Origin of the sequence: Microbacterium sp. MAH-37, from assembly GCF_009758255.1 — a bacterium.
Taxonomy (GTDB): domain Bacteria; phylum Actinomycetota; class Actinomycetes; order Actinomycetales; family Microbacteriaceae; genus Microbacterium.
The window spans coordinates 226,382-341,231 of record NZ_WSEN01000009.1 but is presented as its reverse complement, the minus strand read 5'-3'; the positions used below and the strand labels follow the sequence as shown (position 1 = coordinate 341,231).

Genomic DNA, 114,850 nt, shown 5'->3' with positions numbered 1-114,850 from the left:
GGGATCGCCCTGTGGGGCGACGTCGAGCTCGCCTGGCGGGTGCGCGACAAGGTCGTGCGTCCGGACGGCACGCCTGCTGACTGGGTGCTCATCACCGGTACGAACGGCAAGACCACCACGACGCAGCTGACCGCATCGCTGCTCGCCGAGGGCGGGCTGCGCGCGGCGCCGTGCGGCAACATCGGCGTGCCCGTGCTCGACGCGGTGCGCGACCCGGGCGGGTTCGACGTGCTCGTGGTCGAGCTGTCCAGCCACCAGCTCTGGTATCTGGGCCTCGCCGCGCCGGAGGCGGAGCTGTACCCGCACGCCGCCGTCTGCCTGAACCTCGCCGACGACCACCTCGTCTGGCACGGCAGTGCACAGGCCTACCGCGATGCGAAGGCACTGGTGTACCGCAACACCCGTGTCGCCTGCGTCTACAACAAGGCGGATGAGGCGACCAGGCTCATGGTCGAGGAGGCGGACGTCGTCGAGGGCGCTCGAGCGATCGGGTTCGACCTCGGCACGCCAGGACCCAGCGACCTGGGGGTCGTGGACGGCATCGTCGTCGACCGGGCCTTCCTCGACGACCGCCGCAACAGCGCCCTCGAGCTGACCACGCTCGACGATCTGCGCCGCGTCGGGCTGTCCGCGCCGCACATCGTGCAGAACGTCCTCGCCGCCTCCGCGCTGGCGCGCTCCCTGGGCATCGAGCCAGAGACCGTCCACCGCGCCCTGCAGGCGTTCCGCCTCGACGCGCACCGTATCCAGGTGATCGCCGAGCATGGCGGCATCACCTGGGTCGACGATTCCAAGGCCACGAACCCGCATGCCGCGGCCTCCTCGTTGCGGGCCTATCCCGGCGCCGTCTGGGTCGTCGGCGGCGACCTCAAAGGCGTCGACATCTCCGAACTGGTCGCCGAGGTCGGCGGCACCGCCGGCGCGGCGATCGTGATCGGCGTCGACCGGGATCCGGTGCTGGCGGCATTCCGGCGACACGCGCCGAGTGTGCCGCTCTACGAGGTGATCCCCGCAGACACTGGAGATGTCATGACCCGCGTCGTCCAACTGGCGACGGGGATCGCAGTCGACGGGGGCACAGTTCTGCTGGCTCCTGCGGCGGCATCCTTCGACCAGTTCACGAGCTACGCGGATCGCGGCCACCGCTTCGCCGAGGCGGTGCGGGACTGGATCGACCGGGGGAGCGCTGATGACGCAGACGGCTCACCCGAAGCGCGCTGACACCGCCGCATCCGCATCTCCTCGCGGCGGCCTCGCCGCCCGCGTCTCGCTCGGCCGGCTGTTCCAGCCGATGCCGATGGAGTTCCTGCTCATCTCGTTCTCCGCGCTGCTGCTGACGGTGTTCGGACTGGTCATGGTCCTGTCCGCGACCAGCGCGACCACCACGAAGGGGCCGCTCGACGAGGTCCTGAAGCAGGGCGTGTTCGCCGTGATCGGCATCCCGCTGATGTTCCTCGTGAGCCGTCTGCCGGTGAGCCTGATCAAGAGGCTCGCGTGGGTGGGACTCGTGCTCGGGCTCTGCCTCCAGCTGCTCGTGTTCACGCCGCTCGGCATCGAGGACATGGGAAACCGCAACTGGATCAAGATCGCGGGTTACACGATGCAGCCCTCGGAGTTCCTCAAGCTCGCCCTCGCGATCTGGGTCGCCTTCGTGCTGCTGCGCAAGCAGACTCGCCTGAACACCTGGCACCAGGTGTTCATCCCCGTCGTCCCCGTCTCCGCCCTGGCCATCGGCACCGTCGTCGCGGGCAACGACCTCGGCACGGCCATGGTCATGGTGCTGATCGTGCTCGGGTGCCTGTTCTTCTCGGGCGTCCGGCTGAGGCTGTTCATCCTGCCGCTGCTGCTCGGCGCCGTCGCGGTCTTCGGCTACGCGTTCACCAGCGACAACCGCATGAAGCGGATCCTCGCCGCGTTCAACCCCGAGGACTGCGACATCGCCAACGAGTGCTACCAGGCCACCCACGGCATGTGGGGCATGGCCTCTGGCGGCGTCTTCGGCGTGGGGTTGGGCAACTCGCAGGAGAAGTACGGCTGGCTGCCCGCGGCGGCAAACGACTACATCTTCGCGATCGTCGGCGAGGAGCTCGGTCTGATCGGCTGCGTGCTCGTGCTCGGCCTCTTCACCGCCTTCGCGGTCGGGGCGTTCCACATCATCCGCAAGACGGACGACCCGTTCATCCGCGTCGCCGCAGGCGGCATCACCCTGTGGATCGTCGGACAGGCACTGTTCAACATCGGCGTCGTCATCCGCATCTTCCCGGTGATGGGCGTTCCGCTGCCGTTCATGTCCCAGGGCGGCACGGCGCTGCTGTCGGTGCTGCTCGCGTGCGGGGTGCTGCTGGCGTTCGCGCGCACGATCCCGGCATCCGGGGCAGCGGCTGAAGCGGGTGCGAAGCGCGCACAGCGTACTCCGCGGCGCGCGCCAGCGCGCACAGGTAGCATCACGGGGTGACCACGTACCTTCTCGCCGGCGGGGGCACCGCCGGCCATGTCAATCCGCTGCTCGCCGTCGCCGACCTGCTCCGCGAGCGCGACGGCGCGACGGTCCTGGTGCTGGGCACCAGGGAGGGCCTCGAGTCCCGTCTGGTCCCCGAGCGGGGCTACGAACTGCTGATCGTCGACAAGGTGCCGTTCCCCCGACGCCCGAACAGGCAGGCAGCCGCCTTCCCCGGACGTTTCCGCAAGGCGATCGCGCAGGTTCGTTCTCACATCCGCGAGCACGACGTGGACGTGGTCGTCGGCTTCGGCGGGTACGCGTCAGCCCCCGCCTACGTCGCCGCACGCCGTGAGGGCGTGCCGTTCGTCGTGCACGAGGCGAACGCCAAGCCCGGCCTCGCCAACGTGCTCGGCGCCCGCCGGGCAGCCGGCGTCGGTGTGGTCTTCGACGGCACGCCGCTCAAGCGCGGTGAGGTCGTCGGGATGCCGCTGCGCCGCGAGGTCGTCGAACTCGACCGCGCCGCGGCCCGGGACGAGGCCGCAGACCTGTTCGGGCTGGACCCTGCGAAGCCGGTGCTGCTGGTGTTCGGCGGATCGCTCGGCGCGCAGCGGCTGAACGAGGCGCTCGCTGGCTCCTGGGCGGACGTGCTCGCTGCGGACTGGCAGGTTCTGCACGCGACGGGGGAGCGCGGCGAATGGGTCGACCCCGAGGTGCCCGGCTACGCCATGCGTCGCTACCTCGATCGGATGGATCTCGCCTTCGCCCTCGCCGACGTGATCGTATCGCGTGCGGGCTCTGCGACTGTGAGCGAGGTCTCCGCCCTCGGCATCCCCGCCGTCTACGTGCCTTACGCGGTGGGCAACGGCGAGCAGCGGCTCAACGCGGCGTCCGCCGTGGAGGCCGGGGCTGCGCTGCTGCTGGACGACGCGACGTTCAGCGCCGACACGGTGCGCGACCGGGTGATCCCGCTGCTGCGCGACCCGGAGCGCATCGCGGCGATGACCGCGGCGGCGGAGAAGGTCGGCACGCGCACCGGCACCGAGAACGTCGTGGCGATGATCGATCGCGCGCTCGGCGACGACCGTGCGGGGCGCTGACTGCCAAGCGGGTCGCTGAGCCCGCCGAAGCGCCCGCAAAAGTAGACTGAGCAGGACATGATCAGACCCGACCTCTCCCTCCCGATTCCCGAGACCATCGAATCGGCGCACTTCATCGGCATCGGCGGCTCCGGCATGAGCGGGCTGGCCCGCATGTTCCTCGACGCGGGCATCCGCGTCTCCGGCTCGGACCGCGCAGACAGCGCCAACCTCCGAGCACTCGCGGCCGCCGGCGCGACCGTGCACGTCGGCCACGACGCCGCCCACCTCGGCGATGCCGACACCGTGGTGCACACCGGCGCCATCTGGCCGGAGAATCCGGAGTTCGTGCTGGCGAAGGAGCGAGGACTGCACGTCATCCACCGTTCGCAGGCGCTGCACTGGCTGATCGGCTCGCGCCGCCTGGTGTCGGTGGCGGGCGCGCACGGCAAGACCAGCTCGACCGGCATGATCGTCACCGCACTTCAGGCACTGGGCGCCGACCCGAACTTCGTCAACGGCGGCGTGATCGAGCAGCTCGGCCTCTCCAGCTCGTCCGGGGCCGACGACCTGTTCGTGATCGAGGCGGACGAGTCCGACGGCACGTTCCTGCTCTACGACACCGCGATCGCGCTGATCACGAACGTCGACCCCGACCACCTGGACTTCTTCGGCGATGAGGACGCGTTCTACGACGCCTTCGTGCGCTTCGGCAACGAGGCGTCCGAGGCGGTCGTCATCTCCAGCGATGATGCCGGCGCACTCCGCGTGCACGCCGGTCTCACCCATCCGAACGTGATCACCTTCGGCGAGGCCGAGGACGCTGACGTGCGCGTGACGGTCATCGCCACGGACGGTCCCGTCGCTGCCACGATCGTGCGCGGTGCGGACAGCGCGCGGATGCAGCTGGCCGTGCCCGGTGCGCACAACGCGATCAACGCCGCAGGCGCCGTCGCGGTGCTGCTGACGCTCGGGTACGCACTCGCTGACGCGGTGCGGGCCGTCGAGGGCTTCGCCGGCACCGTACGTCGTCTCGAGCTGCACGGCGCCGAGCGGGGCGTGCGCGTCTACGACGACTACTCGCACCACCCGACCGAGGTGCGCGCCGCCCTGCAGGCGATGCGCACGCTCACCGGGGGTGGCCGGCTGATCGCGATCCAGCAGCCGCACACCTACTCGCGAACGCAGCACATGTACCGCGAGTTCGCCGAGGTGCTCGAGCAGTTCGCGGACCACACGGTCATGCTCGACGTCTACGGCGCCCGTGAGGATCCGGTGCCAGGGGTGACCGGTGAACTGGTCTCCGGCGCGTTCGCCGACCCAGCCCATGTGCACTACGTCGCCGACTGGCAGGATGCCGCGGACTACACCGCCGGGTTCGCCCGCGACGGCGATGTCGTGGTGACGCTCGGCTGCGGCAACGTCTACCAGATCATCCCGCAGGTGCTCGACTCCCTCCGGCGGACTCCGGAGGCCTGACATGCGACGCCCGGCACCGATCCCGGCTTCGGAGGAACAGGCGCGTCAGTCGGTTCGCACCGAGTCCATCCGGGAGCCGGTGCCGCTGCGCGGCGACGCATCCGCGGCCGCAGACGACGTGACGGCGCCGATCGATCCGATCCATCCGGACGTCGAGGGCGATCAGGCACCGGCCGCGGAGGTCAGCGGAGCGGATGTCTGGCGCGCGGCGCGGGCCCGCCGCAAGGCGCTGCGCGCGGAGATCCGGCGGTTCACCTCGCGCTCCCGCCGGCGGCGGATGGTCTGGCTCACCTCGATCGGCGCGGTGCTGCTGGTCGTGCTCGGCACCGCGGCCGCGGCGTACAGCCCGCTCTTCGCCGTCGAGGACATCTCCGTGGTCGGCGCGAAGTCGTTGGACGCGCAGCAGGTCGAGCAGGCGCTGTCCGGGCAGATCGGCACGCCGCTCGCCCTCGTCGACGACAGCGCGGTGAAGTCCGCGCTGATGGCGTTCCCGCTGATCGAGACCTACGCGCTCGAGGTGCGCCCGCCGCACGAACTGACCGTGCGGATCGTCGAGCGCACGCCGATCGGCGTGCTGCGCTCGGATGCCGGCTACACGCTCGTCGACGCGGCGGGGGTCGCCCTCTCGACGACGGACGCCCGACCGGAGGGTCAGCCCCTGCTGACGATCACCGGAGGCGCGGGCACCGCGGCATTCGAGAGTGCCGGACTGGTGGTGCGCTCGCTCCCCCCTGAGGTGCGCACGGCGCTCACCGAGGTGCGCGCGTCCACTCCGGACAGCGTGACGCTCATCCTCGGCGACGGCAGGACGGTGCTGTGGGGGAGCGCAGAGGAGTCGTCCGCGAAGTCGGTGATCCTGTCGAAGCTGATGGCGAACAATCCGAAGTCGACGACCTTCGACGTCTCGTCGCCGACGGTCCCGGTGGTCGGCTGAGCGCTGCGGACCCGGCAGCGCGCGTTCTGCAGCGTCGATAGCGGCGAAACGCCGTGTCGCTTGGGGGCGCAGCGGCTGTCGCCGCTTACGTTCAGTCGTGAGAACGCAATACCGGGAAATACTTTACACCTCTAGTTGAGGTTTAAGGTTCACCTTCTTCAGGCTCGACATAACGGAGGCCGGCCATGAGCCAGAACCAGAACTACCTCGCCGTGATCAAGGTCGTCGGCGTCGGCGGTGGCGGTGTCAACGCCGTCAACCGCATGATCGAACTCGGCCTGCGCGGTGTCGAGTTCATCGCCGTGAACACCGATGCGCAGGCGCTGCTGATGAGTGACGCCGACGTCAAGCTCGACGTCGGCCGCGAGCTCACCCGCGGTCTCGGCGCCGGCGCCGACCCCGAGGTGGGTCGTCGTGCCGCCGAGGACCACGCGGAGGAGATCGAGCAGGCGCTGACCGGTGCCGACATGGTCTTCGTCACCGCGGGCGAGGGCGGCGGAACCGGAACCGGCGGCGCGCCCGTCGTCGCACGGATCGCCAAGTCGATCGGCGCGCTGACCATCGGTGTCGTGACCAAGCCGTTCTCGTTCGAGGGTCGCCGCCGTCAGAGCCAGGCCGAGGCGGGCGTCGCGAAGCTGAAGGAAGAGGTCGACACGCTCATCGTGGTGCCGAACGACCGCCTCCTCGAGATCAGCGATCGCGGCATCTCGATGATCGAGGCCTTCGCCACCGCCGACCAGGTGCTCCTCGCGGGTGTTCAGGGCATCACCGACCTCATCACCACGCCCGGTCTCATCAACCTCGACTTCGCCGACGTCAAGTCGGTGATGCAGGGTGCGGGGTCGGCGCTGATGGGCATCGGTTCGGCGCGTGGCGCCGACCGGGCCATCAAGGCCGCCGAGCTCGCGGTCGAGTCCCCGCTGCTGGAGGCGTCCATCGAGGGCGCGCACGGTGTGCTGCTCTCGATCCAGGGTGGATCGAACCTCGGCATCTTCGAGATCCACGACGCCGCCGACCTCGTCAAGGAGGCCGCGCACCCCGAGGCGAACATCATCTTCGGTACGGTCATCGACGACACCCTCGGCGACGAGGTGCGCGTCACGGTGATCGCGGCGGGCTTCGACGGCGGCGAGCCGACCCAGCGCCTCGAGCCGATGGTGGTCGAGCGCCCCGCGGCGCCCCTGCCCGAGGTGCGCGTGGAGAACACCGAGGTCGTCGCCCCGGCGGAGGAGAAGAAGGTCGTCGTCCCGGCGATGAGCTTCGAGCCCGCCGTCGACGACGACAGCGACCTCGACATCCCCGAGTTCCTGAAGTGACTACGCGTCGCGCGGCCGTCGCCGCTCCGGCGGAACGGCCGCGCGACACACCCGGAGGATCGGCGGGTGAATCACCGATCCGCACCCCGACCGGGGTTAACCTCGAACCAGGCCCAGACGACCAACCGGAGGACACGATGGGAAACCCGCTGAAGAAGACCATGGTGTATCTCGGCCTCGCCGATGAGGAAGAGGTCTACGAGGACGAGGCGCCGCAGCAGTCGGCTCCCGCGTCGCGCCCGCAGCGCGAGCGCGAGCGCGAGGAGCAGGCGCCCGCCCCGGTCACCCCTCTGCGTCGGCCCACGGCCGTCCGTCAGCCGGCGGGAGGCGCCGTGAACGAGATCCTGACCGTGCACCCGAAGCAGTACCGCGACGCCCAGCTGATCGCGGAGAACTTCCGTGACGGCATCCCGGTGATCATCAACCTCTCGCAGATGAGCGACGCCGACGCGCGCCGCCTGATCGACTTCGCGAGCGGCCTGTCGCTCGGTCTGTACGGGCGCATCGAACGGGTCACCAGCAAGGTGTTCCTGCTGTCGCCGGAGAACATCGCCGTCTCCGGGCACGGCGGCATCGCCCAGGCGGACTCCGCCGGCTTCGATCAGTCCTGACCGCGCGCGGCCTTGAACATCTTGGGCCTCATCGGCAGCATCCTCAACCTTCTTCTGCTGCTGTACCTGCTGGTGCTGTTCGTCCGGCTGATCCTGGACTACATCCCGCTGTTCAACCGTGAATGGCGCCCCAAGGGCGCCGGTCTCGTGATGGCGGAACTGGTCTACACCGTCACCGATCCGCCGATCCGCATGTTCCGCAAGTGGATCCCTCCGCTGCGCATCGGCACGCTCTCGCTCGACTTCGGATTCGCCCTCACCATGCTGTGCGTGCTCATCCTCATGTCGATCGTGCGCGCCATCTTCGGCTGAGAGCCTGCCGTCACAGGTCACAGGCGGGGGGACTATGCTGGCACCCAGGCGCGCCTCCCGGGTAAGCGCCACCGATATTCATCGCCAGTGCTCGACATCTGGCGCATCGTACTCATCGAAAGAGGAGCCACCCATGGCACTGTCCCCGGATGACGTCGTCCACAAGGAGTTCCAGCACGTTCGGTTCAAGGACGGATTCGACCCGGACGAGGTCGATGACTTCCTGGACGAGATCGTCATCGAGTGGCGCAAGGCCCTCGAGGAGAACGCCGAGCTGAAGGCCAAGCTGGCGGCTTACGAATCCGGTGAACGCGCTGCCGCCCCGGTGGCATCGGCTCCCGCCACCGCGGCCCCGATCTCGCACGAGGTCACCGGCTCCGCGACCGCGACCGCCGGCATCATCGAGCTGGCTCAGCGTCTGCACGACGAGCACGTCGCCGAGGGCGAGGCCAAGCGCCAGCAGCTCATCGCCGATGCTCAGACCGAGGTGGAGCGCATCCGCCGCGACGCCGAGGCGAAGCAGCGTGAGCAGTCCGCTCGTCTCGAGCGCGAGCGCAACACGCTCGAGGGTCGCATCACCGAGCTCCGCGAGTTCGAGCGCGACTACCGCTCCAAGCTGCGCAACCTGATCGAGGGCCAGCTCCGCGACCTCGACCAGCGTGCGGCCTCGACGGACTCGACTCCGGTCTCGGCCATCGGACTGTAAGTCGTTGACCCGTCGCCCTCTTCGTCGGTCGGCGGCCGGTGCGATCGTCGCGGTTCTCGCGGCGGTGGTGCTGGCCGCCGATCAGTTTGTGAAGTACCTCACCATCACGTACCTGCCGTACGGTGAGCCGGTGCCCGTCCTGGGCGAGTTCCTGCAGCTGATCTACGTGCGCAACCCCGGGGCCGCGTTCTCGATCGGCAAGGGCGCCACATGGATCTTCACGATCGCGCTGGCGATCGTCGCCGTGGTGATCATCTGGAAGGCATTCGGCCTGCACTCCCGGCTCTGGGCGGTCGTGCTCGGCTGCCTGCTGGGCGGCGTGCTCGGCAATCTGACCGATCGCCTGTTCCGTGATCCCGGGTTCCCGGTCGGCGAGGTCGTCGACATGATCTCGATGCCGTGGATGATGCCCGCGATCTTCAACGTGGCCGACATATTCATCGTCACAGGCATGATCTCGGTCGCACTGCTGGTGCTGTTCGGGATGCGGTTCGACGGCACGCGCGAGCGGGACCACGAGGCCGCTGAGAAGGCCGCCGCTGAGAAGGCCGCCGCTGAGAAGGCCGCGGCCGAGGACGCTGCGCCCGAGGCATCCGCCTCGTCGGAGAGCTGAGCGTGGAGTCGCGCACCCTGCCTGTCCCGGACGGGCTGGACGGCGCCCGCGTCGACGCGGCGCTGGCGAAGATGCTGGGCTTCTCGCGCACGTTCGCGGCGGAGGTCGCCGAGGCCGGCGGCGTGACCCAGGACGGCGTGATGCTCGGCAAGTCCGACCGCCTGCGCGGCGGCGGCTGGCTCGAGGTCAACTGGCAGCCCAAGGAGGAGCCGCGCATCGTGCCGATCGCCGTTCCCGAGCTGGGCATCGTGTACGACGACGACGACATCGTGGTGGTCGACAAGCCCACCGGCGTCGCCGCGCACCCGTCACTCGGCTGGGAGGGGCCGACCGTGGTCGGTGCTCTCGCCGCAGCCGGATTCAGGGTCGCCACGAGCGGCGCACCCGAGCGTCAGGGGGTCGTGCACCGTCTCGACGTGGGCACCAGCGGCCTGATGGTGGTCGCGAAGACCGAAGCCGCGTACACCGCTCTCAAGCGCGCCTTCAAGGAGCGCACGGTCGAGAAGATCTACCACGCCGTCGTGCAGGGGCACCCCGACCCGCTCGTCGGCACGATCGACGCCCCGATCGGGCGGCATCCGCACCACCAGTGGAAGTTCGCAGTCGTGCCCGACGGCAAGCCCTCGGTGACGCACTACGAGACGCTCGAGGCGTTCCCCGGCGCCTCGCTGCTGGAGATCCACCTCGAGACCGGCCGCACGCACCAGATCCGCGTGCACATGGCCGCGCACCGCCATCCGTGCGTCGGCGACCCGCTCTACGGCGCCGACCCGAAGATGGCCGAGCGCCTCGGCCTGACCCGGCAGTGGCTGCACGCGCACCAGCTGGCGTTCACGCACCCGGCGACGGGGGAGTGGGTCGAGTTCGAGTCGCCGTATCCCACCGACTTCCAGCACGCCCTGGATGTCCTCCGCTCATCCGGATACTGAACGCCCCTTCGTCTCGTCGCCGCGCTCCTCGCTCAGGACCTGCGGTGCAGGACTCCTGATGTCGGATGCCGCTGGCAGACTGTCGGCATGGAGATCGAGGTTCGCCCCGCCACCGAGTTCGATGACGTCGCCGCGGTCATCGGACCGCAGAAGCCGACATCGAACGTCTGCTTCTGCTTGAACTACCGTCTGGGAAGCACGGAGGCGCGAAAGCTGCGTGAACCTGACCGCTCCGCGAAGGTCCGCGAACTGTGCCACCAGGATCCGCCGCCCGGGGTCATCGCCTACGGCGACGGAGAGCCGGTGGGCTGGGCGGCGCTGCATCCCCGGCGCGACACGAGTTTCGCGCGCAACCGCCTCATCCCGCATGTCGACGACCTCGACGTGTGGTCGCTGTGGTGCTTCCGGGTGCGTCCCGGATATCGCAAGCAGGGCGTCATGCACGCGCTGATCGACGGTGCCGTCGCCTATGCGCGGGAACGCGGTGCGCCGGCGATCGAGGGGTACCCGGTCGACAACGCCGGTGAGAAGGTGAATCTCACCATGGCCTACGTCGGCACGCGGTCGCTGTTCGAGGGCGCGGGCTTCACCAAGGCGGCCGAAACCGGGTCGGTCCTCGACGGTTTCCCCCGCGTGCTGATGCGTCTCGAACTGAGCTGAGCCTCAGAGCTCCGTGCCACGCGCCGCGACGACGGCCGCTTCGAGCGAGCGCTCCAGGAAGGCGACCACGGCGTCGCGGTCGGCATCGTCGTCGACGGCGAGGGTGACGAAGATCTCCTCGGCGAAGGACACCCAGGCGCGCAGGGTGATCCGCAGTGCGCGCGAATCCGGTTCGCCGACTTCGAGGAGCGCCTCCAGCAGGTGCGCGGCGTTCTTCTCGCGGGACTCGTCGACGACCGCGCGCACGGCGGGGTCGCCACTGGCGACGCCTCGCACCAGTGAGAAGAAGGTGCCGCGGTGCTCGCGCACGAACATCGCGATGCGCTCCAGCGTGTCATGCACGCGCGCGCGGGCCGGCAGTTCGGGCCGGGGAGCGGTGGCGGTGAGCAGTGCGTCACGCGCCGTCGTGACGACGGCGCGGTGCATGCCCTGACGGGTGTCGAAGTAGTGGAAGATCAGCGCGCGGGAGACGCCGGCGCGTTCGGCGAGCTCGTCGATCGTCAGTTCGTCCAGCGGATGGTCGCTGAGGAAGTTCACGCCAGCGGCGACGAGCTGAGCACGGCGCTCATCCGGGGTGAGACGGACGCGACGCTCGACGGGCATGCCGAAATCCTATCGGCGGACGTTATTGACTATGAGTCAATGGGGGTTATGCTCGTAGTCGCGTCAACGAGGATGCTCACCCCAGGAGGATCGATGAAGAAGCCCACCATGAAGTTCTCGAAGCTGACCACCACGCACGGCGGGCGCATCGCGCTGGCCGCCGTCCCCGTCGGGATCGCCGCCGCGGTCCTCATGGGAGGAGTGGCTCAGGGACAGGTGCCGGTCTCGTTCGCCGTGTCCGGCAGCCAGTTCCAGATCAGCGCGAGCCAGCTGGAGGGCACCGGCTTCTCGCAGTACGCGGGCGTCGCGACCGATTCCGAGGGCGGAAAGCACACCGTCGCGATCGCGAACATCAAGAGCGCGACCCTGGCGGACCTCTGCCAGTCGGTCGTCACAGAGACCCCGCTCGGCAAGGTCGGCGTGCTGATCAAGGCCGGCGGCGGCGACGCCCCGGCATCCGCCTCCGACCTTCAGATCGGCATGACCGGTCTGAAGGGCGATGCGTCGTTCGGGCACATCCGGATCGGCGTGGACGCGTCGACCGTGGGCACGGACGCGAAGGGCACCGCCGGCGACTTCGCCCAGGACGCCGACACCGTCTCGATCAAGGGACTGCAGCAGACCGCGTGGAGCACGCAGGCCTCGGTGTTCACGCTCACCGGCATGAGCCTGGAGCTGACGGACGGATCAAAGGGATGCTTCTGAGCGGAGCTCATCCGATGGCTGACAGCGAGGATCTGGACGGGACGATGTCGTCACGCCGCGAGCGACGCGCGTCGGCGCGCGCCGACGCGGATGCTGCGGAACTCGAGTCCCTGCTCGCAGACGGCGAGGCGTCCGCTGACGAGACGGTGCCGCTGGGCGGCTGGCGGCGGTTCCGGGGCTGGGCGAAGCGTCGTCCGTTCATCGGCGGGCTGCTGATCGCCGTGGCCGGTGTGGAGATGTTCTTCTCCGGCCAGCTCGACATCGGCCATCTGCACGTGCAGCTCGGGATCGAGGGGCTTCAGGCCACGATCATCCCGGTCGCCCTGCTGCTGCTCGGAGCCCTGGCGATCACGATGCCCGTGCACCACGTGTTCTACGGCGTCCTCGCGCTCGCGGTCGCCTTGTACTCGCTGATCGGCGTGAACCTTGGCGGGTTCCTGATCGGCATGATCATGGCGTCGGTAGGCGGCGTGCTGGTGGTGGCCTGGATGCCGCGCAAGGCGGCCGCGGTCGGTGACACCTCGCCCGACGGAGGGGTCGCCTCGTGACGGCGCGCCGCGTGAGGCTCGCGGCGGCCGCTCTGGCGGTCTGCGCACTGGTGATGCCGCTGACGGTCGGCGCCGCGGCGGCGCCGACGAATGCGCGGCACGCCGGATTCTGCGACGTGCTCCCGTGGCTCTGCCCGAAACCGGCCGAGCCCGATCCGACCACGAGTCCATCGCCCTCACCGAGTGATCCGGCGGCCGGGACCCCCGCTCCGGAACAGCCGGCGGCTCCCGGCACGGAGGGCGCGGAGGGCGCGGTCCCCACGCCCACACCGACACCGGTCGTCGCAGAGCCCGATCCCGGCGCGCCGGTGTTCACCGACGTCCCGGCTCAGATGGGATCGCAGGGGCTGTCGTTCAGCGGTCTGAAGTCCATCGGGATCGTGACCGTGCCCACGGCGAGCGGCAAGGACGTGCGCGTGCTGAAGATCAGCGCGGACGCCATCACCATCACCGGCTTCTCGCTGACGGTGCGTCCGCCGGACGGCCCAGGTCTGGTCACCAAGGCCGACAAGATGGCGCTGCGAGGGAACGTGACCGTGTACATCGGCTCGATCACTGCAGAGGGGGGGAACGGCGAGACGCTGACTCTCGGACTCGACACGCCGCCTGCGCTGGACGACATCAGGCCCGGACTGCTCCGCGTGACGATGGGCTTGGTCGGCACACTCGCCGACTCGATCTCCTACACGAACACGGATCAGTACATCGTGGAGTGAGCAGCTCGCCCGTGGCATCCGTCTTCGAGGTCGGATGCCACGGGTAGGCTCGAATCCATGGCATCCGACTCCTTCGTGCACCTCCATGTCCACAGCGAGTACTCGATGCTGGACGGTGCGGCGAAGATCGGCGCGATGACCCAGGCGGCGGCCGAGTACGGCATGCCGGCCATCGCCGTGACCGACCACGGGAACACCTTCGCGGCGTTCGAGTTCTACAACGCGGCCAACGCCGCAGGGGTCAAGCCCATCATCGGCCTCGAGGCGTACGTCACCCCCGGCACGCACCGCAGCGACAAGACGCGAGTGGCATGGGGCTCGGCCGATCAGAAGAGCGACGACGTCTCCGGTGCCGGTGCATACACCCACATGACCATGTGGAGTCAGAACACGCAGGGCATGCACAACCTGTTCCGGCTCAGCTCCCTCTCCAGCATCGAGGGCTACTACTTCAAGCCCCGTATGGACCGCGAACTGCTGCAGACCTACGGCAAGGGTCTGATCGCCACCACCGGGTGCCCCTCCGGCGAGGTGCAGACCCGCCTGCGCCTGGGGCAGTACGACGCGGCTCGCGCGGCGGCGGCGGAGTTCCAGGACATCTTCGGCAAGGAGAACTACTTCGCCGAGATCATGGATCACGGCCTGTCCATCGAGCGGCGGGTCATGACCGACCTGCTGCGCCTGGCCAAGGACCTGAGCATCCCGCTGGTGGCCACGAACGACTCGCACTACACGCACCAGCACGAGGCGGATGCGCACGAGGCGCTGCTGTGCGTGCAGTCGGGGTCGACCATGGACGACCCGAACCGGTTCAAGTTCGACGGTGACGGCTACTACATCAAGACCGCGGCCGAGATGCGGCAGCTGTTCCGCGACCACCCCGAGGCGTGCGACAACACGCTGCTGATCGCCGAACGCTGCCAGGTCGAGTTCGACACCTCGGCGAACTACATGCCGAAGTTCCCGGTGCCCGACGGCGAGACCGAGGACAGCTGGCTGGTCAAGGAGGTCGAGGCCGGCCTGCACTACCGCTACCCCGGCGGCATCCCCGACAAGGTGCGCAAGCAGGCGGAGTACGAGCTCGGCGTCATCCTGCAGATGGGCTTCCCCGGTTACTTCCTCGTGGTCGCCGACTTCATCAACTGGGCGAAGAACAACGGCATCCGCGTCGGACCGGGCCGCGGTTCCGGCGCGGGTTCGATGGTCGCCTACGCCATGAAGATCACCGACCTCGATCCGCTCGAGCACGGCCTGATCTTCGAGCGCTTCCTCAACCCGGACCGCGTCTCGATGCCCGACTTCGACGTCGACTTCGATGACCGCCGTCGTGGCGAGGTGATCGACTACGTCACCGAGAAGTACGGCTCCGAGCGTGTCGCGCAGATCGTCACCTACGGCACGATCAAGTCCAAGCAGGCACTGAAAGACGCGGGGCGCGTGCTGGGCTTCCCCTTCAGCATGGGCGACCGGCTCACCAAGGCGATGCCACCCGCTGTGATGGGCAAGGACATGCCGCTCAGCGGCATGTTCGACAGCGGGCACCCCCGCTACAAGGAGGCCAGCGAGTTCCGTGCCCTGATCGACACGGACCCCGAGGCCAAGACGGTGTTCGAGCGCGCCCTCGGCCTGGAGGGGCTGAAGCGCCAGTGGGGCGTGCACGCCGCGGGCGTGATCATGTCGTCGCACCCGCTGCTCGACATCATCCCCATCATGAAGCGCGAGCAGGACGGTCAGATCGTCACGCAGTTCGACTACCCGTCGTGCGAGTCTCTCGGCCTCATCAAGATGGACTTCCTGGGGCTGCGCAACCTCACGATCATCTCGGACGCCCTCGACAACATCCGCCTGAACCGGGGGGAGGAGCTCGACCTCGAGCACCTCCAGCTCGACGACCGCGCGGTGTACGACCTCCTGGCCCGCGGCGACACGCTGGGTGTGTTCCAGCTCGACAGCCCGCCGCTGCGTTCGCTCATGCGCCTGATGAAGCCCGACAACTTCGGTGACATCTCCGCACTCATCGCGCTGTACCGGCCGGGCCCCATGGGCGCGAACTCGCACACGAACTACGCGCTTCGAAAGAATGGGCAGCAGGAGATCACACCGATCCATCCCGAGCTCGCCGAGCCTCTCGCCGACATCCTCGAAGAGTCCTACGGTCTGATCATCTATCAGGAACAGGTCATGGCGATCGCTCAGAAGGTGGCGGGCTTCAGCCTCGGACAGGCAGACATCCTGCGGCGCGCGATGGGCAAGAAGAAGAAGTCCGAGCTGGACAAGCAGTACGAGGGCTTCTCGGGCGGTATGAAGGAGCGCGGTTACGGCGAGGGCGCCGTCCAGGCCCTGTGGGACATCCTGCTGCCCTTCTCGGACTACGCGTTCAACAAAGCCCACTCGGCGGCGTACGGACTGGTCTCGTACTGGACCGCCTTCCTGAAGGCGCACTATCCGGCCGAGTACATGGCGGCGCTGCTGACCAGCGTCGGCGACTCGAAGGACAAGATGGCGCTGTACCTCAACGAGTGCCGCCGCATGGGCATCAAGGTGCTCCCGCCAGACGTCTCGGAGTCGATCAACTTCTTCGCGGCCGTCGGGGAGGACATCAGATTCGGCCTCGGCGCAGTCCGCAACGTCGGCAGCAACGTCGTCGACGGCATCATCGAAGCGCGCAAGGAGGAGAAGTTCACCTCGTTCCACGACTTCCTGAACAAGGTGCCGCTGCACGTGGCGAACAAGCGCACGGTCGAGTCCCTGATCAAGGCCGGCGCGTTCGACACGATGGGCAACACCCGCCGGGCGCTGCTGGAGATCCATGAGGACTCCGTCGAAGCTGCCGTGAGCACGAAGCGCAGAGAGGTGAACGGCGAGGTCGGATTCGACTTCGACAGCCTCTGGGAGGCCGATGAGGTCCCGCCCGTCCAGGTGCCGGAGAAGCCCGAGTGGACGAAGAAGGACAAGCTCGCTTTCGAGCGGGAGATGCTCGGTCTCTACGTCTCCGATCATCCGCTCGCGGGACTCGAGGTGCCGCTGGCGAAGCACGCCTCGATCTCGATCCACGACCTGCTCGCCTCCGAGGACCTGCAGGACGGCGACCAGGTCACCGTCGCCGGGCTCGTCACCAGCGTGCAGCACCGCGTGGCGAAGGCCAGCGGAAATCCCTACGGCATGATCACCGTCGAGGACTTCAACGGCGAGGTGACCGTCATGTTCATGGGCAAGACGTACACCGAGTTCCAGCACGTGCTGCAGCAGGATGCGATCCTCGCCGTGCGCGGACGGGTCTCCCGCCGAGACGACGGACTCAACCTGCATGCGCAGTCGGCGTTCGCGCCCGACGTCGGCTCCTTCGACGCCGCCGGCCCTCTCTCGCTGGTTGTGGCCGAGCAGCGTGCGACCGAGCGCGTGATGATCGAGCTGGCGGAGGTTCTCCGACGGCACTCCGGGGAGACCGAGGTCGTGCTGAAGGTGCATCGGGGCGGCTCCGCGAAGGTGTTCGAGGTGCCGATGCCGGTCTCCGTCTCCGCCGACCTGTTCGGTGACCTGAAGTCCCTTCTGGGCCCGTCCTGCCTGGGCTGAGCACCGTCGTCCGCCGTCATCGGCGGCGGACGGACGGTCTCCGCCGGTAGGATCGGGTCGCGTACCCGGCGCTGCGAACTCCCCAGACGCGCGCTGCGACGAAAGGAAACATCGATGAGCACCGCGGCCCCTGACGATGGCGTGCTGTACGAAGAGCAGGTCGAACCCCAGCCCGGCATCCTCGGGATGACGTTGCGCGAGCTTCTGATCGTGGCCTGCTGGGTCATCGGATTCGTCGTCTCGTTCTTCCCGGTCGGCGGCCATGGCGCCGGCTCGCTGTGGCAGAGCGGGCTGCACTGGATCCTGCCGATCGCGGTGCCGACGGTCGCGGTGTTCCTCATCGTGCTGCGTCGGTTCTCGCCGGAGGGCATCCGGCGGATCGGCTCCCTGGGCGTGGATCAGTTCGCGTCCGTCGCGTTCTCGGTCTCCGCCCTGCTCTGGGTGCAGCTGCTCTGGGACCTCGGCTCCGCGTCGGCCTCTGCAGGTGCCTTCCTGATCGGCTGGTCTCCGATCGTCGAGACGATCATGGCTCTCGCGCTCGTCGTGCTCACCGTGCTCGCGCCGCTCGTCCCCGGACTCCGCGAGGACTTCCAGGGACGGCTCGAGACCCTGGCGCACCGCAATGCGAACCCGGTCCGTCCGGTGATCGCACCCGCGCGCGCCGACCGCGAGCTGCTCGCGATCGAGGCCCCCGTCCACGAGACACAGGTCGACGAGGCGGACGCGGAGGCGGCCGAAGTCGCCGAGCAGGAGGAGGACTTCCTGTTCGCCACCGGCCCCGATGCCGTGACGGAACTGCTCACCCCTGACGAGGACGACCAAGATCTCGCCGAGACACCGGATGAGGAGACGCATCCTGCGGACGATTCCACCCCGGCCGATGCGACACAGCCGTTCTGGATCCTCACCCCGGATGCGCGCGAGGTGCTCGACGAGCACGGCCGGGAGCTCTTCACGATCGGACCGCACGCTTGGGCGCTCGTGATCGACGATCGCGGCGGCGCCTACGTCATCCGTCATGACGACGGCCGAATCGGCTATCTGCACGACATCACCAACATCACGAAGGGCTGACCCGGGTGCGCACCATCGATCTCCGCGGACAGGAACTCTCCGCCGCGGCAATGCTCGCCGCCGTCCCGCGCGCCGTGCAGGCCCGCGCGGAGGCACTCGACACGGCCGCACGCATCGTCGACGATGTGCACCGTCGTGGCGAGGAGTCGCTGCGTGAGCAGGCCGAGCGCTTCGACGGCGTGTCCGGTCACGCGATCCGCGTTCCCGCCGAGCACATCACCGAGGCGCTCGCGTCGGTCGATCCACGCGTCCGCGCGGCGCTCGAGGCTGCGATCGACAGGGTGCGCCGCGGATCCGCGGCGCAGGTGCCGGACTCGTGCACCACCGAGATCGGCCCTGGCGCGCGCATCGTGCAGCGCTGGCAGCCGGTCGACCGCGTAGGGGTGTACATCCCCGGGGGCAAGGCGGCACTGGCATCCAGCGTCGTGATGAACGTCGTCCCGGCCCAGGTCGCAGGCGTCAGGAGCATCGCGCTCGCATCGCCTGCGCAGAGCGCCCACGCCGGGCGGATCGATCCGACCATCCTCGCAGCCGCGGCCCTGCTGGGCATCGACGAGGTCTACGCGATGGGTGGGGCTGGAGCGATCGGCGCCCTCGCCTGGGGCGTCGAGAGCCTCGGCCTCGACCCGGTCGACGTGGTCGCCGGGCCCGGGAACAACTACGTCGCCTCGGCCAAGCGCGCCGTGGCGGGCATCGTGGGCACCGACTCCGAGGCCGGCGCCACCGAGATCCTGATCGTGGCGGATGCTGCCGCCGACCCGCTGCTCGTCGCGGCGGATCTCATCAGCCAGGCCGAGCACGACGAGCAGGCCTCCGCTGTGCTCGTGACCGACTCGCCCGAGCTCGCCGAGCGCGTGGCGGAGCAGGTCAGCACCCTGACCGCACGCACGAGGCACAGTGCGCGCGTCCAGGTCTCGCTGAGCGGCCCGCAGTCCGCGATCGTGCTCGTGGACGACCGGGACATGGCCGTCGCCTTCAGCAACGCCTACGCGCCCGAGCACCTCGAACTGCACCTCGCCGATGCCGAGAACGCCGCGGACGCGTTCACGAGCGCGGGCGCCGTGTTCCTCGGCGATCAGACCCCGGTGAGCCTGGGGGACTACATGGCGGGCAGCAACCACGTGCTGCCCACCGGCGGCCAGGCCCGCTACGCGCCAGGACTCGGCGCGTACACCTTCCTCCGCCCGCAGCAGGTGATCTCCTATGATCGCGAGGCGCTCGCGCTGGTGCGCGAGGGGGTCGTCGCACTCGCCGAGGTGGAGGGGCTTCCGGCCCACGGCGAGGCCGTCGAGGCGCGCTTCGCCGATCGGGGCTGATCCGCGAGTACGCTGGATCATCATGCACTGCCCCTTCTGCCGGCACCCGGACTCCCGCGTGATCGATTCGCGCACCAGTGACGACGGACTGTCGATCCGCCGCAGACGCCAGTGCCCGGAGTGCGGCGGACGCTTCACGACGACGGAGACGGCGAGCCTCGCGGTGATCAAGCGGTCCGGCGTCGTCGAGCCGTTCAGCCGTGACAAGGTCATCTCCGGCGTGCGCAAGGCGTGCCAGGGGCGTCCGGTGACGGAGGCGGATCTCGCGGTCCTCGCCCAGCGCGTGGAGGAGGCGGTCCGGCAGACGGGCGTCTCGCAGCTGGACACCAACGAGATCGGCCTGGCCATCCTCGGACCGCTCCGCGAGCTCGACGAAGTGGCGTTCCTGCGCTTCGCCAGCGTGTACCAGGCGTTCGACTCACTCGAGGACTTCGAGACCGCCATCGGCGAGTTGCGTGCCGACCGTGAGAAAGCCGGTGCCGGCGACCGGTAATCTGGCAGGGATGTATCCGCTGCTCTTCCGCCTCGTCCTCTCGCGCTTCGATCCGGAGTTCGCGCACCACGCCGGCATGGCCGTCATCCGCGTGGCCGGCACGCCTCCGTTCTCGTGGGTCGCCCGCGGGCTGACCAGGCCGCACCCCGAGCAGCGTGTGCAGGCGCTCGGGCTGTCGTTCCCGTCGCCGTTCGGCGTGGCCGCCGGATTCGACAAGAACGCCGTCGGCGTGCGCGGGCTCGCCGCGCTCGGGTTCGGTCATGTCGAGGTCGGCACCGTCACCGCCATCCCGCAGGACGGCAACCCGAAGCCCCGGCTGTTCCGGCTCGTCGCCGATCGCGCCGTGATCAACCGGATGGGCTTCAACAACGAAGGAGCGGATGCTGCGGCGAAGCGGCTCCGGAAGCTGCGCCGCCGCGCGCCGCAGACCATGATCGGCGTGAACATCGGCAAGAGCCGCGTCGTCGATGTCGAGAACGCGACCGCCGACTACGTGGCGTCCGCCACCCGGCTGGCGCCGCTGGCCGACTACCTGGCCGTGAACGTCTCGTCGCCGAACACCCCGGGCCTGCGCGGACTGCAGGCCGTCGAGACACTCGCTCCGCTGCTGCGCGCGGTGAAGGAAGCCGCGGGGGAGACCCCGCTGCTGGTGAAGATCGCGCCCGACCTGCCGGACGAGGAGATCTCGGCGATCGCCGCCATGGCGGTGTCCGAGGGGCTCGCCGGCATCATCGCGCACAACACCACCATCGGCCGTGAGGGCCTGGTCACCGATCCTGCGGTCGTCGAGGCGGCCGGTGCGGGCGGACTGTCCGGAGCGCCGCTGAAGCAGCGCTCGCTGGACGTGCTCGCCGTGGTGCGCGCGGCCGTCCCCGCCGACTTCTGCGTGATCGCGGTCGGCGGCGTTGAGAGCGCGGAGGACGTGCAGAAGCGGCTGGATGCCGGCGCCACGCTGGTGCAGGGCTACACGGCCTTCCTGTACCGCGGTCCGTTCTGGGCGCGCCAGATCAACCGCGGACTGCGCAGCGCCGCTCGCTGATCAGCAGAATCCTGGGTCCCTGAGCCTGTCGAAGGGTCAGTCGGGGTACTGCCCGCGCTTGACCTGGGCCTTGGGCAGCCGCATGAACCGCATCTGCAGGGAGCGCATCGCGGCGTACCAGCCCAGGCCGCGCTCGAGGCGCTCCTTGCCGAACTTCGCTGCGGCCTTCCGCTTCACCCGCCATGCCAGCAGCACCATGTCGAGCACGGCGAGCAGCATGAAGATCCAGAGCGCGACCATCGCGCCGTAGGCGATCGTCGTGATCGGCATCAGCGCGGCGATTATGACGACGACCATCATCGCCATCACCCACTCGCTGAGGTGCCAGCCGGCGTCGACGTAGTCGCGCACCCAGCGGCGCTGCGGGCCCTTGTCGCGCGGCGGGAGGTATTTGTCCTCACCGCGTTCCATTCCGAGGCGCGCACGGTCGCGCCGCGCCTGGAGGTCGGCCTTCGCCGCGGCTCGGGCCTCCTTGGTGTCCGCGACGAGGGGGCGACGGCGCGCGGCCTCCTGCTCTGCGCGCGTCGGCGTGGCGCGGCCCTTGCCGACGGCGGGCGTCTCGGGTGCGTCGTCGTTGGCGGGGGGAGTGGAAGCGGGCACAGCAGTCCTCATGTCGTGGAACGGGATTTTCCTTAAGATTACTCGCATGACCACCATCTCCTCCCCGTCGTCCGCCGAGCAGGACGCATCCGTCCTCGAGGCGGTCGCCACCGGCATCCCCGCAGCCCTCTCCGACCTCGGTTCGCTCGTGCGCATCCCCGGCATCGCCTGGCCCGCGTTCGATCAGACCCAGCTGGAGCGCAGCGCCGACGCCGTCGCCGACCTGGCCCGTGGAACAGGCGTCTTCGACGAGGTGCGGGTGCTGCGCGCGGCGATCCCCGGGACCGACGAGATGGGGCAGCCTGCCGTGCTGGCGACCAGAAAGGCCCGCAACGGCCGCCCGACGATCCTGCTCTACGCGCACCATGACGTGCAGCCGCACGGCGACGAGGCTCTCTGGGAGACGCCGCCGTTCGAGCCGACTGTCCGTGACGGGCGCCTCTACGGGCGCGGCGCCGCAGACGACAAGGCGGGCATCATGTCGCACATCGCCTCGCTGCGCGCGGTGTCCGAGGTGCTCGGCGACGACTTCGACCTCGGCGTCTCGATGTTCATCGAGGGGGAGGAGGAGTACGGCTCCCGGTCGTTCGCCCAGTTCCTCTCCGACAACGCCGACGCGCTGCGCGCCGACGCGATCGTCGTCGCCGATTCCGGCAACTGGGACCAGAGCACGCCGGGGCTGACCGTCTCGCTGCGCGGCAACGCGCGGTTCACGCTGAAGATCCGCACGCTCGAGCACGCCTCGCACTCGGGGATGTTCGGCGGAGCGGTGCCCGACGCGATGATGGCGGCTGTCACGCTGCTCGCCACGCTGTGGGATGCCGACGGCGCGGTGGCGGTCGAAGGGCTGCGGGCCAGGGATGCGGCGACGCCGGCCTACGGCGAGGAGACGCTGCGCGAGGAGACCGGGCTGCTCCCCGGGGTGTCGCCGATCGGACGGGACGAGATCCTGAGCCGCATCTGGAACAGGCCCTCCGTGACCGTCATCGGCATCGACGCGACCAGCGTCGAAGCGGCATCCAACACGCTGCTGCCGGAGGTGAGCGTCGTGATCAGCTCGCGCGTCGCGCCGGGGCAGAGCGCAGCGGACGCCTACGCGGCGCTCGAGGCGCACCTGCGGGCGCATGCGCCCTTCGGTGCGGAGCTGACGTTCAGCGACGTGGATCTCGGAGACGGATTCCTCGTCGACACCACGGGATGGGCGGTCGAGCTGACCCGCGGTGCGATGGCGGACGGGTACGGCGTGGCACCGATCGACCTCGGCGTCGGCGGGTCCATCCCGTTCATCGCGGATCTCGTGCGGGAGTTCCCGGGAGCGCAGATCCTCGTCACCGGTGTCGAGGACCCGCACTCGCGCGCGCACAGCCCGAACGAGTCGCTGCACCTGGACACCTTCCGCAACGCGGTGCGGGCCGAGGCGCTGCTGCTCGCGCGGATGAACGGCGCGGCACAGGGCTGAGGGGACCGGCCGCCGCGGGTCCTGCGGCGGTAGACTTCGAACAGGGCGGCGCCCGCGCCGCACGAGTACTCAAGGAGTGACATGAGCGACACCACGCTGACCGAGACGAGCACCCGCGCGCACGGCGTCGGCCTGACCGAAGCCGCCGCGCTGAAGGTGAAGAGCCTGCTCGAGCAGGAGGGCCGCGACGACCTGCGTCTGCGTGTCGCCGTCCAGCCCGGAGGATGCTCCGGCCTGATCTACCAGCTCTACTTCGACGAGCGGTTCCTGGACGGCGACGAGACGGTCGACTTCGACGGCGTCGAGGTCATCGTCGACAACATGAGCGTCCCGTACCTGGACGGCGCCTCCATCGACTTCAAGGACACCATCTCGGAGCAGGGGTTCACGATCGACAACCCGAACGCCCAGGGGTCCTGCGCCTGCGGCGACAGCTTCCACTGACCCGCCGCCAACCTGCGTGGTTGGCATGAATCAGGTGTGAGGTTGCCCTAGACTTGGGTTGCCCCTGTCCGTGATCTGAAAGGTGCACCGTGCCTTCGAAACGCCGCCTTCGTTGGGTCGCGATCCCACTGGGAATCGTGACAGCCATTGTCTTGGCGGGATGCTCCGTCTCCGAGCGCAATGGCTTCCTTCCGGGCTTCGTAGAGGGCGGCACCGCCGCCACGAACCAGACCGAGCGGGTCTCCTCGCTGTGGGTCAACTCCTGGATCGTGCTGCTTGCCGTCGGTGTCATCACCTGGGGCCTGATGGGCTGGGCGCTGGCGGTCTACCGCCGCCGCAAGGGCCAGACCGGCCTCCCCGTGCAGCTCCGCTACAACATGCCGATCGAGATCCTCTACACGGTGATCCCGCTCATCTTCATCATGGGCATGTTCTTCTTCACCGCCCGTGATCAGACCGAGATCGAGACCCAGTGGACCGATCCCGACGTCGAGGTCACCGCCATCGCCAAGCAGTGGGCATGGGACTTCCAGTACGACGGTGAGGAGAAGGACAACTCCGACGCCGTGTGGACGATGGGCGTGCAGGCGCAGCCCGACGAAGCGGGCGACATCGACCGCGACAAGCTGCCCACGCTGGTGCTGCCGGTCGACCAGAAGGTCAAGATCGACCTTCAGTCGCGCGACGTCATCCACTCCTTCTGGATCATCGACTTCCTCTACAAGAAGGACATGTACATCGGGAAGGACAACTCCTGGTCCTTCATCCCGACCCGCATCGGCGAGTACGACGGAAAGTGCGCCGAGCTGTGCGGCGAGTACCACTCGATGATGCTTTTCAACGTCAAGGTCGTGTCCCAGGCGGACTACGAGGAGTACCTCGACAGGCTGCGTGAAAAGGGCAACACCGGTGACATCACCGACGCCTACGATCGTCTGTCCAACCTTCCGGGTACCGGATCGAACTCGGGCGCGAAGGAAGAGGAGTAAGCCATGACGACGACTGCAGAACCACAGACCGAGACTCCGAGGGCCCGGCCCACGACGATCCCGGCACGTCAGGCCGCGCTGCTGTCCTCCACCCGCGTGGAGCAGAAGGGCAACATCGTCGTCAAGTGGCTGACCTCCACCGATCACAAGACGATCGGGTACATGTACCTGATCGCCTCGGTGCTGTTCTTCCTGCTCGGCGGCGTCATGGCGCTCGTCATCCGCGCAGAGCTGTTCGCCCCGGGCATGCAGATCGTGCCGACCAAGGAGCAGTACAACCAGCTGTTCACGATGCACGGCACGATCATGCTGCTGATGTTCGCGACACCGCTGTTCGCCGGTTTCGCCAACGCGATCCTGCCGCTGCAGATCGGTGCTCCCGACGTCGCCTTCCCGCGTCTGAACGCCTTCGCCTTCTGGCTGTTCCTGTTCGGCTCGATCATCGCGGTCGCCGGCTTCGTCACCCCGCAGGGTGCCGCCTCCTTCGGATGGTTCGCCTACCAGCCGCTGGCCAGCACGTCGTTCTCACCGGGTGCCGGAGGAAACCTCTGGATGGTCGGCCTCGGCATGTCCGGTTTCGGCACCATCCTCGGTGCGGTGAACTTCATCACCACGGTCATCACGATGCGCGCCCCGGGCATGACCATGTGGCGCATGCCGATCTTCTCGTGGAACACGCTCATCACCAGCCTGCTGATCCTGATGGCGTTCCCGGTTCTCGCCGCAGCGATGTTCGCCGCAGCTGCAGACCGCATCCTCGGCGCGCACATCTACGACCCGGCCAACGGCGGCGTCCTGCTCTGGCAGCACCTGTTCTGGTTCTTCGGTCACCCTGAGGTGTACATCATCGCGCTGCCGTTCTTCGGCATCGTCTCGGAGATCTTCCCGGTGTTCAGCCGCAAGCCGATCTTCGGCTACAAGACCCTGGTGTACGCGACCATCTCGATCGCCGCGCTGTCGGTCGCGGTGTGGGCGCACCACATGTACGTCACCGGTGGGGTCCTGCTGCCGTTCTTCGCGCTGATGACCATGCTCATCGCCGTGCCGACGGGTGTGAAGATCTTCAACTGGATCGGCACGATGTGGCGTGGGTCGATCACGTTCGAGACGCCCATGGTGTTCTCGCTCGGCTTCCTCGTGTCGTTCGTCTTCGGTGGTCTGACCGGTGTGATCCTCGCGGCGCCGCCGCTCGACTTCCACCTCAGCGACTCGTACTTCGTCGTCGCGCACTTCCACTACGTCGTCTTCGGCACCGTGGTGTTCGCGATGTTCGCCGGCTTCTACTTCTGGTGGCCGAAGTGGACCGGCCGCATGCTGAACGAGCGTCTCGGCTACATCCACTTCTGGATGCTGTTCATCGGCTTCCACATGACGTTCCTCGTGCAGCACTGGCTGGGCGTCGACGGCATGCCTCGTCGTTACGCCGACTACTCGGCCTACGACAACTGGACGTGGGAGAACCAGGTCTCGACCATCGGTGCGATCATCCTCGGTGCCTCGATGCTGCCGTTCTTCCTGAACGTGTGGATCACGGCCCGCAAGGCGCCCAAGGTCACCGTCAACGACCCCTGGGGCTACGGCGCGTCGCTCGAATGGGCGACCAGCTGCCCGCCGCCCCGTCACAACTTCACGTCGATCCCGCGCATCCGCAGCGAGCGTCCTGCGTTCGACCTGAACCACCCCGAGGCTGCGGAGCACCCGGTTGCCGCCGCGGCAGGAGAGGCGAAGTAACCCATGCGCTCCAATGTCGTCCTCTGGTGGGTCCTCACCGTCTTCTTCCTGATCACCGCCGGTGTGTATGTGACCTGGAACCTCCTCGCCGAGAACCACGTCGAGTGGGTCGGGGCTGTGGCGCTGCTCTTCGTCGCCTTCATGGGCGCGATGATCGCGCTGTACCTGCACCGCACCTACAAGGCGCAGGGCGGCGAGCTGCCTGAAGACATCCTCACGGCGGACATCGATGACGGTGACCCCGAGCTCGGTGAGTTCAGCCCGTGGTCCTGGTGGCCGCTGGTCCTCGCGGGTTCCGCAGCGATCTTCCTGATCGGCATGGCTGTCGGACAGTTCCTGCTCCCGATCGGCGTCGCCATCTTCGCCGTCGCGATCGTCGGCTGGGTCTACGAGTACTACCGCGGTCACTTCGCCCGCTGAGAACTCCATGACGAAAGCCCCCGGCTCCGGCCGGGGGCTTTCGTCATGTGCGGGGCGCTGGGCCTGTCACGCGTTGGTGCGGATGCGGGGGACGCCGACGTTCGGATCGATGGGACGGCGGTGCACGCCGTCGGCGTTCTCGACCGGATAGCCCTCGCGCACCCAGTACTCGAATCCGCCGATCATCTCGCGCACGTCGTAGCCGAGTTTCGCGAACTCGAGGGCGCCCTTGGCACCGGCGTTGCATCCGGGACTCCAGCAGTAGACGACCACGGCGCTTCCGGCGGGGATCTCCTGCGGTGCGCGCTCCGCGATCTCGCCGTAGTGCATGTGCACAGCACCGGCGACGCGTCCCTGCGCCCACGCCTCATCGGATCGCACATCGACGATCACTGCGGATTCTCCGGCCTTCTGCGCGGCGTAGACGTCGCTGGCATCGGTTTCGAAGGTGAGCTTGGCGGTGAAGTAGTCAGTGCGGTCCATGTGCCCAGGCTACGCCGTGCGCCTCCCGCCGAGAGCGATGTTGCAGGGACAGGTCTTCACGGGCGTGCGGAGCGGCTGTCGACCTCCGCGCGGAGCTTCGAGAGGAGATCCACGACCTCCATGTCGCGGCCATTCACAGTCACTGACCCTGCGGCTGCTTCGCGATCGCCGACCACGCCGACATACGGCGCCGGAAGGGCGTGTGCGCGAGCGATCCGGGCGCTGAGGGTGCCTCTGTCGAGGAGCCGCACCCGGAACCCGGCCGCAGCAAGACGCGCACGCAACAGCTCCGCGGCATCCGCATGTCGGCGCGGATCCACGGGCAGCACGGCGACCTGCACGGGGGAGAGCCAGGTCGGGAAACGCCCCTGATACCGCTCGATCAGCAGCGCGACGAGGCGCTCCATCGAGCTGAGCAGCCCGCGATGGATCATCACGGGCCGGTGCTTCGCAGCGTCCGCTCCGACGTACGACAGCCCGAAGCGCTGGGGAAGCACACGGTCGACCTGCACGGTCGACAGGGTCTCCTCGCGCCCCGCGGAGTCGAGCACCTGGATGTCGATCTTGGGGCCGTAGAACGCCCCCTCGCCCGGCACGTGCACATAGCGGATGCCGCGGCGGCTGAGCGCATCGCGGAGATCCGCCTCCGAGGCATCCCAGTCGCGGTCGGAACCGGCACTGTCCGCGCCCCGGCCCGAGAGGCGGTAGTGATCGACCTTCACGCCCAGCACCTCGTAGGCGTCGATGATCGCGTCGAGCGCCTGCACCACCTCGTCGACCACCTGAGCCTCGGTGCAGAACACATGAGCGTCGTCCAGGCTGATCTGGCGCACGCGGCTGAGTCCGCCGAGCACACCGGAGAGCTCGCTGCGGAACATGGAAGCGGACTCGACCAGGCGCACGGGCAGGTCTCGCCAGCTGCGCGCCTCGGCGGCGTAGACCTGCACATGACTCGGGCAGTTCGCGGGGCGGAGCACCAGCTCGTCGTCGCCGACCCTCATCACCGGGAACATGTCCGCGGTGAACTTGTCCCAGTGTCCGCTCTGCTCGAAGAGCGCCCGCTTCGCGAGCACCGGAGTGTTGATGCGCATGCAGCCGGTGCGCTCCGCGATCTCGGCTGCCATCCGCTCGAGTTCGCTGCGGATGACGGCACCGTCGGGCAGCCAGATCGGCAGGCCGGCGCCGATCACCGGCACGGTGTCGAACAGGCGCAGTCGACGACCCAGCACGCGGTGGTCTTCGTTCTCCATGGGGTCCTCCTTCGTGGGGAGCCGAGGAGACACCGGAAGACGACGAGAGCCCGGGGCGTTCCCCGAGCTCTGTTGTGTGCGTGATCCGCTACAGGCAGCGCCGGAGAGAGTCCGGCGTCGTGGTGACCTGAAGCATGCGCATGGGAAGAAGATAGCACGTGCCCACGCGAGGGAGGTCAGAGCGATGCGGTCATCTGGACGCGCGCGCCGTACCGCATCAGCCCGAGCGACTCCTCGACGCTGATCAGGCCGCGGTGGAAGTCCGTCGCCGGTACGGAGACCTGGAAGCCGCAGGAGGCGTAGAACGGCGCGTTCCAGGGCACGTTCGCGTAGGTGCGCAGCGTGATCTCCTCGTACCCTCGGTCTGCTGCGACGCGGAGCGCCTCCTCGACGAGTCTCCGCCCGATGCCTCGGCGGCCGTAGCGGGGGAGGACGGCCACCTGCTCGAGGTGCACCACCCGATGCACCTCCAGCACGTGCGCGAAGCCGACGACCTTTCCGTCCAGCTCGCCGACGAGCAGGAACCCCGGCTGCGAGGCGCGCTCGGCCGCGGGATCCGGGGGCGGCCAGTCGACAGCCCCGAAGGTCTCGATCAGGAGCAGGTCGGCTTCCGCCTCGACGGCCTCGATCTCGGCGAGGTCCGCGGAGTGCGCGTCACGGATGGTCAGGGGCATCGCACCAGCCTACTGAGCCGCGCGGACGACGAAGGAGGGCCCCGTCCGAAGACGGGGCCCTCCTGGTGCTGCAGGGGAGGGGCGGTGTTACTCGCCGTCCTCCGCCTTCTTGCGGGACTTCTTCACCGGGTCGGTCGCGATGACCGAGCTCGGCGTGTTCGGGGTCTCACCGATCGGAGCATCCGTGGCAGGAGCGATGGTGGACTCGTCGGTGACGCCGGCACGTTCGTGCGCTCCGGCGATCTCGGCGGCCTCGGTGGCGTCCATGTCAGCCAGCGCGTGGTGCTGGTGGGCGTCCGCGGCATCGATCTCGGCCTGGGTGAGGGGCTGCAGGCGGTCCTCGAAGAACCAGCGCGACATCGCCGAACGCAGGTTCTGCGTCCAGGGGATGCGGCCCTTGGCGTTCGGACGGACCACCAGCGGCTCGTAGGTCTCGTAGTCGATGAGCTTCCAGCGGTCGTACACGTCGACCGGCTCGTGCACCTCGATGAACTCGCCACCGGGGAGGCGGACGATACGACCCGACTCGTAGCCGTGCAGCACGATCTCGCGGTCCTTCTTCTGGAGCGCGATGCAGATGCGCTTCGTGACGAAGTATCCGATGATCGGCCCGAGGAAGAGCAGAGCCTGCAGAGTGTGGATGACACCCTCCATGGTGAGCATGAAGTGCGTCGCGATGAGGTCGGACGAGGCGGCAGCCCAGAGCACGGCGTAGAAGATCACGCCGGCGACGCCGATGGCGGTGCGGGTGGCCGAGTTGCGCGGGCGCTCTGCGATGTGGTGCTCGCGCTTGTCGCCGGTGATCCACGCCTCGATGAAGGGGTAGATCGCGACGAGCACGATGAACAGACCGAGCACGGCGACCGGGATCAGGATGCCGAACGACCAGGTGTGGTTCAGGAAGACCACGTCGAGGTTGGACGGTGCCAGACGCAGCGCACCGTCGGCGAAGCCGATGTACCAGTCCGGCTGCGTACCTGCGGACACGGGCGACGGGTCGTACGGACCGTAGTTCCAGATCGGGTTGATCTGGAAGAGCGACGCGATCAGCACGATCGTGCCGAAGACGATGAACAGGAAGCCACCCATCTTCGACATGTAGACCGGCATCATCGGGTAACCCACGACGTTGTCGTTCGTGCGGGCGGGGCCGGCGAACTGCGTGTGCTTGTTGATCACCATCAGCATCAGGTGCACGACGATCAGGCCGATCACCAGCAGCGGCAGCAGCAGGATGTGCAGCGTGTACAGGCGTCCGACGATCTGATCGCCCGGGAACTCGCCGCCGAACAGCAGGAACGAGGTCCAGGTTCCGATCAGCGGGAGGCCCTTGACCATGCCGTCGATGATGCGGAGGCCGTTGCCCGAGAGCAGGTCGTCGGGGAGCGAGTAACCGGTGAAGCCCTCTGCCATGGCCAGGATGAACAGCACGAAGCCGATCACCCAGTTCAGCTCGCGGGGCTTGCGGAACGCACCCGTGAAGAACACGCGGAGCATGTGCACGCCGATGCCGGCCACGAAGACCAGCGCGGCCCAGTGGTGGATCTGACGGACCAGGAGGCCACCGCGCAGGTCGAAGGAGATGCGCAGAGTCGACTCGAGTGCCGCAGACATCTCGATGCCGCGCATCGGGGCGTAGGCGCCCGTGTAGTGCGTGGGAACCATCGAGGCCTGGAAGAAGAACGTCAGGAACGTGCCCGAGAGGAACACGACGACGAAGCTCCAGAGCGCGATCTCGCCCAGCATGAACGACCAGTGGTCGGGGAAGATCTTGCGACCGAGCTCCTTGACGAAGCCCGAGAGGCTGGTGCGCTCATCGATGTAGTTCGCGGTGGCGTTGAGGAAGCGGCCGCCGAGGGGCTTCTCAGCCTGCTCCGTCGAGGGCTTTTCGGTGACGGTTGAGGTGCTCAATGACGCTCCCAGAAGCTCGGACCGACGGGTTCGTGGAAATCGCTCTGCGCGACGAGGTAGCCCTCGTCGTCGACCATGATCGGCAGCTGGGGCAGCGGCCGGGCAGCGGGTCCGAAGATGACCTTGGCGTGCTCGGTCACATCGAACTGCGACTGGTGGCAGGGGCAGAGCAGGTGGTGGGTCTGCTGCTCGTACAGCGCCACGGGGCAGCCGACGTGCGTGCACACCTTGGAGTAGGCGACGATGCCGTCGTACGACCAGTCCTTGCGGTCGTCGGCCTCGATGAGCTGCTCGGGACGCAGGCGCATCAGCAGCACGATCGCCTTGGCCTTCTGCTCGAGCATCCCGCCTTCGTGGCCGAGGTCGGTGAGACCCTCGGGGATGACGTGCACGGCGGAGCCGAGCGTGACATCCGCTGCGCGGATCGGGGTGCCGTCGGGGTCGCGGACGAGCTTGACGCCCTTCTTCCACATCGTCTGCTCGAGCAGCGCGACGGGGTCACCGGCCTCGGGGTCATCCGGGGTGTTGAACGGTGCGAGACCGCGGAACAGCGTGACACCGGGGATGATGGACGCCACGACGGCGGCGATCATCGAATTGCGGATCATCACGCGGCGACCGAAGCCGGACTCCTCGTTGGCGTCGGCGAAGGCCTTGAGCGAGGCCGCGCGCGTCGAATCGCGGCCGCGGGTGGGGTGACGGTACTCGATGAACTCCTTGTCGCTCATCAGCGCCTTGGACCAGTGGATGGCTCCGAGACCGATGGCGAGCAGGGCCAGCGCGATGCCGAGACCGATGAACAGGTTATTGTACCTGATGTCGATCAGCGCGCCGCTCTCGATCGGGAACAGCATGTAGGCGGCGACCGCCCAGATGCTGCCCGCGAGCGAGAGGTAGAAGAGGGTGTAGACCGTGCGGACCGCGGCCTTCTCGGCCTTGGGGTCCTTGTCCGTCATCCGGTGGCGATGCTCCGGAAGCCCCGGGTTCTGCGCGGGATCGCTGACTGCGACGCCCAGCCCCGGCGAGGGCTGGTAGGCCCTGTCGAGAGCCTGCGTGTCGTCGTCGTGTGCCATGGTGCTCCTCGTACGTTCCTCTTCAGAAGAAATGCGTCAGTTGGACTTCGCCGTGATCCACACGGTCAGCGCGACGAGGGCGCCGATCCCGAAGATCCAGATGAACAGGCCCTCGGACACGGGGCCGAGCGATCCGAGCGTGAAGCCGCCGATCTGCACGGCGTCCTGCTGGAACAGCAGAGCCGAGATGATGTCGCGCTTGTCCTCGTCCGAGAGGTTCATGTCGCCGAAGACCGGCATGTTCTGCGGGCCCGTGACCATGGCCGCGTACATGTGCAGTGCGCTGGTGGAGGTCAGTGCGGGGGCGTACTTGCCCTCGGTGAGCGCGCCACCGGCCGCCGCGACGTTGTGGCACATCGCGCAGTTGATACGGAACAGCTCGGCGCCGTGCGCGACGTCGCCCTTGCCATCCAGGATCTCGTCCTTCGGGAAGGTCGGTCCGGGGGCGACGGACTGCACGTAGGCGGCCACCGCGCGGATCTGCTCCTCAGTGAACTGCGGGTGCTTCTGCGGCGCCTGCGGTCCCTGCATCTGCAGCGGCATGCGACCGGTCGACATCTGGAACTCGACGGCCAGCTCGCCCACGCCGATCAGCGTCGGACCGTCGCCGGTGCCCTCGAGGTTCATGCCGTGGCAGGTGGCGCAGTTGGCCTGGAACAGCTTCTGACCGTCGTCGACCGTGAGCTCAGCGGAGGCCTGGGTCTTGGTGTCGGTCGCCGCCATGGCCGCCGTTGCGCCGGCGTACACGCCACCGGTGATCAGGAGGCCTGCGCCGATCAGTGCGATCGCTGCGAACGGGCTGCGACGGCCGCGTGAGCGGCGCTTCTTCTCTCGTACCATGTCGGGGATTCGCTCCGCTCTCACTTCAGGAAGTAGATGACGATGAACAGCACGATCCAGACGACGTCGACGAAGTGCCAGTAGTACGACACGACGATCGAGGAGGTCGCCTCCTTGTGCCCGAAGTTCTTGACCGCGTACGCACGTCCGATGACGAGCAGGAACGCGATGAGACCGCCGGTGACGTGCAGGGCGTGGAAACCGGTGGTGAGGTAGAAGGCCGAGGCGTAGGAGTCGGCCGAGATCGGCATGCCCTCCATGGTCAGCTGCGCGTACTCCCAGACCTGACCCGAGACGAAGATCGCGCCCAGGATGAAGGTGACCCAGAACCACTCGACCATGCCCCAGCCGAACAGGCGACGACGGCCGGCCGCGTTGAGCTGACCCTTCGGGAGCTTGTACGGCTGCAGGTCCTCGGCCGCGAACACGCCCATCTGGCAGGTGAACGAGGAGAACACCAGGATCAGCGTGTTGACGAACGCGTAGGGCACGTTCAGCATCTCGGTGCGCTCACCCCACAGTTCGGGGGATGTGCTGCGGAGCGTGAAGTAGATCGCGAAGAGTCCCGCGAAGAACATGACTTCACTGCCGAGCCACACGATGGTGCCGACAGCGACCGGGTTTGGCCGCTTGATGGTTCTTGCCGCCGGGGCATACGTCGCTGAGGTGGTCACGGTTCCATTATGGCCGATTCGCGCCGCCGATTCTTGCACCATGGTCGCCCGTTTCGCCGGATCCGGACTTAGGGGAACCTAAGAACCACCTGCGAATCCGCCCGGAATCCGCGCAATCGTGCGGTGGGCGCTGCGGTTGCATCGATCGGGCATCATCCGTCATCTCGTCTGCCGTGCGGCATACCGCTCTATAAGATCCTTGCTATGGCTGACTCCCTCACCTGGTCCGACCTGCTCACGATGCTTCTGGAACGACGCGACCTCAGCGTCTGGGAGTCCACGTGGGCGATGCGCCAGGTCATGCAGGGCAAGGTGTCCGAGGCGCAGCTCGCAGGCTTCCTGATCGCGCTGCGCGCGAAGGGCGAGACCATCGACGAGGTGGTCGGGTTCCGTGACGCGATCCTCGAGGCCGCGGTGCCGCTGCCGGTGTCCTCCGACGTGCTCGACATCGTCGGCACCGGCGGCGACAGGATCGGCACCGTGAACGTCTCCACGACGGCGGCCATCATCATCGGCGCGCTCGGTGTTCCGGTCGTCAAGCACGGCAACAAGGCCGCGAGCTCGGCATCCGGCTCCTCCGACGTGCTGGCCTCGCTCGGTCTCGATCTGACGCTGTCGCCCGAGCACGTCGCGGCTGTCCTGGATCGCACCGGGATCACCTTCGCGTGGGCCGGCGCCTTCCACCCCGGATTCAAGAACGCCGGTCCGACGCGCGCCCAGCTCGGCGTCCCCACCGTCTTCAACATGCTCGGCCCGCTCTGCAACCCCGCTCGCGCGGAGGCGAACGCCGTCGGAGTCGCGCAGCTCGACCGGGTCCCGCTGATCACCGGAGTGTTCCGCACCCGCGGCGCCACCGCGCTCGTGTTCCGCGGCGACGACGGACTGGACGAACTCACCACGACCGGCCACAGCCGCATCTGGGAGGTCGCCCGAGGCGACATCCACGAGCACGACCTCGACCCGCGTGATCTCGGGATCCCCCTCGCCGACCTGTCCGACCTGATCGGAGGCTCGCCGGAGCACAACGCCGGCGTGCTGCGCCGCACCCTGGACGGCGAGAAGGGTGCGGTGCGCGACATCGTGCTGCTGAACGCCGCCGCGGGCGTCGTCGCGTTCGAGCTGTCGCGCGACGCGAGTCTCACCCAGGTGCCGATCCTGGAGCGACTGCGCGCCGCATACGCCCGAGCGGAGGCCGCGATCGACGACGGCAGGGCCTCCGCCAAGCTCGACGAATGGGTGCGGGCGACCCGCGAGCTCGCCGCCTCCTGATCGGATCGCGCCGTGGACGCCATCGCCGCTCTGCTCGAGATCGCCGCTCTGCTGGAGCGGGAGCGTGCGTCGCGGTATCGCGCGAAGGCCTTCCGGCAGGCGGCGGCGACGCTGCAGGAGCTTCCTGATGATGTGCGCAGCGACCCGTCCCGCCTGCGGGCGGTGAAAGGCATCGGCGAGTCGACGTTCGCCGTCATCCGGCAGGCGGATGCCGGGCAGGTGCCGGACTACCTCGTCGAGCTGCGCGGCGTGGTCGAGCCCGAGCGTCGTTCCGAGCTGCGCGCGCTGCTGCGCGGCGACCTGCATTCGCACACCGACTGGTCCGACGGCACCACGCCGATCGAGTCGATGGTCGAGGCGGCCAGGGCGCTGGGACATGAGTACTACGCGATCACCGATCATTCGCCGCGGCTGCGCGTGGCACGCGGGCTGTCCGCCGAGCGGCTCCGAGAGCAGATCCCGCTCGTGCGGGCGCAGACCGGCGGCGGTCTCACGCTCCTCGCAGGGATCGAGGTGGACATCCTCGATGACGGCGCGCTCGACCAGGAGCCCGCGCTGCTCGAGGAGCTGGACATCGTGGTCGCATCTGTGCATTCCGGTCTGCGCATGGACGCGGCGCCGATGACCAGGCGGATGATCGCCGCAGTCTCGAACCCGCACGTGAACGTGCTGGGGCACTGCACCGGGAGGCTGGTGCAGGGGGAGCGCGGCACGCGCCCGCCGTCGGAGTTCGATGCGCGCGCAGTGTTCGCGGCCTGCGCCGAGCACGGCGTGGCCGTCGAGATCAACTCCCGTCCGGAGCGCCAGGACCCGCCCGACGAGCTGATCGCGATCGCTCTCGAGGAGGGATGTCTGTTCTCGATCGATTCCGACGCGCACGCGCCAGGGCAGCTGTCGCTGCTCGATCACGGTGCCGAGCGCGCAGAGCGCGCCGGCGTGCCGGCATCCCGCATCGTCACGACGTGGGGCCTGGACAGGCTGCGCGCCTGGGCGTCCTGAGTCAGGCCGTGCCGGCCAGTGCCGCCAGGGCGCGGGTCATCGACGAGCCGAGATTCCAGCGCTCGGCGAGGTCGTTCGCGGTGTCCTGCTCGGCGGGGTCGAGCGGACGCAGCCGGGCGACGGGCACCTCGAGATCGAGCGACTTCGCGACCTCGACCACCGTCGGTGCCACGTCGAGGTAGTCCGCGGCGTCCCGCACCTTCGCGGCGACCGAGGCGCTCATGCCCTGGCCGGCATCCGCCGCTGCTCGGATGCCCGCGAGATCGCCGTGGTTCTGCAGCAGCGTGGCGGCGGTCTTCTCGCCGACGCCCTTCACACCGGGCAGGCCGTCCGAGGCGTCCCCGCGCATCGTCGCGAAGTCGGCGTACTGCGAGGGGAGCACGCCGTACTTCGCGACCACGGACTCGGCGGTGAGGATCTCGAGGTTGCTCATGCCCCTGGCCGTGTAGATGATGCGCACTCCGGAGGCATCGTCGATGAGCTGGAACAGATCGCGGTCGCCGGTGACGATGTCGACCGGCACCTCTGCGCGCGTGGCGAGCGTGCCGATCACGTCGTCCGCCTCATGCTCTGCCGCGCCGACGATCGGGATGCCGAGCGCGGCGAGCGTCTCGCGGATGACGGGGATCTGCTGCTCGAGCGGATCAGGGACCTCTTCGACGTCGGGACCGCCGGCGACGACCTCGACCACGCGGTGCGTCTTGTAGCTCGGGATCAGATCGACGCGCCACTGCGGGCGCCAGTCGTCGTCCCAGCAGGCGACGAGCTGCGTCGGACGGTATGTGGAGACCAGCTTGGCGATCATGTCGAGCAGTCCGCGTGCGGCGTTGACGGACCGGCCGTCGGGGGCCTTGGCGGTGTCGGGTACGCCGTAGAACGCCCGGAAGTACAGCGAAGCGGTGTCGAGCAGCATGAGGCGGTCGGTCATCGGATCAGCATCCCATAAGAGGGGAGCGGAATCCGGATGGAGACCGCCCGGCAGATCTGGTAGCCTGAAGCGTCACTCGTGGCACGCGTTCGTGTGCCTGCGTGGCAGAAATCCACTTCCATTCGCCTCGCAGCGACACCAGGCCGTGCACGGCCGTGCTGCAGGCCCGATCATCCATCAACAAGGACAACCCACTACATGACTAGCGCAACGACCGCCCCGGCCACCAAGCAGGTCGCGATCAACGACATCGGATCTGCCGAGGACTTCCTGGCCGCGGTCGAGAAGACTCTGAAGTTCTTCAACGACGGCGACATCATCGAGGGCACGATCGTCAAGATCGACCGCGATGAGGTTCTGCTCGACGTCGGCTACAAGACCGAGGGCGTCATCCCCTCCCGCGAGCTCTCCATCAAGCACGACGTCGACCCCAACGAGGTCGTCTCCGTCGGCGACAAGGTCGAGGCCCTCGTTCTCCAGAAGGAGGACAAGGAAGGCCGTCTGATCCTCTCCAAGAAGCGTGCGCAGTACGAGCGCGCCTGGGGCGACGTCGAGAAGATCAAGGAGAACGACGGCGTCGTCACCGGCACCGTCATCGAGGTCGTCAAGGGCGGCCTCATCGTCGACATCGGCCTGCGTGGCTTCCTCCCGGCGTCGCTCATCGAGCTGCGTCGCGTCCGCGACCTGACCCCGTACCTGGGCCAGGAGCTCGAGGCCAAGATCCTCGAGCTGGACAAGAACCGCAACAACGTCGTGCTCTCGCGCCGCGCCCTGCTCGAGCAGACGCAGTCCGAGTCGCGCACCACGTTCCTCAACAACCTGCACAAGGGTCAGGTCCGCAAGGGCGTCGTGTCCTCGATCGTCAACTTCGGTGCGTTCGTCGACCTCGGCGGTGTGGACGGCCTCGTGCACGTCTCCGAGCTGTCGTGGAAGCACATCGAGCACGCCTCCGAGGTCGTCGAGGTCGGCCAGGAGGTCACCGTCGAGATCCTCGAGGTCGACCTGGACCGCGAGCGCGTCTCGCTGTCGCTGAAGGCGACCCAGGAGGACCCGTGGCAGGTCTTCGCCCGTACCCACGCCATCGGCCAGGTCACCCCGGGCAAGGTCACCAAGCTCGTTCCGTTCGGTGCGTTCGTCCGCGTCGCTGACGGCATCGAGGGCCTCGTGCACATCTCGGAGCTGTCCAGCAAGCACGTCGAGCTGGCCGAGCAGGTCGTCTCGGTGGGCGAAGAGGTCTTCGTCAAGGTCATCGACATCGACCTCGAGCGTCGCCGCATCTCGCTGTCGCTGAAGCAGGCCAACGAGTCGGTCGACCCCTACGGCACCGAGTTCGACCCGGCTCTGTACGGCATGCTCGCCGAGTACGACGAGAACGGCGAGTACAAGTACCCCGAGGGCTTCGACGCCGAGACCGGTGCGTGGAAGGAAGGCTTCGACGCCCAGCGCGAGGCATGGGAGCAGGAGTACGCCGCTGCCCAGGCTCGCTGGGAGGCGCACAAGGCCCAGGTCCTCAAGGCCGCAGAGGCCGAGGCCGCAGCCGGCGACGACTTCGGTGGTTCGACCTTCTCGAGCGAGTCGGCCGGCGCCGGCACGCTCGCCGACGACGAGGCTCTCGCGGCTCTGCGCGAGAAGCTCTCCGGCGGCAACAGCTGATCACTGATCACAGCAACGGAACGGGTCGTCACTTTCAAGTGGCGGCCCGTTCCGTTTTTCTATCCCTCCAGACGTCGTCGAGCGAGCGAAGTTCTCCCCTCCGGCCGTTGAGCGAGCGAAGCGAGACGAAACGTCTGGGGATGCCAGGATGGTTCCATGCCGCTCATCGCCCTCACAGGAGGCATCGCCTCTGGAAAGTCGACCATCGCGACCCGCCTCGCCGAGCACGGCGCCGTCATCGTCGACGCCGATCAGATCGTGCGCGATGTCCAGACCGCGGGTTCGCCGGTGCTGGAGGCCATCGCGGCGGAGTTCGGCGCGGGGATGCTGCTGGCGGACGGCTCACTCGACCGCGTCGCACTCGGCGCCCGCGTCTTCGGCGACGAGGCCGCGCTTGCCCGGCTGAACGGCATCGTGCATCCTGCGGTGAGGCAGGAATCGGCGCGCCGCTTCGCGGCGGCGTTCGCGGCGGATCCCGACGCGGTGGTCGTCTACGACGTGCCGCTTCTGGTGGAGGCGCGCGTGGACGATCCGTGGGATCTCATCATCGTCGCGGATGCCCCGGCTGAGCTGCGCGTGCGCAGGCTGGTCGAGCTGCGTGGCCTGACCGAGGACGCCGCGCAGGCGCGCATCGCGTCGCAGGTCTCGGATGCTGCGCGCCGGGCGATCGCGGACATCGTGATAGACACCTCCGGCACGCTGGAGCAGACGAAGCAGCAGGTCGATCTGGCGTGGGAGCGGGTCGTGGGCTCCCGCTGAGTGCGGAGAGCGCCCCTGGTAATCTGGGACGTCTGCACATCGACCCGAGAAGCAGACCCGCCTGATCGCCGAGGGGAACGACCGAATGACTGAGCCCAGGAAAGGCCTGTCCCGCCGAACCGTCTTGAAGAGTGCCGCGTGGTCGGTGCCCGTCGTGGCCGTGGCGGCTGCTGTGCCGGCTCGCGCGGCCAGCGGTGACGTGAACGTCGGGAACTTCAACGAATCGTCCGCCAACATCACCAACCAGACCGTCAGCATGTCGGGGATGTATGTCGATTGCGCAGACGGGCAGTCAGGGGCCATGAAGCAGCCGTATACCGCGACCGTCACAATCACCTACACGGGATCGAATCCAGACTTCACCTTCGTACCGACGGTGAATCAGAGTCCCGGGTGGGACATGACCGTCAGCGACGATCAGATCATTCTCACCGCGACGCAGACGCCGAACGGCTGCGGGGAAGGATCTGCACAGTTTCCTCCGATCGCTCTCTCGTTCAACCAGAATCAGGCCGACCCGGGAGCGGGTTCCATCTCGGTCCAAGGCGTAGCGGTCAGCGAAGACGGGCAGTACGTGGTCTCTCCGCTGGTGGACCAGACTCCGTGCTCTCCGACTCTTGGACAGTCGCCCATCGTCGGGCCTCGCGAGATTCCGAACTGCTGAAACGTCCAGAGCGGGCCGTCACCCTCGGGTGGCGGCCCGCTCTCTGCATCCGGCTACCGACCGAATTAGTTCAGCCGTTTTGCATAATTGGTCCCTCCTTGCTAGCGTCGAAGGAGGGGAGACGTGCACGCTCTGGGGAGCAGCGCGTCTTGGGAACCTTGGGGAAATGATTCTGGGGATCTTCGCGATCGGCAACCGCCGGTCGCTATTCGGCGTGCCCTGCGCCAGCTGCGCGGGCCCGACCGGGCTCCGCGTCTCAACTGACACGCAGGAGACACAATGCCGGAGCAGAAGTCTGCCCTTTCGCGCCGTACCGTCCTGAAGGGGGCGGCATGGTCGTTGCCCGTGATCGCCGTCGCCACGGCGGTTCCCGCCCATGCGGCCAGCGGCGAACCCACGACCACCCCCGTCAGTGTCGGGCACCTGGTCGAGTCGTCCGATTCGGTGCACGACACCAACACCAGGCTCTCAGGAGCCCGCGTCGAAGAGTGCTTCCCGGACAACCCCTTCTCCAAGATGTTCAACCTGACGGCGACCCTGACATACGCCGGCGACGATGACGCCTTCACTCTCGAGCACACGACGGTCACCTCCGGGGCGACCCCTGGGTGGACGCTGGTGCAGGCCACGCGACGCACCGTGACGGCGACCGCGACGATGACGGTCTCCTGCTACGCGGGCATCTCGGGAATCACCTTCGAGTACAACCTGCCGCTCGGCGTGGTGCCGGAGCTCGAGAGCCTCACCGCGAACATCTCGGGCGTGAGCATCGATGGCGAGATGAAGATCGACGGCCTGGTCGCGGCCATCCGCGACCTGATCCCCGTCACGGGGCCGAAGGTCCCGAATGCTCCCGACGCCGGCCGGCGCTGATCCGCAGCATCCGCGCGAGGGGCCGCCGACGCCAACGTCGGCGGCCCCTCGTAGTCTTGAACCATGCAACCCACACGATCGGTCCGCCCGTTCGAGGTCATCAGCGAGTACGCGCCCGCCGGCGATCAGCCGCAGGCGATCGCAGAGCTCGCCGCACGCATCAACGCCGGTGAGACCGACGTCGTGCTGCTCGGCGCGACCGGCACCGGCAAGTCGGCGACGACGGCCTGGCTCATCGAGCAGGTGCAGCGCCCGACCCTGGTGATGGCGCACAACAAGACGCTCGCCGCACAGCTGGCCAACGAGTTCCGCGAGCTCATGCCGAACAACGCGATCGAGTACTTCGTCAGCTACTACGACTACTACCAGCCCGAGGCGTACGTCCCTCAGACGGACACCTTCATCGAGAAGGACTCGTCGATCAACGCCGAGGTCGAGCGGCTCCGCCATTCCACGACCAACTCGCTGCTGAGCCGGCGTGACGTGGTCGTCGTCTCCACGGTCTCCTGCATCTACGGTCTGGGCGCGCCGGAGGAGTACCTGCGCGCGATGGTGGCGCTGCAGGTGGGGGAGCGGTACGACCGCGACGCGCTCATCCGGCAGTTCATCTCCATGCAGTACAACCGCAACGACGTCGACTTCTCCCGCGGCAACTTCCGTGTGCGCGGAGACACGATCGAGATCATCCCGGTCTACGAGGAGCACGCGATCCGCATCGAGTTGTTCGGCGACGAGATCGAGGCCCTCTACTCCCTGCACCCGCTCACCGGCGAGGTCGTCGCCAAGCTCGACGCCGTGCCGATCTTCCCCGCCTCGCACTACGTCGCCGGAACCGACGTCGTGCAGCGTGCGATCGGCACCATCGAGGCCGAGCTCGCCGAGCGCCTCGCCGAGCTGGAGCGCCAGGGCAAGCTGCTCGAGGCGCAGCGTCTGCGCATGCGCACCACCTTCGACCTCGAGATGCTGCAGCAGCTCGGCTTCTGCAGTGGCATCGAGAACTACTCGCGTCACCTCGACGGCCGTGAGGCCGGCGAACCGCCGCACACGTTGCTCGACTTCTTCCCCGACGACTTCCTGCTCGTCATCGACGAGTCGCACGTCACCGTTCCGCAGATCGGCGCCATGTACGAGGGAGACGCCTCGCGCAAGCGCACCCTCGTCGAGCACGGCTTCCGGCTGCCGAGCGCAATGGACAACAGGCCGCTGCGCTTCGACGAGTTCAAGAACCGCATCGGCCAGACCGTCTACCTCTCGGCTACGCCCGGCAAGTATGAGATGGGCATCGCCGACGGCGTGGTCGAGCAGATCATCCGTCCGACCGGGCTCGTCGACCCCGAGATCGTCGTCAAGCCGTCCAAGGGCCAGATCGACGACCTGCTCGAAGAGATCCGCATCCGGGTCGAGCGCGACGAGCGCGTGCTCGTGACGACTCTGACCAAGAAGATGGCGGAGGAGCTCACGGACTTCCTCGGCGAGCACGGCGTCAAGGTCCGTTACCTGCACTCCGACGTCGACACGCTGCGCCGCGTCGAACTGCTCACCGAGCTGCGCGCCGGCGTGTACGACGTGCTGGTCGGCATCAACCTGCTGCGCGAGGGCCTCGACCTCCCAGAGGTGTCGCTCGTCGCCATCCTGGACGCCGACAAGGAGGGCTTCCTGCGCTCGGGCACCTCGCTCATCCAGACGATCGGTCGTGCAGCACGAAACGTGTCCGGCGAAGTGCACATGTACGCCGACAACATGACCGACTCGATGCGCAACGCCATCGAGGAGACCGAACGACGTCGCGAGAAGCAGGTCGCCTACAACAAGGCCAACGGCATCGACCCGCAGCCGTTGCGCAAGCGCATCGCGGACATCACGGAGGTCCTCGCCCGTGAAGCGGCCGACACCGCGAGCATGAAGGCCGGCCGCGGCAAGAGCACCAAGAGCGGCAAGGGGAAGTCGCCGACGCCGAACTTGCGCCGCGAGGGTATCGCCGCAGAAGGCGCCGAGCAGCTCGAAGCCACGATCGAGGACCTCTCCGGGCAGATGCTCGCCGCCGCCGAAGAGCTCAAGTTCGAGCTCGCTGCCCGGCTGCGCGACGAGGTGCAGGACCTCAAGAAGGAACTGCGCGCCATGGAACGGGCCGGACACGCCTGATGGACGCCGCGGGCGGTGAGCTCGCCGATCGGATCCGCGCGCTGCTCACCGCCGACGGCATAGAGGAGCGCCGGATGTTCGGCAGCAGAGCGTTCCTGCAGGACGGGAAGATCCTCGTCGGAGCCCGCAAGGGCGGCATCCTGCTGCTGCGCGTGCACAGCGAGCACAGCGCCGAACTGCTGCTGCGCCCCGGCGTCTCCCGCGCGCGGATGGGCGGACGCAGCATGAGCGCGAACTGGCTCGACGTGTCGCCGGAAGCTCTCGCGGACGACGCCGACCTGGTGGCCTGGCTCGACATCGCGCGCGAGGAGCTGCCCTCGGACTGATCGACGTGCCGCTCAGGGACAGTGCATGAGGGGCTTCGGCCCGCTGCGATCGATCACGTGCTGATTCATCGGAGCGCCGCAGAGCGGGCATCCGCGCTCGGCGCGCTGAGCGTCGCTGGGCGGCGGAGTCGCCTCGTAGGGGCCGACGGATGCGGGTCCTGCGAGGCGGATCAGCCTGCTGTTGAACCACGCATAGAAACCGCCGGCCTCACGGATCCGTGTGCGGAGCGGGACGTGATCTGGATGCTTCGGCATGTTGCTTAGTGTACTAACTATTAGCGTGATGTATAGAATCGATCGCATGACCGAGTCCGACGATCTGCTGCGCCTCGAGAACCAGCTGTGCTTCGCCCTCGTCACCGCAGCGCGCAACGTGGTCGCCGTGTACCGCCCGATCCTGGAACCCCTCGGTCTCACGCATCCTCAGTACCTGGCCATGCTCGCTCTCTGGGAGCGATCGCCGCGTCCGCTGCATGATCTGGCCGCCGATCTCGCACTCGATCCCGCTACCGCGTCGCCGCTGGTGAAGCGGCTCGAGAAAGACGGACTGGTGCGTCGCGAGCGCAGCGCGGAGGACGAGCGCAGGCTCGACATCGTGCTCACCGAGGCGGGGGCGGATCTCCGGAACCGAGCACTCGATGTGCCCCGACAGGTGATGGCCCGCGTCGGCATGGACGTCGGACAGGTCGCTGCACTGCGCGACGGACTCGCTCCCTTCGCAGGTCGTCGCCCGGAAGAGATCTGATTCTCCACAGCGGTCGGAGGCGCGTGCGCCGCACCCCTAGGGTGGAGTCATGCGACGTGGCTCCCGTTCCCCCGAAGGGCGGACCGGGGCATCCCGAGCGCTCGTCGCGGGGATCGCTGTCGCCGTGACCTTCGTCGTGGTCATGCTGGTCGCTTCACTGCAGGGGCTTCCGACATTCCGCGCGATCGATCTGGGCGACTCGCGTCCGCTTCCCGAGGTCACCGAGCCGATGCCCAGCGGCACGCCGCTGCCGCTGCCGGAGCCGAAGCGCGACGACCTCCTCGCGACGATCATCGCTGTGGTCATGGCCGTGATCGTGTGCCTCGTCGTCCTGGCCGTGATCGTCCTGCTCATCATCGTGGTGGTGCGCAGGCTCAAGGAGATGTGGCGTGCGCGCCCGCTCCGTGACCGTGCGGGCACGGACCTCGACGAGCAGGTCGCCGGTTCCGCCGAGCCGGCGGTCGCGGACGCCCGGGCCATCCGCCGCGGCATCGCGGAGGCGATCCGTGTCATGGGGGAGTCACGTGAACCGGGCGATGCGATCATCGCGGCCTGGGTCGGGTTGGAGCAGACCGCGGCGGACTCGGGTGTCGCCCGCGGCGCGAGCGAGACTCCGCGTGAGTTCACGCTGAGGATCATCGCCAGGCGCGCCGCCACCGAGCGGGACGTCGTCGCGCTGGTCGATCTCTACGAGCGGGTGCGATTCGGCGGCCTTGTCGCCGACGACGGCGATCGGCGCACCGCTCGCACGCTGCTCGAGCGACTCGAGGAGGAGTGGCGATGAAGGGGCGGATCGTCCTCGGCGTGATCGGCGTGCTGGTCGCCGGTGCCCTCGTGCTGGCCATGACCGTGCTCGGCGTCCCGGTGGAGTTCGCGATCTCCTGGCTGCTCATCCTCACCGGCGTCGTGCTGGCGACCCGCCACTCGTTCATCGACGAGGGCAGTGTCTGGCCGCCGGAACCGCCGACCGCCCTGCTACCGGGATCCGACGTGTCGCGGCTGGCCTGGTCGCTCAATCCCCGCACCGGCGTTGCAGGGCACGTCATCGTCGGGCGCGTCGAGCGGATGCTGCGCCGCCGCCTCGCGCACCACGGCCTGGAGCTCGACGATCCGGCGCAGGCGGCGCAGATCGATGCACTGATCGGCCCCGGCATCCGCGACGTCTTCAGCCGTCGCGAGGTGAGACGGCGCGACCTTGAACAAGTCCTCGATGCGATCGAGCGCATCCCGCAGGACGACACCGGCACAGCAAGGCAGGAGAGATAGATGGACACCGACGAGATCACCCAGATCGAGGGCATCGGCCGCCGGGTGCTGGACAGCGTCCGCGGAGCGGTGGTGGGCATGGACGGCCCGCTGACGGTCGCTCTCGCCGCGATCCTGGCCGGCGGACACGTCTTGTTCGAGGATGTCCCCGGTCTGGGCAAGACGCTCGCGGCACGCAGCATCGCCTCGGCGCTCGGGCTCGACTTCCGTCGACTGCAGTGCACGCCCGACATGCTCCCAGGTGACGTCACCGGGTCCTACGTCTACGCGCCGGCGACCGGCGGCTTCCAGTTCCGCCCCGGTCCGATCTTCACGGGGCTGCTGCTCGCCGACGAGATCAACCGCACCACCCCGAAGACCCAGTCGGCGATGCTCGAGGCCATGGCCGAGCGCCAGGTCACGGTCGAGGGGAACAGATTCCCGTTGCCCGCCCCATTCCACGTGATCGCCACGTCGAACCCGATCGAGTACGAGGGCACCTACGCGCTGCCCGAGGCACAGCTGGATCGCTTCATGGTGCGGCTGTCGGTCGGCTACCCGAGCGCCGAGGGCGAGGCGCAGATCATCCTGGATCGCGTGCGGCGGCAGACGCCGGACGCCCCGGTCGACACGGTCATCGACGCCGAGGGCCTGCTCCGGCTGCAGGCGGCCGTGGAGCGCATCCACGTCGATCCCGACGTCGCACGGTACTGCGTGGATCTCGTGCGGGCGACGCGCGCAGCGACCAACGTCGCGGTCGGGGCATCGCCCCGCGGTTCGCAGGCTCTGGTGCTGGTCGCCCGCGCCCTCGCCGCCCTCGACGGACGCGGCTACGTGCGACCCGACGACATCAAACGCATCGCCGAGCCTGTCCTCGCGCACCGATTGACCCTCACGCCGCAGGCGTGGGCGCAGGGGATCGATCCCGCGTCTATCGTGGCGGCTGTGGTGGCGCAGACGCCGGTGCCACCGACCATCGCCGGTGCGCCGAGCGCTGCCGGCACCCGTTGACGAGGGCGCTGTGAGCCGCTTCCGGGCCGACGCGCCGTCCTCGCCGGCATCCGGCGCTGATGTCGCCGCCACCCTGGTGTGGCGCCGCACCCCCGTCGTCGCCGTCGCCCTCGCCGGCGCTGTCGTGCTCGCCGCGATCGGACTCGCACTGTCCCGCCCCGACCTCGTGGCCGTCGGCATCCCGCTCGCGCTGTGCTTCGTCTGGGCGCTGCTGCGCCGCCCGGCTGGAGGCGCCCTCGAGGTCGAGCTGAGCGCCGAGGCGGGGGACGGCGAGGGGGTCGTCGTGGGGCGTGTTGACATCGATGCGGACGCCGAATGGGTGCAGCTCGCGGTCGATCAGGCTGGACGCCGCACCGGCATGGCCGACGTGGCGCCGGACGAGGAGGCTCTGCGCTCACGCAGCAGACTGCGCCACTCCGGTCCGATCGAACTGCTCGCGGTCACGGCGAGGGCGGTTGCACTGGACGGCGCGTGGACATCCGCCGTCACGCCGACGGCACGTCTGCGCTGGAACGCCGCGCCCGTCCTGCGCCGGCTTCAGGAGCTCCCCGTCGCCCCGCGGCTGACCGGGCTGCACGGCAGCCACGAGGGTGCCAGGCCAGGACAGGGCGGCGACTTCAGGGACATCCACCCGTTCGCCCCCGGCGACGAGCTGCGCCGCGTGGACTGGCGGGCGACGGCGCGTCTGTCCCGGGCCCCGGGCGAACTGTACGTGCGCCGGGTGAACACGCTCAGCGACAGTTCGGTGGTGATCGCCGTCGACACGGCCGACGACCTCGGCGAGGTCGTCGCGACATGGGGAACGGGTGATCTCGAGCACAGCGGCACCACCTCGCTCGACCTCGCCCGCGAGGCGGCGCTGTCGCTCGCGACCGCGGCGATCGAGACCGGAGACCGGGTGGCCTTCCATGAGCTCGCACCGGGCGGCCGCACCCTGCGCAGCGGGGCGGGCGCACGGTATCTGGCTCGGCTGCGCGACGTGATCGCCGCCACCGGCGTGAGCGGCGACGGCTCCCGGTTCCGCCGCACGCCGCCGGTTCCGCAGGGCTCGATCGTCTTCGTGCTCTCCACCTTCTTCGACGGCGCGGCCGCCGAGCTCGCGACCCGCTGGCGAGCATCCGGGCATGCCGTCGTCGCCGTCGACGTCCTGCCGGAGCCGGACGACACACGGCTGAGCGCCGAGCAGCGGCTCGCGACCAGGACCCTCCTGGCCGAGCGCAGCGACATCCTCGTAGAACTGCGCAGGACCGGCGTCGAGGTGCTCACCTGGCGGAGCGGCGACGCGGACGCCGTGCTGCGGATGCTGATCCGCGGGCGGCACGCCCGCCAGGCGGCGGTGCGGCGATGAGCGGCATCCTGCGCAGGGCGCACAGCTTCCGGGTGCGCGCCGCCGTCCCCGGCGCCGTCGTGCGCGTCGTCCTCGTGGCGATCGTGACGGCGGGCGCCTTCATGCTGATCCCGGTGCCGATGTGGCGCTGGATCGCGATCGTGGCGGCGGTGGCGAGCGTGTTCGTTCCTCGTACGATGGTCGCCTGGGTGGCCGCCGGGTGCCTGCCGGTGGGGATGCTGCTGACCGAGTCCTCGCCGACCCGGACGGCGCTCGCGGTGCTGCTGGTGCACGCGATCCACGTGCTGGCCGGGATCGGGCTCACTGTGCCGCTGCGATCGCAGCTCGCGCTGCGCGCCCTGCTGCCGAGTGCGCGCAGGTTCATCGTGATCGAGTTGATCGCCCAGCCGCTCGCGCTCGGGGGAGCGCGTCTGGTCGCCGGCTCGACCGGCGTCGCGATCGCCTGGCTCGCGCCGCTGGGCGCCGTACTGCTGCTGGCGGGCATCGTGTTCGCCCTGCGTGGGCTGCGTACGGCGGATGCCGCTCCTGGGACCCGGCGCGGGAACCGACCCGGTGATACGGCCTAGCCGACGCGCGCGCCGCCGGCGAGCGAGACGTCACGCGCGATGAGCTCGGCGATCCTTCCGCGGCATCCGCCGCAGCCGGTGCCCGCCCTGGTCGTCGAGCCGACGCACTCCACCGTGTCGGCGCCATCGGCGAGGGCATCGCTGATGCGCTGCACCGTTACGCCGTTGCACCAGCACACCGTCGCATCCGGCGCGAACGGATCGGTGCCGAGCGCCTCGCCGGAGTCGACGCCGTCCAGACGCAGCAGCGCGCCGCGATCGGCGGGCAGTTCTCCGCCCCGCTCGAAGAGCAGGGCGAGTTCCGCGCCCGCTCTGGGCATGCCGACCGCCACGAACCCCTCCAGCACCCCGGCGCGGGTGACCATCTTGATGTAGCACCCTCGGGCCGGATCCAGCCACTGACTCACCTGCCGCCGGTGCGCGCAGGCATCCGTATGCGGGTCCTCGTCCCAGGGATCGGCGTCCACGGCACCGCCGGAGATGACGTCCACGTCCTCGGCTTTGAGCGAGACGACCGCGGGACGATCAGCAAGCGGATGCATCTCGTCGCCCGCGCCGGAGAGCCACGCCGAGAGAGCGTCCGCCTGGCGCCATCCGGGGCCGATGAGCCCCGATGGCGCTCCCGCGACGTGGCCGTCGGCCCTGGCCGAGTCGCGCGCTGCCACCTGCGCGCAGTCACCGATCGCGAAGATCGAGGGATCCGTCCATGAGGCGAGCTGCTCGTCGACGAGGATGCCGGTGGCCACGGCGAGGTCGGCCGCGGCGGCCAGCTCCACGCGTGCGGATGCGCCGACGGAGAGCAGCAGAAGATCGCCGCGCACGAGCGTGCCGTCTGCGCAGAGCAGGGCGTCGAAGCGGACGCCGCCGCTGCGGTCCGTGCGGGTGACGATGCTCTCGGCGACGGCATGCGCCAGCATCTGCACGCCCGCGCCCCGTGCCGCGCGCGCGAGCATGCGGCCGCCGTCGTCGTCGAGGTTGCGACTCATCGGAACGCCGCCGGTGTGCACGACGACGACCTCTGCGCCCTGTTCCCTGGCGGCGAGCGCGACCTCCAGTCCGAGGACGCCTGCGCCCAGCACGACGATCCGCAGTCCGGCGCGGACAGCAGCGGCGACCTGCTCCGCATCCGCGAGGTCGCGCAGTGCGGTGACCCCGCGGGGGAGGTCGTGCTCGCCGCGATCGAGCAGCTTCGGATGCAGCGCTCTGGACAGACGGTGACGGCGCGCCTTCTCCATGCCGAACAGCGTGGGCACGTTGGCGCGTGCGCCGGTGGCGAGCACGAGCCGGTCGTAGGCGACGCGATCGCCTCCGCTGGTGCGCACGAGGCGCCGGCTTCTGTCGATCGAGACGGCCGCCTCGCCGAGACGGACGGATGCCCCGGCCGCGGCCGCCGCCGCGGCCCCCGGCAGGTCGAGCCGCTCGCGGGTCGCCCTGCCGACGGCGAGTTCCGCGATCAGGACGCGGTTGTACGCGTCGTCCTGCTCTGCGCCGAGGACGGTCAGCGTGACGGCACCCGCGCGCACCGCGGGAAGCATCCCCTCGACGAAGCGTGCGCCGACAGGCCCGAAGCCGATCACGACGATCCTCATGAGATGTCCCCCTCCGCCCGTGCCAGGGTGACCGGGGTCCTCTTGAACTCGGGCATCGCCGAGACCGGGTCGACGACCGGTCTGGTGAGCAGATTCGCGCGGTCCTCGCCGGGGAAGTGGAACGGGAGGAAGACCGTGTCGTGCCGGATGCCCGAGGTGATCTCCGCTCGCACGCGGACGGTCCCGCCGTCGCGGGAGATCTCGACCATGTCGTCGGCGGCGATCCCGAGATCGGCTGCGGTCGCCGGGTGCAGCTGGACCGTCGCCCGCGGACGTGCCTGGACCAGCTCGGCGACCCGGCGTGTCTGCGCCCCGGACTGGTAGTGCTCGAGCAGGCGCCCGGTGATGAGCGTCATACCGGGGTTCGGGATCGCGACGCCGGGGGAGACCGGCACGATGCGCGCCCGACCGTCGGGGTGGGCGAACGCCTCTGCGAAGAGGCGCGCCGTGCCAGCGGTGCCGGCGGGATACGGCCAGTACGCCGCCTCGCCGCTGTCCAGGAGCGCATGGCTGAGGCCGGAGTAGTCAGCGGGACCTCCCGCAGAGGCCCTGGCGAGCTCGTCGAAGACCTCCGCCGCGTCCGTCGGCCAGCTGCCCGGAGCCCGCAGACGACGGGCCAGCTGCTGGAGGATCCACAGCTCGCTCCGCGTCTCGCCCGGCGCATCGATCGACTTCCGCCGCCGGATCACGCGGCCCTCGAGCGAGGTCATCGTGCCCTCCTCCTCGGCCCACTGCGTCACCGGCAGCACGTAGTGCGCCAACTTCGCGGTCTCGGAGAGGAAGAAGTCGCACACCACCAGCAGGTCGAGTCTCGCCAGATCCCGGGTGACGGTCGCCGCGTCCGGGGCTGAGACCACGACGTTCGAGCCGTGCACCAGGAGGGCGGCTACCTCGTCGCCGAGCATCCCGAGCAGTTCCATCGCCGGGACGCCGGGGCCGGGAAGCGTCGCCTCTTCGACGCCCCACACCGCCGCGACGTGCCGCCGCGCAGCGGGATCCGAGATCCGGCGGTACCCGGGGAGCTGGTCGCACTTCTGCCCGTGCTCCCGACCGCCCTGGCCGTTGCCCTGGCCGGTCAGCGTGCCGTACCCCGCACCGGCCCGTCCCGGCAGACCGAGTACGAGGGCGAGGTTGATCGCGGCGGTCGCGGTGTCGGTGCCGTCGGCGTGCTGCTCGACGCCGCGCCCGGTGATGATGAAGGTGCGCCGGTGCACGGCGAGACGACGGGCGATCGTGCGCAGCTGCGCCGCCGGCACACCCGTCAGCGACTGCACCCGCTCCGGCCACCATGCGGCGACGCTGCGCCGCAGTTCCTCGAGGCCGGTGGTGCGTGTTCGCAGGTAGGGGAGATCCGCGAGGCCCTCGGCGAGCACGATGTGGGTCAGGCCGAGCAGCACCAGTAGGTCGGTGCCCGGCGCCGGCTGCACGTGGATCCCGCCGCCGTCCTCGAGCAGCCTGGCGGTCTCGGAGCGCCGCGGGTCGACGACGATCAGGCCGCCGGCCGCGCGCGCACCGGTGAGGTGGCCGAGCAGAGGCGGCATCGTCGCTGCGACGTTGGACCCGAGGAGCAGGATCGTCTCTGCGCCGTCGAGATCGGTCACCGGGAACGGCAGCCCGCGGTCGATGCCGAAGGCGCGGTTGCCCGCCGCCGCGGCGCTGGACATGCAGAACCGGCCGTTGTAGTCGATCCGGCTCGTGCCCAGCGCGATCCGGGCGAACTTGCCGAGCTGATACGCCTTCTCGTTCGTCAGGCCGCCGCCGCCGAACACGCCGATGCAGTCGGCGCCGCGCTCCGCGCGCAGCGCGGCGAGTCGCGCTGCGATGTCGTCGAGTGCGTCATCCCAGGAGACCTCCTCGAAACCGGCATCCGTCCGCCGCAGGGGCGTGGTGACCCGGTCCGGATGCCGGAGCAGTTCGGCCGAGGTCCAGCCCTTCTTGCACAGTCCGCCGCGATTGGTCGGGAAGTCGCGGGGCGCGACCGAGGCACCGGCCTCCTGCGGCGTCAGTGTCATCGCGCACTGCAGAGCGCAGTACGGGCAGTGCGTCGAGGTGACCGACGCGGACGTCACAGCCGCGTCCCCGCGCGACGGCCGGCCCGCACGTAGACCACGGCCGTCACGGTGATCATGATCAGGTAGGCGCCGACGAACCAGCTCAGTCCCGCCGAGTAGCCGCCCGTGCTGGCCTTCGACCAGCCGAGCGCCTGCGGAATGACGAATCCGCCGTAGGCGCCGATCGCCGAGATGATGCCGAGCGCGGCGGCCGCCTTGCGCTGAGAGCCGACGTCGCCCGCGGTACGGTGGGCGTCCTCCGCTCCCGCACGCCAGGCGAACACCGTCGGGATCATCCGGTAGGTCGCCCCGTTGCCGATTCCGCTCGCGGTGAAGAGCAGCAGGAACAGCCCCAGGAATCCCCAGAACCCGATCGTCGGCAGCGTGAGGATGACGACGGTGGTGAGCGCGGCCATGGCGCCGAACGCGACCAGGGTGATCGATGAGCCGCCGAAGCGGTCGGCGAGCCTGCCGCCGTAGGGCCGTGCGAGAGAGCCGCACAGCGCGCCGAGGAACGCGAGCGACAGTGAGGCGGTGCCCACGTGCAGCTGGGAGTACTCCGGGAACTGGTCGGCGAGGAGCTTCGGGAACACGCCCGCGAACCCGATGAAGGAGCCGAAGGTGCCGAGATAGAGGAAGGCGAGGACCCAGAGATGCGGCTCTCTGAACGCGGCGAGGGAGGCGGCGAAGTCGGCGCGGGCGCTGGACAGGTTGTCCATGCGCAGCGCGGCGCCCACGACGGCGACGATGATGAGCGGCACCCAGATCCAGCCGGCGGCGGAGAGGTTCAGGGTCGTCGCCGCTCCCACCGTGATGACGATCGGCACGACGAACTGCGCGACGGCGGCGCCCAGGTTGCCGCCGGCCGCGTTCACTCCCAGCGCCCAGCCCTTCTCGCGCTGCGGATAGAACGAGGTGATGTTCGACATCGAGGAGGCGAAGTTGCCGCCGCCGAGTCCGGCGAGGGCGGCGACGCCGAGCATCACCGGGAACGGCGTGTCCGGGTTGCCGACGCACAGTGCCAGGCCCGTCACGGGGAGCAGCAGCAGTGCGGCCGAGATGATCGTCCAGTTCCGCCCGCCGAATCGGGGGACCATGAACGTGTAGGGGAAGCGCAGGGTGGCGCCGACGAGACTCGGCATCGAGATCAACCAGAACGTCTGCGTCACATCGAAGGTGAACCCCGCCGCCGGCAGCGAGATCACGACGATCGACCAGAGCTGCCACACCACGAACCCGAGGAACTCGGCGAAGATCGACCAGCGCAGGTTGCGCGCCGCGATACGTCGTCCCTCGTGCTCCCACTGATCACGATCCTCGGCATCCCAGCCGTCGATCCAGCGGCCCGCTCTGACGGTGAGGGCGCCGGGGGCGAGGACGGGGCCCGTGCGCGGGGCTGGTGCGGAGTCGATCGCGGTCATGGTGTCTCCGATGCTCGGATGCCGGCCTGATGACCAGGAGGCTACGGGGGCGCTGTTTCGGTGCCATCGCCGTTCGGTGTCGGCGGTGTAACGCCGGACTCACACGAGTCGCATCCGGTTGTGAGGACGCACGGATGCCGCGCCTGAGTGCTCTCCGAGCCCGATGTCGGTGGGCACTCCTAGACTTGTCCGGTGCCCATTGTTCCCGTCGCCAGCTCAGGAAAACTCAGTGTCCGCGGTGCCCGCGTGCACAATCTCAAGAACGTAGACATCGAGATCCCCCGCGATTCGCTGGTGGTCTTCACCGGACTGTCCGGCTCCGGCAAGTCCAGCCTCGCGTTCGACACGATCTTCGCGGAGGGACAGCGTCGCTATGTCGAGTCGTTGAGTGCCTATGCGCGGCAGTTCCTCGGCCAGGTCGACCGGCCGGACGTCGACTTCATCGAGGGGCTCAGCCCTGCGGTGTCGATCGACCAGAAGTCGACCAACCGCAACCCTCGGTCGACGGTCGGCACGATCACCGAGATCTACGACTACATGCGCCTGCTCTGGGCGCGCATCGGCGTGCCGCACTGCCCCGAGTGCGGTGAGCGCATCCAGCGGCAGACCGTGCAGCAGATCGCCGATCAGCTCATGGAGCTGCCGGAGCGCACCCGCTATCAGATCGTCGCGCCCGTCGTCTCGCAGAAGAAGGGCGAGTTCGTCGACCTGTTCCGCGAACTGGGCGCGAAGGGCTACTCGCGCGCGATCGTCGACGGCGACCTCATCCAGCTGGCAGAGCCGCCGACGCTGAAGAAGAGCTACAAGCACGACATCGCCGTGGTCGTCGACCGCCTCGTGGCATCCGACGACATCCTCGGCCGCGTGACCGACTCGGTCGAGACGGCGCTCGGCCTCGCCGGCGGCGTCATGCAGGTCAACTTCGTCGACGAGGAGGGGGACGCGGCCTGGCAGTCGTTCTCCGAGAAGCTGGCGTGCCCCAACGGGCATCCGATCACCCTCACCGAGATCGAGCCCCGCACCTTCTCGTTCAACGCGCCGTTCGGTGCGTGCCCGGCGTGCTCGGGCCTCGGCACCCGGATGTCTGTCGACGTCGACCTCATGCTCGGCGACGAGGAGCTGTCGATCCGCGAAGGCGTCATCATCCCGTGGACGACGCAGGGCAAGGGGCTCTTCCAGTACTACGAGCGTCTGCTCGAGGGCCTGTCGAACGACCTGGACTTCTCGCTGGACACGCCCTGGCGCAAGCTGCACTCCGATGTGCGCGAGGCCGTGCTGCGGGGTGACAACTACAAGGTCACCGTCAAGTGGAAGAACCGCTACGGGCGCGAGATGCGCTACACGTCGGGCTTCGAGGGCGTCGTGCCGTACATCGAGCGGCAGTACATGCAGGCCGAGTCCGACACGCAGCGCCAGCGCTGGGCCGAATACCTGCGTGAGGTCCCCTGTCCGGTCTGCAAGGGCGACCGGCTTCGCCCCGAGGTGCTGTCGGTGCTGGTGCACGGGCATTCCATCTCAGAGGTCTCGCACCTCAGCCTGGCCGACGCCCGCGAGTTCATGGAGCACCTGGTGCTGTCCGACCGCGAGGCGAAGATCGCCGCGCAGGTGCTGCGCGAGATCCGGCTGCGACTCGACTTCCTGCTGCAGGTCGGCCTGGCCTACCTCAACCTCAGCCGCTCTGCGGGATCGCTCTCCGGTGGCGAGGCGCAGCGCATCCGGCTGGCCACGCAGATCGGCTCCGGCCTGACCGGCGTGCTGTACGTGCTCGACGAGCCGTCCATCGGTCTGCACCAGCGCGACAACCGCCGCCTGATCGAGACGCTCGAGACGCTGCGCGATCTTGGCAACACGCTGATCGTGGTCGAGCACGACGAGGAGACCATCCAGGCCGCCGACTGGGTCGTCGACATCGGCCCCGGCGCCGGCGTCGGCGGGGGAGAGGTCGTGCACTCCGGCCCCTATTCGTCGCTCTTGGCGGATACCGGGTCCATCACCGGCGACTACCTCGCCGGCCGCCGCGAGATCACGACGCCGGCCAAGCGCCGTCGCATCGATCGCAAGCGGATGCTGGGTGTCGTGGGCGCCCGCGAGAACAACCTGAAGAACGTCTCCGCGGACTTCCCGCTGGGTGTGCTCACCGCGGTCACCGGCGTCAGCGGATCCGGCAAGTCCTCGCTGGTCAACGACATCCTGTACCAGGTGCTCGCCTCGAAGCTGAACGGCGCCAGGACCGTGCCTGGCAAGCACACCAGGGTCACCGGACTCGACAACCTCGACAAGGTCGTGCACGTCGATCAGGCGCCGATCGGCCGCACCCCGCGGTCGAACCCGGCGACCTACACCGGCGTCTTCGACCGCATCCGCACGCTGTTCAGCGAGACACCAGAGGCGAAGGTGCGCGGGTACCTTCCCGGCCGGTTCAGCTTCAACGTCAAGGGCGGCCGCTGCGACGCGTGCTCCGGAGACGGCACGATCAAGATCGAGATGAACTTCCTGCCCGATGTGTACGTGGACTGCGAGGTGTGCCACGGCAAGCGGTACAACCGCGACACGCTCTCCGTGCACTACAAGGGCAAGAACATCGCCGAGGTGCTCGAGATGCCGATCGAGGAGGCCGCGGTCTTCTTCGAGGCGATCCCCGCGATCCACCGGTACATGAAGACGCTCGTCGACGTGGGACTCGGCTACGTGCGGCTCGGACAGTCGGCGACGACGCTCTCCGGCGGCGAGGCGCAGCGCGTCAAGCTCGCGACGGAGTTGCAGCGCCGCTCGAACGGACGCAGCATCTACGTGCTCGACGAGCCGACCACGGGTCTGCACTTCGAAGACGTGCGCAAGCTGCTCGAGGTGCTGAACGGCCTGGTCGACAAGGGCAACACCGTGATCGTGATCGAGCACAACCTCGACGTGATCAAGTCCGCCGACTGGGTGATCGACCTCGGACCGGAGGGCGGCGCCGGTGGCGGCGAGATCATCGCGACCGGCACGCCGGAGCAGATCGCGCGCGTCGAGGGCAGCCACACCGGGCAGTTCCTCGCCGAGGTCCTCGGTCTCGGGAGCGGCGCGGCGCGCAAGGCCGGCTGATGGCGGACGTCCTCCCGTACAAGCCGCGCACAGGGGAGATTCCGACCGATCCCGGGGTGTACCGGTTCCGCGACTCCGACGGCCGGGTGCTCTACGTCGGCAAGGCGAAGAACCTGCGTCAGCGGCTGTCGAACTACTTCGCGCCACTGCGCACGCTGCACGAGCGCACCCGGCGGATGGTCACGACCGCGGCATCCGTGGAGTGGACCGTCGTCGCGACGGACGTCGATTCGCTCCAGCTGGAGTACATGTGGATCAAGGAGTTCGATCCGCCGTTCAACGTGCGCTACAAGGACGACAAGTCCTACCCGTTCATGGCGATCACGCTCGCCGACGAGGCGCCGCGCGTCATCGTCACCCGCAACCGGCGGATCCCCGGGGCGAAGTACTTCGGGCCGTATCCGAAGGTGTGGGCGGTGCACGACACGATCGAGCTGATGATCAGGGCATTCCCGATCCGCACCTGCAGCGACTCCAGTTACCGCAAGGCGATGCAGACAGGTCGGCCGTGCTTCCCCGGCCAGATCGGCCGGTGCGGCGGTCCGTGCTCGATGACCTGCACCATCGAGGAGCATCGCGCGATGGTCGACGACTTCATCGCGTTCATGGAAGGGGGCGACGAGCGCTTCACGCGCGAGCTCACCAAGCGGATGCGGGAGGCGTCCGCCGCCATGGACTACGAGGCGGCGGCGAAGTACCGCGACAAGCTCGCCTCGATCGACGCCGTGCTCGGCAAGAGCGCGCTGGTGCTCGCCGCCGACGAGGACGCTGACCTGTTCGGAATCGCCGAGGACGAGCTCTCGGCGGCGGTGCAGCACTTCGTGATCCGCGGCGGCCGCGTGCGAGGCGTGCGCGCCACAGCCATCGACAAGGAGATCGACATCTCCGGACCCGAGCTGGTCGACCAGGTGCTGCAGCGCGCCTACGGCGAATCCGGCGACATCCCGCGGCGCATCCTGGTGCCTTCCCTTCCTGACGACGCCGCCGAGCTCGAGCAGTGGCTTCGCGAGAAGCGCGGCAGGAAGGTCGAGATCGCCGTCGCGCAGCGCGGGCAGAGGGCCGAGCTGATGCGCACCGCGACGCTGAACGCGACGCAGGCGCTCATCCGGCACAAGACCAAGCGCACCAGCGACTACGTCGCGCGCACGCAGGCGCTGACCGACCTGCAGGACGCGCTCGGCATGGACGAGGCGCCGCTGCGCATCGAGTGCTACGACATCTCGCACCTCAGCGGCACGAACGTGGTCGCCTCGATGGTGGTCTTCGAGGACGGTCTCCCTCGCAAGGACCAGTACCGATCGTTCAACATCACCGAGACGACGGACGACACGGACTCGATGTACCAGGTGCTGATGCGCCGGCTCGCGCACGTCGACAGCGCCCCAGAACCGCTTCCGGATCCGACGATCGAGGCGGTTGCAGGGGAGAAGCCCCGCCCCCGCTTCGCCTATCGCCCGCAGTTGCTCATCGTGGACGGCGGTCAGCCGCAGGTCGCCGCGGCGGCACGGGCGCTGCGCGACAGCGGTGCGACGGGCATCGCGCTGTGCGGCATCGCCAAGCGCCTCGAGGAGATCTGGCTGCCCGGCGACGACTTCCCGGTCATCCTGCCCCGCACCAGCGAGGCGTTGTACCTCGTGCAGCGGCTGCGCGACGAGGCGCACCGGTTCGCGATCACGCATCAGCGCCGCAGGCGCCGGCGCGACATCAGCACGGTGCTGTCCGAGGTGCCAGGACTCGGCGACGCCAGGATCAAGGCGCTGCTGAAGCACTTCGGGTCCGTGGCCAAGCTGCGTGCCGCGGACGCGGAGCAGATCCAGGAGGTCCCCGGCATCGGTCCGGCTCTCGCGCAGACCATCCAGGCGAGGCTCTCGAAGGGCGCCGTGGAAAAGCCCTAAGCTGGTTGCGAGGGGAAGGTGCCACATGACTGCGGCGGAGACGGCGGACGAAGAGACCACTGTCGAGGAGCAGGGCGAGTTCCTCATCGTCACCGGCATGTCGGGCGCCGGCCGCACAACGGCGGCGAACGCGCTGGAGGACCTCGGCTGGTACGTGGTCGACAACCTTCCGCCGCAGATCCTTCGCCCGCTGCTCGACCTCACCGGCATGGGTGGCGCGAACCTGCCCAAGGTCGCCGCCGTCGTCGACGTCCGCGGTCGCAGCCTCTTCGACGACTTCCCCGGGGTCGCGCGTGCACTGCGCTCCCGCGGCTCCGGCGTGAAGGTGCTGTTCCTGGATGCCTCGGACGATGTGCTCGTGCGCCGCTTCGAGTCCGTGCGCCGACCGCATCCGCTGCAGGGCGACGGCACGCTGCTGGACGGCATCCGCACCGAACGGTCCCGGCTGGCGATGGTCCGCGAAGCCGCGGACCTGGTGATCGACACCTCGAGCCTCAACATCCACCAGCTGGCCACGCAGGTGACCGAGATCTTCTCCGAGGAGGGCGCAGCGCGCCATCGGCTGACGCTGCTGAGCTTCGGGTTCAAGTACGGCCTTCCCACCGACGTGGACCTTGTGGCCGACATGCGCTTCCTGCCCAACCCGTTCTGGAACGACGAGCTGCGCGGCCTCACCGGCCAGGACGAGCAGGTGCGAGACTACGTGCTCTCGCGCGACGGCGCCCAGGAGTTCCTGGACGCCTATGCCACCGCTCTCGTGCCGGTGCTCGAGGGGTATCAGCGCGAGAACAAGAGCCACTCCACTGTCGCGATCGGATGCACCGGGGGCAAGCACCGCTCGGTGGCGATGGCCGAGGAACTGGGCCGTCGGCTCGGCCAGATCCCGGGGGTGGCGGTTAACATCCGCCACCGCGACCTCGGTCGGGAGTAGGCTCTCTGAATCGTCGGGCAAGGGGCCTTCCTTGTAAGCTGGTTCCTTGCGCCGCGATCCGGCGCGCGGAGCAAGAGGAGTCCCGTGGCACTAACCACCGACGTCAAGGCGGAACTGGTCAGCATCCGGAACGCACCCCCTTCGGTGCGCGTCGCGGAGGTGACCACCATTCTCCGGTTCGCCGGCGGACTGCACTCCATCGCGGGGCGCGTCGCCGTCGAGGCCGAGGTGGATGCCGAGACGCTGGCGCGTCGAGTCGCCCGTGATCTCGCCGAGATCTACGGTGTGCGCCCGGAGATCGCGCAGGTGAAGTCCAGCACCGCGCAGACCGGCGGCGCGGCGGAGAGCCCCCGCTGGGCGGTGCGCGTGATCGCCGCGGGCGAGACCCTCGCCCGCCAGACCGGTCTTCTCGACCCCCGTCGCCGTCCGGTCCGCGGTCTGCCGAACCGCCTGACCACCGGCTCCCGCGAGGAGCTCGCCGGCATCTGGCGCGGCGCCTTCCTGGCCGCCGGCTCGCTCAGCGAGCCCGGTCGCTCGGCCGTGCTCGAGGTCGCCTGCCCGTCGTCCGAGGCCGCGATGGCCCTCGTCGGCGCCGCACACCGTCTGGGTATCGCATCCAAGGCCCGTGAGGTGCGTGGCATGCCGCGCGTCGTCGTCCGCGAGGGCGAGGCGATCCGGGGCATCCTCGCGGTGATGGGCGCGCAGCGCACCGCCGCCGCATGGGAGGAGATGCGCCAGCGTCGCGAGGTGCGCGCCGGTGTGAACCGACTGGTGAACTTCGACGACGCGAACCTGCGCCGTTCGGCGCAGGCCGCCGTCGCCGCCTGCGCCCGGGTCGAGCGCGCCCTCGAGATCCTCGGCGACGAGGTTCCCGATCACCTGCGTCTCGCCGGACGACTGCGTCTGGAGCACCGTGAGGCCAGCCTGGACGAGCTCGGCCACCACGCCGAGCCGCCGCTGACCAAGGACGCCGTCGCCGGCCGCATCCGCCGTCTGCTGGCGATGGCCGACAAGCGCGCGCAGCAGGAAGGCATCCCTGGTACCGAGGCAGCGGTGCCGGCCGGACTCGACGGCTGACGCCGCTGCTTTTCCGCATCGTGGGCGCTTCCGCACAGGAGGCGCCCACGTCTGCGTTTCCGGCGGTCATCTGCGGAAGCATCCCGTCCGCGGGCGCGTTGTCGTCAGTAGGATGAGACTCGTCCGCTCTGCCCCGCACACGGCGGCGCAGGGGAACGACAAGCGCCGCGGCGCGGCGCGGATTGGATGAAATCGACATGGCGACTTACACGCTCCCCGACCTTCCGTACGACTACGCGGCACTCGAACCGCACATCAGCGCCAAGATCATGGAGCTGCACCACGACAAGCACCACGCGGCGTACGTCGCGGGCGCGAACGCTGCGCTGGAGCAGCTGGCCGAGGCACGGGAGACCGGCAACTTCGCGAACGTCAACCGTCTCGAGAAGGACCTCGCCTTCCACCTCGGCGGCCACGTCAACCACTCGATCTTCTGGACCAACCTGTCGCCGAACGGCGGCGGCCAGCCCGAGGGCGAGCTGAAGGCGGCCATCGAGGAGTTCTTCGGCTCCTTCGAGAAGTTCCAGGCGCACTTCACCGCTGCGGCCATGGGTATCCAGGGGTCGGGCTGGGCCGTGCTGAGCTGGGACCCGATCGGCGCCCGCCTGATCATCCAGCAGCTGTTCGACCAGCAGGGCAACACCGCCCAGGGCACCATTCCGCTGTTCCAGCTGGACATGTGGGAGCACGCCTTCTACCTGGACTACCTCAACGTGAAGGCCGACTACGTCAAGGCTGCCTGGAACATCGCGAACTGGGAGAACGTGTCCCAGCGCTTCGTAACGGCGCGCGAGAACACCGCAGGTCTCCTGGTACTGTCGTAAAAGATGGGCGTCCTGATGGGCGCTAAAGCCCATCAGGACGCCGTTGTCCGTGCAATCCGCAAGAATCACGCAATTCCTCGAGTAAGAACCAGGAGACTTTCGTGTCTGTCAAGATCGGTATCAACGGCTTCGGTCGTATCGGGCGTAATTTCCTCCGCGCGGCCCTCGCGCAGAACGCTGACCTGGAGATCGTCGCTGTCAACGACCTCACTGACAACAAGGCGCTCGCGCACCTGCTGAAGTACGACTCGGTCGGCGGACGCCTCGGTGTGGACGTCTCCTACGAGGGTGACGTGATCACCGTCGGCGGCAAGGACATCAAGGTCTTCGAGGAGCGCGACCCCGCGAACCTGCCCTGGGGTGAGCTCGGCGTCGACATCGTCATCGAGTCGACCGGCCGCTTCACCAAGGCCGAGGATGCAGCCAAGCACATCGCCGGCGGCGCCAAGAAGGTCATCATCTCCGCTCCCGCCACCGGCGCGGACGGCACGTTCGTCATCGGCGTGAACGAGGAGACCTACGACCCGGCGAACCACAACATCATCTCCAACGCGTCCTGCACCACCAACTGCCTCGCGCCGCTGGCCAAGGTGTTCAACGACACGTTCGGCATCGAGCGCGGCTTCATGATGACCGCGCACGCCTACACCGCCGACCAGAACCTGCAGGACGGCCCGCACGGCGACCTGCACCGCGCACGCGCCGCAGCGATCAACATCGTCCCGGCGTCGACCGGTGCTGCCAAGGCCATCGGCCTGGTCCTGCCCGAGCTGAACGGCAAGCTCAGCGGCTCGTCGTACCGCGTTCCGGTGCCCACCGGCTCGATCGTCGACCTCACGCTGGTGACCACCCGCGACGACCTGACCGTCGAAGAGATCAACGCCGCCTACCGTGCGGCCGCCGCCGACGGACGCCTGCAGGGCATCCTGAAGTACAACGAGGACCCGATCGTGTCGAGCGACATCCAGCTCGACCCGCACTCCTCGGTCTTCGACGCCGGCCTGACCAACGTCGACGGCAACCTCGTCAAGGTCTCGAGCTGGTACGACAACGAGTGGGGCTACTCCAACCGTCTCGTCGACCTGACCGAGTACGTGGCCGAGCGTCTCTAAACTCTCTTCCATGACACTGCGCACCCTCGAATCCCTCCGGGAGACAGTCGGTTCGCTGGAAGGCAAGCGCGTCATCGTCCGTTGTGACCTCAACGTCCCCCTGCGGGACGGGGTCATCACGGACGATGGCCGTGTTCGGGCCTCCCTGCCGACCCTCAACGCCCTCATCAACGCCGGCGCCCGCGTCGTCGTCTGCTCGCACCTGGGCCGCCCCGACGGGGCGCCCGACCCGCAGTACAGCCTCGCCCCGGTGGCGCAGCGTCTGTCCGAGCTGCTCGGCAAGCCGGTCGCGTTCGCACGCGACACGGTGGACGAGTCGGCCCAGCAGGCCGTCGCGTCGCTCGAGGACGGCGGTGTCGTCGTGCTGGAGAACCTGCGGTTCAATCCGGGCGAGACCTCGAAGGACGACGCTGAGCGCTCCGCCTTCGCCGCCCGTCTCGCCGCGCTCGGCGATGCCATGGTGTCCGACGGCTTCGGCGTCGTGCACCGCAAACAGGCCAGCGTCTACGAGCTCGCCCAGCAGCTGCCGTCCGCGGCCGGTCTGCTGATCGCGACCGAGCTGGACGTGCTGGACCGCCTCACCGAGAACCCCGAGCGTCCGTACACGGTGGTCCTGGGCGGATCGAAGGTGAGCGACAAGCTGGGCGTCATCTCGCACCTGCTGCCGCGCGTCGACCGTCTGCTCGTGGGCGGCGGCATGCTGTTCACCTTCCTCGCGGCCGAGGGCCACGCCGTGGCATCCAGTCTGCTCGAGAAGGACCAGCTCGACACCGTCCGCGGCTACATCGCCGAGGCGAAGGATCGCGGCGTGGAGCTCGTGCTGCCGACCGACGTCGTCGTGGCATCCGGCTTCGCGGCCGATGCGGCGCACGAGGTGGTCGCGGCCGACGCGATCGAGCAGAGCTCGTTCGGTGCATCCGGCATCGGCCTCGACATCGGACCGGATACCGCTGCAGCCTTCGCCGCGGCGATCCGCGACTCGAAGACGGTGTTCTGGAACGGCCCGATGGGCGTGTTCGAGTTCCCCGCGTTCGCGGCGGGCACCAAGGCCGTGGCGCAGGCCCTCACCGAGATCGACGGTCTCGGCGTGGTCGGCGGTGGTGACTCGGCCGCGGCGGTGCGCCAGCTCGGGTTCGCGGACGACCAGTTCGGACACATCTCGACGGGCGGGGGCGCAAGCCTCGAGTTCCTCGAGGGCAAGAAGCTCCCCGGCTTGGAGGTACTCGGATGGGCGTGAACAAGAGGACCCCGCTGATCGCGGGCAACTGGAAGATGAATCTCGACCACTTGCAGGCGGTCGCGACGGTGCAGAAGCTGCACTGGACGCTGAAGGATGCCGGGCACGAGAACGGCTCGGTCGAGGTGGCGGTGTTCCCGCCGTTCACCGACATCCGCAGCGTGCAGACGCTGATCGACGCCGACAAGATCCCGTTCGGGCTCGGTGCGCAGGACGTCTCGGCGCACGACTCCGGCGCGTACACCGGCGAGGTGTCTGGTGCGTTCCTGTCGAAGCTCGGCGTCGGCTACGTCATCATCGGTCACTCCGAGCGCCGCGAGTACCACGCGGAGTCGGACGAAGTCGTGAACGCCAAGGTGCGCGCGGCGCTGAAGCACGGTCTCGTGCCGGTGATCTGCGTCGGCGAGACCGCCGATGACCTGGAGACGCACGGCGCGAGCGCCGTGCCCGCCGGGCAGCTCGAGGCGGCGCTGGCCGGCGTTCCGGCATCCGCCGACATCGTCGTGGCCTATGAGCCGGTCTGGGCGATCGGGTCGGGCCAGGCGGCCACGCCGGCGCAGGCGCAGGAGGTCTGCCAGGCGCTGCGCCAGGTGATCGCCCGTGTCCTCGACGAGGATGCAGCGGCGCGCACGCGCGTGCTCTACGGAGGCAGCGTGAAGTCCGGCAACATCGCCAGCTTCATGCGCGAGCCCGACGTCGACGGCGCCCTGGTGGGCGGCGCGAGCCTCGTCGTGGACGAGTTCGCGGCGATCATCCGCTTCGAGAAGCACGTCGGCGTCTGAGCGTCGGGGGCGGCCGGAAATCGGCGACCCCGTATAATCGACAGTCATGCGGGCCGTTCGGCCCCGGTGAAAGGCTTCTACCCGTGCAGGTTCTCGAGTTCGTGCTGCAAGTGCTGCTGGGCATCAGCAGCGTTCTGCTGACTCTTCTCATCCTTCTCCACAAGGGCCGCGGTGGCGGCCTCTCCGACATGTTCGGAGGCGGCATGACCGCCGCCGTCGGCTCGTCGGGGCTCGCGGAGCGCAACCTCAACCGCTTCACGATCGTGCTCGCCCTGGTGTGGTTCATCTCGATCGTGGCGCTGGGTCTGATCACGAAGGTCGGGGTGGTCTGATGGCCACCGGCGGCAACGCGATCCGCGGCACGCGGGTCGGCTCCGGCCCGATGGGGGAGCAGGACCACGGCTATCACGCCGACCGCATCGCGGTCTCGTACTGGGACGGCCTCGGCAACGAGACCGTGCGGTACTTCGCGGCGGGTCTGCCCGAGGAGGAGATCCCGGACATCATCGATCACCCCCACACCGGGCTTCCGGCCGGGCGTGACAGGCAGAACCCGCCGGAGCTCGCCAAGGCGGAGCCGTACAAGACGCACCTCGCCTACGTGAAGGAGCGTCGTACCGACGAAGAGGCTGAGCAGCTTCTCGACGACGCGCTCACGCAGCTGCGCGAGCGCCGCGGGCAGTGAGCCTGACGCACTGACACGAAACGATCCCCGGGACCTCGAGTCCCGGGGATCGTTTCGTGTCAGGTGCAGGTGCTGCCCAGCCCCAGCGCGACGACATTGAGAGTGAAGTTCCTCGGCGCGGCATACCACGAACTGCCGGGGTAGCCGGTCTGGATGCGGATCGCATAGCTGCCCCCGAGGAGCGTGCCCAGGTTCACCAGGCCGAGCAGCTTGTCCGAGGTGTAGTGGGCGGAGTAGCTGTACACCCCTCCGCTCTGCCCGGTGAGCAGGATCTGTCCGGTGTCACTGCCCGTCGTGCCCTGGAAAGTGACGTCGACGCGCTGATGGGTCAGGGGCAGCGGCGACGACCAGGCCAGGTCGAAGTACTGAAGACCGACGACCAGCGCGCTGCGCGGCACACACGTCGCCGCCGACGGCGTCGTCGGCGCTGGCACCGCCGTGATCGTCGCTCCGGTCGCCTCAGCCTGCGTCCACGCGGCATCCGTCGGCACGGCCACCGGCAGCGCACCGAGCAGGCAGAGCGCACCCAACGCGGCGAGTCGACCGCGACGCCTCATGGGGCATCCCTCCTGCGGCGGGCGGCCAGGGCGATGCCGAGTCCGATGAGGACCGCCGCTGGAGCGGCGAGGAACGCGAACGAGGACCCGCCTGTCGTCGCGAGGCTCGCCGCACCGCCAAGAGTCTGCTCCGTGGTGCTCTGCGCCGCAGTCGCCCGGAGCGTCAGCGTGGCGGTGCCGGAGGCTTCACCTTGGACGCTGGCCGTGAGCGCCACACGCAGATGCACCGTGTCGGGCGTCTGAGTGTGCAGCAGTCGCTGCACCGCACCGGCCAGCGCCGGGTCCGCGCTCCGCGCGAGCACCTTCGAGCTGCCGGAGCATCCCGCGGCCGACCACGGAGCGTCGCAGCTGCGCACGACAGCGTCCACCCGCATGTGCGGGTCGCCTCGGCCCGTCAGTTCGACGGTCAGGCTGCCGTCGTCCGGTGCGGCGTCCGCATCGACGTCCACGTCCCAGAACAGCGGTTCGGTGTCATCGAGCAGGTAGGTTCCACTGGGACTCAGACTCGATCTGATGCTGACGATCCCCGAGGCGGATGCCGGAGGCGCCGGCGCGAGCATCGTCCCCGCCGCCGAGAGGACTGCGACCGCGGAGAGCAGGCCGGCAGCACGGTGTACCCGCGGTGCGGCCGACTCATCGGCGCCGGGCGGTCCCGCGGCCGGGACGGCGCTTCGGTGCTGGCGCGGCCAGAACGCCCAGGTCACCAGTGCAGCGGCGACCAGGGTGATCGTGCCGAGCACCCACGGACTGCCGAACCAGACGATCACGGTGGCGAGCTGCGGCACCGATCCGCGCACGATCCGGGCATCCGTGATCGTGTACGGCGCGGGGTCTTCGGTCTCGTTCGCGTCGCCGCGCAGGGTGACGATGCGCTGGGTGAGCGACGGGCCGGGGGAGATGCTGGTGATGCGGTGGGTGACTGGCAGAGCACCGGCGCGGTCGACGGTGACGACGTCGCCGACATCGAGATCCGAGGCCGGTACCTTCTGCACCAGCGCGACGGACCCTGCCGGGATCGTCGGCGACATCGAGCCGGTCTTGAACATGATGAGCGAGTACCCGCCGGTGAACGCGAGGATGGTCAGCACGATGCAGGCGACGCCGCCGATTGCGGCGAGGGTCAGCAGGATCTCGCGGAGCCAGCGGCCCGCGCGGGCGAATCCTCGTGCTGCGCCGCCCATCGATCAGCCCGTGGTTCCGGTGAACGTCCACACGGGGGATACCGTGCCGCCCTGTGCGGTCGTGGGCGCCGTCGACGGCAGCGACAGGATCACGCAGTAGGTCGCCGTGTTCCCGCCGTTGCCGGTCAGGGCGATCGGCGGCAACTGCGCTGCAGTCGGAACCGTCAGCAAGGACTGCGCCGTCCCTCCGCTCGTCGCCGGTGTGCAGTCCGTCGTCTGCGCCACGGGGACCACGCGCACGGTCAGCGCGTCGCGCAGCGCCTGATCCGCGGCGGTCGTCGCCGGGGTGCTGAGGGCGATGCCGGTGAGCGTCACGGTTCCGCCGAGCGTGCCCGACGTCTTGATCTGCATCCAGCCGGCCTTGCTGACGCCCGGATACAGTCCGGTCGCGTCCAGCCCCAGACGCGCGGCATTGCCGCTGCCGTGCGAGGCGAAGGCGTCGTCCCTGGTCTGCGAGACGAGGGAGAACGTTCCCGCCTGCACCGTGGACCCCGCGTTCTCCTCGTCGGTCCACGCGGCGAGCGTGCCGGCCGCGCCGATGCCGAGCACGAGCCCGCCGGCGAGGAGCGCACGGATCCGCGCCAAGAGGATCCTCGATCTGTCGTGCGCCCCGCGTGGCGGCCGTGCTCGTGTTACTGCGACACGGCGTTCCATTGCCACACGACGGTGCCCGTCGCGCCCTGCGTCAGCGCTCCGGCCGTGACCTGCAGGCAGAGGTTGACGGTGTCACCGGGCTGTATGGTCGTCGGGACGGCGGTGCCGGCGGCGAACGCCGCGGCATCGCATCCGAAGGTCGTCGTCGCGACGGACGCGAAGGTGAGCCCGCCGTCCAGAGCTGCGGGGACCACCGGCGCCGTCGCCGTGATGTCCGCGGCCGATGTGCTGCCACTCGTCAACTGGAGCGCGAACGGCGCGTACACCACATCGTCTGGGCTGAGGTTGTCGAAGCCGGACGAGAAGGTCAGCGCAGCCGCCCCGTCTTCCGACGGATGATCGTCGAACGCTGTTCCGTCCGTTGAGCCCTGGAACACGAACGTGCCCGCGCTGAACGTCGACTTCGCGAACTCGGAGTCGTTCCACGCGGCGAGCGTGACGGCCGCGCCGACGCCCAGCACGAGCCCTCCGGCGAGCACCGCTGTGACCTTCCTGCGCCGGTCCGTCGACAACGGACCGGATGTCGGATTCTGCATCGTCCACCCCTCTCGATGATCCGCGACCTCCCTCGCGGGTCCGCACGACGTCGTCCGGACAGCTGCATCCTAATGGGATACCAAACGAAAACCAATGGTCTGGTATCCCATCCGGAGACGGGATCGCAGGGGCGTTCAGCGGCAGGTTTTCGCGGTGTCCTGCAGCGCCTTCGACGGGGTGCCGTAGATGTTCGCACCGGAGTCGTAGGCGGAGAACCCCCAGCTCATCGCCCAGGCCGTCGCCCACTGCTCGTTCGCATCCTGGTCCTCCCAGTCGAACTTCTCGTAGCACTTGGCTGAGATCGAGTGCCCGACCTCGTGCGTGACGAGCGCCTTGGTCCACTCGGCCGGCCAGTATCTCGCGATGGAGTTCGTGAGCGTGATGTGCGAGCTGCCGCCGTCGTTGCCGTCCCAGGTCGCCGTGCCCGCGCCGGATTCGCCGGCGCCCTGGCCGAGCAGCCTGTCGGTCCAGACGAACTCGAGGAGCACGCCGCCCGAGATCGACCGCGCGTACGCCTCGGCGCTGCGCCGCGCCTCGAAGAGCGGGCCGGCCTTCGCCGCCAGTTCGGACTGGGCGGATGCCCGCACTGCGGCGACGGCCTTGTCGAGCCTGAGCAGGCTGGCGGAGGTGCCCGAGTCCATGTCCGCAGGGGCGCTGCCCACATCGTCGGCGGCCTTGCGCAGCTCGATGATCGGTGCGAATCGGGCGTCGACGGACGCCTTCTCGATCGCCGGCACGGCGGCGTGCGCAGTCTCGAGGATGCGGCCGCCCAATTCGTCGACGCCACGGATGGTTGCGCTCAGCGAGCGAGCAGTCGCGTCTTGCGTGTCCGTGCGGTCGTCGAGGGTCGAGGTCTGCTCGCGCAGGTCGGATGCCTCCAGGAACAGCTCCCAGGGCATCGTCGGCTTCTGGGACGGTGCCGGCGGCAGGTCGAGTCCGATTCTCTCGGCGTCGGCGCGCTGCTTCGCGATCTCCGAGGCTCCTGCGGCGAGGGCCGCACGGTCGTCTGCGGTGAGCAGCTCGGGAGCGGCGACTCCGTCCACGGCCTGCGCTGCCGTGGTGGCCCTGTCGGCATGCTCCATGGTGGCCACGAGCGTGGCCGTCGCCGGCTGGGCGACGGTGCGCGAGTGCAGGAACGCCTCCTCGGCGTCGTCGTAGGACAGGTTCGCCCACAGCTGCACGCCGGTGACGATGAGGCCGGCGAGCACGATCGCCGCGGAGATCCACAGCCACGTGTGCCGGCGCGCGGGTGCGGTGTCCCCGGCGGTCGGCGGTTCGGCGGCATCCGGTGCCGAAGATGCCGGTGCCGTGGATTCCGGCGCGAACTCGTCCATGGCGAGATCATCCCACGCACATACGAGAAAGGCCCCCACGTGACGTGGGGGCCTTTCTCGTTCTGGAGGGGATGACGGGAATCGAACCCGCGTAATCAGTTTGGAAGACTGAGGCTCTACCATTGAGCTACATCCCCGGAGCCGGTTCACCGGGCCTCACAAGCATAGCGGACGGATCGAGTGCTCCTGTCCGTTAGACTCGTGGAGGCCGTTCCCGCGTGTGCGGGTGTTACCGGGGCGTAGCTCAGCTTGGTAGAGCGCCCGCTTTGGGAGCGGGAGGTCGCAGGTTCAAATCCTGTCGCCCCGACCACGGCCCCCGATACCTCACGGCCGCGCCCTGGCGCGGAAATCACAAGGAGAACGAACCAGCATGGCCAACAGCACCGTCGAGAAGCTGTCCCCGACCCGGGTCAAGCTCACGATCACGGTCACCCCCGAGGACCTCAAGCCCAGCATCGAGCACGCCTACGAGCACATCGCTCAGGACGTGCAGATCCCCGGCTTCCGCAAGGGCAAGGTCCCCGCGCCGATCATCGACCAGCGCATCGGCCGCGGCGCGGTCATCGAGCACGCCGTCAACGAGGCGCTCGACCGTTTCTTCCGCGAGGCCGCTGCCGAGCACGAGGTCCGCGTCGTGGGTCGCCCTTCGGCTGACATCACTCAGTGGCCGAACGAGAAGGACTTCTCCGGCGACCTGCTCGTCGACGTCGAGGTCGACGTGCGCCCCGAGATCGAGCTGCCCGACCTGTCCGGCATCACCGTCACCGTCGACGCCGTCGAGACCGATGACGCCGCCGTCGACGCCGAGCTCGACCGCCTGCGCAGCCGCTTCGGCACCCTGATCCCCGTCGACCGCCCGGCCACGAACGGCGACTTCGTCGACCTCGACCTGGTCGCGACGATCGACGGCACCGAGATCGACCGCGCCGACGGCGTCTCCTACGAGATCGGCTCCGGCGAGCTGCTCGAGGGCATCGACGAGGCGATCGACTCGCTCACCGCCGGCGAGGACACCACGTTCCGCTCGAAGCTGGTCGGCGGCGACCGCGCCGGCGAGGAGGCCGAGGTCTCCGTGAGCGTCAAGGCCGTCAAGGAGCGCGAGCTGCCCGAGGCCGACGACGACTTCGCGCAGATGGCCAGCGAGTTCGACACCATCGCCGAGCTGCGCGCCAGCCTCGTCGAGCGCGTGTCCGAGCAGGGCCTGTTCACGCAGGGCTCCGCTGCCCGCGACCAGCTCATCGAGACGCTGCTCGAGCAGATCGAGATCCCCGTCCCCGCTCAGCTCATCGAGGACGAGGTGCACAATCACCTCGAGTCCGAGGGTCGCCTCGAGGACGACGAGCACCGCGCAGAGGTCGCCGAGGCCAGCGAGAAGCAGTTCCGCACGCAGGTCCTGCTCGACACCATCGCCGAGGGCTCGGACGTGCAGGTGTCGCAGGAGGAGCTCAGCCAGTACCTCATCCAGTCCGCCGCGCAGTACGGCATGGCTCCGCAGGAGTTCGTCGAGGCGCTGCAGGCCGGCAACCAGCTGCCCGCCCTGGTCGGCGAGGTCGCCCGCAACAAGGCTCTGGCGATCGCGCTGGGCAAGGTCTCGGTCGTGGACAGCAACGGCAAGGCCGTGGACCTGACCCCGGTCATCGGCGACGACTCGGACGAGGAGGCCGCTGAGGAGGCCCCCGCGGAGGAGAAGCCGGCCAAGAAGGCGCCCGCCAAGAAGCCTGCTGCGAAGAAGGCCGCCGAGAAGTCGGACGACGCCGAGGCTCCCGCCAAGAAGGCTCCGGCGAAGAAGGCCGCCGCGAAGAAGGCGGACGACGCCGAGGCCGACGAGAAGCCCGCTCCGAAGACCCGCGCCGCCAAGAAGGCCGCGGAGAAGAAGGACGAGGCCGAGAAGGCCGAGTGATCTCACACAGATCGTGACGAGAGGCGGATGCTGCGGCATCCGCCTCTCGCGTATCCGGAGGACGACATGGACGAGCGGGACGACTGGCAGGAGCGCGTGGACGCGGTCTGGGAGGACGACGCACTGACCGACCGCGAGCGGATCCGCCGGATCGACGCTCTCGCCATGGAACGCGGGATGCACGATCCGGTGGCGCAGTTCGAACGTGCGGGGGTGCGGGACTCCGCCGGGCTCGAGGGCGAGGCCGAGGTGCTGTACCGGCTGGCACTGAGCGGCGGCCTGGACGAGTCGCGCCGCGCGCAGGCGACGATCCAGCTGGCCAGCACGCTGCGCAACCTCGGCAAGGTCGACGAGGCCGTGCGGATGCTGCGGGAGGAGCGTGAGCGAGGGGGAGAGCTCGCGGACGCGGCATCCGCCTTCTACGCCCTCGCCCTGGCCTCGGCGGGCGACGCCGAGGGTGCGGCATCGGTCGCGCTGGAGACGCTGGCGCCGCACCTGCCGCAGTACCGGCGCTCGGTGGCGGCCTATGCGCAGGAGCTGCGCGCGGCGCGCTGATATGCCGACGGCGAACAGCGCCTTCGCGCGACGTTGTCGCCGGTAGATTCGAATCACCGAAACACGGAAACAGGAGCTGAAATGGCTGAACCCCTGGTCGCGACGAGTGTCTTCGACAGGCTGCTGAAGGACCGCATCATCTGGCTGGGCTCGGAGGTGCGCGACGAGAACGCGAACGAGATCTGCGCGAAGATCCTCCTTCTCGCCGCTGAGGACCCCGAGAAGGACATCTACCTCTACATCAACTCGCCCGGTGGCTCGATCACCGCGGGCATGGCGATCTACGACACCATGCAGTTCGTGCCGAACGACATCGTCACCGTCGGCATCGGCATGGCCGCGTCGATGGGCCAGCTGCTGCTCACCAGCGGCACCAAGGGCAAGCGCTACATCACCCCGAACGCCCGCGTGCTGCTGCACCAGCCGCACGGCGGCTTCGGCGGAACGGCCAGCGACATCCAGACGCAGGCGCAGCTCATCCTGTCGATGAAGCAGCGTCTCGCCGAGATCACCGCCGGCCAGACCGGCAAGTCCGTCGAGCAGATCAACGAGGACGGTGACCGCGACCGCTGGTTCACCGCCGACGAGGCGCTCGAGTACGGCTTCGTCGACCACATCCGCGAGCACGCCAGTGACGTGCACGGCGGTGGCGGCACCGGCGCAGACGGCTCGGACAAGTAAGGGACACGACACATGTACACACCCACGTTCCGCGCTGCCGGCAACCTTCCCTCCAGCCGCTACGTGCTCCCGCAGTTCGAGGAGCGCACCGCCTACGGCTTCAAGCGCCAGGACCCGTACAACAAGCTGTTCGAGGACCGCGTGATCTTCCTCGGCGTGCAGGTCGACGACGCCTCGGCCGACGACGTCATGGCGCAGCTGCTCGTCCTGGAGAGCCAGGACTCCGAGCGCGACATCACCATGTACATCAACTCGCCCGGCGGCTCCTTCACCGCGATGACGGCGATCTACGACACCATGCAGTACGTGGCGCCGCAGATCCAGACCGTCGTCCTGGGCCAGGCGGCATCCGCGGCATCCGTGCTGCTCGCCGCCGGCGCCCCCGGCAAGCGCCTCGCGCTGCCCAACGCCCGCGTGCTCATGCACCAGCCGGCGATGGGCGAGGCCGGCCAGGGTCAGGCGTCCGACATCGAGATCCAGGCCGCCGAGATCCTGCGCATGCGCACGTGGCTCGAGGAGACCATGGCCCGCCACACCGGCCAGGAGGTCTCGAAGGTCAACCGTGACATCGACCGCGACAACATCCTCTCGGCCGAGCAGGCCAGGGAGTATGGCATCGTCGACCAGGTGCTCACCAGCCGCAAGCGCGCCTGAGGCATCCGTTCGTGAAGGGCGGTCCGGCATTCGCCGGGCCGCCCTTCGTCGTGCCGGCGCGGTTGCGCAGGCGTGGAGCGGATGCTGCTCATCTGAGCATCTTGGCGCGCGCGGCGAGCATCCTCAGTACCCTGGAATGCAGGAAGGGAGGATGCCGTGGACGACGAGCTGCTGATGGTGCGTGTCGCTGAACTCACCTACGACGAGAGCAAGACGCAGGACGAAGTCGGCGCTCTGCTCGGCATCTCCCGCTGGAAAGCCGGTCGTCTGCTCGTGCAGGCCCGCGAGCGCGGCATCGTGCGCATCGAGATCGTGCACCCGCGTGCCCGCCGCCTCGGACTGGAGCGCGCACTCTGCGAGCGGTTCGGACTGGCCGACGCGATCGTCGCCCCGGCATCCGACGGTCAGGAGCTCGAGCGGGTGGCGCAGGCCGCAGCCGACTACCTCACCGCCCTGCGCCCCGTCCCTCGTACGCTCGCGGTGAGCTGGGGGCGCACCCTGACCGCGGTCGCCGACGCACTGCCCGAGGGGTGGACCCGCGGTGTGACCGTCGTGCAGACCAACGGGGGAGTGACGGTGAATCGCCGCTCCGGCAATGCCGCATCGCTGGCATCCACGATCGCGCAGCGCGGAGGCGGCCAGGCCGTGCTGCTCCCGAGCCCCGCCATCCTGGAGCGCATCGAGACCAAGCAGGCCATCGAGGCCGACCGCACCGTCGGCGGCATCCTCGATCAGGCCGCGCACGCGCAGACCTACCTCTTCACCGCCGGCGCCTGCGACCCGGCATCCGCCCACGTCGAGAACGGGTACCTGTCCGAGGACGACATCGCCGAGCTCTCTCGGCGCGGTGCCGTCGGCGACGTGCTCGGCCGGTACGTCGATGCCGACGGCAACATCGTCGACCCGCAGCTCGACGAGCGGACCGTCGGCATCGGCCTGGACCGGCTGCGCGCAGCCGACCGGGCGATCTTCGTCTCGGCGGGAGAGACGAAGCACGACATCGCGCGTACAGTCGTCAGCACCGGGCTGTGCACCGTGCTGGTGACCGATGAGACCACTGCCCGAGCCCTCTTGGAGGAGAAGTGACGACTACTGAAATCAGCCGCCGCACGGCTGTCGACGTGCTGGGCGCCGAGCCCGACGACGCGACCCTGCGGCGCTTCCTGCACGGCCTGCCAGGCGTCGACGCCGTCGGGCTCGAGCAGCGTGCCGCGGGCCTCGCGACCCGCTCGATCAAGACGACGTCGAAGGCGTGGGCGCTCGACAGGATCATCTCGCTGATCGACCTGACCACCCTCGAGGGCGCCGACACCGCAGGCAAGGTGCGCTCACTGGTCGCCAAGGCCAAGACGCCGGATGCCGCAGACCCGAGCACCCCGCGCGTGGCGGCGGTGTGCGTGTACGGCGACATGGTGCCGCATGCGATCGAGGCCCTCGGCGCTGCGCACGGCGACCCCGACGACGGGCTGATCTCGGTCGCCGCCGTGGCGACGGCCTTCCCCTCCGGTCGTGCATCGATGGACGTGAAGCTCGCCGACACCGCCGACGCGGTCGCGAACGGTGCCGACGAGATCGACATGGTGATCGACCGCGGCGCGTTCCTCTCCGGGCACTACGGGCTGGTGTTCGACCAGATCGCCCGGGTGAAGGAGGCCTGCCGCCGCCCCGACGGCAGCTACGCCTCGCTCAAGGTCATCATGGAGACCGGTGAGCTGAACACCTACGACAACATCAAGCGCGCGTCGTGGCTGTCGATCCTCGCGGGCGGTGACTTCATCAAGACCTCGACCGGGAAGGTGCAGCCGGCTGCCACGCTGCCGACGACGCTGCTGATGCTCGAGACAGTGCGCGACTGGCACCGTGCGACCGGCGAGAAGATCGGCGTGAAGCCGGCCGGCGGCATCCGCTCGTCGAAGGACGCCGTGCGCTACCTCGTCACCGTCGCCGAGACGGCCGGGGAGGAGTGGCTGCAGCCGCACCTGTTCCGCTTCGGCGCCTCCAGCCTGCTCAACGACGTGCTGCTGCAGCGTCAGAAGCTCTCCACCGGCCACTACTCCGGCCCCGACTACGTCACCATCGACTGATACTTTGTCGAGCTCAGCAACCGAGGATTTAATATGTCATTCCTGGAATACGCTCCGGCGCCCGAGTCGAAGGCGATCCTGAATCTGCGCGACAGCTACGGGCTGTTCATCGACGGCGAGTTCACCGACGGTGGAGGCAAGAGCTTCACAACGATCTCGCCGGCCGATGAGAGCCGTATCGCCGAGATCGCCGCGGCGGACGAGCACGACATCGACCGAGCCGTCACCGCCGCGCGCCGCGCCTACGAGAAGACCTGGTCGAAGATGAGCGGACGCGACAGGGGCAAGTACCTGTTCCGCATCGCCCGTCTCGTGCAGGAGCGCGCGCGCGAGCTGGCCGTGGCCGAGAGCCTCGACAACGGCAAGCCGATCAAGGAGAGCCGCGACGTCGACGTGCCGCTGGTCGCCTCCTGGTTCTTCTACTACGCAGGCTGGGCCGACAAGCTCGACTACGCGGGCCTGGGTGCGAACCCGAAGGCGCTCGGCGTGGCCGGGCAGATCATCCCGTGGAACTTCCCGCTGCTCATGCTGGCGTGGAAGCTCGCACCGGCTCTGGCGGCCGGCAACACCGTGGTGCTGAAGCCCGCCGAGACCACGCCGCTCACGGCGCTGATCTTCGCCGAGATCCTGCAGCAGGCCGACCTGCCTGCCGGTGTGGTGAACATCGTGACCGGCGCCGGTGCCACCGGAGCGTCGCTGGTGCGGCATCCGGATGTCGACAAGGTGGCGTTCACCGGGTCGACCGGCGTCGGCCGCGACATCGCCAAGGCGGTCGCCGGCACGCACAAGAAGGTGACGCTCGAGCTCGGCGGCAAGGCTGCGAACATCGTGTTCGACGACGCGCCGATCGATCAGGCCGTCGAGGGCATCGTCAACGGCATCTTCTTCAACCAGGGGCACGTCTGCTGCGCCGGCAGCCGACTGCTGGTGCAGGAGTCGATCCACGACGAGGTCATCGACCGGCTCAAGCACCGGCTGTCCACGCTGCGCCTGGGCGATCCGCTCGACAAGAACACCGACATCGGCGCGATCAACTCCGCCGCCCAGCTGGCCCGCATCCGCGAGCTGAGCGACATCGGCGAGGCCGAGGGCGCGGAGCGCTGGACCGCGGACTGCGCCATCCCCGAGAAGGGCTTCTGGTTCGCACCGACGATCTTCACCGGCGTCGAGGCCTCGCACCGCATCGCGCGGGATGAGGTGTTCGGCCCCGTGCTCTCGGTGCTGACCTTCCGCACGCCGGCCGAGGCTGTCGCCAAGGCCAACAACACGCCGTACGGACTGTCCGCCGGCATCTGGAGCGACAAGGGATCCCGAATCCTCGCCGTGGCCGACCGGCTGCGTGCGGGCGTGGTGTGGGCGAACACCTTCAACCGCTTCGACCCGTCGAGCCCGTTCGGCGGCTACAAGGAGTCCGGATACGGCCGCGAGGGCGGGCGGCACGGACTGACCGCTTACTTGAAGGGAGCAGCGGCATGAGCAAGCGGCTGACGATTCCGAAGACCTACAAGCTGGCCATCGGCGGCGCGTTCCCGCGCAGCGAGTCCGGCCGGACCTACGAGGTGCTCTCGAAGAAGGGGGACTTCCTCGCGAACGCGGCCAAGGCGTCGCGCAAGGACGCCAGGGACGCCGTCGTCGCCGCCCGCGCGGTGGTGAAGGGCTGGTCGGGCGCCACCGCGTACAACCGCGGACAGGTGCTCTACCGGGTGGCGGAGATCCTCGAGGGCCGCCGTGCCCAGTTCGTGGACGAGATCTCCGCTCAGGAGGGCGTCTCCGCGGCAGCCGCCGGCGCTCAGGTCGATGCCGCCATCGATCTCTGGGTCTGGTACGCGGGCTGGTGCGACAAGTACGCGCAGGTCGCCGGCAACGCCAACCCCGTCGCGGGCCCCTACTTCAACATCTCGGTACCGGAGCCGACCGGCGTCGTGGCGGTCGTCGCGCCGCAGGACACCGCGCTGCTCGGCCTGGTGTCGGTGATCGCGCCGGCACTGGTCACCGGCAACAGCGTCGTCGTGATCGCGAGCGAGCGGCATCCGCTCTCGGCGGTCAGCCTCGCGGAGGTGCTCGCGACGAGCGATGTCCCCGGGGGTGTCGTGAACGTGCTGACCGGTTCGCCGGCCGAGATCGCCCCGTGGCTGGCCTCGCATGCCGACGTCAACGCCCTCGACCTGGCGGGCGCCGGTGAGCTGAACTGGATCGACCTCGAGATCGACGCGGCCGAGACGCTGAAGCGGGTGCTCTCGCCGGTTCCCGGCACGGATGCGGTGGGCGCGTCGCTCGAGCGGATAACGGCGTTCGTCGAGACGAAGACGGTCTGGCACACCAAGTCGATGGTGTGATCCGCGTACCGGGTGCGCTGATGAAGGGTGGGGTGGCCGACGGCCGCCCCGCCCTTGTCCGGGGTGACAGAGCGGTGGGGGACGTCTGACGCGTCGGGACGCCATGACTCGCACCCGTAGCATCTCTCGGCGACACCGTGTCGTTCCAATACGGCCCGGTGTCCCCGACGGCGGTTAGGCTCGGTCTGTGGCTTTCGGGAGCCCCCGGACTGAAATGCCTCGAGGAGGAAGCGCATGGCACGAATCGGTGAGAGCGCCGACCTGTTCAAATGCTCGTTCTGCGGAAAGAGTCAGAAGCAGGTCCAGCAGCTGATCGCCGGCCCCGGCGTGTACATCTGCGATGAGTGCGTCGAGCTGTGCAACGAGATCATCGAGGAGCGGATGGCGGAATCCGCCGGGGGAGCGGTCGCCGAGTTCGACCTGCCCAAGCCGCGCGAGATCTTCTCCTTCCTCGAGGAGTACGTCGTGGGGCAGGATGCCGCGAAGCGATCGCTCGCGGTCGCGGTGTACAACCACTACAAGCGCGTCCGCGCTCGCAGCACGCTGCAGCCCGCAGAGCAGAAGGCCGAAGAGGTCGAGGTCGCCAAGAGCAACATCCTCATGCTCGGCCCGACGGGATGCGGCAAGACGTACCTCGCGCAGACGCTGGCCAAGCGGCTGAACGTGCCGTTCGCCGTCGCGGATGCCACGGCGCTGACCGAGGCCGGCTACGTCGGTGAAGATGTCGAGAACATCCTGCTGAAGCTGCTGCAGGCTGCCGACTACGACACCAAGCGCGCCGAGACGGGCATCATCTACATCGACGAGATCGACAAGATCGCCCGCAAGGCCGAGAACCCGTCGATCACGCGCGACGTCTCTGGCGAGGGCGTGCAGCAGGCGCTGCTGAAGATCCTCGAGGGAACGGTCGCGTCGGTTCCGCCGCAGGGCGGCCGCAAGCATCCGCACCAGGAGTTCCTGCAGATCGACACGACGAACGTGCTGTTCATCGTGGCCGGCGCCTTCGCGGGGCTGGAGGACATCATCTCGGCGCGTGTGGGCAAGCACGGTGTCGGCTTCGGCGCACCGCTGCACGACAAGGGCAAGGACCTCGACCTGTTCAGCGAGGTGCTGCCCGAGGACCTGCACAAGTTCGGCCTGATCCCCGAGTTCATCGGCCGACTGCCGGTCGTCACCTCGGTGTCGCCGCTCGACCAGGAAGCGCTGATCGATATCCTCACCGGGCCGCGCAACGCGCTGGTGAAGCAGTACCAGCGCATGTTCGAGCTCGACGGCGTGCAGCTCGAGTTCGACGATGACGCGCTGGCGTCGATCGCCGACCTCGCGGTGCTCCGCAAGACCGGAGCGCGCGGCCTGCGGGCGATCCTCGAGGACGTGCTCGGCCCGATCATGTTCGAGATCCCCTCGGCTCAGGACGTGACCAAGGTCGTCGTGACCAAGGCAGCCGTCGAAGAGGGCGCAGCGCCCACCGTCGTCCTCTCGCGCAAGCGCAAGAGCGCCTGATGGTGCGCGTGCTCAGCTGACCGGCAGGATCAGGTCGGTGCGGAGATCCTCCGGAGCGGCTGTCGGGTCGGACACGTAGACCTCGATCGAGATGCCCCGCGGCTGCAGGCCCTCGGCCAGGCTGCGCTCCACGAGGCCCATCCAGCCGGCGCCGAGGCCGTCGTACGGTCCGAAGACGGTTGTCGCCGTAGCCGGGCCGGCAGGCAGTGCCGACGCCGTGATCGCCGGGCCCTCGCCGGCCGGGATCGGCTGCACCGGCGCGCTCATGACAGGGAACCCCAGCTCGAGGTCGAAGACCTCCATCGGGTTGCCGTAGTAGATCGCGAGGGCCGGACCGGCCGGAGTGAGCGTGCCATCGGCGAAGTGCGCGGCGATCGCCCCGTACCCGCTGTCGAACGCGTCGCGCAGATCCGCGATGCGCAGGCCCTCGTGACGGATCACCGCGAGCGGGACGGGCTCCAGCTCCAACCTGTCGGTCGCACCGAACGGCGTCTCAGGGAAAGCAGTCATGGCGGGGCTCCTTCGCCGGCCGGAGTGGTCGGAGCCAGCATAGGACCAGCTTCGGCGCCCATGCCAGCCTTGGCAGGCGGGATGTCGGTGCCTGCGCGTAGCGTCGGCACATGTCCAGTCCCCGGCCCTTCTCGATCGCCGTCACCGAGCATGAGCTCACAGATCTGCGCCAGCGTCTGGAGCGGTTCCGCCCGCTGCCCGATTCACCGCGTCGCCCTCCGGCGGGCATGTCCGCGGAGTATCTCGACGAACTCGTCGCGACCTGGCGCGGGTGGAACTGGCGTGGCCGGGAGGCCTGGCTGAACGGGCATTCGCAGTTCCTCGTCGACATCGACGACACGACGCTGCACTACGTGCATCTCACGTCCGAGCGACCCGATGCACCGGCGCTGCTGGTGATGCACGGCTGGCCGCACACGTTCGCACTGCAGCTCGACTTCGCCGACCTGCTTCCGGACTTCGACGTCGTGGTGCCCAGCCTGCCGGGCTTCGGCTTCTCCAGCGCGTACGCAGACGGCCCGATCACCGAACCCCGGCTCGCGGCGACGATGCACGCCCTCATGACCGATGTTCTCGGCTACCGCCGGTACCTCACCTACGGTGAGGACGTGACCGCGAACGTCAACGATCTCATCGCGGCGACCTATCCCGAGTCGGTCGCCGGGGTCCTCGTCACCCACGCGCACTTCCCGACGCCCGACGAGCGACGCACGCTGACCGCGCCCGAGGAGACCGCGTTCTTCCACCGCCTCGACGCGTGGGGCGGGCCGAACGGCGCGTACGGACATGTGCAGGGCACGCGCCCCGACACTCTGGCCGCCGGCCTGAATGACTCGCCCGCCGGACTTCTGGCATGGCTCACGGAGAAGCTCGTCGAGTGGAGCGACACCCCCGGGGGAAACCCTCGTGCGCTGGAGCGGCGCATCTCCCGGGACCGCATTCTCACGGAGGCGATGGTCTACTGGACGACCCAGAGCATCGGCACCTCGTTCCGCAGCTACTACGAGGATGAGAACGGAGGCGAGGGCATCCCTCCCGTGGAGGTGCCGGCATCCGTGCACATCCAGCGGCACGAGTGGGACTACCCGGAGTCGCTGGCACGCCGGTTCTACCGCGACCTGCACACCTTCGAGCGGCTCGAGGAAGGCGGCCACTTCGCCGCGGCCGAGGTGCCGGACGACATGGCCAGACGCGTCCGGGCATTCGCGCGGGACATCGGCGTGCTGTGACAGCCCGGTCCGATAGGTGCAGAGATCACTTCCCGCGCGCCGCGAATACCGCCCAGACAGCCGCGAGTGCGGCAAGGCTGACGACCATCGTCACGACACCGCCCCAACCGAAGGCGATCCACGCGAATCCGCCGAAATACCCGAACACGCTCGAGCCGACGTAGTACCAGAGGTTGTAGAGCGAGGTGGACTGCGACCGTCCGTGCACGGCACGCACTCCCGACCAGCCGGAGGCGATCGCGTGCGCGCCGAAGAAGCCCGCCGTCATCACCACGAGACCGACCATGATGATGGGGAGTGACTCGGGGAGCGTGAGCAGGACGCCGGCAATCATGATCACAATGGATGCCAGCAGCAGTGGTCCGCGTCCGAAACGGCCGACCAGACCGCCGACGATGCGCGACGACGCGGTCCCTGCAAGGTAGGCGAGGAACAACAGGCTCGCGAGGCCGACCGGCAGCAGGAACGGCGGCGCCTCCAGGCGGAAGGTCAGGTAGTTGTAGGCGGCGACGAATGCGCCCATGAGCAGGAAGCCCTGCCCGTAGAGCACGAGCAGGCGCGGATCGCGCATGTGTCGCCTGGCCGACCGCAGCACCGACGACACGGACGCCGGATGCGGCCGGAAGCCCCGCGGCGGGGGAGCGATCACGAAGAAGGCCGTTGTCGCCACGGCCGCGAGCACGGCGACGACGAACGCGCCCCATCGCCAGTCGGTGAGATCGGCGACGGGTGCGGCGATGAGGCGCCCGGCGAGTCCGCCGATCGTGGTGCCGGAGACATAGGTGCCGGCGGCGATCGCCGTGTGGCGTCGGTCGACCTCCTCGCTCAGATACACGACGGCGATGCCAGGGATGCCGCCGAGCGCGACGCCCTCCAGCACGCGGATCGCGAGCAGCGCCTCGAACCAGGGACACCACGGCATCACCAGACCGAGCACTGTCGCCGTGACCAGCGAGATCCGCATGGCCCGGACGCGTCCGATCCGGTCGGCGACCAGCGACCAGGGCAGCACCGACAGCGCCAGCCCCGTCGTGGCCGCCGAGATCGCGAGGCTGGCCTGCGAGGCATCCACGCGCAGGTCCGTTGCGAGCAGCGGCAGGATGCCCTGCGGCGAGTACAGCTGCGCGAACGTCGCGATGCCGGCGCCGAGCAGCGCGACGGCGATGCGGCGATACGGCACGGTGCCGCGCGGATGCCCGGCCCACGAGCGAATCTCAGACGTGGCGTCTCACCTCGCCGGCGCCAGCTCGGCGATCAGTACGGTTTCATCGCCGTCGGACCACACGGTGTGCCTCCGCGGCGAGAAGCCGAGCTCCGCGAAGGTCGCGGCGAGAGCCTCCCGCGACTGGAACGGCGAATGATCGACGGGGTAGGGATTGACCCGACCGGCGGGACGAGCGCGACCGGGGTGCGCGAAGGTGGCGGTGATCAGCCGTCCGCGGCTGCTCAGAATCCGTCGCCACTCCTGTACGGCGCCCGGCACATCGGGGATCACATGAAGCGCCGTCACGCAGGTGATCAGGTCGGCCGAGGCATCGGGCAGCGGCAGCGCTACGGCATCCGCCTCGATCCACTCCGCTTCGGGCAGCGCCCCGCGGGCCACGGCGAGCATGCCGGGCGAGATGTCAGCGCCGATCAGTCGCGCGCCGGGCAGCTGCGCGCGCAGAGCACGCAGCACCAGTCCCGTGCCCGTGGCGACATCGATCACCGTCGTGGCTCCGGTGGACGCGGCGAAGGTTGCCACGGCATCCGCGAGCTCGCGGTGCATCCTGCTCTCGTCGTACACCGGCGCGCGCGCATCGAACGCATCGCGGATCGCCGCCAGTGCGTCGGAGATCTGCGAGATCTCGGAAGAATCCGCGGCATCCCTCCGAGATCCGGCAGATCTCCGGAGGGATGCCGCGCCGGACGCCGCTCCGGGTGACAAGGCCTCAGCCATCGAGGCCGCGGCGCTTCAGCAGCGGCGCGATCTCGGCGTCGCGGCCGCGGAAGTCGCGGTAGGCCTCGAGCGGATCCTTCGAGCCGCCGACGCCGAGCAGCCGGCTGCGGAACCGGTCGCCGTTGTCCCTGGTCAGTCCGCCGTTCGCGCGGAACCACTCGACGGTGTCGGCATCGAGCACCTCGCTCCAGATGTACGAGTAGTAACCGGCGCTGTAGCCGCCCGAGAACACGTGCGCGAAGTACGTCGACGAGTACCGGGTGGGCACAGCGGGGTCGTTCAGGCCGATGTCGGCGAGCGCTGCGGCCTCGAACGCGGCGACATCGTCGACCGTCGTGCCGACGGGCAGCAGATGCCACGCCTGGTCGAGCCACGCCGCGGCGAGGTATTCGCTGGTCGCGAAGCCCTGGTTGAAGGTCTCGGATGCCTGCAGTCGCTCGACGATCGCCGGATCCAGCGGCTCCCCGGTCACGTGATGCCGTGCGTAGGAGTCCAGCACCTCGGGCCACAGGATCCACATCTCGTTCACCTGGCTGGGGAACTCGACGAAGTCGCGGAACACGTTGGTGCCCGAGAAGTGCGGGTACGTGACGGTGGCGAACAGACCGTGCAGCGCGTGCCCGAACTCGTGGAACAGCGTTGTGACCTCGTCGAGCGTGAGGAGGGTCGGCTGCCCTTCGCCGGGCTTGGCGACGTTGAGGTTGTTGACGACCACCGGGGCGGTGCCGCGCAGCCGGGACTGGTCGACGATCGAGTTCATCCAGGCGCCGCCGCGCTTGGAGTCGCGGGTGTACAGGTCGAGGATGTAGAGACCCTGCGCGGAGCCGTCCTCGTTGAACACCTCGAACGTCCGGGCATCCGGGTGGTAGGAGGTCAGGTCCGTGCGCTCGGTGAAGGTCACGCCGTAGAGCTTCGTCGCGGCGGCGAAGACGCCGTCCTGCAGCACGCGCTCGGCCTCGAACCAGGGCCGTAGCGCGGCCGAGTCGATGTCGTACTCGGCCTGCCGCACCCTCTCGGTGTAGTACGCCCAGTCGTGGGCCTCGACGGGGAACGGAGCATCCTCGGTCGCGTCCACGATCGCCTGCAGCCTGGCGTGCTCGGCGGCCGCGTTGCGCGCGGCGGGGGCGGCCAGCTGGCGCAGCATCCGCTCCACGGCCTCCGGGTCGCGGGCCGTCTCGTCTGCCGTGATGGCGGCGGCGTGCGTCGGATAGCCGAGCAGCTCCGCGCGCTCAGCGCGCAGAGTGACGATGTCGGTCAGCACGGCGCCGTTGTCGTTCGCGTTCCCGCGGGACGCACGCGAGCGCGAGGCCTCCATGATCCGGCGGCGGCTCTCGCGCACGCGCAGCGACGCGAGGTACGGGTGCCCGGTGAACAGCGGGAGAGTGACGAGGTAGCCCTCGAGGCCTCGGTCGGCGGCCGCGCGCTGCGCTGCGGAGAGCTCGCCCTCGCTGAGACCGTCGAGCTCAGCGGCATCCGTGAAGTGCACGGCCAGGTCGTTCGTGTCGGTGAGCAGGTTCTTCTCGAACGTGGTGCTCAGCGTGGACAGGCGCTGGTTCAGGTCGGTCAGTCGACCCTTGGCCTCGTCGTCGAGCCCTGCGCCGGCGAGCGTCATCTCGCGGTGGCGGCGCTCGACGAGGTATCTCTGCTCGGCGTCGAGGTCCAGCTCGTCCAGGTGCTCGTGCAGCTGCGAGATGCGCCAGTACAGCGCGGCGTCGAGGGTGATCGCATCCTCGTGCGCGGCCATCAGCGGTGCGAGCTGCTCTTCGATCTCCTGGATCGCGTCCGTCGCATCCGCCGAGCTGACGGTGTAGAAGGCGTGCGCGACGCGCTGCAGGCTATCGCCGCTGCGCTCCAGCGCCTCGATCGTGTTCTCGAACGTCGGCATCGAGCGCACCATCGTGATGCGCTGCACCTCGGCGAGATGCTCGCGGAACGCCGCATCGAACGCGGGCAGGTAGTGCTCCGGCCGGATGGCGCCGTAGTCGGGCAGGCCATAGGGCAGAGCGGACGGAACGAGAAGCGGGTTGGCGTCGTCGGTCATCCTCCGAGCCTAGGGCCTGCCGTCATCCGGTTTGACAGCGACGCATGTGGCATTCACAATGATGAAAACACTTTCGAAATGGTTATGAAAGCTGATTAGAAAGTGTCTTTCGAAGAAGAAGGGGTCGACGATGTCCGCGATCGACGTGAAGCTCATCGCACAGTGCCTTGCCAGCCTGCGCGACTTGGAACGCGCCACCATCTCCGACCTCGCCGAGAGCACCGGTCTCTCGCGTCCGACCGTCACCGCCGCGCTCACCGCCATGACCGAGTCCGGACTCGCGATCGAGCATGAGGCGCGGGCCGCCGCAGGTCGCCCCGCCCGAACCTTCTCGCCTGTCGCCGGATCACCCGTCATCGTCGGGATCGACCTGACTCGCAGCACGGTGCGCCTGATCGTCGCGGACCGCACCGGCCGCGTGCTGGGGCGCCAGGAGTCCGAAGTCCCCCCGCCCACCACCGATCAGCCCTCGCTCGCCCCGGTGCGTACCCTCCTGCAGCAGACGCTGGAACGGATCGGCCGCAGGCAGTCCGATGTCGCGGCTATCGGCATCGCCGCGGCCGGACTCATCGACGAGAACGGCATCCTGATCTCGGCGCCGCAGGTGACCGGGTGGAACGGTCGTGACCTGGCGGCGATGTTCACCGATCACTTCGGAGCACCGGTCGTCGTCGACAACGACCTCTCTCTGGCCGCCGAGGCCGAATCCCGCGGCGGCGCGCTCACCGACGCCGAGACAGGCGTGTACGCACTGACCTGGCACCATGTCTCCGCCCGTGTCACCGCCTCAGGGCACGTGCTCCGCGGACGCCGCGGCCGCGCGGGCGAGGTCGGCCTGCTCCGTGCCTTCAGCGACGTCGCGGTGCCCGACGGCCCGCTCCTCGACGCGGTCCCGCGCGTCGCCGCCGAATTGCGCCTGCTGCGCGACGATCCGGCCGACACGCGCGGTCTCGCCGCGCTCGAGTCCCTCAGCGCTGCGATGACCCCCGCGATGGCGGCACTGCTGCTGACAGCCGATCCAGACGTGATCGTGCTCGGCGGCGAACTCGGCGAGTTCGCCGACCTCATCGCAGGTCCGCTCGCCGAGGGCATCCGGACTGCGGTGACCGGTATCGACACCGGCACGCGTCTCATCCGTGGCGGCGAGCTCGGCGCGGATGCCGCGGCGCTCGGCGCCCTCGGACTCGCCTTCGAGAAGCACTCCTCCCGCATCTACGGGGTTCCGGATGTTCCGGCGCCCGTCATCACCATCGACCCGGAGAACGAACAGATGACCACCGACACCGCCTCTGAGCAGGCTCCCTTCCGTGCCGCGGCGATCGGAGTCGGCGCACGCGTCGGCCTCGCGCTGCACGTGAAGGAGGTGGGCGGCAGCGTCGTCGCGGCGGTGGACCCCGATCCGCGCACGCATGAGCGTGCGGCACGTCTGTTCGGGGACATCCCCGTGTTCGCCTCCGTCGCCGAACTGCTCGCCTCCGGCATCGAGGTCGACGGAGCCTTCATCACCACCCCGGACTTCACGCACGCCGAGGTGGCGATCGAGCTGCTCGAGGCGGGCATCCCGTCGTACATCGAGAAGCCCCTCGCGATCTCGATCGAGGATGCCGACCGCATCCTCGAGACCGCATATCGCACCGGTACGAAGGTGTACGTCGGTCACAACATGCGCCACATGCAGGTCGTGCGCATGATGAAGGACATCGTCGATCGCGGCGAGATCGGCGAGGTCAAGGCGATCTGGTGCCGGCACTTCGTCGGTCACGGCGGCGACTACTACTTCAAGGACTGGCACGCCGAGCGCGACAAGGCCATGAGCCTGCTGCTGCAGAAGGGCGCGCACGACATCGACGTGATGCACTGGATCGCCGGCACTTCCACGCGCTCCGTGGTCGGCATGGGCGACCTGGCGATCTACGGCGACGTCGAGTCCCGCCGCGACAACTCCGATCGCCGGATGGGCGACTGGTTCTCGATGTCGAACTGGCCGCCGGCCGCGCAGCAGGACCTCAACCCCGTCATCGACGTCGAGGACATCTCGATGATCATGATGCGCACCGACTCGGGCGTGCTGATGAGCTACCAGCAGTGCCACTTCACGCCGGACTACTGGCGCAACTACACCGTGATCGGCACCGAGGGGCGCATCGAGAACTTCGACGATGACGCCGGCGGCGAGATCCGGCTCTGGAACGCCCGCAGCGACTATCTCGAGAAGGGCCACGTGCGCTATCCGATCGAGGACGGCGGCGACGGCGGCCACGGCGGCGCCGACCCGCTCACCGTCGCCGAGTTCGTGGAGTTCGTCCGCACCGGAGCGCCCACGGACACCAGCCCCGTCGCCGCGCGCGACGCGGTGGCGGCAGGCATCGCCGGCGCACTCTCGATCCGCTCGAACTCGGAGCCCTTCGAGATCCCGCGCCTGAGCGACGAGATGCTCGAGTACTACGCCGCGCACCAGCCGGCCCGCCAGCCGGCCGGGGACTGATGCTCCGGTACGCGCTGCGGCGCATTCTGATGATGGTGCCGACCCTGATCGGGTCGACGCTCCTCGTCTACCTGCTCGTCTTCCTCATTCCCGGCGACCCCGTCACCAGGCTCGCCGGGGGCGAGAAGCGACTCTCGGACTCGACGATCGCGGCGATCCGGGATCAGTACAACCTGGACGATCCGTTCTTCGTGCAGTACGCGAAGTACCTCTGGGGCGTGCTGCACGGCGACTTCGGCTACGACTTCAACGGCAACTCGGTCTCGACGCTGATCGCCACCGCGCTGCCGTACACCGTGGTGCTCGCGCTCTCGGCATTCGTGCTGAAGCTCATCATCGGTGTGTGCCTCGGCGTCTGGGCCGGTCTGCGGCAGGGGAGGTTCCCGGACAAGTTCAACCTGTTCTTCACGATCTTCTTCCTCGCCGTGCCGGGCTTCATCATCGCGTACTTCTCGCAGTACCTGTTCGGCATCAAACTGCATTGGCTGCCGATATCCGGTGTGAGAGCGGGATTCCCGCTGGCGTTCATCATGCCGGCTATGGTGCTCGCGCTGGAGACGGCGTCTCCTCTGGCCCGTCTCAGCCGCACCAGCCTCGTCGACGTGCTGCGATCGGACTACATCGTCACCGCGACGGCGAAGGGGATCGGCCCGCAGCGCATCATGTGGGTGCACGCGCTGCGCAACGCTTTCATGCCCGTGGTGACCTACCTGGGCCTGAGCATCGCGGCGCTGCTGGGCGGGTCGGTGCTCATCGAGACGATCTTCAACCTCCCCGGCCTCGGCGGCACGCTGGCGCGGGCCATCGACACGCAGAACGGGCCCGTCGTCGTCGGCGTCTCGGTGTTCCTGCTGCTGTTCTATCTGGTCGCGGCGCTGGTCGTGGACCTGCTCTACCCGATCATCGACCCGAGGGTGCGCCATGTCTGAGTCCACCACCTCGCTCATCACTGCCAGGCGGCGGCGCGGGCGTCCTCGCAGCGGGTTGCGCAGCCTGTGGAAGAGCCCGTTCTTCGACATCGCCGCACTGATCATCGTCGTCGTCACCCTGATGGCGCTCTTCCCGACCCTGTTCACGAACATCGACCCGCGCGACTGCGATCTCTCGATGTCGCGGGTGGGCCCCGAGCCCGGGCACCCGATGGGCTTCGACATCCAGGGCTGCGACTACTGGTCGAACATCGTCTACGGCGCACGCACATCTCTCGAAGTCGGCGTCTACACCGCGGCGATCTCCTTCCTCATCGCGCTGATCGCCGGGTCGCTCGCCGGCTACTTCGGCGGCATCACCGACTCGATCATCTCCTGGACCTCGAACGTGATCCTCGGCATCCCGGTCGGCATCGCGAGCCTGGTCATCCTGTACCAGTTCCGTTCCCGCACCGTCTGGACCATCGTCTTCGTGCTGGTGCTGTTCAGCTGGGCGGCGACCATGCGGTACATGCGCAGCTCGGTCATGCAGGTGCGCAATCTCGAGTACATCCAGGCCGCCCGCGGTCTGGGCGTCGGACCGTGGCGCATCCTGCGCTCGCACGTGATCCCCAACGCGGTCACCCCGTTGATCGTCATGACGACGCTGTCCGTCGGCGCAGGCATGGCGGCAGAGGCCGGATTCTCGATCCTCGGCGTCGGCCTGAAGCTGCCCGCCTTCTCCTGGGGCATCCAGATCGCCCTCGCGAGCCAGGACGGCAACTGGCAGATCGCCCCGCTGCTGATGTTCTTTCCCACGCTGATGCTGGGCCTGACCACGCTCGCCTTCGTCGTGCTGGGTGAGAGCCTGCGCGACGCCCTCGACCCGAAGGCACGCCGATGACCGCCCTGCTGGACGTCCAGAACCTCTCCCTCGAGTTCCGCTCGCCCGGTGGCCCGCCCATCGCGGCGCTGCAGGACGTCAGCTTCACGCTGGACCGAGGTGAGACGCTCGCCGTGCTCGGCGAATCGGGCTCGGGCAAGAGCATCACCGCCAAGGCGATCATGGGGATCCTTCCCAAGCCCGCGTCGCACATCACGGGCGGACGGATCATGTTCGACGGGGACGACCTGCTCACCCTGTCCGCCGCGAAACTCCGCCGGGTGCAGGGCGCGCGCATCGCGATGGTGTTCCAGGACGCGCTGAGCGCGCTGAACCCCGTCCAGACCGTGTCGACGCAGATCGCAGAGCTCTACCGCGTGCATCGCGGCATGCCGAAGAAGCAGGCGCACGAGGCAGCGATCGAGATGATGCGCGCGGTGCGCATCCCGGACGCCGCGAACCGGGCGAACGACTACCCGTTCCAGTTCTCCGGGGGCATGCGCCAGCGCATCATGATCGCGATGGCGCTCGCGCTCGACCCCGACGTCCTCATCGCGGATGAGCCGACGACCGCACTGGATGCCACCGTGCAGGCCCAGATCCTGGAGCTGCTCGGTGAGATCACTCAGGAGCGCCAGATGGCCCTGCTGATGATCACGCACGACCTGGGCGTGGCCGGACAGCTCGCCGACCGCGCGCTGGTGATGTACGCCGGACGAGTCGCCGAGTCGGGCCCGATCGGGCCGATGTTCGACAACCCGGCGCACCCGTACACGAAGGGGCTGCTCGGCTCCATCCCGAGCGCCGCCCACCGGGGCGGGGATCTGCCCACCATCCAGGGTCTGCCGCCGGACATCGCGCAGCGCCCGCCGGGGTGCAGCTTCAACCCGCGCTGCGGGTACGCCACTGCCGAGTGCCGAACCGTGCTGCCGCCGCTCGACCTGTTCACCCCCGAGCGGGCCGCGGCCTGCCACCACAAGCAGGAGGTGATCGCCGATGTCACTGTTGGAGCTTGAATCGGTGCGGCGTTTCTACAAGCAGAAGCACACCATGTTCTCGCGCGGCGCGCACGGACAGGTGCGCGCTGTGGACGGCGTCGACTTCACCGTTGCGGAGGGCGAGACCGTCGGGCTGGTGGGTGAGTCCGGGTGCGGCAAATCGACGCTCGCCCGCATCATCTGCGGTCTGGAGGCACCCAGCGAAGGGACGGTGCGCTGGAACGGCGCGGACGTCGGCGCGATGACGCACGCGGAACGCAAGACGCTGCTGCACCGCCAGGTGCAGATGGTGTTCCAGGACCCGCACGCCTCGCTCGACCCACGTCGCTCGGTCGGGCAGTCGATCGCCGAGGGCATCAGCACGCACAGGCTGCTCCCGGCGTCGAAGGTGGAGGCACGGGTGGGGGAGCTGCTCACCCAGGTGGGGCTGAACCCCGACCATGCGCACCGCTACCCGCACGAATTCTCCGGCGGGCAGCTGCAGCGCATCGGCATCGCACGCGCACTGGCGGTGGAGCCGAAGCTGCTGGTGTGCGACGAGCCGGTCTCGGCGCTCGACATCTCGGTCCGTGCGCAGGTGCTGAACCTGCTGAACCGCCTCAAGCGCGAGCTCGGACTGTCGATCATCTTCATCGCGCACGACCTCGACGTGGTGCAGCACATGTCCGACCGCATCGTCACGATGTACCTCGGCAAGGTGGTCGAGCAGGGCGACTGCGACGACGTGTACAGCGCCACCGCGCATCCGTACACCCGGGCGCTGCTCTCCGCCATTCCGCGCAAGCTGGCGCCCGACGAGCGCCTGGAGCGCGTCGTGCTCGAGGGCGACCCTCCCTCACCGATCGACCCTCCGCCCGGATGCCCGTTCCATACCCGCTGCTACGCGGCGATCGAGCGGTGCGCCACGGATGTCCCCGACCTCGACGCAGTCCCCGGCGGCAGCGCGGGGCACCGGGCGTCCTGCCATCTCGCCGCGCAGATCACGCTGTCGCGCGTCGGAATGGTCTCCACGATCTCCTCCTCTCCCTCCCCATCCGAAAGGAACACCTGATGAAAAGCACCACCAGCCGCATCGCGGTCGGCATCGTCGCCGTCGCGGCGTGCGCCACGATGCTGACCGGATGTCTCGGTCAGCCCGCCGACGCCGGCGAGGGCAAGACGTCCTTCGTCGCCGTCAACAACGGCGAGATCGGGCGCATCACCGGCGCCCAGAACCCCGGCAGCCAGATCGCCATGGCCCTGTGCGAACCCCTCACCGGCATCGAGGAGGACGGCAAGGTCTTCATGCGCGGTGCCGAGTCCCTCGAGAGCGAAGACCAGGTGCACTGGACGGTGAAGGTCGCCGACGGTCACACCTTCTCGGACGGCACCCCGATCACGGCGAAGACCTACGTCGACACCTTCAACTTCGTCGGCGCCGGCAAGAATGCGATGCCCTCGAACTACGCGTACGGGCCGATCAAGGGCTACGACGAGCTGAACCCCGCCGAGGGCGAGGCCACGGCCACGGAGTTCTCCGGCATCACGCTAGAGGACGAGCACACGTTCACGATCGAGATGAAGACGCCGAACAACGACGTGCCCTACATCCTTTCGCAGCTGGCGTTCTGCCCGATGCCGGAGAGCGCGTTCGCCGACCCGGTGGCCTACGACAAGAAGCCGATCGGTAACGGCGTGTACACGCTGGAGAAGCTCGACCCGCAGGTCGAGGCAGTGCTGAAGAAGGACCCGAAGTATCAGGGATGGGTGCCGAAGGGCGCCGCCGACCAGATCACGTTCCGTGTGTACACGGACACGAACACCGCTTACCAGGACGTCGTGGCCGGGAACGCCGACGTGCTCCGCAGCCTCCCGCCGGGGCTGATCGCCCAGGGCCGCAACTCGCTGGGCGAGAAGGGCCTCACCGCGATCGACCGCAACACGCTGGAGACGTACTTCACCTGGCCCACCTATCTCGACAAGACCTACCCGATCGAGGTGCGTCAGGCCTTCTCGATGATCGTGGACCGCGCGAGCATCTCGAAGGATCTGTTCAAGGACGCGACGGTGCCGGCCGGCTCCCTGATGCCGAACTCGGTGTCCGCCTATCGTGAGGACGCCTGCGGCGAGTACTGCACGTTCGACCCGGATGCGGCGAAGGCGCTGATCGAGAAGTCCGGCTTCACCGGCAGCATCCCGCTGAACTACTCGTCGGAGAACACGACGGATGCCGCGACCGCGCTGGCGGTCTCGAACTCCGCCAAGGAGATCGGCCTGGACGTGGAGCCCAAGCCGGTGCCGGCCGCCGCGCTCTCGGAGACGATCAACTCCTACCAGCTGGACGGCCCCGTCATCCAGCTCTGGGGCTCGTCGTTCCCGGCCGCATCGGAGTGGATCGCCTCGGTCTACGTCGACGCGAACTACCGCCTGCAGTACACCGACCCGGAGGGACAGGCCGCGGTGGACGCCGCGCTCGCCGCGCCGACCCAGGACGAGGCCGACGCCCTCTGGCAGAAGGCCGAGGACCGCATCCTCGCCGACCAGGTGATCCAGCCCCTGTACCAGCAGGTGATGTACATCGCCCACACCGAGTGCATGACCCCGCACGCGGCGGGTGGCGACATGCAGATCTACCGCACGCAGGTCACCTGCAAGTGACCCGCTGACGACAGATCCGGCCGGGGCCGGGACGGGGTGATCCTTCGTCCCGGCCCTCGTGCACGCTCAGGCCGTGAGCGCCGCCATCACCCGCTGCAGCGCGTCGGCGACCATCTGCACCGACCGCCGGTGCAGGTTCTCCGGTCGGGCCAGGACATCGATCATGCGGTTCGTGCTCACGCCGCGCAGCGGCTTCCGGACCACCCCGCTGACACCCGCAGCCAGGGAGGTGTACCGCGGCAGCATCCCGATCACTCCTCCCGAGGCGATCACCGCGGCTGCGACGCCGTAGTCGTTGATGCGGTGCACGATCTCGACCGGTCTGTTGGTCACGGCGGAGATCGTTCGCAGCACGTCGTCGGGGGAGTAGCCGGTGCGGCTGGTCACCCAGCGTTCGCCGACCACCTGCTCCGGCGTGAGTGTCGCGTGCGCGGCGAGCGGATGCGACGCGGCGAGCGCGACGTCGAGAGGTTCGGTCGCCAGTGGAACGGAGCGGATGCCGCTGCGCGGCCAGCGCGCACTGTGCTCCATGCGATGCGCGAGCACCAGGTCGTAGCGCGCGGTGAGCGCGGGGAACTCGCTCTGCGCGACGTCCTCGTCGGTGAAGCGGATCGTCGGGACGTCGTCGCCGGTGCCGAGCTCCCGCACCAGCGGGCCGAACAGCGCCTGCGCGGCGCTGAGGAATCCGCTCACGGTGACCACGCCGGAGGGCGCTGCTTCGAAGCGGTCCACGGCGGTGCGTGCGGCGGCCATCGCGTCGAGCGCGGTGGCACCGGCCTCGGCGAGCACCTCGCCGGCCGGTGTCAGCACGAGGGTCCTGCCCTGCTTGCGGGTCAGGGGAGTGGTGAACTCCCGCTGCAGCGTCGAGAGCTGCTGAGATATGGCCGACGGTGAGACGTGCAGGGCCTCGGATGCAGCGGTGACGCTGCCCAGCGCGCCGAGCTCGCGCAGGATCTGCAGCTGTTGAAGGTTCACTTCTTCATCCAACCATGAAGTGAAGCTAAGTAATATATCCAGAAACTGCCCATTGATCTTCATCGTGGAGAGCGATGGGATCGGAGTATGAAGGCTCTGTTCAAGGACGGCCCGCACGCCGGGCTCGCACTCGTGGATCGTCCCGATCCTGTCGCCGGACCCGACGAGGTCGTCATCCGGGTGCTCCGCACCGGCATCTGCGGCACCGACCTGCACATCGAGCGCTGGGACGACTGGGCCGACTCAGAGGTCCGCACCCCGCTCATCCCCGGCCATGAGTTCTATGGCGAGGTCGTCGAGGTCGGCCCGCTCGCGCACGACATCAAGATCGGGGACCGGGTGTCGGGCGAGGGGCACATCGTCTGCGGCATGTGCCGCAACTGTCGTGCAGGGCGTCGCCAGATGTGCATCCGCACCATCGGCCTCGGCCTGCACCGGGACGGCGCCTTCGCCGAGTACCTCTCGCTGCCGGCGACGAACGTGTGGGTGCACCACTCCGACATCGAGCCCGAGGTCGGCGCGATCTTCGATCCGCTCGGCAACGCCGTGCACACCGCCCTGGCGTTCCCGGTGATCGGAGAGGACGTGCTGGTCACCGGTTGCGGCCCGATCGGCCTCATGGCGATCGCCGTCGCACGGCACGCCGGCGCGCGTTTCATCACCGCGACAGACATCAGTGCGCCCCGGCTCGAGCTCGCGACGCTGATGGGCGCCGATCGGGTGGTCGACGTGTCGAAGCAGGACGTGCGCGACGCGCAGAAGGCGCTCGGCATGCGCGAGGGTTTCGACGTCGGTTTCGAGATGAGTGGCGCTCCTTCCGCGCTGCCGACGATGATCGAGAACATGAACCACGGCGGCCGGATCGCCATGCTGGGTCTGCCCAGTGCGCCCTTCGGCGTGGACTGGGGCAAGATCGTCACCCACATGCTGACCATCAAGGGCATCTACGGGCGCGAGATGTTCGAGACCTGGAACGCGATGGGCGCCATGCTGCAGACCAGCCCGGCGCTGCGCGAGGCGATCGGCCGCATCATCGCCGACGTCATCCCGGCATCCGACTGGGAGAAGGGCTTCGCGGCCGCGGCATCCGCCGGCACCGGCAAGATCATCCTGGACTGGACGCGGCTCTGAGCCGCAGGAACGAGAAGCACATGTACGGGACCTTCCAGCAGCACCTCGCCGCAGAGCTCGACGGCATCGAGCAGGCCGGACTCACCAAGCACGAGCGCGGCATCCGCGGTCCGCAGAGCGCGCAGATCGTCGCCGACGGCGCCGAGGTGCTGAACTTCTGCGCGAACAACTACCTCGGCCTCGCCGACGATCCTCGGATCCTCGAGGCAGCCAAGGGGGCGCTCGACGAGTGGGGCTACGGCCTGGCCAGCGTGCGGTTCATCTGCGGCACGCAGGAGCAGCATCTCGAGCTCGAGCGGCGTCTGGCGGCGTTCCTCGGCACCGACGACGCGATCCTGTTCTCGTCCTGCTTCGACGCGAACGGCGGCGTCTTCGAGACGCTGTTCTCGGCGGAGGACGCCATCATCTCCGATGAGCTGAACCACGCGTCGATCATCGACGGGATCCGGCTGTCGAAGGCGCGACGCCTGCGGTACCGCAACAGCGACATGGCCGATCTCGAGCAGCAACTGAAGAATGCGGCGGACGCGCGCTTCCGCGTGATCGTCACCGACGGCGTCTTCTCGATGGACGGCTACATCGCCAAGCTCCCGGAGATCTGCGACCTGGCCGAGAAGTACGACGCACTGGTGTTCGTGGACGACTCGCACGCCGTCGGCTTCGTCGGCGAGAACGGTCGCGGCACGCCGGAGCTGTGCGGCGTCTCGGATCGCGTCGACATCTACACCGGCACGTTCGGGAAGGCGCTCGGCGGGGCATCCGGCGGGTACGTCGCCGCGCACCGCGACATCGTCGCCCTGCTTCGCCAGCGCTCGCGCCCGTACCTGTTCTCGAACACCCTCGCGCCGTCGATCGTCGCCGGCACGCTGACCGCGCTCGACCTGGTCGAGGGATCGGCCGCGCTGCGCGCGCAGCTGCGCGAGAACGCCGAGCTGTTCCGGCGCCGGATGACCGAGGAAGGCTTCGATCTGCTGCCCGGCGAGCACCCCATCGTGCCGGTGATGTTCGGCGATGCCGTACTGACCGCGCGGATCGCCGCCGAGATGCAGCGCCGGGGCGTGTACGTGACGGCGTTCAGCTTCCCGGTGGTGCCGCGTGAGAAGGCGCGCATCCGCGTGCAGCTCTCCGCCGCGCACACGACCGAGCAGGTCGAGCAGTGCGTCTCGGCGTTCGTCGCCGCGCGGGAGGCGGTCGCCGCCTGACGGGCCCGTCGGAGTGCCGACGTCGGAGGCCGGGAGCATGATCGGGTCATGGATGCCGAGCTCACCGCACGACGAGGACTGATCGACCAGCTGACCGCGGGAGGGAGCATCCGCTCCGATCGCGTGCGGGGAGCGTTCGAGCGGGTGAGGCGCTCGGCGTTCATCCCCGGCGTGCCGCTGGATCAGGTCTACGCCGACCGTACACACACGGTGGCGGAGGCCGGCGGGATCACGGTCAGTACGGTGTCGGCGCCGTCGATGCAGGCGACGATGCTGGAGATCGCCGCGCCGATGCCGGGAGAATCCGTGCTCGAGATCGGCTCGGGCGGCACGAACGCCGCGCTGCTCGCCGAGATGGTGGCTCCGCGCGGTTCAGTCTGGACGGTCGACATCGACCAGAGAGTGATCGACCGCGCTCGCGCGTCGCTGGCGCAGCATCCGACTCCCGTTCCGGTGCGCGCCGACCTCGTCGACGCCTGGGCGCCGGACACGGCGATCGCCTCGGGATCGTTCGATCTGGTGCAGTTCACCGTCGACACCTGGACCTTCCCCACCTGGTTGCCAGGGGTGCTGAGGCCCGGGGCGCGAGTGGTCGCGCCGATGGGTCTGTGCGGCATCGGATGCGGCTGGGCGTTCGAGCACGATCGCGGAGGATTGGTCGGTCGGCGCTCGTTCGGCGGCGGGTTCGTCGCAGCGCGCGGGGCGGGCACGGAGGGCGAGGCGCTCGAGGAGATCCGCAGCGGCGACGTCGTGCTGGCGCCGGATCGGGATCTGTCGGCCGGCTGGCTGGAGTCGGTGCTCTCGCGAGAGGCGGCGCCTACCGGCACAGTGGACAGCTGTGCCCTCGGGGCGCCGATTCTGCCCCAGTTCCTGCGGCTGCTGTGCGGACCGGAGCGTGCTGGCAGGATCCGCAGCGCGTCGCAGACCAAGGAGAACGGGTTCCCCGGCACATCCTGGATGAGGACGCCGGTCTGGCTCGCGGACGACGGTCTCGCGGTCATCGATCACCGTCGCGCCGGCGACGGCGTCGACTTCTTCGTGCGGTCCTTCGGATCCGACGGTCCCGAACTCGCCGAGCGGATGGCCGAGCGCCTGCGGGCCTGGCGGGAGGACGCCGGCGGGCCGGTGCTCGAAGCGATCCCCGTCTCGGAGGTCGCCGGGGACGCGCCCGAAGAGACACGCGTACTGCGTCGCGGGCCCTGGGAGTTCCGGCTGCGCTGGGAGCGCTGACGCGCCATACTTCAGGTGGCGCCTCCGCCGCCTTCACCGCGGAGACCGGGACGACGGGGAGGACCGTTGAGATGACACGCACGGCGGCGGCCACTCTCTGTGCAGCCGCAGCGATGCTCCTCGTCGGCACCTCGGCGGCTGTCTCCGCCCTCATCGCCGATTACCCGGTGCTGTTCGGCCAGGCAGTGAGGTTCGCGATCGCGGCCGCCATCCTGATGGTGGTGCTCGCCGTGCAGCGCGCGCCCCGCATCCGGCTCACGCTGCGGGATGTCCTGCTGCTGATCGCCCTGGCGGGCACGGGCCTGGTCGGGTTCAACCTGTTCCTCATCGAGGCGACCCGGCATGCCAGCCCGGCGCTGATCGGCTCGGTGGTGGGTGCGGTGCCGATCGTGCTGGCGCTCGCAGGTCCCGTGCTGCAGCGGCGCTGGCCGAGCCGCCGGGTGGTCATCGCCGCGGTCGTGGTCGCCGCGGGCACCGCTGTGGCCGCGGGCTGGGGGAGCGGAGACCTGCTCGGGCTCCTGCTCGCCCTCGGCGCGATGCTGTGCGAGGTGCTGTTCTCACTGCTCGCCGTGCCGCTGCTGCCGAAGCTCGGCGCCACCCGGGTGTCCGCCTATGCCGCAGTGGCCGCCGTGCCGATGCTGCTCATCGCGGGTTGGCTCACCGGTGAGGTCGCGGCGCTGCGTGTGCCGACCGGCGTCGAGATGACGGCGTTCGTGTACCTCGGGATCGTCGTCACCGCTGTCGCGTTCCTGCTCTGGTACAGCGCGCTGCGCCGGCTCGGCCCGGATCGCGCAGGACTCTTCGCCGGCCTGGTGCCGGTCGGAGCCCTGGTGACGACCGCGATTCTCGCGATCGCGCCCGTGAGCGGTGCCGAGATTCTGGGGGCGGCACTGATCGCCGCAGGCATCGTGTACGGCATGCGGGTTCCGCGCGATTCCGCGCAGGAAGACGCGCCGGAGCGCAAGGTGGCAGCGCCGGAGTAGCGCTGCCCGAAAACTTTTGCAAAGAAACACTTGCAAAGAGACCTTTGCATAGGTATCTTTGCATGTATGAGCACAGAAGAGCAGCACGACAAGACGGACCAGCCTCGCACGCTGGATGCCGGAGCGTTGAAGGCGCTGGCGCACCCGCTGCGGGTGCGCATCTACGACCTGCTCAGCGAACGTGGTCCGCAGACGGCGAGCTCGCTTGCCGCGCTGATCGGCGAGACGTCTGGCGCGACCAGTTACCACCTGCGGGCTCTCGCCGCCCATGACCTGATCCGCGAGGTGGAAGGTCGTGGCACCGCTCGTGAGCGGTGGTGGGAGCGTCCCAAGGGGCGCATCAACCTGCCCGGCCCCGACGAGACGATGTCGCCGGCCAATCGCGCCGCCGCGCAGATCGTCTCCGCCGAGTTCTTCAGACTGAGGCATCAGACGCTGATGGACTATCTGAACCGACCCGAGTCCGCGGTCCCCGAGGGATGGCGCGACGCGGGGCTCGTGATGACGACGATGCTCGACCTGACGCCCGCGCAGATGGCAGACGTGCGCAAGGAGCTCAGTGATCTCGTCGATGCCGTCGTCGAGCGCTACAAGGGCCAGGAGGGAGCACCCGGCACACGCCGCGTCAGCCTCCGTTCCGAGATCTTCGACCTGCCGGGCCAGTCCGGCTCCGCCCAGAGCACTGAGGAGTAATCATGACCGCCGCAACGCTGCACATCGCCACTCCCACCGCCGCCGAGCGCACCCTGCTGCGGGTCGCCGACAGCCTCACGGCCTTCGTCGCGCACCGCCGCGAGCGCCGCGCCGAGCGCCGCGAGCTCGCCTTCGACCTGCTGCGCGAGCAGCAGTCCCGCAAGCAGGACCCCCGTGCCGTAGACCACGCGCTGGCCCAGCTCGGGCTGACTCGTCGCTGACGCACACCCATGAGTGAGCCCCCTGCCGCGTGCGCGACAGGGGGCTCACTCATGACCGCTCAGTCCTGGAACGGGCGGGCGACCACGTCGCCGGATGCCGTGAGCAGGACCTCCCACCCGGCATCCAGCTCTGCGATCGGGCGACCCTCGAGCCAGGTGAGCGTCCAGTGGCCCTTCGAAAGGCTCAGGGACCCAGCCAGTTCGGCCTCGACCTCGGAGATGCCCGGTCGCAGTGCGGCGGGGACGGATGCCGGCGGCTCGGCGCCCGCGGCCCAGCGCGTTCCGAGCTGCATCACGCCTCCTCGGCCGGTGCCAGCTCGATCGCCGTGACGGCGAGCTCGTCGGCCTCGGCGAAGGACAGCTCGGCGATGCGGCCCACGGCGCGCAGATCGTCGGCCGCCGACTCGAGCGCGGCGACCTTCTCCGCAGGAGCCGAGATGGTCGCAGCGGCGACCGGCGTCTTCTGCGAGGCCTTCGCCTCGGTCTTCGCGCGGCGGATGCCGATCAGCGCCTCGCTCGCCGTGGCGAGCACGGTGGCGTCGCCCTCGATGCCGAGCTCAGCCGGCCAGTCTGCGGTGTGGATCGAGCCCTCCTCGAACCACGACCAGGCCTCCTCGGTCGCGAAGGACACGATCGGGGCGAGCAGGCGCAGCAGCGTAGACAGTGCCAGGCGCAGCGCCAGCGCGGCGGATGCCTGGCCGACGTTCGTCTGGTCGTAGGCGCGCTCCTTGACCAGCTCGAGGTAGTCGTCGCAGAACGTCCAGAAGAACGCCTCGGTGATCTCCAGCGCCTTGGCCTGGTCGTAGTTCTCATATGCGGCGGTGGCGCCCTGCACCACCTGGTCGAGCGCGGTGAGCATCGAGGCATCCAGAGCGTGCGTGATCTGCGCGCCCTCGGTGACGGGGAACGACAGCACGAACTTCGCCGCGTTGAGGATCTTGATGGCCAGGCGGCGGCCGATCTTCACCTGCGTCGGGTTCTGCGGGTCGAACGCCGCGTCCATGCCCAGGCGGCTCGACGCAGACCAGTACCGCACGGCGTCCGAGCCGTGCTTGTCGAGGATGTCGGCCGGAGTGACCACGTTGCCCTTCGACTTCGACATCTTCTTGCGGTCGGGGTCGACGATGAAGCCGGAGATCGCCGCATTGGCCCACGGCGAGCGCTGGTCCTCGAGAGTGGAGCGCAGCATCGTGGAGAACAGCCAGGTGCGGATGATGTCCTGACCCTGCGGCCGGAGGTCGAACGGCGCCACGAGGTTCCAGAGGTCCTCGTCGCGCTGCCAGCCGCCGGCCAGCTGCGGCGTGAGCGAGGACGTCGCCCAGGTGTCGAAGATGTCCTTCTCGGCGTCGAAGCCGCCGGGCACGCCGCGCTGCTCCTCGGCGTAGCCCTCGGGAACGTCGGTCGTCGGGTCGATCGGCAGGCTCTCCAGCGACGGAGTCAGCACACGGTCGTAGTCGCGCTCGCCGTTCGCGTCGAGCGCGTACCAGACCGGGATCGGCACGCCGAAGAAGCGCTGCCGCGAGATCAGCCAGTCGCCGGTCAGGCCGCCGACCCAGTTCTCGTAGCGCACCCGCATGAAGTCCGGGTGCCACGCCAGCTCGCGTCCGTTCGCGATGAGCTGCTCGCGCAGCGCCTCGTCGCGGGCGCCGTTGCGCAGGTACCACTGCCGGGTCGAGACGATCTCGAGCGGGCGGTCGCCCTTCTCGAAGAACTTCACGGCGTGGTTGAACGGCTTGCCGACCTCGAGCAGCTCGCCGGTGCCCTCGAGCAGCTCCACCATCTGCTTGCGGGCGCTGAACACGGTCTTGCCCGCGAGCTCGGCGTAGGCCGCCTTCCCGGCATCCGACACGATCGCCTCCGGAGCGTCGGGCAGCACGCGGCCGTCCACGCCCAGGATGGTGCGGACCGGCAGGTCGAGCTCGCGCCACCACACGATGTCGGTCACGTCGCCGAAGGTACAGATCATGGCGATGCCGGAGCCCTTGTCGGGCTGCGCGAGGTGGTGCGCGAGCACCGGCACCTCGACGTCGAACAGCGGCGTGCGCACGGTCTTGCCGAAGTACGGCTGGTAGCGCTCGTCGTCGGGGTGCGCCACGAGACCGACGCAGGCCGCGAGCAGCTCGGGCCGGGTGGTCTGGATCTCGATGTCGCCGGAGCCATCCGTCTTGTGGAACGCGATGCGGTGGTACGAGGCCGGCTGTTCGCGGTCCTCGAGCTCGGCCTGCGCGATCGCGGAGCGGAAGTCGATGTCCCACAGGGTCGGTGCGAGCGACTGGTAGGCCTCGCCGCGCTCGAGCCCGCGCAGGAAGGCGAGCTGGCTCTGCCGGATGGTCTCCGACGAGATGGTGCGGTAGGTCTGCGTCCAGTCCACGCTCAGGCCGAGCTGGCGGAACAGCGCCTCGAAGTGCTTCTCGTCCTCCTCGGTGAGGCGCTCGCACAGCTCGATGAAATTCCGGCGGCTGATCGGCTGCTGGTCCGCAGCGCGGGACGACTTGTTGTCGCCGCCCTCGAACGGGGGCGTGAAGTCGGCGTCGTAGGGGAGCGACGGGTCGCAGCGCACACCGTAGTAGTTCTGCACGCGGCGCTCGGTGGGCAGGCCGTTGTCGTCCCAGCCCATCGGATAGAACACGTTCTTGCCGCGCATCCGCTCGAACCGGGCCTTGATGTCGGTGTGCGTGTACGAGAACACGTGGCCGATGTGCAGGCTGCCGGATGCTGTCGGAGGGGGAGTGTCGATGGAGTACACCCCGGCGCGGCCGTTCTCGGCGGCGCGGACCCGATCGAACAGGTACGTGCCGTTCGCAGCCCAGGTCTCACCCCACTTCGCTTCGAGACCCTCGAGGGCGGGCTTGTCGGGAATCGCGGACGCGGCGTGCTCGGACATAGGGGTCTCCTTGAGCGATGTATGCGGCACTGTGTGAGCGTGCCTGAGTGTGGGTTGTCGCGTCAGTCTATCGGTGAGGCCGGATGCCGGGTTCTTCGACCCCGTCCAGTAATTCTGGGTAAACTGGAATGTCCCGTTCCCGCACCCTTCCGAGGTCACGCATGCCCGCCTTCACCGCGCGCCGTCTTCTTCCCCTCGCGGCGATCGCCGCGGCATCCGCTCTGGTTCTCAGCGCGTGCTCCGCACCCTCCGGCGGCGACGCCGGATCGGAGGGCGGCGAACTCGTCTGGGCGATCGAGGGGGCGAACCTCTCCGCCGGCAAGATGGACCCGCAGGTGAGCCAGCTCGACGTCACCGCGATGGTGCAGCGCCAGGTGCTCGACTCGCTGGTGTTCCAGGAGGCCGACGGCTCGTTCTCGCCGTGGCTGGCGAAGAAGTGGGCCGTGTCCGACGACGGGAAGACCTACACGTTCGAGCTGCGCGACGACGTCAGCTTCACGGACGGCACCCCGTTCGACGCGGATGCCGTGAAGGCGAACTTCGACCGCATCGTCGACCCGGCCACCAAATCGGCCCAGGCCGCGAACATGCTCGGCGGCGAGCTGTACGCCGGCACGAAGGTCGTGGATCCGCACACGGTCGAGGTGAGCTTCACTCAGCCCTACGCGCCGTTCCTGCAGGCCGCGAGTACCGCTCAGCTGGGCTTCTGGTCGCCGAAGGTGCTGAAGAGTTCCGCTGACAAACTCGCAGCGGGCGGCCCTGACGTGAGCGTCGGCACCGGACCGTTCGTGCTCAGCGAGTACACGGCCGATCAGGAGATCGTCTACACCCGCAACGACGACTACGCCTGGGGGCCCGAGGGAGCGAAGACCCCGAAGGTCGAGACCCTGCGCGTCGAGATCCTGCCCGAGGCATCCGTGCGCGCCGGCGTGGTCTCCTCCGGTGAGGCGGATGTCGCGAGCCAGCTGCCGCCGAACGTCGTCGGCGACCTCGGCGACGACGTGACCGTCGAGGCGAAGGAGTACCCCGGTCTGCCGTACTCGCTGTTCCTGAACGAGAAGTACGGCGTGTTCGCCGACCAGAAGGTGCGCCAGGCGTTCGAGAGGGCGATCGACGTGGATGCTGCGGTCGAGCAGATCTTCTTCGGCGAGTTCCCGCGGGCCTGGAGCATCCTCGGCCCCACCACGCCCGGCTACGACATGAGCCTCGAGGGCAGCTGGCCGTTCGACGCCGACGCGGCGAACGCGCTGCTCGACGAGGCCGGCTGGACCGCGCGCGACACGGACGGCATCCGGATGAAGGACGGCAAGCGCCTGTCCGCGCGCTGGATCGCGTGGACGCCGATCTCGGACGACAAGGCCGCCCTCGCGAACGCCGTGCAGTCCGACCTGAAGAAGGTCGGCTTCGAGATCACGCGCGAGGCGCTCGAGCCCGCCGCCTACAACGAGCAGTACGGTCCGAAGACCTACGACATCACCGATTGGGACTTCTCGGGCGTCGACCCCGACCTGCTGCGCAGTCACCTGGGCACTGACGGCTTCCAGAACGCGTCGCAGGTGAGCGATCCCGCGCTGGACGAGCTGTTCGCCGAGGGTCTGGCCTCTTCGGATCCCGAGCAGCGCAACCGCATCTACACCGAGGTGCAGAAGTGGAACGCCGAGCACGTCGCGATCGTGCCGCTCTACGTGAACTCGGCGATCACGGCGCAGAACAAGGACGTGAAGGGTCTCACCTACGACCTGTACGGCCGTCCGCTGTTCTACGGCGTGAGTCTCGACCGCTGACGTACGCTCACTGACGTGAACCGTCGCGCGCTGCCCCGGATCGCCGGGCTCGCGGCGTCCGTCGTCGTCGTCCTCTGGGGCGCCGCGACGCTCGCCTTCCTCGCCTTCCGGATCATTCCTGGCGACGCGGTGTCGGTGATGCTGGGGCCGCAGGCCCAGGTGAGCGAAGAGGTCAAGGCGGGCATCCGCACCGAGTTCGGTCTGGATCGCCCGCCGCTGGAGCAGTACTTCTCGTACCTCGGCGGTCTGCTGCGCGGCGACCTCGGCACCTCCTACCAGCTGCGGCTGCCGGTGGCCGAGGTGATCGGCCGGCAGCTGGGCCCGACGGTGCAACTCACCGCGGTGGCGCTGCTCATCGCGCTGGCGCTGGCTTTCGCGGTCGCGCTGTTCGCTCGCCGAGGTGTCGCGCGGGGCATCGTCGTGACCGCCGAGCTGATCGTGCTGTCGTCGCCGGTGTTCTGGATCGGGCTCGTGCTGCTCGGGGTGTTCGCGTTCGGGCTGGGCTGGTTCCCGGTGGCCGGCACTCGGAGTCCTACGACTATCGTGCTGCCCGCCGTGACCCTTGCGCTGCCGATCGCGGCGCTGATCGGTCAGGTGCTGCGGGACGGGATGGATCAGGCCGAACGCCAGCCGTTCGCCGAGACCGTGCGGGCGCGCGGAGCGGGGCCGGTGCGCCTGACCCTGCACCACTCGCTGCGACACGGCGCGGCGAGCACCATGACCCTCGCCGCGTACCTGGTCGGCTCTCTGCTCGGCGGCGCCGTGCTCGTCGAGACCGTCTTCGCCCGGCCCGGACTCGGGCGGGTGACGCTCGCCGCGATCATCGACCGCGACGTTCCCGTCGTCGCCGGCGTGATCATGCTCAGCGCCCTGGTGTTCGTGATCGTGAACGTGATCGTCGAGCTGCTGCATCCGCTGCTCGATCCGCGCCTGCGCGAGGCGCCGGCCACGATCCCCGCACCGCAGATCGGGGAACGGCGATGAGGTGCCGGATGCTGGGGATGTGGATCGCCGTCGCCTTCCTGGCGCTGGTCGCGGTCGCGGCGCTCCTGCCCGGCGTGCTCGCCACGCACGACCCGCTGCAGACCGACGTACGCGCCGCCCTGCTGCCGCCGGGTCCGGAGCACCTGTTCGGCACCGACCAGTCCGGGCGGGACGTGTACTCGCGGGTGATCTACGGCGCGGCCCGCTCGGCCGGGATCGGCCTCCTCGCCACGACGCTCGCACTGGTCGTGGGACTCGCGGTCGGGGCGCTGTCGGGCGTCTCGCCGCGGCCGGTGGACGCCGTCGCGATGCGGCTCACCGACATCCTGCTGGCGTTCCCGGAATTCCTCACCGCGCTCATCGTGGTCGCGGTGCTCGGCCCGGGACCCGTGAACGTCGCGATCGCCGTGACCCTGGCCGCCGTGCCGGTGTACATCCGGCTGGCACGCACGCAGACGCGCACGCTGCGGGGCGCGGAGCACGTCGAAGCGGCTCGCATCCTCGGGGTCGGGCCGGCGCGCGCATTCCGGCGGCACGTGCTGCCCGGCGTGCTCGGGTCGCTGAGCGTGCTCGCGACCATCGGCATCGGCTCGAGCATCCTCGCCGCCGCCGGCCTGAGCTTCCTCGGCCTCGGCCCGATCGAGCCGCAACCAGAGTGGGGACTCATGCTGTCGGGCGGACGCAACGTGCTGGGCCGGGCCTGGTGGATCTCGGTGTTCCCGGGGCTGGCGATCACGCTGACCGTGATCAGCGCGACGGTGATCGGACGCACCCTGCGTGCTCGGGCGGACGGGATCCGGTCATGAGCGCGGTCGAGGTGCGCGGGCTGCGGATCGCGTTCGGCGACCGGGTCGTCGTCGACGACGTGTCCTTCGCCGTCGAGCCGGGTGAGTGCCTCGCCATCGTCGGCGAGTCCGGGGCAGGCAAGTCGCTGACGGCACGGGCGCTGCTGGGGCTTGCCCCCGGATCCGTCTCCGCCTCGACGCTGGTGATCGACGGCATGGATGCCGCGGGGCTGACCGAGAACGGGTGGCGGCCGCTGCGCGGCCGGCGCATCGCGCTGGTGTCGCAGGATGCGCTCGCCGCGCTGGATCCGCTGCGGCGGGTGGGTGCCGAGGTCGCTGAGCCGCTGCGCATCCACGGGATGCCCGCCGACCAGGCGAGGGTGCTGTCGCTGCTTCGCCAGGTCTCGGTGCCGGACGCCGAGCGTCGTGCCCGGCAGTACCCGCATGAGCTCTCCGGAGGTCTGCGACAGCGGGCGCTGATCGCCTCTGCGGTCTCGACGGCCCCTGCGGTGCTGGTCGCCGATGAGGCGACGACCGCGCTGGATGCCACAGTGCAGGCGCGGGTGCTGGCGCTGCTGCGTCAGATCGCCGATGCGGGCACGGCGGTGCTGTTCATCAGTCACGACTTCGCCGCCGTGCGACGCGTCGCCGACCGGGTGATCGTGATGCGCGACGGCCGGATCGTCGAGCAGGGCACGACGGCGCAGGTCATGGAGCACCCGCAGGAGCAGTACGCGAAGGACCTCGTCGCGGCATCCCGGCATGAGATCACCGACGTCCTCCGCCCGGAGCGGCCCGCACTGCTGCGCGCGTCAGCGGTCTCGAAGAGTTACGACCGCCCCGCAGTGCGGGACGCGTCGTTCACGCTGGGGATGGGGCAGACGCTCGGCGTCGTGGGCGAGTCGGGTTCGGGCAAGACTACGCTTGCGCGCATGATCGTCGGCGTCACGAGACCGGACACCGGGACGCTGGACTGGGTGACGCCGCAGCGCGTGCAGCTCGTGCACCAGGACCCCCTCGGGGCGTTCGATCCGCGCTGGACCATCGCCCGCTCGCTCGGCGAGGCGCTCGAAGCGGCCGGTGTCCCGCGTGCGCGGCGCCGGGGGCGGATCGCGGAACTGCTCGGCGAGGTGGGGCTGGAGCCCGAGCTGGGCGCCCGCCGTCCGAGGGAGCTCTCCGGAGGGCAGCGTCAGCGTGCGGCGATCGCCAGGGCGCTCGCCGCGGACCCGCAGGTGCTGGTGCTCGACGAACCGGTGTCGGCGCTGGATCCGACCGTGCGCGAGCGGGTGCTCGCACTGCTGCGGCGGGTGCAGCGCGAGCACGGCCTGACCATGGTGTTCGTCTCGCACGATCTGGGTGTGGTCGGAGCCGTCTGCGATGCGGTGCTCGTCATGCAGGACGGCGTGATCGTCGAGCAGGGGCCGGTGACCGAGGTCTTCGCCGCTCCGCAGCATCCGTTCACGCGGGAGCTGCTCGCGGCGCGCTGACCCCGCGATGGGGAGTGTCGCTGTTGGTCGCTCCCCGGGCCGCGATGCGGCAATCTGCGACATTCCGCAGGGGCAGGGGGCGAGGGCAAGCCGCGAGAGGGAGCGGGGCTCAGTCCTGGACGTCGATGCCGGCGGCCGTGGCGAAGGCCGGTGCGAGCAGTTCGACCTGGCGTGAGCCCAGCGTCGCGCCGCGCAGCGAGAGCACATCGAGGTAGGCGAGCGCGTCGAGTCCGCGCAGGTCCACGTCCTTCGCGACGAGCCCGCGGGTGTCGACCTCATCGGCGCGGGTTCCTTCGAAGCGGACCCGGGTGAGCGTCGCCTGCGGAACGTCGAGGGTGTGCAGCATCGTGTCGGCGATCAGGACGTCCTCTGCTCTGGCCGCGCCGAGAGACAGATAGTCGATCCTCGCGCCACGGATCTCGAGCTCGCCGATGCGGGCGGTGGAGAGATCGAGCGTGCCGATCCGTCCGCGCTCGATGGACAGGCGCCGGATCGTCGAATCCCGCAGCGATACGACAGGGGCCCGCAGATCCTCGATGCGCACGTCGAGCAGCGTCGCCCCGGTGAGGTCGACACGATCGGCGGAGCCGGTGAGCACGCACTGCTCGAGACTGCCGTGCGCGAGGTCGGTGTCGCCTGCGCACTCCACGGACGCCTCGAGGAGATCGGCACGGCGCTGCGCGCGGGCCGGAGTCAGGTGGTCGGGGAGATCGGGAGCGGACACACGGGGAGGCACGGGGCGGATGGCAGGCACCTGGTGAGACTACGGGATGGTGCCGACACGACTTGGCGCGCTATGTTGCTAGCATGCAAGCAAAGGAAGCGAAGGTGCAGTTCAACGTGTACCTGCCGCCCGACCTCGTCCGCGCGGTCAAGCACCGAGCGATCGACGACGGCCTGAGCCTGTCCGCTCTGGTCGAGGCAGCGCTGCGCGCCCATGTGGAGGAGAAGTCATGACCACAGTCCAGCAGATCGTCTACACGGATGCTCCGGAGCGCTGGCACGCGCTCGCCGCAGCGCTCGGCTTCGTCGCGCCCTATCCGCCGACGCCCGAGTGGGCGGAGTTCGACGGCGACGGCGTGCTCGCCGTGCACCACGCGACCGCGGCGTATCCGTCCGGCGCCGTGGATCTGAACCTGCTGGTCGCTGACCTGGATGCCGCGGAGCGCGCATTGCAGGGGCATGATGTCGCCCGCGGTGAGATGGACGGCGTGGGGGAGATGCTCGCGGTGCGGGCGGCATCCGGGCTCTCGATCACCATGTTCACCGGAACGCGCGGAGCCGGGGCCGGTGACGTCGCCGTGCAGCCGATCTGGTTCCAGGACGACGTCGACGAGGCCCGCGCGATCCTCGAGTCGCTCGGCATGCGTGCGTCGATCCTCTCCGACGATGGTGGCTGGGCGGAGATGCGTGCTCCGGGTGGGGGATCGGTCGGCGTGCACTCCGCCTCCGGGCGCGCGGAGGGCGAGGGGCAGGGCTTCGGCTTCTCCTTCGACGCGCGCGGCGACCTCGACGCACTGGCCGCGAGGCTGAGGGATGCCGGATTCGACGCATCCGTCATCGATGAGTCCTACGGGCGCACCATCCGGATCGCGGACCCCGACGTCTGGATCAACGGCGCCCAGACCGACCTCTACGGCTACCACCGGGCATCCTGAGCAGGGTCGGATGCCGGCACCGGCGCGACCGCGTAGAATGGCCCGATCAGCTGTGATCCGGCCATCACCGGGGAGCTCTCGGAAGAACCGTCGCAAGACCCATTAGAACCGAGCGGGGCAGGCCCGTCATCGCCGCAGTGAAAGAGGCTCGTCGTGAGGCGGGCAAGTGAGGTGGTACCGCGGCCCGTCAGGTCACAATCCGGACAGGTCGTCCTCGCAGCAGCATCCGACACGATCACTGCGAGACGACATGACCTACCCGCGCACCTCCTCCTTCGGCCCCGCCGCCGACCTCTCCCCGAGCCCGCGCTTCCCCGAGATCGAGCGCGAGGTGCTCGAGTTCTGGAAGGCCGACGACACCTTCCGCGCCTCCATCGCCCAGCGCGAGGGCGCAGAGGAGTGGGTGTTCTACGACGGCCCGCCGTTCGCCAACGGTCTGCCCCATTACGGGCACCTGCTGACCGGGTACGCCAAGGACCTGTTCCCGCGCTTCCAGACCATGCTCGGCAAGAAGGTCGATCGCGTGTTCGGCTGGGACACCCACGGTCTCCCCGCTGAGCTCGAGGCGATGAAGCAGCTCGGTCTCACCGAGAAGAGCGAGATCGAGGACATGGGCATCGGCGTCTTCAACGGGAAGGCGAAGGCATCGGTGCTCAAGTACACCCGCGACTGGGAGGACTACGTCACCCGCCAGGCGCGCTGGGTCGACTTCGAGCGCGGCTACAAGACCCTCGACCTGAGCTACATGGAGAGCGTGCTGTGGGCGTTCGATCAGCTCTACGACAAGGGCCTCGCCTATGAGGGCTACCGCGTGCTGCCTTACTGCTGGCGCGACGAGACGCCGCTGTCGAACCACGAGCTGCGCATGGACGACGACGTCTACAAGGACCGTCAGGACCCATCCGTCACCGTCACCTTCCCGCTGACCGGCGTGAAGGCCGAGTCGCTGGGTCTGACCGCCGTCCGAGCCCTCGCCTGGACCACCACGCCGTGGACGCTGCCCACCAACCTCGCCCTCGTCGTGGGACCCGAGATCGAGTACGTCGTGCTTCCCGCGGGCCCTGCGGGCGCCGCCGACGTGCACAACGGGGACGACCCCGTCGAGGCCTCCGCGCACCGGTACCTGCTCGCCCGCGACCTGCTCGGCGGATACGCCAAGGACCTCGGCTACGAGACGGCCGACGACGCGCTCGCCGCGGTCGACCAGACCGTCCGCGGCGCCGACCTCGAGGACGTGCACTACGACCGTCTCTTCGATTACTACGCCGACGCCGAGACCTGGGGCACGCAGAACGCCTGGCGCATCCTCGTCGACGACTACGTCACCACCACCGACGGCACCGGCATCGTGCACCAGGCGCCCGCCTACGGCGAGGACGACCAGCGCGTCACCAACGCCGCAGGCATCCCGACGATCCTCTCGCTCGACGATGGCGGCAAGTTCCTGCCGCAGGTGACGGATGTCGCCGGCGAGCTCTGGATGGATGCGAACACCCCGCTGATCCGCCTGCTCCGCGCCGAGGGCCGGATGCTGCGCGAGCAGAGCTACGTGCACTCCTACCCGCACTGCTGGCGCTGCCGGAACCCCCTGATCTACAAGGCCGTGTCGAGCTGGTTCATCCGCGTCACCGACCTCAAGGAGAAGATGCTCGCGAACAACGAGCAGATCACCTGGGTGCCGGAGAACGTCAAACACGGCCAGTTCGGCAAGTGGCTCGAGGGCGCACGCGACTGGTCGATCAGCCGCAACCGCTACTGGGGCTCGCCCATCCCGATCTGGAAGAGCGACGACCCCGAGTACCCGCGCGTCGACTCCTACGGCTCGCTGGAGGCGCTGGAGCGCGACTTCGGCACGTTGCCGCGGAACGAGAGCGGCGAGATCGACCTGCACCGGCCGTACATCGACGACCTGACGCGTCCGAACCCGGACGACCCCACCGGCAAGAGCACGATGCGCCGCATCGAGGACGTCTTCGACGTGTGGTTCGACTCCGGCTCGATGCCGTACGCGCAGGTGCATTACCCGTTCGAGAACCAGGAGTGGTTCGACTCGCACGCGCCGGCGGACTTCATCGTGGAGTACATCGGGCAGACGCGTGGCTGGTTCTACGTGATGCACGTGCTGTCCACCGCGCTGTTCGACCGCCCGGCGTTCACCGGCGTGAGCTGCCACGGCATCGTGCTCGGCTCCGACGGCTACAAGATGTCGAAGTCGCTGCGCAACTACCCTGATGTCTCCGAGGTCTTCGACCGCGACGGCTCCGACGCGATGCGCTGGTTCCTGATGTCGAGCTCTGTGCTCCGAGGCGGCAACCTCTCGGTCACCGAGGAGGGCATCCGTGCCGGCGTGCGGGAGTTCATCCTGCCTCTGTGGAACTCGTGGTACTTCTTCGCCACCTATGCCAACGCGGCCGACGGGTACGAGGCGACGTGGCGCACGGACTCCACCGACGTGCTGGACCGCTACATCCTGGCCCGCACCGGCGACCTGGTCCGCGACGTCAAGCAGGATCTCGAGGGTCTGGACTCCACGACGGCCGCGGCGCGTCTGCGCGACTTCGCCGAGGTGCTGACGAACTGGTACATCCGCCGCTCGCGGGACCGGTTCTGGGAGGGCACGGCGACCGAGGCGTTCGACACGCTCTACACGGTGCTCGAGACGCTCTGCCGCGTCGCGGCTCCGCTTGTGCCGCTGATCAGCGAGCGCGTGTGGCAGGGGCTCACCGGCGACCGCAGCGTGCACCTGACCGACTGGCCGGACGCAGAGGCGTTCCCTCACGCCGATGAGGTGCGCGACGCGATGGACGCCGTCCGCGAGCTGTCCAGCGTGGGCAATGCGCTGCGCAAGAAGGAGAAGCTGCGCGTGCGCCTTCCGCTCGCGCGGTTCACGGTCGTCACTCCGGATGCCGCGGCGCTGACGCCCTTCGAGGACATCCTGCGCGAGGAGCTCAACGTGAAGAGCGTCGAGCTTGTCGGACAGGGCGAGGGCACGGCCGCCGAGTACGGCATCAGTCACCGCCTCAGCGTGAACGCCCGTGCCGCCGGCCCGCGCCTGGGCAAGGAGGTGCAGCGTGTCATCCGCGCCGCGAAGGACGGGTTCTGGACCGAGGACGGCGGCGTCGTGACCGCCGACGGCATCGTGCTCGAGCCGCACGAGTACGAGCTCGCGCTCGAGACCACCGGTCGCCCGGAGGGCGAGGCGCTCGCCGTCGTCCCGACCGGCGGATTCGTGCTGCTGGACACCACGACCACGCCCGAGCTCGAGGCCGAGGGCCTGGCCCGCGACGTGATCCGCGCCGTGCAGGACACCCGTAAGAAGGCCAGCTTCGACGTGAGCGACCGGATCAGCCTGGTGCTGGACTTCGCCGAGGCGGCCGAGGCCGAGGCCGTGGCATCCGCGTTCGAGACCGCGGACGTCGCGGGGGAGACCCTCGCGCTCGCCTACGAGGTGCGTGCGAGCGGCGTGGTCTACGCTGACTTCGGGATCCTCCCCGGCGAGCCCGAGTTCGACACCACTGTCCCCAAGGGCACGTACGCGAACACCGCCGACTTCACCGTCGCGGTCACCCGGATCGGAGGAGCGCAGTGACTGATCGTCAGCGGGCCGACAAGGTCTACGACCAGCTCCTGGAGCGCGCCGGAGAGCGCTGGGTGCAGCCGCGCAAGGAGCGCGTCGCGCGCATCCTGACCCTGCTGGACGACCCCCAGCGCAACTACCGCGTCGTGCACATCACCGGGACGAACGGCAAGACCTCGACCGCGCGGATGATCGAGAGCCTGCTGCGCGCCCACGGGCTGCGCACCGGGCTGTTCACCAGCCCGCACCTCGAGCGCTTCACCGAGCGGATCATGATCGACGGCGAGCCGATCGCGGATGCCGCGATCGCCGACGCCTGGGACGAGATCGAACCCTTCGTCGGCATGGTCGACGCCGAGCTGGAGGCGGCCGACGATGCGCCGTTGACGTTCTTCGAACTGCTGACCGTGCTCGCGTTCGTCGCGGCGTCGGATGCTCCGGTCGACGTGCTCGTGCTCGAGGTGGGCATGGGCGGCGAGTGGGACTCCACCAACAATGCCGACGGCGACGTCGCGGTGTTCAGCCCGATCGACATCGACCACGCCGACCGGCTGGGCGACACGATCGCGGCGATCGCCGAGGTCAAGGCGGGCATCATCAAGGACGGCGCCTCCGTGGTGTCGGCCGAGCAGCCCGCCGAGGCAGAGGCCGTGCTGCGCCGCGTGGCCGCTGACCGCGGGGCGCGCATCTCGTTCGCTGGCGCGGACTTCGGTCTCGCTGACCAGAAGCTCGCCGTGGGCGGTCAGCTGATCACGGTGCGGGGGCTCGCCGGCCAGTACGCCGACGAGTACCTGCCGCTGTACGGCGCGCACCAGGGGCACAACGCGGCCCTCGCGATCGCCGCGGTGGAGTCGCTGATCGGCGACGCCACGCAGCCCGTCGCCGGCGACATCCTCTCCGACGCGCTGCAGAACGTGACCTCGCCCGGTCGTCTGCAGCTGCTCGGCATCGCGCCCACCGTGGTCGTCGACGCCGCGCACAATCCGCACGGCGCCCGCTCGCTGGCGCAGGCGCTGTCGGACAGTTTCGACTTCGACGAGTGGGGCCTGGTGCTCGGCGTGCTCGGCGACAAGGACGCCGCCGGCATCATCGACGTGCTGCTCCCCGCCGTGTCCGAGGTGTTCGCGACCGCGCCCGATTCGGCACGGGCCAACGACGCCGACGCGATCGCCGACCTGGTCGAGGAGCGCGGCCGTCGCGCCAGCGTGCATCCGACCCTGGCGGAGGCCGCGGATGCGGCGCGCGAGTGGGCCGCGTCGTCGGACCGTCGCGCGGTGATCATCGCCGGCTCCGTCGTGCTGGCCGGCGAGGCGATCGCGCTCTCCGAGGAGGAGGACTGGAAGTCGGGGTGGACCGCGTGAGTGCACGCGCAGCCCGGGTGCCGCGGACGCTCGTCCAGAAGCTCGCACCGATCGTGCTCGGCTTCGAGGCCATCGTGGTGTTCCTCGCAGGACTGACCATCTTCGGGCTGAACGCCCTTCCGCCGGGCATCCCGTCCTGGTGGGGCATCGTCTTCGGAGTCGTCATGGCTCTGCTCATGATCGCCCTCGCCGGCATGATCACCCGGCCCTGGGCGATCTCCGCCGGCTGGGTGCTGCAGGCGATCGTGGCGCTGTCGGCGATCCTCGTGCCGGCCATCGCGTTCGTGGTGCTGATTTTCGGCGGCATGTGGGCGTATGCGACGATCATGGGGGCCCGCATCGACGCCCGTGCGCCGCGGGCCGAAGCCGAAACTCCGACAGAGAGCGAATGACATGGCTACCGAAGAAACCCTCGTCCTGGTCAAGCCCGACGGCGTCGCCCGTGGTCTGACCGGTGCGATCCTCGCCCGCATCGAGGCGAAGGGCTACGCGCTCGTCGACCTCCGTCTGGTCGAGCCCGACCGCGACGTGCTCGCCGCGCACTATGCCGAGCACGAGGGCAAGCCCTTCTACGAGCCGCTACTCGAGTTCATGATGTCCGGCCCGTCGGTGGCCATCCGCCTCGCAGGCAACCGCGTCATCGAGGGCTTCCGGTCGCTCGCCGGCACCACCGACCCGACCTCCGCCGCCCCCGGCACCATCCGCGGCGACTTCGGCCGCGACTGGGGCCTGCCGGTGCAGCAGAACCTCGTGCACGGCTCGGACAGCCCCGAGTCGGCTGCCCGTGAGCTGGGCATCTGGTTCGGCTGAAACCCCTGACGACAGAAGGCGCCTCCCGATCGGGAGGCGCCTTCTTCGTGTCCGCCGGTCAGAAGAGCGTGGACAGGATGTTCAGGTGCAGCTGCGCCGCGCCGAAGATGATCACGTAGCCGAGGATCGCGATCAGCGGAACCCACGCCACGATCGCGTCGCCGAACCGCTGCAGCGCCTTCCCTGCGAGACCTGCTCGCAGGTTGCGCACGGTGGTGCCCAGGAACATCGGGATCACGACGAGGTAGACCAGCGCGCACCAGGGGCAGAGGGTGCCGATCACGAAGATGCTCTGGAATGCCAGCCAGTACACGAAGGAGATGGCGAACAGCATCCCCGCGTTGAAGATCCACCAGAACCACGCCGAGAACCGCGCCTTCGCCAGCAACGCGAAGCCCACCACGATCGGGGCGGGGAACATCATCAGGCCCAGGATCGGGTTCGGGAAGCCGAACGTGCTGCCCTGCGGCGAATCGATGTTCTTGCCGCAGTTCAGGATGCTGTTGATGTTGCAGGTCAGCGCGGAGTCGGGCTTCTGCAGCAGCAGGATGTGGTCCATCTCCAGCGAGAAC

General features: G+C 68.9%; 109 protein-coding genes and 2 tRNA genes (2 of these 111 cut by a window edge). 82 read left to right on the top strand and 29 right to left on the bottom strand.

Features of this window, described 5'->3' with window-relative positions:
* The 12 genes from murD to GON06_RS13800 form a co-directional block, all read left to right on the top strand.
* Positions 1-1,221 carry the 3' portion of a UDP-N-acetylmuramoyl-L-alanine--D-glutamate ligase gene (gene murD, locus GON06_RS13855; RefSeq protein WP_157312836.1) on the top strand. Its footprint begins 312 nt before the window's first position, so 1,221 of the gene's 1,533 nt are visible here — the last part of the coding sequence; the start codon falls outside the window, past its left edge; the stop codon is at positions 1,219-1,221.
* Complete coding sequence (gene ftsW / locus GON06_RS13850) at positions 1,190-2,455, top strand: putative lipid II flippase FtsW (protein WP_157312835.1); 1,266 nt, start codon at positions 1,190-1,192, stop codon at positions 2,453-2,455. Before murD ends, ftsW begins: the two co-directional genes overlap by 32 nt.
* Positions 2,452-3,537, top strand: a complete 1,086-nt coding sequence (locus tag GON06_RS13845) for a UDP-N-acetylglucosamine--N-acetylmuramyl-(pentapeptide) pyrophosphoryl-undecaprenol N-acetylglucosamine transferase (RefSeq protein WP_332837553.1) — start codon at positions 2,452-2,454, stop codon at positions 3,535-3,537. Before ftsW ends, GON06_RS13845 begins: the two co-directional genes overlap by 4 nt.
* 57 nt (positions 3,538-3,594) lie before the next feature.
* On the top strand, positions 3,595-4,995 hold the full coding sequence (murC, locus tag GON06_RS13840) for a UDP-N-acetylmuramate--L-alanine ligase (protein ID WP_157312834.1): 1,401 nt from the start codon (positions 3,595-3,597) through the stop codon (positions 4,993-4,995).
* Position 4,996: 1 nt separating this feature from the next.
* On the top strand, positions 4,997-5,929 hold the full coding sequence (locus tag GON06_RS13835; protein ID WP_157312833.1) for an FtsQ-type POTRA domain-containing protein: 933 nt from the start codon (positions 4,997-4,999) through the stop codon (positions 5,927-5,929).
* A gap of 185 nt (positions 5,930-6,114) precedes the next feature.
* A complete protein-coding gene (gene ftsZ / locus GON06_RS13830) occupies positions 6,115-7,245 on the top strand; it encodes a cell division protein FtsZ (RefSeq protein WP_157312832.1) in 1,131 nt (376 codons plus the stop codon).
* A 137-nt stretch (positions 7,246-7,382) separates the two neighbouring features.
* Positions 7,383-7,856, top strand: coding sequence for a cell division protein SepF (locus tag GON06_RS13825; protein WP_157312831.1), 474 nt, complete (start codon positions 7,383-7,385; stop codon positions 7,854-7,856).
* 12 nt (positions 7,857-7,868) lie between these two features.
* Complete coding sequence (locus GON06_RS13820) at positions 7,869-8,168, top strand: YggT family protein (RefSeq protein ID WP_157312830.1); 300 nt, start codon at positions 7,869-7,871, stop codon at positions 8,166-8,168.
* 133 nt (positions 8,169-8,301) lie between these two features.
* On the top strand, positions 8,302-8,874 hold the full coding sequence (locus tag GON06_RS13815; RefSeq protein ID WP_157312829.1) for a DivIVA domain-containing protein: 573 nt from the start codon (positions 8,302-8,304) through the stop codon (positions 8,872-8,874).
* A gap of 4 nt (positions 8,875-8,878) precedes the next feature.
* Positions 8,879-9,487: a signal peptidase II gene (gene lspA / locus GON06_RS13810; RefSeq protein ID WP_157312828.1), complete on the top strand. Its 609-nt coding sequence runs from the start codon at positions 8,879-8,881 to the stop codon at positions 9,485-9,487.
* 2 nt (positions 9,488-9,489) lie between these two features.
* The gene (locus tag GON06_RS13805) at positions 9,490-10,416 is read left to right on the top strand and encodes an RluA family pseudouridine synthase (RefSeq protein ID WP_332837552.1); all 927 of its coding nucleotides are present in this window, start codon (positions 9,490-9,492) and stop codon (positions 10,414-10,416) included.
* An 87-nt stretch (positions 10,417-10,503) separates the two neighbouring features.
* Positions 10,504-11,076 (top strand): GNAT family N-acetyltransferase, encoded by a 573-nt coding sequence (locus GON06_RS13800; protein WP_157312827.1) that lies wholly within the window; start codon positions 10,504-10,506, stop codon positions 11,074-11,076.
* Between the two features lie 3 nt (positions 11,077-11,079).
* Here GON06_RS13800 and GON06_RS13795 read toward each other — a convergent pair whose 3' ends face one another.
* The gene (locus GON06_RS13795) at positions 11,080-11,679 is read right to left on the bottom strand and encodes a TetR/AcrR family transcriptional regulator (protein WP_157312826.1); all 600 of its coding nucleotides are present in this window, start codon (positions 11,677-11,679) and stop codon (positions 11,080-11,082) included.
* A 108-nt stretch (positions 11,680-11,787) separates the two neighbouring features.
* Between GON06_RS13795 and GON06_RS13790 the strand changes: the two genes are divergently transcribed.
* From GON06_RS13790 to GON06_RS13755, 8 genes are all read left to right on the top strand, one after another.
* Positions 11,788-12,384, top strand: a complete 597-nt coding sequence (locus GON06_RS13790) for a DUF6230 family protein (protein WP_157312985.1) — start codon at positions 11,788-11,790, stop codon at positions 12,382-12,384.
* A 14-nt stretch (positions 12,385-12,398) separates the two neighbouring features.
* On the top strand, positions 12,399-12,932 hold the full coding sequence (locus GON06_RS18810) for a DUF6114 domain-containing protein (RefSeq protein WP_232528469.1): 534 nt from the start codon (positions 12,399-12,401) through the stop codon (positions 12,930-12,932).
* Positions 12,929-13,648 (top strand): hypothetical protein, encoded by a 720-nt coding sequence (locus tag GON06_RS13780; RefSeq protein WP_157312825.1) that lies wholly within the window; start codon positions 12,929-12,931, stop codon positions 13,646-13,648. The genes GON06_RS18810 and GON06_RS13780 overlap by 4 nt, the downstream gene beginning before the upstream one ends.
* A gap of 57 nt (positions 13,649-13,705) precedes the next feature.
* The gene (gene dnaE / locus GON06_RS13775; RefSeq protein ID WP_157312824.1) at positions 13,706-17,221 is read left to right on the top strand and encodes a DNA polymerase III subunit alpha; all 3,516 of its coding nucleotides are present in this window, start codon (positions 13,706-13,708) and stop codon (positions 17,219-17,221) included.
* Between the two features lie 114 nt (positions 17,222-17,335).
* Complete coding sequence (locus tag GON06_RS13770; protein ID WP_157312823.1) at positions 17,336-18,295, top strand: hypothetical protein; 960 nt, start codon at positions 17,336-17,338, stop codon at positions 18,293-18,295.
* A gap of 5 nt (positions 18,296-18,300) precedes the next feature.
* The gene (gene hisD, locus GON06_RS13765) at positions 18,301-19,611 is read left to right on the top strand and encodes a histidinol dehydrogenase (protein ID WP_332837551.1); all 1,311 of its coding nucleotides are present in this window, start codon (positions 18,301-18,303) and stop codon (positions 19,609-19,611) included.
* A gap of 22 nt (positions 19,612-19,633) precedes the next feature.
* Complete coding sequence (gene nrdR / locus GON06_RS13760; protein WP_157312822.1) at positions 19,634-20,104, top strand: transcriptional regulator NrdR; 471 nt, start codon at positions 19,634-19,636, stop codon at positions 20,102-20,104.
* 10 nt (positions 20,105-20,114) lie between these two features.
* Positions 20,115-21,143, top strand: a complete 1,029-nt coding sequence (locus GON06_RS13755) for a quinone-dependent dihydroorotate dehydrogenase (protein ID WP_157312821.1) — start codon at positions 20,115-20,117, stop codon at positions 21,141-21,143.
* Positions 21,144-21,179: 36 nt separating this feature from the next.
* On the opposite strand, the gene GON06_RS13750 is transcribed toward GON06_RS13755, so the two are convergent.
* A complete protein-coding gene (locus GON06_RS13750; protein ID WP_157312820.1) occupies positions 21,180-21,755 on the bottom strand; it encodes a DUF3043 domain-containing protein in 576 nt (191 codons plus the stop codon).
* A 34-nt stretch (positions 21,756-21,789) separates the two neighbouring features.
* Here GON06_RS13750 and GON06_RS13745 point away from each other — a divergent pair, with 34 nt between their 5' ends.
* The 5 genes from GON06_RS13745 (at position 21,790) to GON06_RS13725 (ending at position 26,786) form a co-directional block, all read left to right on the top strand.
* Positions 21,790-23,202 carry a dipeptidase gene (locus tag GON06_RS13745; RefSeq protein WP_157312819.1) on the top strand — a complete coding sequence of 471 codons (1,413 nt, stop codon included), beginning with the start codon at positions 21,790-21,792 and terminating at the stop codon, positions 23,200-23,202.
* Positions 23,203-23,283: 81 nt separating this feature from the next.
* The gene (gene erpA, locus GON06_RS13740) at positions 23,284-23,646 is read left to right on the top strand and encodes an iron-sulfur cluster insertion protein ErpA (protein WP_157312818.1); all 363 of its coding nucleotides are present in this window, start codon (positions 23,284-23,286) and stop codon (positions 23,644-23,646) included.
* Between the two features lie 89 nt (positions 23,647-23,735).
* The gene (gene ctaC, locus GON06_RS13735; protein WP_332837549.1) at positions 23,736-24,635 is read left to right on the top strand and encodes an aa3-type cytochrome oxidase subunit II; all 900 of its coding nucleotides are present in this window, start codon (positions 23,736-23,738) and stop codon (positions 24,633-24,635) included.
* A 3-nt stretch (positions 24,636-24,638) separates the two neighbouring features.
* The gene (ctaD, locus tag GON06_RS13730) at positions 24,639-26,366 is read left to right on the top strand and encodes an aa3-type cytochrome oxidase subunit I (RefSeq protein ID WP_157312817.1); all 1,728 of its coding nucleotides are present in this window, start codon (positions 24,639-24,641) and stop codon (positions 26,364-26,366) included.
* Between the two features lie 3 nt (positions 26,367-26,369).
* Positions 26,370-26,786, top strand: a complete 417-nt coding sequence (locus GON06_RS13725; RefSeq protein ID WP_157312816.1) for a cytochrome c oxidase subunit 4 — start codon at positions 26,370-26,372, stop codon at positions 26,784-26,786.
* A 66-nt stretch (positions 26,787-26,852) separates the two neighbouring features.
* Here the strand turns inward: GON06_RS13725 and GON06_RS13720 are convergent, their stop codons facing one another.
* The 7 genes from GON06_RS13720 to ctaE form a co-directional block, all read right to left on the bottom strand.
* Positions 26,853-27,269 (bottom strand): rhodanese-like domain-containing protein, encoded by a 417-nt coding sequence (locus GON06_RS13720; RefSeq protein ID WP_157312815.1) that lies wholly within the window; start codon positions 27,267-27,269, stop codon positions 26,853-26,855.
* Between the two features lie 56 nt (positions 27,270-27,325).
* Positions 27,326-28,519, bottom strand: a complete 1,194-nt coding sequence (gene thrS, locus GON06_RS13715; RefSeq protein WP_157312814.1) for a threonine--tRNA ligase — start codon at positions 28,517-28,519, stop codon at positions 27,326-27,328.
* Between the two features lie 176 nt (positions 28,520-28,695).
* The gene (locus GON06_RS13710) at positions 28,696-29,193 is read right to left on the bottom strand and encodes a GNAT family N-acetyltransferase (protein ID WP_157312813.1); all 498 of its coding nucleotides are present in this window, start codon (positions 29,191-29,193) and stop codon (positions 28,696-28,698) included.
* An 87-nt stretch (positions 29,194-29,280) separates the two neighbouring features.
* On the bottom strand, positions 29,281-31,104 hold the full coding sequence (qcrB, locus tag GON06_RS13705) for a cytochrome bc1 complex cytochrome b subunit (RefSeq protein ID WP_157312812.1): 1,824 nt from the start codon (positions 31,102-31,104) through the stop codon (positions 29,281-29,283).
* Positions 31,101-32,177, bottom strand: a complete 1,077-nt coding sequence (gene qcrA / locus GON06_RS13700) for a cytochrome bc1 complex Rieske iron-sulfur subunit (RefSeq protein ID WP_157312811.1) — start codon at positions 32,175-32,177, stop codon at positions 31,101-31,103. Before qcrA ends, qcrB begins: the two co-directional genes overlap by 4 nt.
* A 36-nt stretch (positions 32,178-32,213) precedes the next feature.
* Entirely contained in the window at positions 32,214-33,017 is an 804-nt protein-coding gene (gene qcrC / locus GON06_RS13695) for a cytochrome bc1 complex diheme cytochrome c subunit (protein ID WP_157312810.1), read from the bottom strand.
* Positions 33,018-33,037: 20 nt separating this feature from the next.
* On the bottom strand, positions 33,038-33,733 hold the full coding sequence (gene ctaE / locus GON06_RS13690; RefSeq protein ID WP_157312809.1) for an aa3-type cytochrome oxidase subunit III: 696 nt from the start codon (positions 33,731-33,733) through the stop codon (positions 33,038-33,040).
* Positions 33,734-33,895: 162 nt separating this feature from the next.
* On the opposite strand from ctaE, the gene trpD reads away from it, so the two are divergent.
* Together trpD and GON06_RS13680 are read left to right on the top strand one after the other, a co-directional pair.
* Positions 33,896-34,960, top strand: coding sequence for an anthranilate phosphoribosyltransferase (trpD, locus tag GON06_RS13685; protein WP_157312808.1), 1,065 nt, complete (start codon positions 33,896-33,898; stop codon positions 34,958-34,960).
* 12 nt (positions 34,961-34,972) lie between these two features.
* Positions 34,973-35,959 (top strand): PHP domain-containing protein, encoded by a 987-nt coding sequence (locus GON06_RS13680; RefSeq protein WP_332837547.1) that lies wholly within the window; start codon positions 34,973-34,975, stop codon positions 35,957-35,959.
* 1 nt (position 35,960) lies between these two features.
* Here the strand turns inward: GON06_RS13680 and GON06_RS13675 are convergent, their stop codons facing one another.
* Positions 35,961-36,887, bottom strand: a complete 927-nt coding sequence (locus GON06_RS13675; protein WP_157312807.1) for a 5'-3' exonuclease — start codon at positions 36,885-36,887, stop codon at positions 35,961-35,963.
* Positions 36,888-37,085: 198 nt separating this feature from the next.
* Here GON06_RS13675 and rpsA point away from each other — a divergent pair, with 198 nt between their 5' ends.
* The 6 genes from rpsA to GON06_RS13645 all read left to right on the top strand — a co-directional run bounded on the left by rpsA (position 37,086) and on the right by GON06_RS13645 (position 43,304).
* Complete coding sequence (rpsA, locus tag GON06_RS13670; protein ID WP_116242992.1) at positions 37,086-38,540, top strand: 30S ribosomal protein S1; 1,455 nt, start codon at positions 37,086-37,088, stop codon at positions 38,538-38,540.
* 156 nt (positions 38,541-38,696) lie between these two features.
* The gene (coaE, locus tag GON06_RS13665) at positions 38,697-39,299 is read left to right on the top strand and encodes a dephospho-CoA kinase (RefSeq protein WP_157312806.1); all 603 of its coding nucleotides are present in this window, start codon (positions 38,697-38,699) and stop codon (positions 39,297-39,299) included.
* Positions 39,300-39,384: 85 nt separating this feature from the next.
* Positions 39,385-39,963, top strand: a complete 579-nt coding sequence (locus tag GON06_RS13660; RefSeq protein WP_157312805.1) for a hypothetical protein — start codon at positions 39,385-39,387, stop codon at positions 39,961-39,963.
* A gap of 279 nt (positions 39,964-40,242) precedes the next feature.
* A complete protein-coding gene (locus GON06_RS18540) occupies positions 40,243-40,836 on the top strand; it encodes a hypothetical protein (RefSeq protein WP_198346703.1) in 594 nt (197 codons plus the stop codon).
* A gap of 63 nt (positions 40,837-40,899) precedes the next feature.
* Entirely contained in the window at positions 40,900-42,978 is a 2,079-nt protein-coding gene (gene uvrB, locus GON06_RS13650; RefSeq protein WP_157312804.1) for an excinuclease ABC subunit UvrB, read from the top strand.
* On the top strand, positions 42,978-43,304 hold the full coding sequence (locus tag GON06_RS13645; protein WP_157312803.1) for a TfoX/Sxy family protein: 327 nt from the start codon (positions 42,978-42,980) through the stop codon (positions 43,302-43,304). The genes uvrB and GON06_RS13645 overlap by 1 nt, the downstream gene beginning before the upstream one ends.
* A gap of 12 nt (positions 43,305-43,316) precedes the next feature.
* On the opposite strand, the gene GON06_RS13640 is transcribed toward GON06_RS13645, so the two are convergent.
* On the bottom strand, positions 43,317-43,559 hold the full coding sequence (locus GON06_RS13640; RefSeq protein WP_157312802.1) for a hypothetical protein: 243 nt from the start codon (positions 43,557-43,559) through the stop codon (positions 43,317-43,319).
* Positions 43,560-43,605: 46 nt separating this feature from the next.
* On the opposite strand from GON06_RS13640, the gene GON06_RS13635 reads away from it, so the two are divergent.
* The 6 genes from GON06_RS13635 to GON06_RS13610 are packed head-to-tail and all read left to right on the top strand — an operon-like array spanning position 43,606 to position 48,219.
* Complete coding sequence (locus GON06_RS13635) at positions 43,606-44,049, top strand: MarR family winged helix-turn-helix transcriptional regulator (RefSeq protein WP_157312801.1); 444 nt, start codon at positions 43,606-43,608, stop codon at positions 44,047-44,049.
* Between the two features lie 49 nt (positions 44,050-44,098).
* The gene (locus GON06_RS13630) at positions 44,099-44,833 is read left to right on the top strand and encodes a DUF4129 domain-containing protein (protein ID WP_157312800.1); all 735 of its coding nucleotides are present in this window, start codon (positions 44,099-44,101) and stop codon (positions 44,831-44,833) included.
* A complete protein-coding gene (locus tag GON06_RS13625) occupies positions 44,830-45,315 on the top strand; it encodes a hypothetical protein (RefSeq protein ID WP_157312799.1) in 486 nt (161 codons plus the stop codon). Before GON06_RS13630 ends, GON06_RS13625 begins: the two co-directional genes overlap by 4 nt.
* A complete protein-coding gene (locus tag GON06_RS13620; protein ID WP_157312798.1) occupies positions 45,316-46,305 on the top strand; it encodes an AAA family ATPase in 990 nt (329 codons plus the stop codon).
* Positions 46,306-46,315: 10 nt separating this feature from the next.
* Positions 46,316-47,653, top strand: a complete 1,338-nt coding sequence (locus GON06_RS13615) for a DUF58 domain-containing protein (protein WP_332837543.1) — start codon at positions 46,316-46,318, stop codon at positions 47,651-47,653.
* Positions 47,650-48,219, top strand: coding sequence for a hypothetical protein (locus GON06_RS13610; RefSeq protein ID WP_157312797.1), 570 nt, complete (start codon positions 47,650-47,652; stop codon positions 48,217-48,219). Before GON06_RS13615 ends, GON06_RS13610 begins: the two co-directional genes overlap by 4 nt.
* On the opposite strand, the gene GON06_RS13605 is transcribed toward GON06_RS13610, so the two are convergent.
* From GON06_RS13605 to GON06_RS13595, 3 genes are read right to left on the bottom strand one after another with little or no spacing between them, the layout of a single operon-like run.
* Positions 48,216-49,808: an FAD-dependent oxidoreductase gene (locus GON06_RS13605; protein WP_157312796.1), complete on the bottom strand. Its 1,593-nt coding sequence runs from the start codon at positions 49,806-49,808 to the stop codon at positions 48,216-48,218. The genes GON06_RS13610 and GON06_RS13605 overlap by 4 nt on opposite strands.
* On the bottom strand, positions 49,805-51,877 hold the full coding sequence (locus GON06_RS13600; protein ID WP_332837542.1) for a molybdopterin oxidoreductase family protein: 2,073 nt from the start codon (positions 51,875-51,877) through the stop codon (positions 49,805-49,807). The genes GON06_RS13605 and GON06_RS13600 overlap by 4 nt, the downstream gene beginning before the upstream one ends.
* A complete protein-coding gene (locus GON06_RS13595; RefSeq protein WP_157312795.1) occupies positions 51,874-53,280 on the bottom strand; it encodes an MFS transporter in 1,407 nt (468 codons plus the stop codon). Before GON06_RS13595 ends, GON06_RS13600 begins: the two co-directional genes overlap by 4 nt.
* Before the next feature lie 192 nt (positions 53,281-53,472).
* Here GON06_RS13595 and uvrA point away from each other — a divergent pair, with 192 nt between their 5' ends.
* From uvrA to GON06_RS13545, 10 genes are all read left to right on the top strand, one after another.
* The gene (uvrA, locus tag GON06_RS13590; protein WP_332837541.1) at positions 53,473-56,364 is read left to right on the top strand and encodes an excinuclease ABC subunit UvrA; all 2,892 of its coding nucleotides are present in this window, start codon (positions 53,473-53,475) and stop codon (positions 56,362-56,364) included.
* Complete coding sequence (uvrC, locus tag GON06_RS13585; RefSeq protein ID WP_157312794.1) at positions 56,364-58,259, top strand: excinuclease ABC subunit UvrC; 1,896 nt, start codon at positions 56,364-56,366, stop codon at positions 58,257-58,259. Before uvrA ends, uvrC begins: the two co-directional genes overlap by 1 nt.
* A 25-nt stretch (positions 58,260-58,284) precedes the next feature.
* Positions 58,285-59,190 (top strand): RNase adapter RapZ, encoded by a 906-nt coding sequence (gene rapZ, locus GON06_RS13580; protein ID WP_157312793.1) that lies wholly within the window; start codon positions 58,285-58,287, stop codon positions 59,188-59,190.
* Positions 59,191-59,274: 84 nt separating this feature from the next.
* Positions 59,275-60,267 carry a DNA-binding protein WhiA gene (whiA, locus tag GON06_RS13575; RefSeq protein ID WP_116242975.1) on the top strand — a complete coding sequence of 331 codons (993 nt, stop codon included), beginning with the start codon at positions 59,275-59,277 and terminating at the stop codon, positions 60,265-60,267.
* A 197-nt stretch (positions 60,268-60,464) separates the two neighbouring features.
* On the top strand, positions 60,465-61,091 hold the full coding sequence (locus GON06_RS13570; RefSeq protein ID WP_157312792.1) for a superoxide dismutase: 627 nt from the start codon (positions 60,465-60,467) through the stop codon (positions 61,089-61,091).
* Positions 61,092-61,192: 101 nt separating this feature from the next.
* The gene (gene gap, locus GON06_RS13565; RefSeq protein ID WP_332837540.1) at positions 61,193-62,203 is read left to right on the top strand and encodes a type I glyceraldehyde-3-phosphate dehydrogenase; all 1,011 of its coding nucleotides are present in this window, start codon (positions 61,193-61,195) and stop codon (positions 62,201-62,203) included.
* A 10-nt stretch (positions 62,204-62,213) separates the two neighbouring features.
* Complete coding sequence (locus GON06_RS13560) at positions 62,214-63,440, top strand: phosphoglycerate kinase (protein WP_157312791.1); 1,227 nt, start codon at positions 62,214-62,216, stop codon at positions 63,438-63,440.
* The gene (gene tpiA / locus GON06_RS13555) at positions 63,431-64,222 is read left to right on the top strand and encodes a triose-phosphate isomerase (protein ID WP_157312790.1); all 792 of its coding nucleotides are present in this window, start codon (positions 63,431-63,433) and stop codon (positions 64,220-64,222) included. Before GON06_RS13560 ends, tpiA begins: the two co-directional genes overlap by 10 nt.
* An 83-nt stretch (positions 64,223-64,305) precedes the next feature.
* Positions 64,306-64,554: a preprotein translocase subunit SecG gene (gene secG / locus GON06_RS13550; RefSeq protein WP_332837539.1), complete on the top strand. Its 249-nt coding sequence runs from the start codon at positions 64,306-64,308 to the stop codon at positions 64,552-64,554.
* Positions 64,554-64,907 (top strand): RNA polymerase-binding protein RbpA, encoded by a 354-nt coding sequence (locus GON06_RS13545; protein WP_157312789.1) that lies wholly within the window; start codon positions 64,554-64,556, stop codon positions 64,905-64,907. The genes secG and GON06_RS13545 overlap by 1 nt, the downstream gene beginning before the upstream one ends.
* A 59-nt stretch (positions 64,908-64,966) precedes the next feature.
* On the opposite strand, the gene GON06_RS13540 is transcribed toward GON06_RS13545, so the two are convergent.
* The 6 genes from GON06_RS13540 to GON06_RS13515 form a co-directional block, all read right to left on the bottom strand.
* On the bottom strand, positions 64,967-65,464 hold the full coding sequence (locus GON06_RS13540) for a hypothetical protein (RefSeq protein ID WP_157312788.1): 498 nt from the start codon (positions 65,462-65,464) through the stop codon (positions 64,967-64,969).
* On the bottom strand, positions 65,461-66,645 hold the full coding sequence (locus tag GON06_RS18535) for a hypothetical protein (protein ID WP_198346702.1): 1,185 nt from the start codon (positions 66,643-66,645) through the stop codon (positions 65,461-65,463). The genes GON06_RS13540 and GON06_RS18535 overlap by 4 nt, the downstream gene beginning before the upstream one ends.
* A 3-nt stretch (positions 66,646-66,648) precedes the next feature.
* Positions 66,649-67,230, bottom strand: coding sequence for a SipW-dependent-type signal peptide-containing protein (locus GON06_RS13530; RefSeq protein ID WP_157312787.1), 582 nt, complete (start codon positions 67,228-67,230; stop codon positions 66,649-66,651).
* 47 nt (positions 67,231-67,277) lie between these two features.
* Positions 67,278-67,835 carry a SipW-dependent-type signal peptide-containing protein gene (locus tag GON06_RS13525; RefSeq protein WP_157312786.1) on the bottom strand — a complete coding sequence of 186 codons (558 nt, stop codon included), beginning with the start codon at positions 67,833-67,835 and terminating at the stop codon, positions 67,278-67,280.
* 135 nt (positions 67,836-67,970) lie between these two features.
* Positions 67,971-69,170 (bottom strand): hypothetical protein, encoded by a 1,200-nt coding sequence (locus tag GON06_RS13520; protein ID WP_157312785.1) that lies wholly within the window; start codon positions 69,168-69,170, stop codon positions 67,971-67,973.
* A gap of 63 nt (positions 69,171-69,233) precedes the next feature.
* A tRNA-Gly gene (locus GON06_RS13515) sits at positions 69,234-69,307 on the bottom strand.
* A 96-nt stretch (positions 69,308-69,403) separates the two neighbouring features.
* Here GON06_RS13515 and GON06_RS13510 point away from each other — a divergent pair.
* From GON06_RS13510 to clpX, 10 genes are all read left to right on the top strand, one after another.
* A tRNA-Pro gene (locus tag GON06_RS13510) sits at positions 69,404-69,480 on the top strand.
* 60 nt (positions 69,481-69,540) lie between these two features.
* Positions 69,541-71,070, top strand: coding sequence for a trigger factor (gene tig, locus GON06_RS13505; protein ID WP_157312784.1), 1,530 nt, complete (start codon positions 69,541-69,543; stop codon positions 71,068-71,070).
* Between the two features lie 66 nt (positions 71,071-71,136).
* Entirely contained in the window at positions 71,137-71,625 is a 489-nt protein-coding gene (locus GON06_RS13500; protein WP_157312783.1) for a tetratricopeptide repeat protein, read from the top strand.
* A 33-nt stretch (positions 71,626-71,658) separates the two neighbouring features.
* Entirely contained in the window at positions 71,659-72,306 is a 648-nt protein-coding gene (locus GON06_RS13495) for an ATP-dependent Clp protease proteolytic subunit (protein WP_268928545.1), read from the top strand.
* Between the two features lie 12 nt (positions 72,307-72,318).
* Positions 72,319-72,960 (top strand): ATP-dependent Clp protease proteolytic subunit, encoded by a 642-nt coding sequence (locus GON06_RS13490; protein ID WP_157312781.1) that lies wholly within the window; start codon positions 72,319-72,321, stop codon positions 72,958-72,960.
* Between the two features lie 156 nt (positions 72,961-73,116).
* Entirely contained in the window at positions 73,117-74,046 is a 930-nt protein-coding gene (locus tag GON06_RS13485; protein ID WP_332837537.1) for a sugar-binding transcriptional regulator, read from the top strand.
* Positions 74,043-75,044: a deoxyribose-phosphate aldolase gene (gene deoC, locus GON06_RS13480; protein WP_332837536.1), complete on the top strand. Its 1,002-nt coding sequence runs from the start codon at positions 74,043-74,045 to the stop codon at positions 75,042-75,044. Before GON06_RS13485 ends, deoC begins: the two co-directional genes overlap by 4 nt.
* A gap of 33 nt (positions 75,045-75,077) precedes the next feature.
* Entirely contained in the window at positions 75,078-76,520 is a 1,443-nt protein-coding gene (locus tag GON06_RS13475) for an aldehyde dehydrogenase family protein (protein ID WP_157312780.1), read from the top strand.
* The gene (locus GON06_RS13470; RefSeq protein ID WP_157312779.1) at positions 76,517-77,380 is read left to right on the top strand and encodes an aldehyde dehydrogenase family protein; all 864 of its coding nucleotides are present in this window, start codon (positions 76,517-76,519) and stop codon (positions 77,378-77,380) included. The genes GON06_RS13475 and GON06_RS13470 overlap by 4 nt, the downstream gene beginning before the upstream one ends.
* A gap of 234 nt (positions 77,381-77,614) precedes the next feature.
* Positions 77,615-78,883 (top strand): ATP-dependent Clp protease ATP-binding subunit ClpX, encoded by a 1,269-nt coding sequence (gene clpX / locus GON06_RS13465; RefSeq protein ID WP_157312778.1) that lies wholly within the window; start codon positions 77,615-77,617, stop codon positions 78,881-78,883.
* 12 nt (positions 78,884-78,895) lie between these two features.
* Here the strand turns inward: clpX and GON06_RS13460 are convergent, their stop codons facing one another.
* On the bottom strand, positions 78,896-79,393 hold the full coding sequence (locus tag GON06_RS13460) for a GyrI-like domain-containing protein (protein ID WP_157312777.1): 498 nt from the start codon (positions 79,391-79,393) through the stop codon (positions 78,896-78,898).
* A gap of 110 nt (positions 79,394-79,503) precedes the next feature.
* Here GON06_RS13460 and GON06_RS13455 point away from each other — a divergent pair, with 110 nt between their 5' ends.
* Positions 79,504-80,622 carry an epoxide hydrolase family protein gene (locus GON06_RS13455; RefSeq protein WP_157312776.1) on the top strand — a complete coding sequence of 373 codons (1,119 nt, stop codon included), beginning with the start codon at positions 79,504-79,506 and terminating at the stop codon, positions 80,620-80,622.
* A gap of 25 nt (positions 80,623-80,647) precedes the next feature.
* On the opposite strand, the gene GON06_RS13450 is transcribed toward GON06_RS13455, so the two are convergent.
* The 3 genes from GON06_RS13450 to GON06_RS13440 are packed head-to-tail and all read right to left on the bottom strand — an operon-like array spanning position 80,648 to position 84,602.
* Positions 80,648-81,802 carry an MFS transporter gene (locus tag GON06_RS13450; RefSeq protein ID WP_332837535.1) on the bottom strand — a complete coding sequence of 385 codons (1,155 nt, stop codon included), beginning with the start codon at positions 81,800-81,802 and terminating at the stop codon, positions 80,648-80,650.
* Between the two features lie 48 nt (positions 81,803-81,850).
* On the bottom strand, positions 81,851-82,561 hold the full coding sequence (locus GON06_RS13445) for a class I SAM-dependent methyltransferase (RefSeq protein ID WP_157312775.1): 711 nt from the start codon (positions 82,559-82,561) through the stop codon (positions 81,851-81,853).
* A complete protein-coding gene (locus tag GON06_RS13440; protein ID WP_157312774.1) occupies positions 82,554-84,602 on the bottom strand; it encodes a M3 family metallopeptidase in 2,049 nt (682 codons plus the stop codon). Before GON06_RS13440 ends, GON06_RS13445 begins: the two co-directional genes overlap by 8 nt.
* A gap of 130 nt (positions 84,603-84,732) precedes the next feature.
* On the opposite strand from GON06_RS13440, the gene GON06_RS13435 reads away from it, so the two are divergent.
* Genes GON06_RS13435 through GON06_RS13410 form a run of 6 tightly spaced genes read left to right on the top strand, consistent with a single transcriptional unit; the run spans position 84,733 to position 92,513 of the window.
* Positions 84,733-87,087 carry an ROK family protein gene (locus GON06_RS13435; protein ID WP_157312773.1) on the top strand — a complete coding sequence of 785 codons (2,355 nt, stop codon included), beginning with the start codon at positions 84,733-84,735 and terminating at the stop codon, positions 87,085-87,087.
* Positions 87,087-88,016, top strand: a complete 930-nt coding sequence (locus tag GON06_RS13430) for an ABC transporter permease (protein WP_157312772.1) — start codon at positions 87,087-87,089, stop codon at positions 88,014-88,016. Before GON06_RS13435 ends, GON06_RS13430 begins: the two co-directional genes overlap by 1 nt.
* Positions 88,009-88,899, top strand: coding sequence for an ABC transporter permease (locus GON06_RS13425; RefSeq protein WP_157312771.1), 891 nt, complete (start codon positions 88,009-88,011; stop codon positions 88,897-88,899). The genes GON06_RS13430 and GON06_RS13425 overlap by 8 nt, the downstream gene beginning before the upstream one ends.
* Positions 88,896-89,894, top strand: coding sequence for an ABC transporter ATP-binding protein (locus GON06_RS13420; RefSeq protein ID WP_157312770.1), 999 nt, complete (start codon positions 88,896-88,898; stop codon positions 89,892-89,894). Before GON06_RS13425 ends, GON06_RS13420 begins: the two co-directional genes overlap by 4 nt.
* Positions 89,875-90,927: an ABC transporter ATP-binding protein gene (locus GON06_RS13415; protein ID WP_157312769.1), complete on the top strand. Its 1,053-nt coding sequence runs from the start codon at positions 89,875-89,877 to the stop codon at positions 90,925-90,927. The genes GON06_RS13420 and GON06_RS13415 overlap by 20 nt, the downstream gene beginning before the upstream one ends.
* Complete coding sequence (locus GON06_RS13410) at positions 90,927-92,513, top strand: ABC transporter substrate-binding protein (protein WP_157312768.1); 1,587 nt, start codon at positions 90,927-90,929, stop codon at positions 92,511-92,513. Before GON06_RS13415 ends, GON06_RS13410 begins: the two co-directional genes overlap by 1 nt.
* A gap of 66 nt (positions 92,514-92,579) precedes the next feature.
* Here GON06_RS13410 and GON06_RS13405 read toward each other — a convergent pair whose 3' ends face one another.
* Positions 92,580-93,488, bottom strand: a complete 909-nt coding sequence (locus tag GON06_RS13405) for a LysR family transcriptional regulator (RefSeq protein WP_332837534.1) — start codon at positions 93,486-93,488, stop codon at positions 92,580-92,582.
* Positions 93,489-93,575: 87 nt separating this feature from the next.
* Between GON06_RS13405 and tdh the strand changes: the two genes are divergently transcribed.
* From tdh to GON06_RS13375, 6 genes are all read left to right on the top strand, one after another.
* Positions 93,576-94,619: an L-threonine 3-dehydrogenase gene (gene tdh, locus GON06_RS13400; RefSeq protein WP_157312766.1), complete on the top strand. Its 1,044-nt coding sequence runs from the start codon at positions 93,576-93,578 to the stop codon at positions 94,617-94,619.
* A gap of 20 nt (positions 94,620-94,639) precedes the next feature.
* Positions 94,640-95,821 carry a glycine C-acetyltransferase gene (locus GON06_RS13395; protein ID WP_157312765.1) on the top strand — a complete coding sequence of 394 codons (1,182 nt, stop codon included), beginning with the start codon at positions 94,640-94,642 and terminating at the stop codon, positions 95,819-95,821.
* Between the two features lie 48 nt (positions 95,822-95,869).
* Positions 95,870-97,051 carry a methyltransferase domain-containing protein gene (locus GON06_RS13390; RefSeq protein ID WP_157312764.1) on the top strand — a complete coding sequence of 394 codons (1,182 nt, stop codon included), beginning with the start codon at positions 95,870-95,872 and terminating at the stop codon, positions 97,049-97,051.
* Positions 97,052-97,122: 71 nt separating this feature from the next.
* Positions 97,123-98,034 (top strand): DMT family transporter, encoded by a 912-nt coding sequence (locus tag GON06_RS13385; protein ID WP_157312763.1) that lies wholly within the window; start codon positions 97,123-97,125, stop codon positions 98,032-98,034.
* A gap of 66 nt (positions 98,035-98,100) precedes the next feature.
* Positions 98,101-98,727 (top strand): ArsR/SmtB family transcription factor, encoded by a 627-nt coding sequence (locus tag GON06_RS13380; protein WP_157312762.1) that lies wholly within the window; start codon positions 98,101-98,103, stop codon positions 98,725-98,727.
* 2 nt (positions 98,728-98,729) lie between these two features.
* Entirely contained in the window at positions 98,730-98,948 is a 219-nt protein-coding gene (locus GON06_RS13375) for a hypothetical protein (RefSeq protein ID WP_157312761.1), read from the top strand.
* Between the two features lie 59 nt (positions 98,949-99,007).
* Here the strand turns inward: GON06_RS13375 and GON06_RS13370 are convergent, their stop codons facing one another.
* Complete coding sequence (locus GON06_RS13370) at positions 99,008-99,241, bottom strand: hypothetical protein (RefSeq protein ID WP_157312760.1); 234 nt, start codon at positions 99,239-99,241, stop codon at positions 99,008-99,010.
* A complete protein-coding gene (valS, locus tag GON06_RS13365; RefSeq protein WP_157312759.1) occupies positions 99,241-101,832 on the bottom strand; it encodes a valine--tRNA ligase in 2,592 nt (863 codons plus the stop codon). The genes GON06_RS13370 and valS overlap by 1 nt, the downstream gene beginning before the upstream one ends.
* A 161-nt stretch (positions 101,833-101,993) precedes the next feature.
* On the opposite strand from valS, the gene GON06_RS13360 reads away from it, so the two are divergent.
* Genes GON06_RS13360 through GON06_RS13345 form a run of 4 tightly spaced genes read left to right on the top strand, consistent with a single transcriptional unit; the run spans position 101,994 to position 106,872 of the window.
* A complete protein-coding gene (locus GON06_RS13360) occupies positions 101,994-103,616 on the top strand; it encodes an ABC transporter substrate-binding protein (protein ID WP_157312758.1) in 1,623 nt (540 codons plus the stop codon).
* 15 nt (positions 103,617-103,631) lie between these two features.
* Entirely contained in the window at positions 103,632-104,600 is a 969-nt protein-coding gene (locus GON06_RS13355) for an ABC transporter permease (protein WP_332837533.1), read from the top strand.
* An 8-nt stretch (positions 104,601-104,608) separates the two neighbouring features.
* Positions 104,609-105,406: an ABC transporter permease gene (locus GON06_RS13350; protein WP_232528467.1), complete on the top strand. Its 798-nt coding sequence runs from the start codon at positions 104,609-104,611 to the stop codon at positions 105,404-105,406.
* Positions 105,403-106,872: an ATP-binding cassette domain-containing protein gene (locus tag GON06_RS13345; protein ID WP_157312757.1), complete on the top strand. Its 1,470-nt coding sequence runs from the start codon at positions 105,403-105,405 to the stop codon at positions 106,870-106,872. Before GON06_RS13350 ends, GON06_RS13345 begins: the two co-directional genes overlap by 4 nt.
* A gap of 109 nt (positions 106,873-106,981) precedes the next feature.
* Here GON06_RS13345 and GON06_RS13340 read toward each other — a convergent pair whose 3' ends face one another.
* Positions 106,982-107,626 carry a pentapeptide repeat-containing protein gene (locus tag GON06_RS13340; RefSeq protein ID WP_198346700.1) on the bottom strand — a complete coding sequence of 215 codons (645 nt, stop codon included), beginning with the start codon at positions 107,624-107,626 and terminating at the stop codon, positions 106,982-106,984.
* A 53-nt stretch (positions 107,627-107,679) separates the two neighbouring features.
* On the opposite strand from GON06_RS13340, the gene GON06_RS13335 reads away from it, so the two are divergent.
* From GON06_RS13335 to ndk, 6 genes are all read left to right on the top strand, one after another.
* Entirely contained in the window at positions 107,680-107,829 is a 150-nt protein-coding gene (locus GON06_RS13335; RefSeq protein ID WP_157312756.1) for a CopG family transcriptional regulator, read from the top strand.
* The gene (locus GON06_RS13330; RefSeq protein WP_157312755.1) at positions 107,826-108,530 is read left to right on the top strand and encodes a VOC family protein; all 705 of its coding nucleotides are present in this window, start codon (positions 107,826-107,828) and stop codon (positions 108,528-108,530) included. Before GON06_RS13335 ends, GON06_RS13330 begins: the two co-directional genes overlap by 4 nt.
* 250 nt (positions 108,531-108,780) lie before the next feature.
* Positions 108,781-112,119: an isoleucine--tRNA ligase gene (gene ileS, locus GON06_RS13325; RefSeq protein WP_157312754.1), complete on the top strand. Its 3,339-nt coding sequence runs from the start codon at positions 108,781-108,783 to the stop codon at positions 112,117-112,119.
* Complete coding sequence (locus tag GON06_RS13320; RefSeq protein WP_332837532.1) at positions 112,116-113,468, top strand: bifunctional folylpolyglutamate synthase/dihydrofolate synthase; 1,353 nt, start codon at positions 112,116-112,118, stop codon at positions 113,466-113,468. The genes ileS and GON06_RS13320 overlap by 4 nt, the downstream gene beginning before the upstream one ends.
* Positions 113,465-113,860 carry a DUF4233 domain-containing protein gene (locus GON06_RS13315; RefSeq protein ID WP_332837531.1) on the top strand — a complete coding sequence of 132 codons (396 nt, stop codon included), beginning with the start codon at positions 113,465-113,467 and terminating at the stop codon, positions 113,858-113,860. The genes GON06_RS13320 and GON06_RS13315 overlap by 4 nt, the downstream gene beginning before the upstream one ends.
* A gap of 1 nt (position 113,861) precedes the next feature.
* Entirely contained in the window at positions 113,862-114,278 is a 417-nt protein-coding gene (ndk, locus tag GON06_RS13310; protein WP_157312753.1) for a nucleoside-diphosphate kinase, read from the top strand.
* Positions 114,279-114,336: 58 nt separating this feature from the next.
* Here ndk and GON06_RS13305 read toward each other — a convergent pair whose 3' ends face one another.
* Positions 114,337-114,850, bottom strand: the 3' portion of a protein-coding gene (locus GON06_RS13305) for a vitamin K epoxide reductase family protein (protein WP_157312752.1). Its footprint extends 95 nt past the window's final position; the window shows 514 of its 609 coding nt (coding positions 96-609); its start codon lies off the right edge, out of view; its stop codon occupies positions 114,337-114,339.

Coding starts and splice junctions, on each gene's coding strand:
- ftsW (WP_157312835.1), top strand. CDS start 1,190: ATGACGCAGACGGCTCACCCGAAGCGCGCTGACACCGCCGCATCCGCA.
- murC (WP_157312834.1), top strand. CDS start 3,595: ATGATCAGACCCGACCTCTCCCTCCCGATTCCCGAGACCATCGAATCG.
- GON06_RS13835 (WP_157312833.1), top strand. CDS start 4,997: ATGCGACGCCCGGCACCGATCCCGGCTTCGGAGGAACAGGCGCGTCAG.
- ftsZ (WP_157312832.1), top strand. CDS start 6,115: ATGAGCCAGAACCAGAACTACCTCGCCGTGATCAAGGTCGTCGGCGTC.
- GON06_RS13825 (WP_157312831.1), top strand. CDS start 7,383: ATGGGAAACCCGCTGAAGAAGACCATGGTGTATCTCGGCCTCGCCGAT.
- GON06_RS13815 (WP_157312829.1), top strand. CDS start 8,302: ATGGCACTGTCCCCGGATGACGTCGTCCACAAGGAGTTCCAGCACGTT.
- GON06_RS13800 (WP_157312827.1), top strand. CDS start 10,504: ATGGAGATCGAGGTTCGCCCCGCCACCGAGTTCGATGACGTCGCCGCG.
- GON06_RS13795 (WP_157312826.1), bottom strand. CDS start 11,679: ATGCCCGTCGAGCGTCGCGTCCGTCTCACCCCGGATGAGCGCCGTGCT.
- GON06_RS13790 (WP_157312985.1), top strand. CDS start 11,788: ATGAAGTTCTCGAAGCTGACCACCACGCACGGCGGGCGCATCGCGCTG.
- GON06_RS18810 (WP_232528469.1), top strand. CDS start 12,399: ATGGCTGACAGCGAGGATCTGGACGGGACGATGTCGTCACGCCGCGAG.
- dnaE (WP_157312824.1), top strand. CDS start 13,706: ATGGCATCCGACTCCTTCGTGCACCTCCATGTCCACAGCGAGTACTCG.
- GON06_RS13770 (WP_157312823.1), top strand. CDS start 17,336: ATGAGCACCGCGGCCCCTGACGATGGCGTGCTGTACGAAGAGCAGGTC.
- nrdR (WP_157312822.1), top strand. CDS start 19,634: ATGCACTGCCCCTTCTGCCGGCACCCGGACTCCCGCGTGATCGATTCG.
- GON06_RS13755 (WP_157312821.1), top strand. CDS start 20,115: ATGTATCCGCTGCTCTTCCGCCTCGTCCTCTCGCGCTTCGATCCGGAG.
- GON06_RS13750 (WP_157312820.1), bottom strand. CDS start 21,755: ATGAGGACTGCTGTGCCCGCTTCCACTCCCCCCGCCAACGACGACGCA.
- GON06_RS13745 (WP_157312819.1), top strand. CDS start 21,790: ATGACCACCATCTCCTCCCCGTCGTCCGCCGAGCAGGACGCATCCGTC.
- erpA (WP_157312818.1), top strand. CDS start 23,284: ATGAGCGACACCACGCTGACCGAGACGAGCACCCGCGCGCACGGCGTC.
- ctaD (WP_157312817.1), top strand. CDS start 24,639: ATGACGACGACTGCAGAACCACAGACCGAGACTCCGAGGGCCCGGCCC.
- GON06_RS13725 (WP_157312816.1), top strand. CDS start 26,370: ATGCGCTCCAATGTCGTCCTCTGGTGGGTCCTCACCGTCTTCTTCCTG.
- GON06_RS13720 (WP_157312815.1), bottom strand. CDS start 27,269: ATGGACCGCACTGACTACTTCACCGCCAAGCTCACCTTCGAAACCGAT.
- thrS (WP_157312814.1), bottom strand. CDS start 28,519: ATGGAGAACGAAGACCACCGCGTGCTGGGTCGTCGACTGCGCCTGTTC.
- GON06_RS13710 (WP_157312813.1), bottom strand. CDS start 29,193: ATGCCCCTGACCATCCGTGACGCGCACTCCGCGGACCTCGCCGAGATC.
- qcrA (WP_157312811.1), bottom strand. CDS start 32,177: ATGGCACACGACGACGACACGCAGGCTCTCGACAGGGCCTACCAGCCC.
- qcrC (WP_157312810.1), bottom strand. CDS start 33,017: ATGGTACGAGAGAAGAAGCGCCGCTCACGCGGCCGTCGCAGCCCGTTC.
- ctaE (WP_157312809.1), bottom strand. CDS start 33,733: ATGGTGCAAGAATCGGCGGCGCGAATCGGCCATAATGGAACCGTGACC.
- trpD (WP_157312808.1), top strand. CDS start 33,896: ATGGCTGACTCCCTCACCTGGTCCGACCTGCTCACGATGCTTCTGGAA.
- GON06_RS13675 (WP_157312807.1), bottom strand. CDS start 36,887: ATGACCGACCGCCTCATGCTGCTCGACACCGCTTCGCTGTACTTCCGG.
- rpsA (WP_116242992.1), top strand. CDS start 37,086: ATGACTAGCGCAACGACCGCCCCGGCCACCAAGCAGGTCGCGATCAAC.
- coaE (WP_157312806.1), top strand. CDS start 38,697: ATGCCGCTCATCGCCCTCACAGGAGGCATCGCCTCTGGAAAGTCGACC.
- GON06_RS13660 (WP_157312805.1), top strand. CDS start 39,385: ATGACTGAGCCCAGGAAAGGCCTGTCCCGCCGAACCGTCTTGAAGAGT.
- GON06_RS18540 (WP_198346703.1), top strand. CDS start 40,243: ATGCCGGAGCAGAAGTCTGCCCTTTCGCGCCGTACCGTCCTGAAGGGG.
- uvrB (WP_157312804.1), top strand. CDS start 40,900: ATGCAACCCACACGATCGGTCCGCCCGTTCGAGGTCATCAGCGAGTAC.
- GON06_RS13645 (WP_157312803.1), top strand. CDS start 42,978: ATGGACGCCGCGGGCGGTGAGCTCGCCGATCGGATCCGCGCGCTGCTC.
- GON06_RS13640 (WP_157312802.1), bottom strand. CDS start 43,559: ATGCCGAAGCATCCAGATCACGTCCCGCTCCGCACACGGATCCGTGAG.
- GON06_RS13635 (WP_157312801.1), top strand. CDS start 43,606: ATGACCGAGTCCGACGATCTGCTGCGCCTCGAGAACCAGCTGTGCTTC.
- GON06_RS13630 (WP_157312800.1), top strand. CDS start 44,099: ATGCGACGTGGCTCCCGTTCCCCCGAAGGGCGGACCGGGGCATCCCGA.
- GON06_RS13625 (WP_157312799.1), top strand. CDS start 44,830: ATGAAGGGGCGGATCGTCCTCGGCGTGATCGGCGTGCTGGTCGCCGGT.
- GON06_RS13620 (WP_157312798.1), top strand. CDS start 45,316: ATGGACACCGACGAGATCACCCAGATCGAGGGCATCGGCCGCCGGGTG.
- GON06_RS13610 (WP_157312797.1), top strand. CDS start 47,650: ATGAGCGGCATCCTGCGCAGGGCGCACAGCTTCCGGGTGCGCGCCGCC.
- GON06_RS13605 (WP_157312796.1), bottom strand. CDS start 49,808: ATGAGGATCGTCGTGATCGGCTTCGGGCCTGTCGGCGCACGCTTCGTC.
- GON06_RS13595 (WP_157312795.1), bottom strand. CDS start 53,280: ATGACCGCGATCGACTCCGCACCAGCCCCGCGCACGGGCCCCGTCCTC.
- uvrC (WP_157312794.1), top strand. CDS start 56,364: ATGGCGGACGTCCTCCCGTACAAGCCGCGCACAGGGGAGATTCCGACC.
- rapZ (WP_157312793.1), top strand. CDS start 58,285: ATGACTGCGGCGGAGACGGCGGACGAAGAGACCACTGTCGAGGAGCAG.
- GON06_RS13570 (WP_157312792.1), top strand. CDS start 60,465: ATGGCGACTTACACGCTCCCCGACCTTCCGTACGACTACGCGGCACTC.
- GON06_RS13560 (WP_157312791.1), top strand. CDS start 62,214: ATGACACTGCGCACCCTCGAATCCCTCCGGGAGACAGTCGGTTCGCTG.
- tpiA (WP_157312790.1), top strand. CDS start 63,431: ATGGGCGTGAACAAGAGGACCCCGCTGATCGCGGGCAACTGGAAGATG.
- GON06_RS13545 (WP_157312789.1), top strand. CDS start 64,554: ATGGCCACCGGCGGCAACGCGATCCGCGGCACGCGGGTCGGCTCCGGC.
- GON06_RS13540 (WP_157312788.1), bottom strand. CDS start 65,464: ATGAGGCGTCGCGGTCGACTCGCCGCGTTGGGTGCGCTCTGCCTGCTC.
- GON06_RS18535 (WP_198346702.1), bottom strand. CDS start 66,645: ATGGGCGGCGCAGCACGAGGATTCGCCCGCGCGGGCCGCTGGCTCCGC.
- GON06_RS13525 (WP_157312786.1), bottom strand. CDS start 67,835: ATGCAGAATCCGACATCCGGTCCGTTGTCGACGGACCGGCGCAGGAAG.
- GON06_RS13520 (WP_157312785.1), bottom strand. CDS start 69,170: ATGGACGAGTTCGCGCCGGAATCCACGGCACCGGCATCTTCGGCACCG.
- tig (WP_157312784.1), top strand. CDS start 69,541: ATGGCCAACAGCACCGTCGAGAAGCTGTCCCCGACCCGGGTCAAGCTC.
- GON06_RS13500 (WP_157312783.1), top strand. CDS start 71,137: ATGGACGAGCGGGACGACTGGCAGGAGCGCGTGGACGCGGTCTGGGAG.
- GON06_RS13490 (WP_157312781.1), top strand. CDS start 72,319: ATGTACACACCCACGTTCCGCGCTGCCGGCAACCTTCCCTCCAGCCGC.
- GON06_RS13475 (WP_157312780.1), top strand. CDS start 75,078: ATGTCATTCCTGGAATACGCTCCGGCGCCCGAGTCGAAGGCGATCCTG.
- GON06_RS13470 (WP_157312779.1), top strand. CDS start 76,517: ATGAGCAAGCGGCTGACGATTCCGAAGACCTACAAGCTGGCCATCGGC.
- clpX (WP_157312778.1), top strand. CDS start 77,615: ATGGCACGAATCGGTGAGAGCGCCGACCTGTTCAAATGCTCGTTCTGC.
- GON06_RS13460 (WP_157312777.1), bottom strand. CDS start 79,393: ATGACTGCTTTCCCTGAGACGCCGTTCGGTGCGACCGACAGGTTGGAG.
- GON06_RS13455 (WP_157312776.1), top strand. CDS start 79,504: ATGTCCAGTCCCCGGCCCTTCTCGATCGCCGTCACCGAGCATGAGCTC.
- GON06_RS13445 (WP_157312775.1), bottom strand. CDS start 82,561: ATGGCTGAGGCCTTGTCACCCGGAGCGGCGTCCGGCGCGGCATCCCTC.
- GON06_RS13440 (WP_157312774.1), bottom strand. CDS start 84,602: ATGACCGACGACGCCAACCCGCTTCTCGTTCCGTCCGCTCTGCCCTAT.
- GON06_RS13435 (WP_157312773.1), top strand. CDS start 84,733: ATGTCCGCGATCGACGTGAAGCTCATCGCACAGTGCCTTGCCAGCCTG.
- GON06_RS13430 (WP_157312772.1), top strand. CDS start 87,087: ATGCTCCGGTACGCGCTGCGGCGCATTCTGATGATGGTGCCGACCCTG.
- GON06_RS13425 (WP_157312771.1), top strand. CDS start 88,009: ATGTCTGAGTCCACCACCTCGCTCATCACTGCCAGGCGGCGGCGCGGG.
- GON06_RS13420 (WP_157312770.1), top strand. CDS start 88,896: ATGACCGCCCTGCTGGACGTCCAGAACCTCTCCCTCGAGTTCCGCTCG.
- GON06_RS13415 (WP_157312769.1), top strand. CDS start 89,875: ATGTCACTGTTGGAGCTTGAATCGGTGCGGCGTTTCTACAAGCAGAAG.
- GON06_RS13410 (WP_157312768.1), top strand. CDS start 90,927: ATGAAAAGCACCACCAGCCGCATCGCGGTCGGCATCGTCGCCGTCGCG.
- tdh (WP_157312766.1), top strand. CDS start 93,576: ATGAAGGCTCTGTTCAAGGACGGCCCGCACGCCGGGCTCGCACTCGTG.
- GON06_RS13395 (WP_157312765.1), top strand. CDS start 94,640: ATGTACGGGACCTTCCAGCAGCACCTCGCCGCAGAGCTCGACGGCATC.
- GON06_RS13390 (WP_157312764.1), top strand. CDS start 95,870: ATGGATGCCGAGCTCACCGCACGACGAGGACTGATCGACCAGCTGACC.
- GON06_RS13385 (WP_157312763.1), top strand. CDS start 97,123: ATGACACGCACGGCGGCGGCCACTCTCTGTGCAGCCGCAGCGATGCTC.
- GON06_RS13380 (WP_157312762.1), top strand. CDS start 98,101: ATGAGCACAGAAGAGCAGCACGACAAGACGGACCAGCCTCGCACGCTG.
- GON06_RS13375 (WP_157312761.1), top strand. CDS start 98,730: ATGACCGCCGCAACGCTGCACATCGCCACTCCCACCGCCGCCGAGCGC.
- GON06_RS13370 (WP_157312760.1), bottom strand. CDS start 99,241: ATGCAGCTCGGAACGCGCTGGGCCGCGGGCGCCGAGCCGCCGGCATCC.
- valS (WP_157312759.1), bottom strand. CDS start 101,832: ATGTCCGAGCACGCCGCGTCCGCGATTCCCGACAAGCCCGCCCTCGAG.
- GON06_RS13360 (WP_157312758.1), top strand. CDS start 101,994: ATGCCCGCCTTCACCGCGCGCCGTCTTCTTCCCCTCGCGGCGATCGCC.
- GON06_RS13350 (WP_232528467.1), top strand. CDS start 104,609: ATGCTGGGGATGTGGATCGCCGTCGCCTTCCTGGCGCTGGTCGCGGTC.
- GON06_RS13345 (WP_157312757.1), top strand. CDS start 105,403: ATGAGCGCGGTCGAGGTGCGCGGGCTGCGGATCGCGTTCGGCGACCGG.
- GON06_RS13335 (WP_157312756.1), top strand. CDS start 107,680: ATGCAAGCAAAGGAAGCGAAGGTGCAGTTCAACGTGTACCTGCCGCCC.
- GON06_RS13330 (WP_157312755.1), top strand. CDS start 107,826: ATGACCACAGTCCAGCAGATCGTCTACACGGATGCTCCGGAGCGCTGG.
- ileS (WP_157312754.1), top strand. CDS start 108,781: ATGACCTACCCGCGCACCTCCTCCTTCGGCCCCGCCGCCGACCTCTCC.
- ndk (WP_157312753.1), top strand. CDS start 113,862: ATGGCTACCGAAGAAACCCTCGTCCTGGTCAAGCCCGACGGCGTCGCC.